The organism is Brenneria roseae subsp. roseae (assembly GCF_003115845.1).
Classification (GTDB): domain Bacteria; phylum Pseudomonadota; class Gammaproteobacteria; order Enterobacterales; family Enterobacteriaceae; genus Brenneria; species Brenneria roseae.
The window spans coordinates 288358-403700 of record NZ_KZ819023.1 but is presented as its reverse complement, the minus strand read 5'-3'; the positions used below and the strand labels follow the sequence as shown (position 1 = coordinate 403700).

The 115343-nt window shown below is 53.6% G+C and carries 94 protein-coding genes and 4 pseudogenes (2 of these 98 only partly in view); 48 read left to right on the top strand and 50 right to left on the bottom strand.

All coding sequences use genetic code 11. The features are described 5' to 3' along the window. Together DDT52_RS21120 and DDT52_RS04090 are read right to left on the bottom strand one after the other, a co-directional pair. Nucleotides 1-3645, bottom strand: partial view of a two-partner secretion domain-containing protein gene (locus DDT52_RS21120; protein ID WP_247595475.1) — the 5' portion only. Its footprint begins 2097 nt before the window's first position; only the first 3645 of its 5742 coding nucleotides appear in the window; its start codon is at nt 3643-3645; the stop codon falls past the left edge of the window. 32 nt (nt 3646-3677) lie between these two features. Next, entirely contained in the window at nt 3678-5342 is a 1665-nt protein-coding gene (locus DDT52_RS04090) for a ShlB/FhaC/HecB family hemolysin secretion/activation protein (RefSeq protein WP_136155217.1), read from the bottom strand. A gap of 310 nt (nt 5343-5652) precedes the next feature. Here DDT52_RS04090 and DDT52_RS04085 point away from each other — a divergent pair, with 310 nt between their 5' ends. Beyond that, entirely contained in the window at nt 5653-6324 is a 672-nt protein-coding gene (locus tag DDT52_RS04085; RefSeq protein WP_136155216.1) for a GntR family transcriptional regulator, read from the top strand. 65 nt (nt 6325-6389) lie between these two features. Here DDT52_RS04085 and DDT52_RS04080 read toward each other — a convergent pair whose 3' ends face one another. Together DDT52_RS04080 and DDT52_RS04075 are read right to left on the bottom strand one after the other, a co-directional pair. After that, complete coding sequence (locus tag DDT52_RS04080; protein WP_136155215.1) at nt 6390-6812, bottom strand: type III secretion system chaperone; 423 nt, start codon at nt 6810-6812, stop codon at nt 6390-6392. Between the two features lie 14 nt (nt 6813-6826). Beyond that, on the bottom strand, nt 6827-12025 hold the full coding sequence (locus DDT52_RS04075; protein WP_247595474.1) for an AvrE-family type 3 secretion system effector: 5199 nt from the start codon (nt 12023-12025) through the stop codon (nt 6827-6829). 177 nt (nt 12026-12202) lie between these two features. Between DDT52_RS04075 and DDT52_RS04070 the strand changes: the two genes are divergently transcribed. Then, complete coding sequence (locus DDT52_RS04070; protein WP_136155214.1) at nt 12203-13600, top strand: pectate lyase; 1398 nt, start codon at nt 12203-12205, stop codon at nt 13598-13600. Between the two features lies 1 nt (nt 13601). After that, entirely contained in the window at nt 13602-13946 is a 345-nt protein-coding gene (locus tag DDT52_RS04065) for a DNA-binding protein (RefSeq protein ID WP_136155213.1), read from the top strand. 574 nt (nt 13947-14520) lie between these two features. Here DDT52_RS04065 and DDT52_RS04055 read toward each other — a convergent pair. The 15 genes from DDT52_RS04055 to DDT52_RS03985 form a co-directional block, all read right to left on the bottom strand. Beyond that, a complete protein-coding gene (locus DDT52_RS04055; protein ID WP_136155211.1) occupies nt 14521-15615 on the bottom strand; it encodes a type III secretion protein HrpN in 1095 nt (364 codons plus the stop codon). Nucleotides 15616-15793: 178 nt separating this feature from the next. After that, a complete protein-coding gene (locus tag DDT52_RS04050; RefSeq protein WP_136155210.1) occupies nt 15794-16156 on the bottom strand; it encodes a type III secretion protein in 363 nt (120 codons plus the stop codon). Then, a complete protein-coding gene (gene hrpT, locus DDT52_RS04045; RefSeq protein ID WP_136155280.1) occupies nt 16149-16313 on the bottom strand; it encodes an HrpT family type III secretion system protein in 165 nt (54 codons plus the stop codon). The genes DDT52_RS04050 and hrpT overlap by 8 nt, the downstream gene beginning before the upstream one ends. A gap of 98 nt (nt 16314-16411) precedes the next feature. Then, nucleotides 16412-18448 (bottom strand): type III secretion system outer membrane ring subunit SctC, encoded by a 2037-nt coding sequence (gene sctC / locus DDT52_RS04040; RefSeq protein ID WP_136155209.1) that lies wholly within the window; start codon nt 18446-18448, stop codon nt 16412-16414. Next, complete coding sequence (locus DDT52_RS04035; RefSeq protein ID WP_136155208.1) at nt 18441-18875, bottom strand: type III secretion system chaperone; 435 nt, start codon at nt 18873-18875, stop codon at nt 18441-18443. The genes sctC and DDT52_RS04035 overlap by 8 nt, the downstream gene beginning before the upstream one ends. After that, a complete protein-coding gene (locus DDT52_RS04030) occupies nt 18862-19086 on the bottom strand; it encodes a serine kinase (RefSeq protein ID WP_136155207.1) in 225 nt (74 codons plus the stop codon). The genes DDT52_RS04035 and DDT52_RS04030 overlap by 14 nt, the downstream gene beginning before the upstream one ends. Before the next feature lie 58 nt (nt 19087-19144). Further along, entirely contained in the window at nt 19145-19771 is a 627-nt protein-coding gene (gene sctL, locus DDT52_RS04025; protein WP_136155206.1) for a type III secretion system stator protein SctL, read from the bottom strand. 9 nt (nt 19772-19780) lie between these two features. Next, nucleotides 19781-20419 carry a type III secretion protein gene (locus tag DDT52_RS04020; protein WP_247595473.1) on the bottom strand — a complete coding sequence of 213 codons (639 nt, stop codon included), beginning with the start codon at nt 20417-20419 and terminating at the stop codon, nt 19781-19783. A 19-nt stretch (nt 20420-20438) separates the two neighbouring features. After that, complete coding sequence (gene sctJ / locus DDT52_RS04015; RefSeq protein WP_136155205.1) at nt 20439-21203, bottom strand: type III secretion system inner membrane ring lipoprotein SctJ; 765 nt, start codon at nt 21201-21203, stop codon at nt 20439-20441. 6 nt (nt 21204-21209) lie between these two features. After that, nucleotides 21210-21566, bottom strand: a complete 357-nt coding sequence (locus DDT52_RS04010) for an EscI/YscI/HrpB family type III secretion system inner rod protein (RefSeq protein ID WP_247595472.1) — start codon at nt 21564-21566, stop codon at nt 21210-21212. Nucleotides 21567-21638: 72 nt separating this feature from the next. Then, entirely contained in the window at nt 21639-21845 is a 207-nt protein-coding gene (locus tag DDT52_RS04005) for a type III secretion system major pilin HrpA (RefSeq protein WP_109054155.1), read from the bottom strand. A gap of 217 nt (nt 21846-22062) precedes the next feature. Further along, entirely contained in the window at nt 22063-22995 is a 933-nt protein-coding gene (locus DDT52_RS04000; protein ID WP_210732668.1) for a sigma 54-interacting transcriptional regulator, read from the bottom strand. Between the two features lie 541 nt (nt 22996-23536). Beyond that, on the bottom strand, nt 23537-24178 hold the full coding sequence (locus DDT52_RS03995) for a response regulator (protein WP_136155202.1): 642 nt from the start codon (nt 24176-24178) through the stop codon (nt 23537-23539). 32 nt (nt 24179-24210) lie between these two features. Further along, nucleotides 24211-25680 carry a PAS domain-containing sensor histidine kinase gene (locus DDT52_RS03990; protein ID WP_136155201.1) on the bottom strand — a complete coding sequence of 490 codons (1470 nt, stop codon included), beginning with the start codon at nt 25678-25680 and terminating at the stop codon, nt 24211-24213. 145 nt (nt 25681-25825) lie between these two features. Further along, nucleotides 25826-26371 carry an RNA polymerase sigma factor gene (locus tag DDT52_RS03985; RefSeq protein ID WP_247595471.1) on the bottom strand — a complete coding sequence of 182 codons (546 nt, stop codon included), beginning with the start codon at nt 26369-26371 and terminating at the stop codon, nt 25826-25828. A 297-nt stretch (nt 26372-26668) separates the two neighbouring features. Here DDT52_RS03985 and sctW point away from each other — a divergent pair, with 297 nt between their 5' ends. The 14 genes and pseudogenes from sctW to DDT52_RS03915 all read left to right on the top strand — a co-directional run bounded on the left by sctW (nt 26669) and on the right by DDT52_RS03915 (nt 39738). Beyond that, nucleotides 26669-27817 (top strand): type III secretion system gatekeeper subunit SctW, encoded by a 1149-nt coding sequence (sctW, locus tag DDT52_RS03980; protein WP_136155200.1) that lies wholly within the window; start codon nt 26669-26671, stop codon nt 27815-27817. Next, nucleotides 27814-29916: a type III secretion system export apparatus subunit SctV gene (gene sctV, locus DDT52_RS03975; protein WP_136155199.1), complete on the top strand. Its 2103-nt coding sequence runs from the start codon at nt 27814-27816 to the stop codon at nt 29914-29916. The genes sctW and sctV overlap by 4 nt, the downstream gene beginning before the upstream one ends. A gap of 9 nt (nt 29917-29925) precedes the next feature. After that, on the top strand, nt 29926-30870 hold the full coding sequence (locus DDT52_RS03970; protein ID WP_136155198.1) for an FHA domain-containing protein: 945 nt from the start codon (nt 29926-29928) through the stop codon (nt 30868-30870). Continuing rightward, a complete protein-coding gene (sctN, locus tag DDT52_RS03965) occupies nt 30871-32241 on the top strand; it encodes a type III secretion system ATPase SctN (RefSeq protein ID WP_136155197.1) in 1371 nt (456 codons plus the stop codon). Further along, the gene (locus tag DDT52_RS03960; protein ID WP_136155196.1) at nt 32231-32668 is read left to right on the top strand and encodes a type III secretion protein; all 438 of its coding nucleotides are present in this window, start codon (nt 32231-32233) and stop codon (nt 32666-32668) included. The genes sctN and DDT52_RS03960 overlap by 11 nt, the downstream gene beginning before the upstream one ends. Next, nucleotides 32665-33189, top strand: a complete 525-nt coding sequence (locus DDT52_RS03955; protein WP_136155195.1) for a type III secretion system HrpP C-terminal domain-containing protein — start codon at nt 32665-32667, stop codon at nt 33187-33189. Before DDT52_RS03960 ends, DDT52_RS03955 begins: the two co-directional genes overlap by 4 nt. Continuing rightward, nucleotides 33186-34262, top strand: coding sequence for a type III secretion system cytoplasmic ring protein SctQ (gene sctQ / locus DDT52_RS03950; RefSeq protein WP_136155194.1), 1077 nt, complete (start codon nt 33186-33188; stop codon nt 34260-34262). The genes DDT52_RS03955 and sctQ overlap by 4 nt, the downstream gene beginning before the upstream one ends. Further along, nucleotides 34259-34912: a type III secretion system export apparatus subunit SctR gene (sctR, locus tag DDT52_RS03945; RefSeq protein WP_136155193.1), complete on the top strand. Its 654-nt coding sequence runs from the start codon at nt 34259-34261 to the stop codon at nt 34910-34912. The genes sctQ and sctR overlap by 4 nt, the downstream gene beginning before the upstream one ends. Before the next feature lie 8 nt (nt 34913-34920). Then, a complete protein-coding gene (gene sctS / locus DDT52_RS03940; protein WP_136155192.1) occupies nt 34921-35181 on the top strand; it encodes a type III secretion system export apparatus subunit SctS in 261 nt (86 codons plus the stop codon). A gap of 9 nt (nt 35182-35190) precedes the next feature. Further along, a complete protein-coding gene (gene sctT / locus DDT52_RS03935; RefSeq protein WP_136155191.1) occupies nt 35191-35991 on the top strand; it encodes a type III secretion system export apparatus subunit SctT in 801 nt (266 codons plus the stop codon). Between the two features lie 14 nt (nt 35992-36005). Continuing rightward, on the top strand, nt 36006-37085 hold the full coding sequence (gene sctU, locus DDT52_RS03930) for a type III secretion system export apparatus subunit SctU (RefSeq protein WP_136155190.1): 1080 nt from the start codon (nt 36006-36008) through the stop codon (nt 37083-37085). 227 nt (nt 37086-37312) lie between these two features. Further along, entirely contained in the window at nt 37313-37744 is a 432-nt protein-coding gene (locus DDT52_RS03925) for a hypothetical protein (RefSeq protein ID WP_210732667.1), read from the top strand. Between the two features lie 253 nt (nt 37745-37997). Continuing rightward, nucleotides 37998-38207, top strand: a pseudogene (locus DDT52_RS03920) (DUF1543 domain-containing protein); the annotation flags it as partial. 253 nt (nt 38208-38460) lie between these two features. After that, complete coding sequence (locus tag DDT52_RS03915; RefSeq protein ID WP_136155188.1) at nt 38461-39738, top strand: acid phosphatase; 1278 nt, start codon at nt 38461-38463, stop codon at nt 39736-39738. Nucleotides 39739-39799: 61 nt separating this feature from the next. Here DDT52_RS03915 and DDT52_RS03910 read toward each other — a convergent pair whose 3' ends face one another. The 8 genes from DDT52_RS03910 to DDT52_RS03875 form a co-directional block, all read right to left on the bottom strand. Continuing rightward, complete coding sequence (locus DDT52_RS03910; protein ID WP_136155276.1) at nt 39800-41095, bottom strand: aspartate aminotransferase family protein; 1296 nt, start codon at nt 41093-41095, stop codon at nt 39800-39802. Between the two features lie 26 nt (nt 41096-41121). Continuing rightward, complete coding sequence (locus DDT52_RS03905; protein ID WP_247595470.1) at nt 41122-42219, bottom strand: phosphotransferase; 1098 nt, start codon at nt 42217-42219, stop codon at nt 41122-41124. Further along, the gene (locus DDT52_RS03900; RefSeq protein ID WP_136155187.1) at nt 42212-42946 is read right to left on the bottom strand and encodes an SDR family NAD(P)-dependent oxidoreductase; all 735 of its coding nucleotides are present in this window, start codon (nt 42944-42946) and stop codon (nt 42212-42214) included. Before DDT52_RS03900 ends, DDT52_RS03905 begins: the two co-directional genes overlap by 8 nt. A 232-nt stretch (nt 42947-43178) precedes the next feature. Then, nucleotides 43179-44000 carry an ABC transporter permease gene (locus DDT52_RS03895; protein ID WP_136155186.1) on the bottom strand — a complete coding sequence of 274 codons (822 nt, stop codon included), beginning with the start codon at nt 43998-44000 and terminating at the stop codon, nt 43179-43181. 27 nt (nt 44001-44027) lie between these two features. After that, nucleotides 44028-45299: an ABC transporter permease gene (locus DDT52_RS03890; protein WP_136155185.1), complete on the bottom strand. Its 1272-nt coding sequence runs from the start codon at nt 45297-45299 to the stop codon at nt 44028-44030. Between the two features lie 208 nt (nt 45300-45507). After that, nucleotides 45508-46554: a polyamine ABC transporter substrate-binding protein gene (locus tag DDT52_RS03885; RefSeq protein ID WP_136155184.1), complete on the bottom strand. Its 1047-nt coding sequence runs from the start codon at nt 46552-46554 to the stop codon at nt 45508-45510. Nucleotides 46555-46896: 342 nt separating this feature from the next. Next, entirely contained in the window at nt 46897-48351 is a 1455-nt protein-coding gene (locus DDT52_RS03880) for an NAD-dependent succinate-semialdehyde dehydrogenase (RefSeq protein WP_136155183.1), read from the bottom strand. Between the two features lie 10 nt (nt 48352-48361). After that, on the bottom strand, nt 48362-49627 hold the full coding sequence (locus DDT52_RS03875; RefSeq protein WP_136155182.1) for a 4-aminobutyrate--2-oxoglutarate transaminase: 1266 nt from the start codon (nt 49625-49627) through the stop codon (nt 48362-48364). A 169-nt stretch (nt 49628-49796) separates the two neighbouring features. Here DDT52_RS03875 and pdxR point away from each other — a divergent pair, with 169 nt between their 5' ends. Together pdxR and DDT52_RS03865 are read left to right on the top strand one after the other, a co-directional pair. Next, nucleotides 49797-51290 (top strand): MocR-like pyridoxine biosynthesis transcription factor PdxR, encoded by a 1494-nt coding sequence (gene pdxR, locus DDT52_RS03870; RefSeq protein ID WP_136155181.1) that lies wholly within the window; start codon nt 49797-49799, stop codon nt 51288-51290. A gap of 233 nt (nt 51291-51523) precedes the next feature. Next, on the top strand, nt 51524-52618 hold the full coding sequence (locus tag DDT52_RS03865; RefSeq protein ID WP_136155180.1) for an ABC transporter ATP-binding protein: 1095 nt from the start codon (nt 51524-51526) through the stop codon (nt 52616-52618). A gap of 78 nt (nt 52619-52696) precedes the next feature. Here the strand turns inward: DDT52_RS03865 and DDT52_RS03860 are convergent, their stop codons facing one another. Beyond that, entirely contained in the window at nt 52697-52945 is a 249-nt protein-coding gene (locus tag DDT52_RS03860) for a GlsB/YeaQ/YmgE family stress response membrane protein (RefSeq protein ID WP_109054179.1), read from the bottom strand. Between the two features lie 418 nt (nt 52946-53363). Between DDT52_RS03860 and DDT52_RS03855 the strand changes: the two genes are divergently transcribed. Then, nucleotides 53364-54644: an acyltransferase family protein gene (locus DDT52_RS03855; RefSeq protein WP_136155179.1), complete on the top strand. Its 1281-nt coding sequence runs from the start codon at nt 53364-53366 to the stop codon at nt 54642-54644. A gap of 329 nt (nt 54645-54973) precedes the next feature. Next, complete coding sequence (locus DDT52_RS03850) at nt 54974-56017, top strand: DUF481 domain-containing protein (protein ID WP_136155178.1); 1044 nt, start codon at nt 54974-54976, stop codon at nt 56015-56017. 62 nt (nt 56018-56079) lie between these two features. On the opposite strand, the gene DDT52_RS03845 is transcribed toward DDT52_RS03850, so the two are convergent. Then, on the bottom strand, nt 56080-56766 hold the full coding sequence (locus DDT52_RS03845) for a gamma-glutamylcyclotransferase (protein WP_136155177.1): 687 nt from the start codon (nt 56764-56766) through the stop codon (nt 56080-56082). Nucleotides 56767-57115: 349 nt separating this feature from the next. Here DDT52_RS03845 and DDT52_RS03840 point away from each other — a divergent pair, with 349 nt between their 5' ends. From DDT52_RS03840 to dauA, 3 genes are all read left to right on the top strand, one after another. Next, the gene (locus DDT52_RS03840; protein ID WP_136155176.1) at nt 57116-57952 is read left to right on the top strand and encodes a siderophore-interacting protein; all 837 of its coding nucleotides are present in this window, start codon (nt 57116-57118) and stop codon (nt 57950-57952) included. Between the two features lie 252 nt (nt 57953-58204). Beyond that, nucleotides 58205-59299, top strand: coding sequence for a sodium-potassium/proton antiporter ChaA (gene chaA, locus DDT52_RS03835; RefSeq protein WP_136155175.1), 1095 nt, complete (start codon nt 58205-58207; stop codon nt 59297-59299). A 170-nt stretch (nt 59300-59469) separates the two neighbouring features. Continuing rightward, a complete protein-coding gene (gene dauA / locus DDT52_RS03830) occupies nt 59470-61188 on the top strand; it encodes a C4-dicarboxylic acid transporter DauA (protein WP_136155174.1) in 1719 nt (572 codons plus the stop codon). Between the two features lie 67 nt (nt 61189-61255). Here the strand turns inward: dauA and DDT52_RS03825 are convergent, their stop codons facing one another. Continuing rightward, entirely contained in the window at nt 61256-61675 is a 420-nt protein-coding gene (locus DDT52_RS03825; protein WP_136155173.1) for a hypothetical protein, read from the bottom strand. A gap of 128 nt (nt 61676-61803) precedes the next feature. Between DDT52_RS03825 and folM the strand changes: the two genes are divergently transcribed. From folM to DDT52_RS03780, 8 genes and pseudogenes are all read left to right on the top strand, one after another. Continuing rightward, the gene (gene folM, locus DDT52_RS03820; RefSeq protein WP_425591532.1) at nt 61804-62529 is read left to right on the top strand and encodes a dihydromonapterin reductase; all 726 of its coding nucleotides are present in this window, start codon (nt 61804-61806) and stop codon (nt 62527-62529) included. 139 nt (nt 62530-62668) lie between these two features. Continuing rightward, on the top strand, nt 62669-63403 hold the full coding sequence (gene rstA, locus DDT52_RS03815; protein WP_136155172.1) for a two-component system response regulator RstA: 735 nt from the start codon (nt 62669-62671) through the stop codon (nt 63401-63403). Then, entirely contained in the window at nt 63400-64710 is a 1311-nt protein-coding gene (gene rstB, locus DDT52_RS03810) for a two-component system sensor histidine kinase RstB (RefSeq protein ID WP_136155171.1), read from the top strand. Before rstA ends, rstB begins: the two co-directional genes overlap by 4 nt. Nucleotides 64711-64907: 197 nt before the next feature. Beyond that, nucleotides 64908-65156 (top strand): annotated as a pseudogene (gene asr, locus DDT52_RS03805) (acid resistance repetitive basic protein Asr); the annotation flags it as partial. Between the two features lie 368 nt (nt 65157-65524). After that, nucleotides 65525-66346 carry a trypsin-like serine peptidase gene (locus DDT52_RS03795; RefSeq protein WP_136155168.1) on the top strand — a complete coding sequence of 274 codons (822 nt, stop codon included), beginning with the start codon at nt 65525-65527 and terminating at the stop codon, nt 66344-66346. A gap of 368 nt (nt 66347-66714) precedes the next feature. Then, nucleotides 66715-68484, top strand: a complete 1770-nt coding sequence (locus DDT52_RS03790; protein ID WP_136155167.1) for a sensor domain-containing diguanylate cyclase — start codon at nt 66715-66717, stop codon at nt 68482-68484. Between the two features lie 70 nt (nt 68485-68554). Further along, nucleotides 68555-69382: an EcsC family protein gene (locus DDT52_RS03785; RefSeq protein ID WP_136155166.1), complete on the top strand. Its 828-nt coding sequence runs from the start codon at nt 68555-68557 to the stop codon at nt 69380-69382. A gap of 119 nt (nt 69383-69501) precedes the next feature. Further along, a complete protein-coding gene (locus DDT52_RS03780) occupies nt 69502-69981 on the top strand; it encodes an Hcp family type VI secretion system effector (protein ID WP_136155165.1) in 480 nt (159 codons plus the stop codon). Here DDT52_RS03780 and DDT52_RS03775 read toward each other — a convergent pair. The 3 genes from DDT52_RS03775 to hrpA all read right to left on the bottom strand — a co-directional run bounded on the left by DDT52_RS03775 (nt 69978) and on the right by hrpA (nt 74781). Continuing rightward, nucleotides 69978-70391, bottom strand: coding sequence for a hypothetical protein (locus DDT52_RS03775; protein WP_136155164.1), 414 nt, complete (start codon nt 70389-70391; stop codon nt 69978-69980). The genes DDT52_RS03780 and DDT52_RS03775 overlap by 4 nt on opposite strands. Before the next feature lie 14 nt (nt 70392-70405). Continuing rightward, nucleotides 70406-70714, bottom strand: coding sequence for a hypothetical protein (locus DDT52_RS03770; RefSeq protein WP_136155163.1), 309 nt, complete (start codon nt 70712-70714; stop codon nt 70406-70408). Between the two features lie 179 nt (nt 70715-70893). Further along, entirely contained in the window at nt 70894-74781 is a 3888-nt protein-coding gene (gene hrpA / locus DDT52_RS03765) for an ATP-dependent RNA helicase HrpA (protein ID WP_136155162.1), read from the bottom strand. A 279-nt stretch (nt 74782-75060) separates the two neighbouring features. Here hrpA and DDT52_RS03760 point away from each other — a divergent pair, with 279 nt between their 5' ends. Next, nucleotides 75061-75666: an FMN-dependent NADH-azoreductase gene (locus tag DDT52_RS03760; RefSeq protein ID WP_136155161.1), complete on the top strand. Its 606-nt coding sequence runs from the start codon at nt 75061-75063 to the stop codon at nt 75664-75666. 67 nt (nt 75667-75733) lie between these two features. On the opposite strand, the gene DDT52_RS03755 is transcribed toward DDT52_RS03760, so the two are convergent. Both DDT52_RS03755 and DDT52_RS03750 read right to left on the bottom strand, forming a co-directional pair. Next, on the bottom strand, nt 75734-75967 hold the full coding sequence (locus DDT52_RS03755; RefSeq protein WP_247595469.1) for a YnbE family lipoprotein: 234 nt from the start codon (nt 75965-75967) through the stop codon (nt 75734-75736). A 15-nt stretch (nt 75968-75982) separates the two neighbouring features. Further along, on the bottom strand, nt 75983-78571 hold the full coding sequence (locus DDT52_RS03750) for a YdbH family protein (RefSeq protein WP_136155160.1): 2589 nt from the start codon (nt 78569-78571) through the stop codon (nt 75983-75985). 358 nt (nt 78572-78929) lie between these two features. Between DDT52_RS03750 and DDT52_RS03745 the strand changes: the two genes are divergently transcribed. From DDT52_RS03745 to DDT52_RS03735, 3 genes are all read left to right on the top strand, one after another. After that, entirely contained in the window at nt 78930-80483 is a 1554-nt protein-coding gene (locus DDT52_RS03745) for a methyl-accepting chemotaxis protein (RefSeq protein WP_136155159.1), read from the top strand. A 387-nt stretch (nt 80484-80870) separates the two neighbouring features. Then, a complete protein-coding gene (locus DDT52_RS03740; RefSeq protein ID WP_136155158.1) occupies nt 80871-82424 on the top strand; it encodes a methyl-accepting chemotaxis protein in 1554 nt (517 codons plus the stop codon). A gap of 107 nt (nt 82425-82531) precedes the next feature. Next, a complete protein-coding gene (locus DDT52_RS03735) occupies nt 82532-83524 on the top strand; it encodes a 2-hydroxyacid dehydrogenase (protein WP_136155157.1) in 993 nt (330 codons plus the stop codon). 124 nt (nt 83525-83648) lie between these two features. On the opposite strand, the gene DDT52_RS03730 is transcribed toward DDT52_RS03735, so the two are convergent. Continuing rightward, on the bottom strand, nt 83649-83942 hold the full coding sequence (locus tag DDT52_RS03730; protein ID WP_136155156.1) for a putative hemolysin: 294 nt from the start codon (nt 83940-83942) through the stop codon (nt 83649-83651). Nucleotides 83943-84065: 123 nt separating this feature from the next. On the opposite strand from DDT52_RS03730, the gene DDT52_RS03725 reads away from it, so the two are divergent. From DDT52_RS03725 to ttcA, 3 genes and pseudogenes are all read left to right on the top strand, one after another. Next, nucleotides 84066-84560, top strand: a complete 495-nt coding sequence (locus tag DDT52_RS03725) for an MmyB family transcriptional regulator (protein ID WP_136155155.1) — start codon at nt 84066-84068, stop codon at nt 84558-84560. 66 nt (nt 84561-84626) lie between these two features. After that, nucleotides 84627-84821 (top strand): annotated as a pseudogene (locus DDT52_RS03720) (site-specific integrase); the annotation flags it as partial. A 48-nt stretch (nt 84822-84869) separates the two neighbouring features. Beyond that, nucleotides 84870-85805, top strand: a complete 936-nt coding sequence (gene ttcA / locus DDT52_RS03715; RefSeq protein ID WP_136155154.1) for a tRNA 2-thiocytidine(32) synthetase TtcA — start codon at nt 84870-84872, stop codon at nt 85803-85805. Nucleotides 85806-86081: 276 nt separating this feature from the next. Here the strand turns inward: ttcA and zntB are convergent, their stop codons facing one another. After that, a complete protein-coding gene (zntB, locus tag DDT52_RS03710; RefSeq protein ID WP_136155153.1) occupies nt 86082-87065 on the bottom strand; it encodes a zinc transporter ZntB in 984 nt (327 codons plus the stop codon). 7 nt (nt 87066-87072) lie between these two features. Then, nucleotides 87073-88687, bottom strand: a pseudogene (locus DDT52_RS03705) (peptide ABC transporter substrate-binding protein). Nucleotides 88688-89010: 323 nt separating this feature from the next. Between DDT52_RS03705 and mpaA the strand changes: the two are divergent. Together mpaA and tpx are read left to right on the top strand one after the other, a co-directional pair. Continuing rightward, entirely contained in the window at nt 89011-89730 is a 720-nt protein-coding gene (gene mpaA, locus DDT52_RS03700; RefSeq protein ID WP_136155273.1) for a murein tripeptide amidase MpaA, read from the top strand. Nucleotides 89731-89918: 188 nt separating this feature from the next. Continuing rightward, complete coding sequence (gene tpx / locus DDT52_RS03695; protein WP_109054207.1) at nt 89919-90422, top strand: thiol peroxidase; 504 nt, start codon at nt 89919-89921, stop codon at nt 90420-90422. A 77-nt stretch (nt 90423-90499) separates the two neighbouring features. Here the strand turns inward: tpx and tyrR are convergent, their stop codons facing one another. From tyrR to pspA, 7 genes are all read right to left on the bottom strand, one after another. After that, on the bottom strand, nt 90500-92068 hold the full coding sequence (tyrR, locus tag DDT52_RS03690) for a transcriptional regulator TyrR (protein WP_136155152.1): 1569 nt from the start codon (nt 92066-92068) through the stop codon (nt 90500-90502). A 132-nt stretch (nt 92069-92200) separates the two neighbouring features. Then, the gene (locus DDT52_RS03685; RefSeq protein WP_136155151.1) at nt 92201-93244 is read right to left on the bottom strand and encodes a YcjF family protein; all 1044 of its coding nucleotides are present in this window, start codon (nt 93242-93244) and stop codon (nt 92201-92203) included. Next, a complete protein-coding gene (locus tag DDT52_RS03680) occupies nt 93241-94638 on the bottom strand; it encodes a YcjX family GTP-binding protein (protein ID WP_136155150.1) in 1398 nt (465 codons plus the stop codon). Before DDT52_RS03680 ends, DDT52_RS03685 begins: the two co-directional genes overlap by 4 nt. A 37-nt stretch (nt 94639-94675) precedes the next feature. Continuing rightward, a complete protein-coding gene (locus tag DDT52_RS03675; protein WP_136155149.1) occupies nt 94676-97483 on the bottom strand; it encodes a DUF2339 domain-containing protein in 2808 nt (935 codons plus the stop codon). Between the two features lie 217 nt (nt 97484-97700). Further along, nucleotides 97701-98066 (bottom strand): envelope stress response membrane protein PspC, encoded by a 366-nt coding sequence (gene pspC / locus DDT52_RS03670; protein WP_136155148.1) that lies wholly within the window; start codon nt 98064-98066, stop codon nt 97701-97703. After that, the gene (pspB, locus tag DDT52_RS03665) at nt 98066-98293 is read right to left on the bottom strand and encodes an envelope stress response membrane protein PspB (protein ID WP_136155147.1); all 228 of its coding nucleotides are present in this window, start codon (nt 98291-98293) and stop codon (nt 98066-98068) included. The genes pspC and pspB overlap by 1 nt, the downstream gene beginning before the upstream one ends. A gap of 71 nt (nt 98294-98364) precedes the next feature. Beyond that, the gene (pspA, locus tag DDT52_RS03660; RefSeq protein WP_136155146.1) at nt 98365-99030 is read right to left on the bottom strand and encodes a phage shock protein PspA; all 666 of its coding nucleotides are present in this window, start codon (nt 99028-99030) and stop codon (nt 98365-98367) included. Nucleotides 99031-99270: 240 nt separating this feature from the next. On the opposite strand from pspA, the gene pspF reads away from it, so the two are divergent. Further along, on the top strand, nt 99271-100272 hold the full coding sequence (gene pspF / locus DDT52_RS03655) for a phage shock protein operon transcriptional activator (RefSeq protein ID WP_136155145.1): 1002 nt from the start codon (nt 99271-99273) through the stop codon (nt 100270-100272). A gap of 293 nt (nt 100273-100565) precedes the next feature. On the opposite strand, the gene DDT52_RS03650 is transcribed toward pspF, so the two are convergent. Beyond that, nucleotides 100566-101423 (bottom strand): hypothetical protein, encoded by an 858-nt coding sequence (locus tag DDT52_RS03650; RefSeq protein WP_136155144.1) that lies wholly within the window; start codon nt 101421-101423, stop codon nt 100566-100568. A 232-nt stretch (nt 101424-101655) separates the two neighbouring features. Here DDT52_RS03650 and sapA point away from each other — a divergent pair, with 232 nt between their 5' ends. The 6 genes from sapA (at nt 101656) to fabI (ending at nt 107946) form a co-directional block, all read left to right on the top strand. Next, nucleotides 101656-103350: an ABC transporter substrate-binding protein SapA gene (sapA, locus tag DDT52_RS03645; protein WP_136155143.1), complete on the top strand. Its 1695-nt coding sequence runs from the start codon at nt 101656-101658 to the stop codon at nt 103348-103350. Further along, nucleotides 103347-104312 (top strand): putrescine export ABC transporter permease SapB, encoded by a 966-nt coding sequence (sapB, locus tag DDT52_RS03640; RefSeq protein WP_136155142.1) that lies wholly within the window; start codon nt 103347-103349, stop codon nt 104310-104312. Before sapA ends, sapB begins: the two co-directional genes overlap by 4 nt. Beyond that, on the top strand, nt 104299-105189 hold the full coding sequence (sapC, locus tag DDT52_RS03635) for a putrescine export ABC transporter permease SapC (RefSeq protein ID WP_136155141.1): 891 nt from the start codon (nt 104299-104301) through the stop codon (nt 105187-105189). The genes sapB and sapC overlap by 14 nt, the downstream gene beginning before the upstream one ends. A 16-nt stretch (nt 105190-105205) precedes the next feature. Then, complete coding sequence (sapD, locus tag DDT52_RS03630) at nt 105206-106198, top strand: putrescine export ABC transporter ATP-binding protein SapD (protein ID WP_136155140.1); 993 nt, start codon at nt 105206-105208, stop codon at nt 106196-106198. After that, the gene (gene sapF, locus DDT52_RS03625; RefSeq protein WP_109054221.1) at nt 106198-107013 is read left to right on the top strand and encodes a putrescine export ABC transporter ATP-binding protein SapF; all 816 of its coding nucleotides are present in this window, start codon (nt 106198-106200) and stop codon (nt 107011-107013) included. Before sapD ends, sapF begins: the two co-directional genes overlap by 1 nt. Before the next feature lie 144 nt (nt 107014-107157). Then, a complete protein-coding gene (gene fabI / locus DDT52_RS03620; protein ID WP_109054222.1) occupies nt 107158-107946 on the top strand; it encodes an enoyl-ACP reductase FabI in 789 nt (262 codons plus the stop codon). Nucleotides 107947-108034: 88 nt separating this feature from the next. On the opposite strand, the gene DDT52_RS03615 is transcribed toward fabI, so the two are convergent. The 4 genes from DDT52_RS03615 to DDT52_RS03600 all read right to left on the bottom strand — a co-directional run. After that, a complete protein-coding gene (locus DDT52_RS03615) occupies nt 108035-109003 on the bottom strand; it encodes an FAD:protein FMN transferase (protein WP_136155139.1) in 969 nt (322 codons plus the stop codon). 109 nt (nt 109004-109112) lie between these two features. After that, nucleotides 109113-111938 (bottom strand): flavocytochrome c, encoded by a 2826-nt coding sequence (locus tag DDT52_RS03610; RefSeq protein ID WP_136155138.1) that lies wholly within the window; start codon nt 111936-111938, stop codon nt 109113-109115. Nucleotides 111939-112422: 484 nt separating this feature from the next. After that, entirely contained in the window at nt 112423-114789 is a 2367-nt protein-coding gene (locus DDT52_RS03605) for a glycoside hydrolase family 31 protein (protein ID WP_136155137.1), read from the bottom strand. 39 nt (nt 114790-114828) lie between these two features. Continuing rightward, nucleotides 114829-115343, bottom strand: the 3' end of a protein-coding gene (locus DDT52_RS03600; RefSeq protein ID WP_136155136.1) for an MFS transporter. The gene runs 793 nt beyond the window's last position; 515 of the gene's 1308 nt are visible here — the last part of the coding sequence; its start codon lies beyond the right edge, outside the window; it ends in the stop codon at nt 114829-114831.

Genomic DNA, 115343 nt, shown 5'->3' with positions numbered 1-115343 from the left:
TGAATGGCTGGCGGTCAGCTGTAGTGCCGCCAGCCCGGCGATCTGCCCGGCATTGGCAATCTCATCGGCGGTCAGCGTGATAGTATTTGCCTGCCATTGCCCACGGTTGTCGATGGTTTGTGCCGTCACGGCGTTGTCGCCCTGACTAAGCAACGCACCACTATTATGCAGGCTGTGGCGGATCGCCAGCGTCAGCGCATCCACCCCCAGCAGTTTGCCCTGATTGTCGAGATCTCCGGCATTCAACCGTACCGTTTGTCCTTCCAGAATACCGCTCTGCCAGACGTTTTCTGCCGTCAAAGCCAGCGTTTTACCGCTCAGCGTACCGGCGTTATCCAGATCGCCCCGCAAATTCAGTTGCAGATCGCTGACGCCGAACAGATCGCCCCGGTTGTTCACTCCAGCGGCGTCAATCCACAGCCGATCGCCATACAGGTTACCGTGATTGAACAGATGCTGATCCAGCATCAGGGTCAGTTCGTCCACGCCGGTTATCATGCCGTCATTAATCAGGCTATCAGCCGTTATCCCGACATGGTTACCCAGTAACGTGCCCTGATTGATAACCGTCTTCCCGAATAGTTGGAGAATGTCGCTTTCCCAACGACCCGCGTTAGACAGGCTATCGCCGCGCAGCGTCAACGCCTGTTCCGCCTGAATCTGACCGCTGTTGGTCAGATTCCCTGTCCCCAGCGTCAGGCTGGCGGCCTGCCAGTCTCCCGCATTCGTTGCATCAGCCGCGGTTAATACCGCCATCCCCTGAGAAAGCAACTTACCGGCCTGTTGATTGATCAAGGTGTCTTTTGCAGTCAGTATCAGCGCCGCGATACCCAGGATTTTTCCGGCATTGGCTATCGTGTCCGCATTCAGCGTTATCGTCTGCGCCTGCCACAGCCCCCGATTATCAATCCGGCCTGCCGTGGCGGTAGTTTCGCCCTGACTGAGCAATTCGCCCTGATTGTTAAGCGTGTTGGTTATCGCCAATATCAGCGCGTCAACGCCTAATAGCGTTCCCTGATTGTCCAGACGGTCAAAAATATTCAAATCCAGATGTTGGATACCAGAGATCTGCCCGCGATTACTGAATCGATCGCCCCGAGCCTGCGTGGTCAACGCGCGCAGGTTCCCTGAATTGTCTATAGCCAGAGCATTCAGGCGCAGGGCATCGCCACTGAGCCAGCCACCGGTATTGATCAGGCTATCATCCGCATTCAGCACACTGGATTGAAGTGATTGAGCCTGACCGCTGTTGGTGATGCTATTGGCGCGCAGTTCCAGACGCTCGCCCTGCAATATCCCCTGATTCACCAGGTCATGGCCCGACAGCAGCCAGCGGCCTTGCGCCAGCAGGCTGCCGCTATTATCGAGATAGTAGGCCGTCGCCTGAGCATCGCCGCCGATGCTGGTTTTGCCACGGTTAAGCCAGCGATCCGCATTCAGTAAAAACTGCTCAGCCTGCAACTCGCCGTCGGTTTCCGCCTCGGCGGCGGTCAGCGTCAGCGTATTTCCCGCCAGCAATTTACCGGTCGCGCGCTGTACCAGTTGACGATCGGCACTGACCGTCAGCGAATGATCGGCCTGAATAATCCCCTGATTGTCGAGCGAATCACTGTGAATCTGTAACTCCGGCGCGGTCAGCGTACCGTCATTGATGACGTCGCCGGCAGTAACCGCCAGCGTTTTTCCGGCCAGCAACATGCCGCTGTTATTCAGGCCCGAGCTCAGACTGGCCGCCAGCGACACGCCCGCGCTGAGCGTGCCGCTATTCAGCGCCGCGCCGCCGGACAGAGTGATCATCTGTTGCGCGTTAATCGTGCCGTGGTTGTCGATCGCCTGATTGTTCAGGTCGATATGTTGACTCGCCGTGATATCCCCCTGATTGGTGAGAGAGATACTTTGTAATGCCAGCGTTGCAGCCTGAAGGGTTCCCCGGTTCGTCACGCTGTCGGCCAACATGAACAAATGATTTTCGGTCAGGATTTTCCCCTGATTATTCAGCAGCGTTTGCAACTCAAGCTGCAAATCGCCGCGGGCGCTGAGTAATCCGACATTGTCAACGCGGCCCGCTTTCAACGTCAGCTGCTCCGCCGCCGACAGCGATCCGCTGTTAATCAGTTGATTTCCAACCAGCGACAGCCCCTGCAATGATGCGATATCACCCTGATTATCCAGCGAATCAACGTTCAGATTCAGCGTCTTCCCGGCTAATGTGCCACCCTGAACGATTTGCCCGCCTAGCAGCGTCAACGCATCACCGGCGGTCAGATTGCCCTGCCAGTCGCCTTGTTGAGTGGCGCTGACCGTTGCGCTATTTTTAGCCTGAAGCTGAGCGCTGCGGGTGGCGGTCAACGTTTCTGCCGCAAGCTGAATCGCCTGCGCTTCGGCGATCCCGGACAGTGTGATGTCTTTGCCTTGAATGCCAAGCTCGCTATCGGCTTTAATACCGCTTAAGGCATCCTGCCGTAACGCGCCGCCGGCCTTTATCACCACTTTATCGGCGGCTAACTGGGTATTATTTAGCGTGACATTGTCACTTTTTATCGTTAGATGATGGCCGGAGATCAGGGCGCCCTGGGTATCGACGCCCGCGCTAATCCGGGAATCGGTCGCGCTCAATTCGCCTTGTGAGGTAAGCGTAACGGATTGTCCCGCACGTAACGAGGCATCCGTCAGGGCGATCCCCGAATTCCCGTCAAGCGTGAGTTCGCCACCGGCCTGCTGCTTACCTTGCAGCGCCAGCGCTTCTCCGTGCGCATGGATATTTCCCTGTGCAACCGCATCCCCCACGCTGAGTTTGCCATTCGCCGACAGCGTGATATCGCCGCTGCGGGCGCTCAGATTACCGACGTTGACGCCGACCCCTTTATCGCTGGATACCAGCGTGATGCGGTTGGTGTACATGCCGCCCAGGGCGCCGGTATCCAGCGCCACTTTGATACCGCTATTATCCGCCGTTTGCGCCGTCACATTGCCGTTGGCATCGATCTGGTTCGCCCCGAGCACCACCTGCGCTTCATTCGCGTTTAACCCGGCATTAATCTGCGCCGTGCGGGAAATCAGGCTGAAATAGTCACTTTTACTGGCATCCAGCCCTTGTCCCGTCAGCGTGATATCGCCACGCTTGACGTCAATACCTTGTAGCTTGCCCTGCGCGTCAAATTGCGGTTTACCGGTCGTCAATGTGACCTGCGGCGTATTGATAAATCCGCAACCATCGCAGGTAATACCGTAGGGGTTGGCGACCATCACACTGGCCTGCTTCCCGCCCACCTCCAGATACCCCGCCAGCGTACTGCGATTGGGCGATACCACTTCGTTGATAATGGCGTCCGCCGCCTTACCTTTCAGATTGGGGTTATTCTGGATCAAACCGCCAAGCTGGGTAGGATTAAGCTGGGCCGTGCCGTTATTCAGGATCAACCCTGACTTATCGACATTGAAGTCGTGGTATTGGTTATGGGAAATCCCCGCGCTATTCGGCGTCGCGATATTCACCACCGGTACGCCGTTGCCGGCTTTATCCACCGCGGTATTGCCGGTCGCGACATTGACGCCGGCCGCCATCGCAGGCAGTACGGGTTGGAAGGCGATAAGATTAATCAGCGTATAGGCGATTAATCGTTGCGTTGTTTTAATTGGTTTCATCCCTGCCCCCTGCTGTGACATGCATTCAACGGCTAAAAAGAAAGACCCATCCGGTAATAAACGGCAACGGCATCGGGCTGCAGCCAGTCCGGATAATCCAGCGGCCAGCCGACGGTGATCTGCTGTGACAAATATCGATTGGCGACGCCTGCACCAACCGCCGCGCCCCACAAGGTGCCGGCGGATTCGCTATCGCCGTGATGCGAAAAAAGGTGGCCGCCATCCAGCGCCGCCGTTAAGGTCAGTTCGCCCAATAATGGCAACGCCATAGGCCGCCAGTTGATTTCGTTGCGCCAATAGCCGCCACGATTGCCTGACAGATATTGTTCTTTAAATCCGCGCACCGAACTCTCGCCGCCCAGCGTAACCTGCTCGCTGCCATACAACGCCTGTGCCGAGTACTGACCGTAGAGGTTGGTGAGATAACTGATGTTTTCGCCGATCGGGTAGTAATAACTGGCGGCCAGCGTCAGCTTGTTAAACGCCGCCCGTGGCGCATCGCTATCTTTGCCGGCATCGCTTTCCGCTCCAAACCAGCGAGTCCCGCGGCTGTACGCCGGGTTAAATGTCGCCAGCCCGCCCCACAGCTTCTGGCTGTGATTAACGCCGACAATGGCCGTGCTGAGTTTTCGGCTGCTGGACTGCAAAAGCACATCATTGAGGTAGTTATGCCCGATACGGTGAGTCATGCCGGCCGACAGACTGGTTTTCATATCGCCATTACGAAAGACCACCCGCGACACCGACAAACGGTGCGTCTGACTATCGCCGGTCGAATGCCAGAGGAAATCCCGGTTCAGGAAATCATTACGATAGCGGCTTTTGGAATAGTCATAATTGAGATTCCAGTAGCCATACGGCAGTGACACGCCTGCTTGCAGATTGTCGGCATCCTTTCCGTCATTGAATTCACTGCTGTGTCCACCGCTGATAAACCACTGATCGGCAATTCCCAGCATGTTGTCCGCCCATAGAGCGCCATTGAGCTGCTGTTGCCCGGTGCTTTTTTGCCCACTATTATCAAAACTGATATTTGCCGTCAGCGGCAGCTGTTTTTGGCTTGTCAGATTGACGATGGAATAACCGGGTTGGCTGCCCGGAAGAATTTCAATGCTCACCTGCTGCGTCGGCATGCGGTTAAGCTGTTCCATCCCCTGTTCAATATCGCGGAGATTCAGTATTTCACCTTCAAGACCGGGGAATACCTGCTTTAAAATGCGCTTTGATTCATTATTGATTTTAATATATTCCAGTCGCCCTTCCAGAATATCGATCGTTAATATTCCGCCGGACAAATCCTGCCCGGCAATAAAAGCACGACTGGTAATATACCCGCGTTCGATATACCAATTACTGACATCATGAATAAGTTGATTTATTTTATTAACATTAATACATCGATTAATATAATTTTTATTTAACCGTTCTTTATCTTTTTCATTCAATAATGAACTATGGCGATAGCGGATCGCCTGAATGGCAAAGCAATGACCCTGTTCGGTCTCATCTCCCGCCGCTTGCCGCGTCTGGGGCTGGTTCAACTGTAATAAGGATTCACGCTGCTGGCGGGCCTGTTCAATGACTTCCGCCTGACGTTGCTGTATTTCATTGCGATCCGCCGGATTAAGCGGAGCTGACAAGGAAAAATAAGGAAAAAAAATAGGCAGAATTAAAAGCAGCCTGATAAAAACCCGCATCGGTTTCATCCCTGAAGTCATTAGTTTTTATTGGTTATAGTAGAACCGTTAATTATCAAGCTCAATATATTTTATGACATATAATTTTACAGTAATTAATTTTCCTTAACTCAATACAAAATATTGTAATAACTAATAATAACAGAAATATGCCTCACCAACCGCCGGCTGGCGACCTCCCGCCTAGCAGCCCGATATAGCACGCCGGTGTGATAAGGGAAAGCTATGGCTTCTCGAATGGTATTTTTGATGCATCATATTGTATATTGAGTGGCCGGGGCGACGCTGATGCCCTTTACTGGGGGAATGCGTGAACTATCCAATAGGACAAATCAATCACAGTTATCTGGGTTCCAGCGTCTACACCATGCTGCGTGACGCGCTCATTGTCGGCCGATTCAAACCGGATGACCGCCTGCGTATCCGCGAGCTGGCCGCTCAGGTTGGCACCAGTGTGACACCGGTACGGGACGCTATTTTGCAACTGTCCAAAGAGCAGGCGCTGGTGCTGAAAACCCCACGAGATATTCGCGTGCCGCAATTAACCGAAGAGCAGTTTATGGAGATCCGTACTCTGCGCCTTGCGCTTGAGGGAACGGGCGCGGAACTCGCCGCCAAACGGATCACGCCTCAGGATTTGCAACGCATTGCGGTGAATATTCAACTGAACCGGCAGGCGATTGAAAAAAATAACCTGAGCGATGCATTACAATTAAATAGCGAGTTCCATTTACTGCTGGCGCAGACGGCGCAGATGCCTTTACTGAGCCAGTTTATCGGCAGCCTGTGGATGCGAACCGGGCCGTTAATCGCGCAGGCCTACGCCCATTTCTCATTGAAAATGGCGATCGAACATCATTACGATGTGCTCAGCGCGTTGCGCCAGCAGGACAGTCAGGCCGCCAGACAATCCATTCAAGAAGATATTCTTGACGGCAGTGAAGCCATGTTGGCGTTTATCGCCGTCGAACAGCAAGAATAACCGCGATCCCCTCCCCGGCGTATCGGGCGACGCGGCACAGGGGATGGTGCCGCGTCGTTTCAGTTTCAGGCCGCATCGACCTGAGCAAGCAGGCTGTCGACAAACAGCCGGGTCTCCCCCGCCTGGTGGATAAATGCCGTCAGTAACGCACTGAAGCGCGGTTCGGTCAGCGAATCCAAAGCATGCTGAGTACACAAGCGTAGCATGCCATTTTCATCAAGCGCCAGCCAGCATCCCCTCATCGCCGCCATCTCAAAGTTCAGTAGCAACATCAGATGATAAGCGGCTGGGCTGTCATAGCCCTGAAAGCTTATCAGCTGACAGTGCAGCAGTAGAGCATCGCTGTTATCCGGAATTTCCAGAATGGCGGCCTCTTGTCCATCAGGCCCATTTATCACGCAGATCCCCGCCTGTAAATTCAGCGAAGTGCGATGTGTCTGACCGTAATGTTGTAGTAACCGGCTAACGTGTTGTTGTGCGGGGGTCATCTGTTTCTCCTTCCTTATGATTGTCCTTTCAGTTTCAGACCTTCTTGCTGTAACTGTTGCAATGCGCTGGCTGTGGACGGATGCGCTTTCGCAATCTCCCCGCCCAGTTGGTAGCTTTGCGGCAGCGTCTGGTCCTGACCATAGCTGAAGTTGATGCTGCCAAGCAGTTTGCTCATGCTCACGCTCGCACTGCTTGACGCGTTGATAATGACCGACGGCGTATTGAATCCTTCGCTCTTTTTCACCGTTTGCGAGACATTGATGCTGGCCAGACGCAGGTTATTGCGATCCTTGAACAGCGCGATAACATCATCTTTTCCATGCGTTTTATTCTGAATGCCCTGTTCTATTTTTTCCCGGACATCGTCCTTCAGCTCCAGCGCTACCGATACCGTGGCTTTATCACTGGCCTGCAACCGGCTGACGATATCGTTTAACGCCGGATTCTCCGCAATCAACTGATTAATGCGGTCGGCATTACTCGGCGGCAATGTGGAAAACAGGTGGCTACTCAGCACCCGGAACAGCCCGTTTTCCGTCAGTTTGCTCAGATTGGTGTACGAAGTGGTATGTTTCACGCTGTCCAGCGTCGCGCCATCCCGCAGGGCAACGTCCTGACGAACGTTCAGACGCTTCAACGCCATTAGCCCCTGGTACCGATCGTCCGTCTCCCCTCCTTTGTCGGAAAAGTGCCCGCTCAGAATCGCCAGCTGTTCATTCGGTTCCGACATTTTCTTCACGCCATCGATCAACAGCTGGCTGGCCGGATCGGTAAAAGCCGACGAGAGCGTTTGGGTTATCTCATCAATGTCTTTTTTCTCCAGCGGTTCCGCCTTCTTCATGTTCAGGCTGATCGATTGGTTGGTGCGTGAATCCATCGAAACGTTCACCCCGATGCTGGTTGAGGTAAAGATCGGGACGAGGCCATCTTTGGTGGTTCTGACGATACCGGCGCTGAGCGCGGCGTTCGTTCCCGCCGCCGCCTGATTCATGAAGCGCATACGATTGTCGGAGACGGTATAGGTGGTTGAGTTTTCGCTTTGCGCAACACTTTTGGCGCTGTTCGCGGACAGGGCGTTGACGCCGGCGGTCATCCCGACAGAGCCGCGCAATACGGCTTCGGTAGGCGCTGCGCCTTTATGGGTTAAATTGATCCCGCCGCGCAGTTCCAGCGCCGCATTGCCATCCAGATCAAAACTGACCGTTTTACCCGACTGCACGCTGTGCTGCTCCCCTTTATCCAGCAGATCCAAAGGGTTAATCGCGCCGCTGGACAGTCCGTCGATAAACGCCGGCAGTTCCTCTTCCGTCAGTGAAAAGTTAAGCGCATTCTGTTGCGCCATATTCAGGCTGGCCGATACGCTGAAAGAGGCGCGCACGTCGGGGGTAAAGCTGTACTTGCTGTTGATGTCCTGCGCCATTTGCGCCGAGGTTTTTCCTGTCAGGTATTCACTGACATCATAACCGCCGGAGTAGGACAGCTTACCCGTGACGCCGCCGCTGCGTTCAAAGGACACATTGACGCCGTTACCCGCACGGGAAAAATTCATGCTATAGGTTCTTTCGCCACTGATACCGCCCCCCGGCACCGGCGGAAAAGGCAATGACGTGCCCGTCACGACAAACGCCATCGACGCGCCGCCGCCATAATTACGGCTGAATGCGATACTTTCGTTGCTATCCAGCGATAACAAGGTGGCTTTCATTTTATCGATCATGTCCGCCTGGCCGGTGGTCTGCATCACGGTCCTGGAAGTGACGCTGACGGCGTGATCCTCCCTTCTGAACGCCTTCATGAACGTTTTAATGGAGTCGTAATCCGCTTCCAGCGCCTTGTGATTGGTAAAACCCATATCGGTCAGTTTCTTCACCGGGTTCTCCCCGTATTCGCCCTGCCGCAGCACATTAAGCGCGTTCATCAACGGCGCCAGCGTCGCCTCGTCCGGCGACGTACCGGACAACGCGCCGAGGCGGTTGGTCAATTCGTCTACATCGCCGATCGTCAACGTATCCAGCACCAGCCGGGTTTTGGCCAGCGACATCATGTCGCGGGTATCACGCTGCTGACCGGGCGCATCGGTATTCAGTTTCTGCTGCATCGGGGTTTTGCTGTCGACAAACGCTTTCACCAGCGAGCCGGCCGTACTCTCTTTGGATGAGGGCGTGCTCTGCATCGCAGCCAGCAACATGGGGGCAAGATCTTTTTCCTGACGATGCAGACCCAATCCGTTTTGGGGAGCCGGTTTCCCTTCCATTTTCACCGCGCCAGCGTCATTCAGGAGGCGCAGCTCCCTGCCGATGAGCAAGGCGGCGTTGGCGGAACTGCTTTCCAGTTCGGTATGAAACTGTTTTAACAGGTTAATCAGCGGCTGCCCTTTTTCGCCCAGATCCAGATGCGCTATCTTGCTCGCCAGATCCATCGTCGGCGCTTTAGGCTGCGCGGTGGCCGCTTCCAGTTTTTTCAGCAGGACGGCCTGCATGTCATAAACCGGTTTCAGCCCTTCCCGTCCGGCAAGCTGATGCTGAACGTGATCGGTAAAGGTCTTTATCGGTCGCGGCATCGCCAGTGAGAAGGTGAAGATATGCGCCCTCACCAGATCGGACAAATTGCTTTTAACCTGCTGCGATTCTGCGCCTGTTTTGCCTAACAGTTGTGCATCCGCTTTCACGCTGACCCCGGTAAACGGCATACGCTTTCCTTTCGTTGCCGTATCCAGCGTATTGAAAACCGTTTCAGCCGCGCGGGTTTCCGGTTTTACGGCTTCCTTACCCTTCGGGATCTCGGTTTTCCACCCGTCCGATTGCAGGATATGCAGTTGATGCTCATCCTGCGCGACTTGCAGACGATTTTGCGCATCGGTTCCGATCGCGTTTATTTTACCGTCTATCGGCGTATTCACCGGCCGCCACTGCGCTTCAATGTGGCTGGCCGCGCTTTGCCAGTCGGCTTTCGGCAGTTGAAAGAGCGCGCCGTCATGGTTCAGCGCGAAAAGGTTCTGCCGGCTATCGAGCGTGATATCGCGAATTTCACCGGATAAACCATTTTTCGGCAACGCCAGCGGCGGCGCAGCCTGCTTGTCTGAACCGGGTTTGATCTGGTGGAAATGCAGATCCCCTTGCGGGTTGACGGTAATAAATTTATTGCGATTGACCACCGCCATGGCCGAAACGCCCTCCTGTTTATCGATACCCGGCAACGCCGTATCGGCTGATGGCGCCGGACGCACCTGCGACAGGGCGAAAACGTTATTATCACCGTGTGTAAAGGTGGCTGATTTCTGATTGATGGTTAGCGGGAGAATCTCGCCGTCCTTAAGGATATAGGCCTGATTATCCAGACCTCGTTTCAGCTGGCCGGCCTCCACGCTGGATGTGTCCCAGTTCCGGGTGTTGTCATTATAAAAATGGACCTTGCCGTCCTGTAGCCCTAGTTTTCCCTGCCGGCCCAGGTCCAGCGTATCGATGCCAACCGGCGCCGGAGAGGTCAGTCCCAGCGTATTATCCACCACCAGACTATCGCTCAGGTTCCAACCCGGAACCGGCGACATGGCGTTGTGCCCCAATGACGCAACATGCTTTTGGCCCTGACGATCGGTGACCAGCGCATGTATCTGACCATGTTCATCATGTGAAAATCCGGTAATGCGTCGATCGGCACCCAGAGTGGTATCCAGCGCGGGCGTATCATAAGGCGTCAGCGTCACGCTCGGTTCGCCCGTTCCGGGCAACGGCGCATGGTAGAGTTTGCCCGCGCTATCGGCGATCAGCAGGCGTTCGGCGGTAATGGCAACAGACTGCGCATGTACAGGGGCGCTATCCGCCAGCCGTAGTTCGACAGGTTGGGGAGTGGCGTCCAGCGAGGAGAGAAGATGCAGCTGCGTCACGTAATCCCGTTCGGTCAGCACAGCCAGTTGCCCGTTTTGATTAGCGGAAAAGGCGCCGATCTTATCGTTAAACGCCGACGCTCCGCTTCCCGGGGAGAGGTTGATCAGGGTATGGGAATCCTGAATCGCATACAGCTGGCCGTCGCCCTGCCGGGATAATTGGCGATGAGAAACCTCGCTGGCTTGCTGCCAGACGCCAAATTCAGTGTCGAGCGCGAACAGTTTACCGTCATGAATCCGCAGTTGCCCGCCGATATCGGAAGCCGGGCCGGGCTGTTGATAGACGCCAGTCAACAACTCGTGATTCATGCGCCCGGATAATGGCACATCGACCGATTCGCCTGATGCAGCCTGAAGCGTGAAATGACCGGGCGCAGGCGCTGGCTGGATACTGCCGGTTTGGTCTTTCCCCTGCCCGTCCATACCAGGGATGGCGCGGCGTTCGCTGCTGTGTAACGCGACATGATGCTCCCCCTCGCTCTGGATCGCGAACAACCGGCCGGATTTATCCAGCAGGACATGCTGTCGGGCGTCCTGACTTTCATGATGGGCAACAAACGGCTGGCTATTTTTCCCCAGCGTTTGCTGTAGCAACGTGGTTAGCGTATCCGGCAGCCCCTTGCCGAACTGAAGTTTGCCATGATCGTCCATCCTGATCCTGAACTCCGCGGCCGGGGCAACGCGCGCCAGACTCTGAATCGGGCCGCCGGATGCCAGCGATGCGCGTAAATCCTCCGATGAGTTTGCACGTTGAGTTTTTGCTCCGGCAGTCGGGGGCTGACTGCTCTCCCCCGGTTCCCATGTCCTGCGCCCCGTATGCATCGATATCTCATGCCGCGGTGAAGCGACCGGCGAGGAAGGCGCGGTATAAAAGCGCTGTGACGTGTCGCTGTCGGACTCGCTTCGCCGGGGCGAACCAGGTAGCGAACCCGGGGGAGTGAAAAACCGCTCGCTGCCGGACAGGCTGCCGCTGCTGCTTTCCCGCGTCAGAGACGCCATCGGCGCTTCCCGCCGGGCCAGACTCTGAATCGGCCCGCCGGACGACAGCGAATCCCGCATCGTGCGCGGCAAACTCTGAATCATACCGCCCGATGCCAGTGATGCGCGGAGATCCGTCAGGCGCGCGCCCTGATTTTTCACCTGGCTGCCAGCCCCCTGAGTCAGAACCAGCGGCTTATTTTTATCATGCAGCCCGTGCTGTATCAGCGACTGCACGTTTTTCTGGCCCGAACTGCTGCTGCGGCCCTGTGTCAATGGCGGTGGATGCGAGTCGGACGGACTGGCCTTATCAAGATGTAGAATTGATTTAACGTGGCGAATAATTTGCATGGTGAATCCCAGGATAACGAGTGGCTGTCTTGCTAAGTGGGTGGCTTTTTCATCCGGTTCCCTCGCCCAGCATTTTTCTCCCTGCCTGCCGGAACCGGCTTTCTTCTTTCATCACTTAAAACACGACAGACGAAAGGCTGTTAATCCTCGACTTACTTAATCCTCAAGGAAGCAATCATGGCTGAAATCAATACCTCGTTTAACCTACCCTCTGGCGCGGGTTTTTCCCCGGCAGATTCCGGCTCAACGTTTGGCGGCGGCGATGCCGCGTCATCGCGATCGCCGCAACAGGAGCGTCAACTGCTGGAAGCACTGGGAACATTGCTGACGGCGCTGCTTCCCACTTTGCTGGAAAATGGGCAATCGTCGTCCGATAGCAGCCCGCTCTCTCAGGCATCCGGGCAGGGAAATCAGAGCGCCGGGGCAGCCGGTCAGAACGGTAATCCCGCCGATATATTAATGAAATTGCTTGAAGCGTTGATACCGGGCAACAGCACCCAGGATGCAGGCAACCAATCCGGCGCGACCAACAGCAATAACGGGGCGTCGCCGCTGTCAGGCGCATCGGGCAGTAACGGTACGCAACATCCTGAAAATCTGGGACGCTCTCTGCTACAGGATTCCATCAGCAACGCGCTGAACAACGCGATCAACCCAACTTCCGACGGCGGCGGTGAACTCAGTGACAATATGCTGCTCAAGGCGCTGATGGAGCTGATTGCCAACCTGATGGACGCGCAAAAAGGCGAATTCGGCCAGCCGCAAAATAGTACATCGTCACCGGCCAACACCGCGTCGCCGGGCTCATCGGGCAGCGGCGGTGGTTCCGTGCCGTCAACAGGAACGGGACAAAACGGTACGCCTGCCGCTTCCTCAAACCCTTCGGCCAGCTCCGGCATTCCCGCTTCTTCTTCGAACATACCGTTGACCGGCGGTAGCGCTGACGCAGGGAAAACCGGGGCGGTTACCTTTCCCGCCGCGGGCAAGGACGTCACCACGGTGAATGAGACTATCAAGGTCGGCCCCGGCGAAGTCTTTGACGGCGGCGGCAAGACCTTTGTCGCCGGCAGCGCATTAGGCGACGGCAGTCAGGCGGAGGGACAGAAACCCATTTTTGAGCTGGCTCAGGGGGCGACGCTGAAAAACGTGGTGTTTGGCGATAACGCCGCCGACGGCGTGCATGTCCGCGGCGATGCGAAAATTGACAATGTGCATTGGACCAACGTCGGTGAAGATGCCCTGACCGTGAAATCCAATAACGGCAAGCCAGCCAACGTTGAAATCACCAACAGCAGCGCTCAGGGCGCTTCAGACAAAATCTTCCAGCTGAATGCCGACGCCAACCTGACCATCGATAACTTTAAGGCGAAAGATTTCGGTACGTTTGTGCGAACCAACGGCGGCCAACAGGGTAACTGGAATCTTAACCTGAGCAATATTGACGCCGAAAACGGCAAATTCTCGTTCGTGAAGAGTGACAGTGAAGGATTGAATGTGAAAGGCAGCAACCTCAATCTGGTTAACGTCAACAATCACTACAAAGTCCCGGACTCCGCTAACTTACAGGTGAATTAATATGTTGAATACGATGACCGACACCCATAACGCGCCCACCCGCTGGACCGATCTGACCAGGCGGGGAGGATACCTGTCGCCGGACCAGCGTCTGGCGTTCGAGCGGGCCATTCAGCGGGTCAACGATTGCCTGAACGCGGTGTTAACGCAGAAAGATGCGCCCCAGCGGGGAGCCTTTGAGTTCGATACGTTTGTGGATTTACTGGAGCAGGATTTTCTGCGGCATGCCGACCTGCATTCGGAAAACGGTTTGCACAGTGATGTGGCGCAAACGGCATATTGGGTGGTCAGAAAGATGGCCGACCATTTGATTGCCGCGCGTCAGGCGACCCCACCATTCAGATAACTAATCAAATTACTGCCGTCATCCTCGCGAAAGCGGGGATCTTTCTTCAGATAACGTTTTAATATCAGGAAGATTCCTGCCTATGCAGGAATGACGGATTTGGGTTCTATGTATGAATGTTCATTTTACCAACAGTCTGAACAGGGCAAACGCCCTGTCCCCAATCGTTGACAAACAATCGCATTGTAGATTTTTTCACTGCTTTATGTGCGATAGCGCAAAAGTTTCGTGCGTGTTGAACCACGGCTTTCTCTGTGACACCAGAGCACGCCCGACAAGGAGCGCTCAATCGCCGCTGCTCCTTGACCTCTGGCTTTTGGCGGAAATTGTGCCGCTACGCGGCATCTTCGGCGTTCGCGACCGCTGTTCGGGCCGCCAGTGACGCGTTCCAGACGCGGCACTGGCTTTCGCCGCGTCCCTGCGGCTCACCCGGCGGTCACGCCCACCTCAGCACAATTTTTTACGCCGGAAAAGACAAAACCAGTGAAATATTCTGGTAATGTCAGACGCTGTGTCCTCAAACACAAACAGGGCATACGCCCTGTTTGTGTTATTGGTCGAGGCTAATCATCTTTTACGCGGCCAGCTTTTCCAGCCCCATGTTAACGATTCGATCACCGATCATGGCGGCATCGATTCCCAGCGATGCGCCGCCATTGCCACGGGCATGCAGGTTGCTATTGCCGCTATCACCCGCCACGGCGCTCTTGACCATGCCGACCGCTCTCAGGAATTGATCCATGCTGCTTTTGGTCATGCCATCATCATCCGGCTTGCTGAGCGCCTTCGCCCACGATTTGTCATCCTGCTTCGCCGTTGACCAACCGTCTTTCTGGTACTCAGGCTTCCCGAACACTTCAGGATATTGATCCATGAACTGACCAATTTCTTTTGCCATCGCCCGATCTTCTTTATCGACAAAATAGCGGGTCGGACTGTCATTGTGCGTGCTGATATTATTCAGCTCCTGTAGGCCGGCCTTCTGCCCGACGCTCAGGCCCAGCGTACTGCCAAGCTGGTTAAATGCGCCGGCGCCGCTCAACCCCTGCAAGCCATTGCCGCCTAACTGTAACGGCGTTTGGTTGCCTAATGACTGGCTCAAACCGTTGCCGGTGATGGCAGTCAGCGCATCCTTGACGCCCTGGGTATAAGCGGAAATTTCCGGGGAGGTAGGCTGATTCTGACCGAACAAGCCGCTCAGACCGTTTTGGTTTTGCGACGCGCCGCTGCCCAGCAGATCATCCAACGCACTGAACAACAAATTACCCAGCACCGCCGTTGGATTCATGGCATTCATGCCGGCCCCCAATGCGTTACCTAAACCGCCGCCCAATGCCCCGCCCAAACCACTCGCCAGTCCGCCACCCAGCGCGCTGCCCAAATTACTGCCCAGGTTGCCCAGACCGCCCGTCAGCGCGTTACCCAATCCTCCCAGACCACTACTCGAGCCGCCGCCGTTCAGCAGGCTTCCCATGAACAGCATTGATGTCATCAAATCAGACAGTTGTTCCACGATGTTATTCAGTTGGTTGCTAACTTGATTTTGTGATGAATTGTTTTGAACGGCGTTACGCTGTGAAAGGTTGTTCGTTGTCTGTAGCAAGCTGTTGCTCCCGCCTGCTTTGATCGTAATTTGCAATGAGGTACTGCCACCAAGAGAATTAAGCATAATATTTCCTCAACAATAAAATGGGTTTGTGAACAGCGCCATCCTGTTTGCCGATTAGGACGGCCTGCATGAGATTGGCGCTCCCCATTTAAGTGATTCTGCGGCCGGTTCAGTTCCCTTCCCTTTGACTGAAAAACGCTTATCGCCACTCGCTTTCCCGTTACCGGAATTACCGCCATTACGCCGGCGGCAGCCCCGCCAGCCGAAGCAGATCGGCGACAGCCTGTGGATGCTGCGCCGCTGATATCGGTAAGGTGCGGCGTAATATCAGCCTCTGCCGCGCATCCATACTCAGATAACACTCTCCCAGCGCTTCCGCCTGCTGAAAGCGCTGTTGCAAAACCTGGCGTATCCCGCCGGAATAACGTCTACCCGGCATCAACGTCAGGCACAACAGCACATCCGGAGTCTGAGATCGCGCAGAAAGGCGCTGGAAATAAAACGTGGCGTCATCATTAACCCGCCAAAGCCCCGCCGGCAGATGCGCGATTGCGGCAATAAAATCCTGCTGACGGGAGAAAACCTCCGCACGCTCAGTCATCAACACTCACCCGGCTGAAATCCGCAGGACCGCTGCGCAGATCGGGGGACCACCAGATAACGAGTTGACGAGCGTCAGGCTGCGGGCGACACGTTACCGACGTGCAGTTCGCGACCGGGTGAGGCGCCGAGCAGGCGCTCAGCAGCACCGCCAACATGGGTAACAGGTATTTGTGTCCGTTATTTTTTTTATGACGCGGTTTTGTGCCGGGAGATCGGTTACTCATCGCTTTTTTCCACATAAGGTTTCTCCGGATTATTGCGCCGACAGCAGGGAACGCCGGGCAGGCTGCACTGCGGCGAAAGGTTGCAGCGCCAGAAAGACTTCGCTGGACTCTCCCGGCGCCAACAGGGTTTTCGGCCATATCGCGACAGCCAGCGTCCGATTGCCGGCACAGGCGGCCTCATCCACGCGCCGGGGAAGCGTGCCGCTATTGCGCACCACGCCAACGCTCAGTTTCACCTGACTATTGCCATACCACTGATTCCGGCCGCTGTCATACACCAGCCCCGGCTGGGAACGGCAGACCTCGCTCAGCCGCGTACCCCGGCCCTCCTGCTGAAATCCGGCGGGAAACTGCTGACTGGCCAGGTCGCGCAACGCATTTTCGACCAGACTGTATAAATCGGTCTTGCCATTGCGCTGTGCGACGCGGTTCATGACGCCGTTCAACTGATGCCGGTTTTCGGCGGACACATAGCGGGTGGGATCGGTCTGATCGCCGATCAGATGCGGCGTTAAAATAAACAGCCGCTCACGCCGGGAAACTTCATGGCGCGTTGAGGTAAACAGTTTCCCCAGTATCGGGATATCCCCCAATATCGGAATGCGGCGATCGCGATCGCCGCTCTCCTCGACATGAAATCCCCCCAGAACCAATGCCCGGTTCTCGCCAATCAGCGCCTGCGTGCTGACCGTGCCGCGCTTCACGCCAGAGGCTGCGCCGTCACTGGCGGTTTCAACCTGACCATCTTCAATATCAATGACCAACTGGATACTGCGCTGCGCGCCTTGCCCCACGACGCGCGGCGTAACCTGCAAACTGGTGCCGGCGGTCACCGGCTGGATCTCGGCCACCCGTTCGCCGGTGGCGGTGATGAACGCGGTGCGGCTGAAATCCACAATAGCGGGCTGATTTTCCAGTGTCAGTACGGAGGGGTTGGCGACAATCGATGCGGTTCCGGCGCCTTCCAGCGCCTGAATATCGGCAAAGAACCGTTTGAAATCACTGACAAACAGGGTGCTGCGTCCCATCATCATGGTGCTGCCAGCGCTGACGTTCCCCAATTGTCCCTGCCAGTTCGCTTCCAGACGCGACAGCGCAGAACGATCGACATCCAGAATGATGGCATCAATATTCACCAGATTTTGTGGCACATCGATGTGCTCAACCAACTGCTGATATTCGGCGCGTCTCTTCTCGTCATCACGGATTAACAGGGCATTATTGCGGACATCGGCCGATATTTTTCCGCTCAGCGACTGCCGGCCGCCTTCCTCTGCGCTACGTTCAGGATTATTGCGCGTCGCCAGTTTGACCATCATCGCCCGGGTGCTTTCACGCATCATGTCCATTCCCGTGTCCGGCTGTGCCGACACCGGACCGGATGCGCCAACGGGAGCGCTGCGCTGGCCGTCCATCAGTTCGTTAAGAATGGTCGCCACGCCGGGGATCACCACGCGCTGATCGCGATATTGCAACGTCCGGTCGGATACCGAGGCATAGCGCAGTGGAAATATCATTACCTTGCGACGTTCTTCTTTTTTCTCCCGCTGCTGGCTGAAATTGCGGATTAAATCGATATAGGCCTGCGGCCCGGTCACCAGAACGACGCCCTCTTCCGGCAACTCGCCCCAGCCAAAACGCGGATCCAGCAAACCAATACCGCTGAGCGCCTGTTTCAGGTCCGGCGCGGCCTGTTCCGATATTTCCAGACGAACCGACCCCTGTTCGTCCTGCGGACTGACATACAGCGCATTGTTGTATACAAACCATTGGAAACGGTGTTCCAGCGCCAGCCGATCGAGGAAAGCGACCGGCGTATCGGCGCGGATTTTGGCCGTAACGTCATTGTCGGCAATGTTTCCCAGCATCAGATCCACGCCGTGACTATTGGCGAAATCCGTCAGAATGGTAGACAGCGGCGTCTGTTCGGCGGAATAGGCATAGGCCCCTTTGTTCCACGCTGACGGCGTAGCGGCGTGCGCCAGCGGGATCATGCCGATCAGGACCAGCGACCAGCAAAACCAACGGTATAACATCAGTAAAACGCCATATAACGCCTTACGCATGCTGTTCTCCTTGCAAAAAAACCAGCGTATTCAAACTCAATGGTGCCGCCGCGGCGGTTCTGAGCGAGGGAGCCAGCAACCCTAGCCAGGCATCGCGTTGATTCAGAAGCGTTTCCAGGCTTCTGCACAGCCGAAAGGCGTCATCGGGTTCGTGCCGCATCCATAGCCACAGTTGCTCATCCTGCGGGGACATCGACAGCATGGCGGTTTCATCATGAAACTGGTGACGCGCGGCTTCGGCCAGTTGCAACGCCTGCTCCAGCATGTGCTCATCAAGGGAAACGGAGAGCGGGATCGCGGCACGGCAGGCAACCCCGCACGAATGCCGTACCAATGCGACCGCGCCTTTATCAATTTCCAGCCGCAGCACCGCGACGCCGCTATTCAGCCAGTTTTCCAGTACGATGGTTAAATCAGTTGAAGTCATTGATGATGGCCTTCGCCAAACCGTGCCTGACGCTCAACAGTTGTCCCGCCGCCCAACTGGCGTTGGAATAGTTCATGCTGGCCTCAAAAAAGGCATAGCTGTCTGCCTGACTGGCGCCGCTGTCTGCAACATTCAGCGCGATGTCGTCCAGCTTTTGCTGCGCGTTGATCAGATGGGCGTCCAAACGACGCTGGGTAGGATTGATGGACATACTGAACTCTCCTGTGGTTGACCTGATGTTGAGTGGTCAACCCTCGGTAGCAGTTCCATTATTTCCGAATCAAAGATTCATGGGCGCCGGGCGACGCGGGAACGTCCGGCGGCAGCAGTTGTGCAATGGCCCGCTGCCAGTTGAGCGACATCACGCCATGGGCAGTGATCAGTTTCATGGCGTCCTCTTCCAGCGACTCGTCACTGGCCAGGCGCCACTCCAGATGAGAATGCGCCTTCAGCCAGCCATCCACCGCCGCCAACCGGGCGGGATGGCAGTACAACGTCCCTTTGACGTCGTTCTGTTGCTGTTTCAACAGCTGTTTTAACAGCGCGCCATGCCGCTCCTGAGCGGGCACCTCGTCCAGTAAACGACTCAGCGCGTCACGCAATAATTGAGCCGCCTGCGTCACCAGAACCTGCTCAAGATTTTCCCGATCGCGGGCGATGCCTTGTAACAGACTGTCGGCCTGCTGCCAGAAACGGGCCTCCGCCTGTTCCCGCGCGCGCCGGGTTTCTTCCTGCGCCTGTTCGCGCGCCTGCTGCAAAAGTTTCGCCGCTCGCGCATTGGCATCGTCCCATAGCGTGCGGCTGCGCTGATGTTCCGCAACCCGCGCCGCCGGGATAATCACCGTTTCATCGCTCGTCGCACCGGGTAAAGCGGCAAACATTCTTTTGGCTAACATCATCACTCCTTATGACATCGGTCCATCCTGCGCGACGGCAGCCGCCTTCCAGACCAGCGCGTCACATAGCGTATTTAATCGTCCGGCAGGCAATGCATACTCCGGTTTACGGCAGCGCGTCACCCAGGATTGAGGAAACAGCAGCCGCAAACGCGGCCAACAGATTTCACCATAGCGAACCCGCAATAGGGTCAGGGCGTCGGCGTATCCGTCAGTAAACGCGACGTGTTCCGATAACCACAGCCCCGGACGCAGCGCTTTCGCCAGCCGCCGACACCAGGTAATCTGTTCGCCGGTCAACACTGAGGATGGCGCCTGCGGCTGGCACGCCGCCGCGATCAGATTCAGAATTTGTTCGCGCTGAAACGCACTGAGCGCCCCAATCTGCATCAGGGAAACCACCGGTTCCGGCGGCAATTGCATCGGCAAATCGAAATGCCGGCTCAGCAGCGGAATGTTGGCATGCATAAACGCCCGCGCTTTTTGCCGCTCCACAGGGAAAATGGCTTCGCTTTTCCAACTGGGATCGGATTGCAATACGCAGCCACTCGCCCACCACGTCAGCCAGTCGAGGCGTGTTACTTCCGTGTGCATGTTGGTCTCGCTATGGTTGTTTGTATGACGATCGTTGTTATTCACAGCACGCATGATTTACCCGTAAGGTTTATCACTGCCGAGCTTCTCCCCGCTTCTGTCGCCACTGCTGAATATGCGGCTGACCTACCCGCCATCCCAGCAGTCCCATCAACATGATGCCGAACAGCGCGGCGCTCCATTGCCAGCGCTGCATTTCATCCGGCGTCAGCGTGAATGGCCCCAGCGTCACTACCGGCACCGTATCCTGATAAGGCTCCGCCGGGACGAAAACGATAGCCAGCTCCTTATCACTTTTTCCCGATAGCCCGGGAATGCTGCTGGCCACCATACGACGAATGCGCGGCTCCATGCTGTCTGGCTCCAGTTCCGCACGATATTTGATGAACACGGCGGCAGATGCAGGCTGCACCGGTTCACCGGGCGCAATCCGCTCCGGCAATACCACATGAACGCGGGCAACCAGTACGCCATCAATCTGCGTCAGCGTCGCTTCCACTTCCTGCGACAGGGCATAAATATAGCGGGCGCGCTCTTCCAGCGGCGTAGAGATCACGCCGCTCTTCTGGAAAACCTCGCCCAGATTGGTCCGTGACTGACGCGGCAGACCGGCGGCGTTAAGAATATTGACCGCTCTTTCCATGTCCCTGGCCTCGATCACCAGCGTCACCCCCGTTTTATCCACCCGCTTCTCGGCGGCAATCTGATAACGTCCGAGCGTGGCGATCGTTTCATTAGCGTCGTTTTCCGACAGGCCCCGGTTCAGCTCAATCGGTTTTTCACAGCCGGTGAGCAGTAGCGCCAACAACAGAAATATCGCTCGCTTGTGCATTTTCATAGGCCGCTACTGTAAGTTGGTGAGTTTTTCCAGACTCTGCACGCTTTTCGCCACCAGTTTGGCGCTGAGCAGACTTTCAAGATAGAAAGAAGACAATGTCCGGGTGGCATCCAGAACATCTTTCGGATCGTTGGAGCGCATCGACTGACTGACTTCACGCTCCGCCGTTTTGAATACCGAACCCAGCCCTTGCGATTTTTCCGCCAACGCACCGAGCCACTGGCTATTGTCGGCGGCCGGCGCTGCCGGTTTGGATTCAAGCGCCGCGCTGAACCAGGACACATCCTGACTGTTGGCGAAAAGCCGATCGTCACCAACCTGACCGCCTGATGAGGCTATCTCATTCACATGGGTAATTTTCATGGTAGTGAATTCCATCGAGGAGCGAACAAGAGAGAAACCGGGGAATCATTCCCCCCGGTTGCATGATGATCATCAGAACTGAATAGCTTTTGCCGCTTTCTGTCCGGAGTTCAGTGACTTAGAGGCAGAATCCATCTGACCATCCAGAATGGAGTTTTCGGTATCCAGCGCAATTTTCTGCGCCTGTGCGTCTGCTGCACGGGTTAATGAACCAGCCATAGCGCTGTCCAGCGTTTGAGAGGCGTTCTGCGATGCAATCTGAGAAAGTCCTAAGGCCATGATGTATCTCCAAATAATGAAAGTTTATGATATTGAACTGTCATGCTGTACCTACAGTCATCTTGTTCATTCATTAAGTAGAGAAAGGCATGTAATGAGTTCCACGCCATGCGAAATTTTTTATGACGGGCCGTTACAAGCGACGTTGAAAAATGCGACAGCGTTTTTTTATAACGGGCAAATCCCTGCCCGTCAGCCTTCGGGTCGCCGCAACGTCTCAAATCCGTTTCATCACATTCAATACCTTAAGGCGATGGTATAGCGTGCGTTTGGGGATCCCCAGTTCGCTGACCACATCGTCAATACAGTGATCGTGCCGTTGCAGCGCATCCTGAATCAGATATTTTTCAATCTGTTTTAAACGATCTTTGAGCTGCAAGGGCTGGTGCCGCGTGACTGGCGCCGTGGCTAACGGGGAAAGCCCCAACACCCAGCGTTCAGCCGCCGCTTTCAGTTCACGAATATTCCCCGGCCAGGAATGCGTCACCAGCCGTTCATGGATCTCTGCCGAAACGCGCGGCGCAGGCATTTTCAGACGTTCCGCCGCCTCCTCGCTAAAACGCTGAAACAAGGGAAGAATCAAATCACTACGCGAACGCAAAGTCGGCAACTGTATTTTAACGGTATCCAGCCGGAAATAGAGATCGCGCCGAAATAACCCGCTCTCCACCAGTTGCAGCAGCGGCGTCTGCGTCGCCACAATGACCCGCATCTCCACGGGGGTAAACTGGGTGCTGCCCAGCCTCTTGACGCCCCGGCTTTCCAGCACGCGCAGCATTTTCGCCTGTAGCGTCATCGGCATACTGTCAATTTCATCCAGAAAAAGGATGCCTTTGTCCGCGCTTTCCAGATACCCCGCCCGGGAACGACTGGCGCCGGTATACGCGCCCGACACCACGCCAAACAGTTCGCTCTCCGCCAACGTTTCGGGAATGGCGGCGCAGTTCACCGCCACTAATGGACCACTGCATTTTGAAAGCTGATGAATACGATGCGCCAGCGTATCTTTTCCCGTACCGGTTTCTCCCTCTAACACGATATCGACATTCAGCGGCGCAACCACATTGATAAGGGGGGATAGCGTTGCATGAATATCGTCAGTAAAAGTGGGGGTAACTCCTGATATCGAGTGGAAATATTCCTGAATCATGCCTGCTCCTGCGCCCATCCGGGCTAATTTTATACTCGCCGACGTGTCATCGGCCGGGTATATACCTTCCGTAAGCTGCTTATGGTTTTGCCATCCTGTCCCTACGATGCCGGGTGCTTCCCTCGTCCCGGCTTAGTGGTAATGGCATGCTGACAAACATTACTGTTAATTAACAATGAAACCATCAGCCATCGCTGAACATCAAGTAGGAATTGCGGAGAGTCTTGTAGGGAAAATCTGACCAATAAAAAATAAAACACATCAAAAACAATTAATTAAAATTTCATTCGTTAAATGATATCGTAATGATAGGTAAAATAAATCGTAAAATGTTTTTCAGAATATGAAAATGACAGGCGTAGCAAACACTGCATCAGGACTGAACAATAAGACGTTATGACGACGCGCCGACAAGGACAGGCCATGCTTTAGCCTGCGGCTTCGGAGGGAAAAGGGCCGCTGATGCGGCTGATGCTGTTCGCTTAAACGATCGGCATTAGCGCACTGCCGCCCCTTTCCGGAAAGGATAAATTCAATATCTTTACGCTATCAGCCCTTTACTGAGCACATACCTGACAATTTCCGCATTGGTGCTGAACTGCATTTTCTCCATCAGCCGGGCCTTGTGGGTGCTGACCGTTTTATTACTGATGACCAGTTCGTTGGCAATGGTGTTGATGCCCATTCCCTGTGCGAACATCATCATGATCTGCCGCTCGCGCGGCGTCAGGATCTCGTGTTCATCACGGACAGATTCGCCACAGTGGGAAAAAACCAGCTGTTCCGCGATGGTATGGTCGATATACCGGGCTCCCTGGGCCACACGACGGATCGCGGACAGCAGCGCCTCCGGATCTTTGTCTTTGGTGATATAACCTCTGGCTCCGCTCTTCAACGCGTGCTGCGCGATTTGCGCCTCGCTGTACATGCTGAGCACCAGAATCGGCAATTGGGGATACTGCGCGACAATACGCAGTATCAGCGCCTCTCCGCTGATCCCCGGCATACTCATGTCCAATAGCAGAACATCAATGGCATGACTGCGCAGTTGACTCAACACCTCCGTTCCGTTTCCAGCCTCTGCGACCACGCTCAGCGTGTCATCCAATGCAAAAATTTGCTTGAGCCCCTCACGCATGATGACGTGGTCATCCGCGATCATTAAACGTATCTGTTTGCACATTGCTCATTCCTCTTTTGCCTGTTTTTTCCACTTCAGCGAACATCGCCATCCCTGGGGAACGTAAGCTGCACCTGCGTACCGGCCCCTGGCTTACTCTCGATGATGACTTTCCCTCCCAGCATACGGCCGCGTTCTTTCATGCTCATCAGGCCAAACGCATTTTGACTGTTGATACCGACATCAAATCCTTTGCCGTTATCCTGAATGCGGATCACCACCTGACTCCCCTGATTATCCAGCGTCACCCAGACCTGCGAGGCTTCGGCGTAACGCGCCACGTTGGTAAGCGACTCCTGCGCCACGCGAAACGCCGCCGTGGCGCTTTCATCGGTAAGCACCACCCGGGGTCCCGCCGTTTTCAGCTGACAGTTCACTTTATAGTGCCGGTTGAATTCGTCACACAACCATTCCAGCGCCGGCGTCAATCCCATGTTCAGCACATTGGGTCTCAGCCGGGTAGACACATTGCGTACGACCTGAATGGTTTGATCCGCCAGCTGCATCAGATTCTGCAATTGTTCCTGCATCATCGGGTTTTCTTTGGCAAAACGCATGCGCATCAGCGACAGGCTCATGCGGATCGTAGTGAGATGCTGCCCGAGTTCATCATGAATTTCCTGCGCAATATGTTTGCGTTCCTCTTCACGGGAAATCTCCCGCTGGCGCGCCAGTAGCCGCAATTGCATATGCGAAGCTTCCAGCTTTTTCTCCGCATAGCGTATGGCGGTAATATCACGTCCGACGGTAAGAATGGACACCAGCTCACCATATTGGTCAAATTCGGGGACGCAGCGAATGTGGTTAATCGACTGATGCCGGTGGTCCCCCTTGCCCTGCTCCTCTATCAGCTCGCCTTCCACGCGGCTGTGTGTATCCACCACCTGTTTAACCAACTGTTCCATTCGTACCGCGCATCCCGCTCCCGGCATCAGTTCGGTAATCATCCGGCCACGCAGCTGCTCGATGGTAAAATCCAGATGATTGAGGGTCGCGGGATTGGCATACAGGCAGTTCATTTGCGGATCAAAGCGAAGAATCAGATCCGGCGTATTTTCAACCAACGCACGAAACTCCTGCTCCCGTGCATGAGCCAGTTGTTCAATATGTTTACGTTCCCTGATGTCTCTTACTACACACATACTGTAGCCACGTCCTTTATGTCTGAAATGCGTCAAATTGACTTCCACCGGAATAGTCATCCCATTCCGGGTCTTATGTTGTGCCTCGAAGGTAATGCCCATGTCGGATTCATATTCCAGCCACCACGAAGTCTGCAACCGCCGGTCGGACCATTGGGGATCAATATCCGCCACGCTGAGCCGCATAAACTCCGCCGTGCTGTAGCCTAATATCTGGCAAGCCGCTTTATTGGCATAGCAAAAGCGCTCCTCCTCATCGACGATATAAATCGCGTCCTTAATTCGGCTGAACGCGAAGTCCACCAGTTCAAGCTTGGGGACCTGCTTTTGGGAATCCGATCGAAAAGATTGGGTAAACATCATGGGCCATCTCCTTGCTGAATTAACTCACCCGCACGGCAGTTGCCGTGCGGGTGTTCCGAACTTCACAGGAGTATGGACAGAAAAAAAACCGCGACGATACATTGATATCGCTGGATTCACGCTTTTATCTGTCTTGGGGAGACGATCAGGCATCCACCGCCTGACGAATCATGCCCCGGGCGCGCGACAATCGGGAACGGACGGTGCCAATCGGAATATTCAACTGCTGCGCCAGATCCTGATAGCTGGCATCCGAATCAAGAAGTTGCAACAGCATCTGGCTGGTGTCATCCGATAAGTGCGCCATGGCGTCAATCGCTCGCTTCAGCGCCCGTTGACTCTCTGTGATAATGCTGGGATCGGCATCCACCGCAATATGCTCCAGCAATTCATCCCCCATTTCATTGGAACGCAACCGGGCCTGTTTGAAATAGTTACGCACCAGATTGAGGGCGATGCCGAACACCCAGGTTTCCGGACGGGACGCGCCCGCAAATTTGTCTTTGTGCTTAAGCACTTCCAGATAGGTCATTTGCTGTAAATCCTCGACATCATCATGATTGCTGACACGCTTGCGGATGAAATTGCGCAATTTCTGTCCATGTTGCCGGAACACCTGTTCCCAGTCGACAGGTGTTACCGGGTAGGTTGCGTTGAGGTGTTCGGCGGGCGTCAGGTTGAACATATCCATTTCTTACTCTCCGTTGATTTGCCCCTATTGGCGCGAACGGTAGAGCAAGTGATGTGCCAGTTCGAAATGAATTTTATTTCATTGATTTAAAACGATTTAAATTTAACAGCATTCATTTTTACGCCATTCTTTGCCAGAAAAAATCCGTGATTTTGCAAGTTATTGCAATAATTAAAATGGTATTTCATTTATACCATTTGTTTTATTTCGCACGTTCGTCAAACGACGCGATATGTGGAACCCACGGCGCCATCCTGCCACACAACAACACTTTGTTGATTTACGCAGGACACCACCATGATCAAAATCCCAGGCGTTACGCCTGCCAATACGCCAGTAGCGCCTCCCGTCACCATGGATGATGACCCTGTCGCCGCATCAGCTTCTCACAAAACCGTGCCGCATCATGAGCCTGCCGGCGCCGCCCTCTCGACGTCAATGGAAGAGATCGCCATGGCATTCGGTGAACAGGCCGAGCGTAGAAGTAAATCGCTGAATCGCCGCCATATCGCTCAGCCGGAAACGCGAACCACCGCCAACGTTGAACGAATTGAAAAACTGACCGAACTGTTCCGGATGCTGGAAAATCCATCACAAAGCACGCTGGATCAACAGCTTGATCGTATGCGCGGCCTGCTGCTGAGTACGCCTGCGCCGTCGCTAAACGACATTCTGCTCGCGGCGGGGAATGATCCGGCACGCGGCGACATCCTGCTGCGACATCTGCACAGCCAGTCGGCACAACACGCGCCGGAGGTGGCGACCGCCGCCGAGCAGGCGCTGCAACGGCTGCATGAGGGAAAAGGCCCTGAAGTCCGGGCGGGGTTGAATACGGCTGCCGCGATTTCACTGTTCAGCACCCAGCCCGAACAGAAGCAGGCCATGCGGGAGCTCTATTATCAGAAAATTGTGCAGCAACAATCGGCCAGCGCCCTGCTCGATGCCTTGCTCGAACGTTTTGACGCCGCCTCCTTTTCGGTCGGTTTGAGAACGTTGCAGCGCGCGCTGGCGGCGGATATCGCCTCGATGGCGCCGTCGATTTCCAAACCGGTATTAAGCAAAATGCTCAACAATCTCCATGACTCCAGACACCTTAGCCATACGCTGTCATCCAGTCAGACGATGCTCGACCATCTGAAGACGAAAGTCCCCGCGTTTACGCTGGGCGCGGTTGAGTTAACCCGCCGGTTAATCGGGCTGAGCGCCAACGGCGCCTATGCCCGCGATCTGCATAATCTCGGGCGGGAAGTGGCGGGTACGCAGTCGCAACATCAAACGCTGTTTTTCAATGCGCTGTTACCGCTGGTCAGCGGATTGCCCCAGCCGCTGTGGCGCGATGCCAAAAACCGGCAAACCGCGCTTCAGCTAATCCGCGGACTGATTGGCGATCTGGCGCAATATGAAAAACATCAGGCGGCGCGTTCGCCTGATAAGGGGACGGCATGAATCTGCTGATCGTCTGGCTAAACCGCATTGCCCTAAGCGCGATGCAACGCTCTGAAGTGGTGGGCGCCATTATCGTCATGTCGATTGTGTTCATGATGATTATTCCGCTGCCGACGGGGTTGATTGACGTACTGATCGCCTTCAACATCTGTATTTCTTCTCTGTTGATCGTGCTGGCGATGTATCTGCCCAAACCGCTGGCCTTCTCGACCTTCCCTGCGGTACTGCTGTTAACCACCATGTTCCGGCTGGCGTTGTCCATTTCCACTACGCGTCAGATTCTGCTGCAACAGGATGGCGGACACATCGTGGAAGCATTCGGTAACTTCGTGGTCGGCGGCAATCTGGCGGTAGGGCTGGTGATCTTCCTGATTCTGACCGTGGTGAATTTTCTGGTGATTACCAAGGGTTCCGAGCGGGTGGCGGAGGTAGCCGCGCGTTTTACGCTCGACGCCATGCCCGGAAAACAGATGTCTATCGACAGCGATCTGCGGGCCGGACTGATTGAAGCCCATCAGGCGCGCCAACGGCGTGAAAATCTGGCCAAGGAAAGCCAGCTGTTCGGCGCCATGGACGGGGCGATGAAATTTGTCAAAGGCGATGCCATTGCTTCGCTGGTGATTGTGTTTATCAACATGATCGGCGGTTTTGCCATCGGCGTTCTGCAACACAATATGGCGGCGTCGGATGCGGTGCATGTCTATTCGGTGCTCACCATCGGCGACGGACTGATTGCCCAAATCCCCGCGCTGCTGATCTCTTTAACTGCCGGGATGATCATCACCCGGGTTTCGGCAGACGGACAGCAGGTTGACGCCAATATCGGCCGGGAAATCGCCGAGCAGCTGACCAGCCAACCCAAGGCCTGGATTATCTCCGCCATCGGGATGTTCGGCTTTGCTCTGTTGCCCGGTATGCCGACCACGGTGTTTATTATGATCAGCCTCGCCTCGCTGGGCAGCGGTCTGTTTCAACTCTGGCGCATCAAGCAACAGGGTTTGCTGAACGAAAGCCAGTTGGAAGCCGACAATCTGCCTGCGGAACAAAATGGCTATCAGGACTTGCGGCGTTTCAATCCCACCCGCGCCTACCTGCTGCTTTTTCATCCCGTCTGGCAGGGGAAACCCGCCACGCTCTCCCTGATCCAGAATATTCGCCGTCTGCGTAACCGGCTGGTCTATCAGTTTGGCTTCACGCTGCCATCATTTGATATTGATTTCAGTGAACGGCTGGCGGAAGACGAATTTCAATTCTGCGTATATGAAATTCCCTACGTCAGAGCCACATTCGCCGCCGATCGACTGGCCGTCGCGATTGCATCGGCCGACGAGCAAACGCAGAGCGAACATGAACCGGGCCCAACGTTGCGGGAAGAGCATCACTGGCTGTGGCTGCCGCAGACTCATCGGGCGCTACAGCAAGATGAACCGGTCTGTTGGTCGGCGGAGCAGCTCATTCTTACCCGTATGGAACACGCCATTCACCGCACCGGCGCGCAGTTCATTGGTCTACAGGAAACCAAATCCATTCTGACCTGGCTGGAGAGCGAACAGCCCGAGCTGGCGCAGGAGTTACAGCGGATCATGCCGCTCTCGCGTTTTGCCAGCGTATTGCAACGGCTGGCGTCCGAACGCGTTCCGTTACGCTCCGTGCGTCCGATTGCCGAAGCGCTGATCGAAGTGGGCCAGCATGAACGGGATATTCATGTGTTGACCGATTACGTGCGGCTGGCGCTGAAATCACAAATCTGTCACCAGTACAGCCAGCAAAACAGCCTGCGCGTCTGGCTGCTGACGCCGGAAAGTGAAGAACTGCTGCGTGACTCGCTGCGCCAAACGCAAAATGAAACGTTCTTCGCACTGGCTCAGGACTATGCCGCCACGCTGCTGGAACAACTCAGGCTGGCGTTTCCTCCTTTTTCATCGTCCTCCGGACTGGTACTGGTCGCGCAGGATCTCCGCAGCCCTTTGCGGACGCTGTTGCAAGACGAATTCCACCATGTCCCGGTGCTGTCATTCACCGAGCTGGAATCCAATCTGTCGATCAGCGTCATCGGACGGCTTGATTTGTACCAGACCAACGATCCCTTTAGCGCATAGGAAAAAAATATGTTTGAGTTACGCGTGCTGACAGGTTTACATCGCGGTGCCGTGCTGCCCTTGAGCGGTTCATCCTGGCTGGTGGGCGCCGCGGACGATGCCGATCTGGTGCTTTACGATCCGGGGATCAGATCATATCACTGCCAACTGAAAATGAGCCGGTCGGATACGGCGGATAGGATCTGGACCCTCTGCGCGCTGGAAGGCCCGCTGTGTAATGCGGAAGGACACGCCGTCGCCGAGGTTGACGCCTTGCCGCCCGGCACCCCTTTTGCCGTTGGTCAAATCTGGCTTTGCGTCGTTGCCGCCGATACCCCCTGGCCGGATGAAGACGCGCCTGCGCTATCAACCGATACAGAAACGGCAGATGCGCCGGTAGAGTCCGCTGTCCCGGAGACGCTCCCCGCGCCGCATTCCCCGTCCTCCACGCGTTTACCGCTATGGGCAAAGGGCTGTTATCTGCTGCTCAGTCTGCTGCTGCTCGTGATGATCGGCAGTTGGCAATTGCAGGAAAGCGTCGCGATGCCTTCCGCTCCCTCGCCACAGGATACCCGCCTCACCCTTGGCTCCCTGTCACAGTTGGATAGCGTGCTGCGCACCATGTTGCGGGAGCGCGAACTGGGCGAGGTGGTGAAACTGGCCGCCAACAACCACGATCGCATCACCCTGACGGGACAGTTAACGCCTGACGCACAAAAAAAACTGGAACGGATGCTCGTCCAACTCCACCAACGTTATAGAACCGCGTTAACCATTGATAACCGCACCCAGCTGAAAACGGAACAATTGCCGTTTCAGATTGTGCAGGTCACCGGCGGATCGCGCGCCAATGTGGTCACCGCCGACGGCCGGCGTTTTTTTGTCGGGGATGAAATCGACAGTCTGCGTCTGGTGAGCATTGACGAACATCAAATCGAATTCAGCGGCAAACAGCAGATAAAGGTGAATTGGTAAATGCAAACACAAACAATCACGCCCTTTCCACTGATCGCCGGTTGGGTTCGGCAACAGCAGCGCCATTTATCCAGCTACGCGCCGGTCGAGCTGAAAGGACGCGTGCTGGCCGTCAGCGGCATCCTGCTGGAGTGCGGTTTACCGCAGGCGCGCATTGGCGATCTGTGTCTCATCGCCCGCAAAGACGGCAGCCAGATGATGGCGGAGGTCGTGGGTTTCAGCCCGGATAACACGTTTTTATCCGCGCTGGGGGCACTGGATGGTATCGCACAGGGCGCGATTGTGACGCCCTTGTATCAGCCGCACTGCATTCAGGTTTCCGACGCGCTGTTTGGCAGCGTCCTGGACGGCTTTGGCCGGGCGCTGGAAGACGGCGGGAAAAGCGCATTCGTCGAGCCCGGCACCTGGCACGATAACACCATGCCGGTGTTGGGCGATGCGCCGCCGCCGACGGCGCGTCCACGGATCAGCGCGCCCCTGCCTACCGGATTACGGGCCGTGGATGGTTTGCTGACGATCGGTCAGGGCCAGCGCGTTGGCATTTTTGCGGGCGCAGGCTGTGGGAAAACCACCTTACTGGCGGAACTGGCGCGTAATACCCCCTGTGACGCCATTGTTTTTGGTCTGATCGGCGAGCGAGGTCGCGAACTTCGTGAATTTCTCGACCATGAGCTGGATGACGCATTGCGCCGCCGCACCGTACTGGTTTGTTCCACATCTGACCGCAGCAGCATGGAGCGCGCGCGCGCCGCCTTCACGGCCACCGCCATCGCCGAAGCATACCGCGCCGCCGGGAAACAGGTGCTGCTGATTATCGATTCGCTGACCCGCTTTGCCCGCGCCCAGCGTGAAATTGGTCTGGCCCTCGGCGAACCGCAGGGACGCGGCGGGCTGCCGCCCTCGGTTTATACCCTGCTGCCCCGGCTGGTGGAACGAGCCGGGCAAACGCGGGACGGCGCCATCACGGCGCTCTATTCCGTGCTGATTGAGCAGGACTCAATGAACGATCCGGTGGCTGATGAAGTTCGTTCGCTGATTGACGGCCACATCGTGCTCACCCGACGACTGGCGGAACAGGGGCATTATCCGGCAATCGATGTGCTGGCCAGCCTGAGCCGAACCATGAACAATGTCGTGGCTCCAACCCATCAGCAACATGCCAACGCGATCCGCCGCCTGATGGCCGCCTACAAGCAGGTCGAAATGCTGATTCGGCTGGGAGAATATCAGCCCGGTCACGATGCCCTGACCGATGCGGCGGTCAACGCCCACCCGGAAATCATCCGATTTCTGCGCCAGTCGATGCGCGATCCCATGCCGTATGACGACATCCAGCAGCAGTTAACCGGAGTCAGCGCCTATGCCTCATGACCGCAGCGAACCCAACGAGTTGCAGACCACGCTCAATCTGCTGTTGCCAATACGCCGCCAACGCCTCAGCCGCAGCGAACGACAGTTGAGGCAGGAAACGCTGACGTTGACCCGAATTGAAAACCAGTCTCTGGCGCATCAGCGACAGCTGGCGGCGTTGCAGCAGGATTGCCAGCGACAGCGATCCGCATTTACCCATCAGGTACAGGGGCGTCAACAGTCGCTGGACAATCTGAAAAAACGGCTGGCGGACGAACAGCGGCTGCTGCACGCCCTGGAAACGGAAACCCGGCAGCATGAGGCAAGTCTGCAACAACATCGCGACCAGCAGCAACAGGTTGAGACCGCCCGGCAGACGACGCGCCGGTGTCAGAAAGCCGTCGAGAAACTGGAATTTCTGCTAACGCTACCTCAGGAGAGCCCATGAACAATCGACTGACCTCTTCACCCGAAACCACGGCGCCCCAGGCGCTTTTTAGCGCCCAACGGGGTAAATCCGCCCGGCTGCCCGATGACGGCCTTCACGGTAATTTTTGGGAGGCCTTTACGTTTTCCGACGGTTTTGAGCAGGCGGTACAGCAGGAAGCGCCGAACCATTTACCGCTCGCCGGCCTGACGCCTTTTACCCCCGCCATACCCAAAGATCACGGCGACAGCGCCCGATATGTGACGCCGTCGCCGTGGCCGCCCTTGCAGTGTGAACTGCTGGAGGCGCTGGATAACATCGGCTATCCGCCGTTTTCATTCAGCCTGCAACTCCCGCAGTTGGGGGATATTGATGCCCGGCTGGCGACGTTGGCGCCGCGCGGCTGGGATATCTCGTTGCGGTTCAGCCGGGAAAGCTATCTGGGCTTAAAAGATCGCCGGGAATCATGTCGTCGCGCCCTGTCCGATGCGTTGGGCTGTCCGGTTAATCTGAATTTCGACGTCAGGGAATCCTGCCGATGACTATTCGGCCGCTAACGCTGCCCGCCATGAGCGCCGGGCAGGCCGGCGTCAGGCGGCAACTGGCCGCGGGCGCGACGCTGCCTTTTTCCCGCGAACATCAGGCCGGTACGCTGCATTTGCATTTGGCTGAGGGCCAACCGCGCGAGACAACCAGCGACTGGCGCTGCGATCATGGCGCATTCGCGCTTTCCGATCCTTCACCGGTGTTAAGTCTGCTGGCCGACTGCCCGCTGTTGCCGATCGATAACGCCGCCGCGCCGTCTCATGCATGGTATTGGACGCTCTATAATCAGTCGCTTAGCCCGGCAATACACGCCATGATGGGAGAGATTCAACCGGGGATCGCCCCCGTGGCATACCGCGATGCGGTCACCGCCTGGCTGACCGTCAGCTGGGGCGGTATCCGCGTTCGCAGCCTGATGGCCGCGTCCGCGACCACCTGGCTGGCGCTGCTTTCTCGCGCAGGCTGGCAGTACGCCTATACCGCCCTCCCGCCGCCATTCACGCTCACCGCCCCGCTGATTCTGGCTGAGGTCGTTCTGACCTCAGATGCGCTGCGGCATATTCGCGCTGGCGATCTGATTCTGCCGAGCCATCCCTATTTTTCACCTTTAGGTCAGGGGACGCTGATGCTGCCCCCGTGGCGTTTGCACGGCATGCTGCAACTGAATGGACTGGCCCCTTACCACTTTACGGTCACTGACATGGAGAACGCTCCCGTGAACACCGCCTTTGATGCTCCGACACCAGAAAATCCTGTTATTACCAGTGACAACGTCACTGAAAATGCATCTGAAAACGACGCTTCAATTGCGCCGCTGCCCTTGCTGCCGATCACGCTGCATATCCGCTGCGGCGACGTCAGCGTGACGCTGCCGACGTTACAAAGATTGACCCACGGCGCGGTATTGACGTTAAACCACATCGTGCCCGGTGAAGCGTGGCTCTATCACGGCGACTTGCCGCTGGCGCAGGGCGAGCTGGTTGATGTGGAAGGAAAGTTGGGCTTGCAGATCACCCGGCGGCTGACGGGGCTGGACACGGCGGCGGCGCTGAAGGAGTCGGCACAATGACTTCCGGAGGATTCGATCCGTTGATGTTCGCGCTGTTTTTAGGCGCGCTATCGCTAATCCCGCTCATGATGATTGTTTGCACCTGCTTTCTGAAGATCGCCATCGTGCTGCTGATTACGCGTAACGCCATCGGCGTGCAGCAGGTGCCGCCGAATATGGCGTTGTACGGCATCGCCCTCGCCGCCACCCTGTTTGTTATGGCCCCGGTTTTTCAGGACATCACCAGACGCGTTCAGGAAAAACCGCTGGATATGACCGACATCACGGGGCTACAGGAGAGCGCCACCTACGCGCTGACGCCCCTGCAAACCTTTATGGCGCATAACACCGACCCGGATATTCTCACCCATTTACATGAAAACAGCCTGCGTATGTGGCCTGCCTCGCTGTCGGAGAACGTCAATACACAAAACCTGCTGCTGGTGATCCCGGCGTTCGTCCTATCCGAACTGCAAGCGGGGTTCAAAATAGGGTTCCTGATCTACATCCCGTTCATCGTCATCGACCTGATCGTCTCGAATGTTCTGCTGGCGCTGGGTATGCAGATGGTCGCGCCGATGACGCTTTCTCTGCCGCTGAAGCTGCTGCTGTTTGTGCTGGTCAACGGCTGGACGCGTTTGCTGGACGGCCTTTTTTACAGCTATCTGTGAGGACATCCATGGAAATTATTACCCTTTTCCGACAGGCCATGGTGATGGTGGTACTGCTGTCCGCGCCGCCGCTGCTGGTCGCCGTGACCGTCGGCGTCCTGATTTCGCTGTTACAGGCCGTCATGCAGCTACAGGACCAAACGCTGCCGTTTGCCATCAAACTGATTTCCGTCGGAATCGCGCTGGCGCTCTCCGGCCGCTGGATTGGCGTCGAACTGATGCAGTTGGCGATCTCCGCGTTCAACATGATTCAACATACCGGAGTCTGAGGAGCGCGCATGATCGCCACCATCCAGCATATCTATGATTTTATTATTGCCATCACGCTTGGGATCGCGCGTATTTACCCGTGTTTTATTCTGGTTCCGGCGTTTTCGCTGAATGTGCTGAAGGGCATGCTGCGCAATGCGGTGGTGATCGCCCTGACGCTTTTACCCGCGCCGGTTATCCAGCAGCAACTGCTGCAAACGCCGCTTTCATGGCCAATGTTGCCGGGGCTGTTGTTAAAGGAAGTGATTGTCGGACTGTTGATTGCCCTGATACTGGCGATGCCGTTCTGGCTGTTCGAATCCGTGGGCGCGTTGTTCGATAACCAACGCGGCGCGCTGATGGGCGGCCAGCTCAACCCGGCGCTGGGGTCGGACAGTACGCCGATCGGCCATCTGCTCAAGCAAATGATTATCCTGCTGCTGATCATTAGCCTTGGCATTACCGGGCTGACTCAACTGCTGTGGGACAGCTATCGTCTGTGGCCCGCGCTCGCCTGGCTACCTGCCCCCGGCGAACCCGGATTTGAGGTTTACCTGAAACTGCTGGCTGACACCTTCACCCATCTGGTGATCTATGCCGGTCCGCTGGTTTCGCTGCTGCTGTTGCTGGAATTCAGCATTTCACTGCTCAGCCTCTACAGCCCGCAGTTACAGGTATTCATCTTATCCATTCCAGCCAAGTGTCTGGTCGGCATGGCGTTTTTTATTGTTTACCTGCCGGTTCTGCACTATCTGGGCGAGCAGAAAATACTGGCCTTACCGGATTTGAAGCACCTTTTACCCCTTATTTTTCACCAACCGGGAAACTAACCGAGCGATTATCGATGAGTGAAAAAACGGAAAAACCCACCGAGAAAAAGCTTGAAGATGCGCGGCGCAAAGGGGAAGTCGGGCAAAGTCAGGATGTGCCCAAGCTGCTGATTTGCGTGGGGCTGATCGAATGCGTACTGGCGCTGGCAGACAGCACCATGGGCAAGTTACAGGCATTGATACAGTTACCGTTGCGGCGGCTGGATGCGCCATTTGGTCTGGCGGTTAAAGAGATATTCCATGATGCCGCCACGCTGGCGATGCTGTTCTGCCTGACGGCGGCGGCGATCGCCGTGTTGCTGCGTATTGTCGGCGGCTGGATTCAGTATGGCCCGTTATTTGCCACCGAAGCCTTAAAGCTCGATCTGAACCGATTGAATCCGATTAATCACATCAAACAGATGTTCTCCATGCGTAAGCTGACAGAAATGTTGACCAACATCCTGAAAGCTATCGTCATCGGAAGCGTGTTTTATAACGTCGTGGCGCCAGAGCTGGAAGCATTAGTGGAATTGGCTTATGGCGACCTGAACGGATTCTGGCAAGGGGTGAAAGCCCTGTTGGCCCGGATCTCCCGCACCACGCTCACTGCACTGCTGGTACTCTCGGTGATGGATTTCGGCCTGCAAAAATACTTTTTCCTCAAACAGCAGCGCATGAGCCATCAGGATTTACGCAACGAGCACAAGAATTCTGAAGGTGACCCGCACATGAAAGGCCACCGAAAATCCATGGCGCACGAGTTGCTGAACCAGCCGGTGTCGGCGCGTCCGAAGGGACGCGTGGAAGACGCCGATCTGCTGTTGGTCAACCCCACCCATTATGCGGTGGCGCTTTACTATCGACCGGGAGAAACGCCCTTACCGCGCATCGTCTGTAAAGCCGAGAATAAACAGGCGCGGCAATTTATTGCGCAGGCCCAACAGGCCGATATCCCGATCGTCCGTTTTATCTGGCTGACCCGAACGCTTTACCGCAGCACGCCGGAAGGTCATTACATTCCACGCGAAACGCTGCAAGCCGTGGCGCAGGTTTACCGCGTTTTGCGCCAGTTGGAAGATGATGCGAAAAATGAGATTATCGAGATGGAGTAGCGGCGTTAAATGCAAGACCTTAATCAGACCATTGACAAAGTTAGATTTTACTCGCCCCTTTTGGGGCTCTCCCTACGGGCCGCCACATGTGGCGTTTAAAACGCTTTCGCGTTTTATAGGGAAAATACAGGGATGAGATTAACGATTACGACGCCTCGCCCCGTGTATCTCAGGCTCACCGGCGACTTTGTCAGCAATCTCTTATTATAATGTCGGGGTGGAGAGAAATGTTGGCATTGAGATTGAATAATTTTATAAAAACAATTTTTGTTGTTGTTTTTTTAGGACTTGTGTTAACGATTCCTATTCTATTCGTCAATGTCAGTTTTTCATATACGAAAAGCGATTATATTAAATATAATATATTCACATTTGATGAAATAAAGAAAATGCCATTCATTTCAGATGATTACATTATTTATTATGATTCCCCGGATGACACAACGCCAAAGACTAACCGTGTTATTTTTTCGACTGTTAACCTAACCCGCAAGTCCGAACTGGTTAACTATATTGAAAGTCTGGGATTTCAAAAATATGAAGATAAAATATGGAGTGAAAATGATAAAAATGAGTTCTGGAGAAAAAACGACGACATTATTAATGTCATTCAGAACGATGCTGAGAACACCATTTATTTTTCAGTTCAAAAAAGGTAGATAGTCCCAAGTCGTATTCCACGCGGCTCGCGCAACATCGGGATGATGCGCGAGCCGCGATAAGGCATGATCGTGCCGTAACAACACATCATTCAAGGGATATCACACGCACGGCTGATATCCCTTATCCCACGTTTTACCTTCTGACATTCAACCACACTCGACCTATTGTCCGCCCGATATCATTATGTAATCATTTATATAACGACAATCAAATATGCATGGTAACGCGATGAAATTATATATGTTTTATTTCGTCGCGGAGCATGCCAGCGAGGCCAAGGCCAAAGCGCTGGAGACGCTCTTGTGTCATGCCGCGCATCAGCACAAAGATAATCTTAAAGATGTCGATGACTGTCTGTTACTGGAAAAAGTGGGAGATTATTACCTGCATCTGGAGGAAGATCCTGACGGGGAACACTATATGCCTGAATGGCAAGGTTATTTACCTATCGGCCAGTAAGCCTACCCGATGATAAAGCACCATCCCATCCTTGACCGGTCAGCGTAATGGCAGGTTAGGGATGGATATCACCTGCTGATATCGCAGATAAATCAAACCCACTGCTTTCACAAAACGTGTCGAATCGTATTGTTTGGTTGATAAATATCTCAAAATATATTCTGCAACATAACCATCACAAACCAGGTCTAGCCTGAAAAAACACCATCTCGCTATTCACACCCGTGTTTTTTGATTCTCACAGGACGACACTATGCGTTGCTATAAATCAGCGATAATCATACTCAGCAGTTTCCTCGCGGCGCCTTCCGTCTGGTCTGCGCCATCCCACAATAGTCCCCTTCAGATCAGTCGCATCGTCGATACCACCACACAGGCCAGCGACAGCCCACGTTTTATCGAACTGGAACAATCTATTCAGAACGCATTACATCAGGCGTTACAGGGCGATGCGTCTCAATTGACCAGAGCACAGCTGGACACCGCCAAACAGAGTGCGCAACTTGCCGATAAATCGTGGCTACGCGACAGCGGTCATGATTTTGCCGAAAAGCAGAATCAGCAGGCCGGCATAACGCTGCTTGATTCTTTTTCCCAACTGCCGCCGGATGTGTTGCAGCAAAATCTGGCGATCGTCACCCAAATCAATCGAGATGCGACCCAAGGTCAGCGCGAACAGGCGTTGGTGGATGCGGAAGGAATCAATTATCTCTATTTTCTGGCTGACGCGTTAGGGCCACGACTCGGCAACGCGTTTATTGCCGCCTATAGCAAAGGTGAAATACGTGAAGCGGCGGCGTTGATTAAAGCATCTGAAGTGAGCACCTCCGCGGCAAAAGCGCACTTCAACTATCCGCGCCCTTTCCTGCAACCGAATAACACCATTCATCTGGTGCCGGATACCGCCGTTATCGGTGACAACAAACCTTATAGCGCTTCAGGCGGCGCATTCCCCAGCGGACACACCAATACCGGCTATACCGACGCGCTGCTGCTGGCGGAAATGCTGCCCGAGCGTTTTGTTCCTCTGGTCGATCGCGGTGCGCGCTATGGCTATTCCCGCGTGGTGCTGGGCGTACACTATCCGCTGGACGTCATAGGTTCACGCATGATTGCCGAACGGAACGTGGCGCATGATCTGAACGACAAACAATATCGCCAGCTATTTGAGCAAGCCAAAACGCAGCTACGGGCGGCATTGGAAAAAGAGTGCGGCATGACGCTCACGTCCTGCGCCAAAAACGAGGGGCATGCCGATCCTTATCGCGCGCCGGACATGACCGCGTTTTACCGCTTTACGATGACTTACGGCCTGGCGGCCCAACCGGCGGCCCCCTCGCCCGTTACCGTTCCTGATGGTGCGGAAGTCCTGCTGGAAGCGCCGCTACCGCAGCTTTCCGCTGCCCAACGTAAAAATCTGATGATCAAAACCGCGCTGGCAAACGGCTATCCGCTTTCCGGTCATACCAGCGAGCAGCGTTTCTGGCAGCGCCTTAATCTGCATGATGCGGTGACGTTGGCGACGCAGTGACGACAACCACACGCTCAGGGATGAGCCTCGTCCGCCGCAATCCACAGCCCGGGGCGGTAAATCACCGCCGTATCGCCGGTAACGTCAACACATCGCTTAGCGTATTCAGGAACACATCCGCGTGTTCTTCTCTGAATACCAAAGGCGGGCGAATTTTCAGTATGTTGGCCGCCGGGCCGGTGGCGCTGATCAGCACGCCGCGTTGACGCATCTCATTCACCACTTTCGCGGCCTGTGCGCTGGCCGGCTGTTTTTGCTCCCGATCCGTCACCAGTTCGGCGCCAATGAAAAGGCCGTAGGCACGGATATCACCCAGCAGGGGAACATGCTGCGCCAGTTGCGTCAGACCCTGCTGCAAATAATCGCCGACCCGTTGCGCATTCTGCCGTAGCTGCTCTTCCCGAATCACCCGTAGCACGGCGTGCGCCGCCTGACAGGATACCGGGTTGCCGCCGAAGGTATTGAAGTAACGCACCTCGCGGCCAAACGACTCGAACAGCGCCGACCGCCCGACCAGCCCCGCGATAGGGTGACCATTGCCCATCGGTTTGCCCAGACTCACCAGATCGGGCACGACGCCATGCCGGGCAAAGCCCCACATCGTCTCACCGGTACGGCCAAACCCCGGCTGAACCTCATCGGCGATAAACAGTCCTCCAGCCTGACGGATAAGCGCCGCCGCCTGCGCCATCTCGCCTTCTGGCGCACAAAACACCCCGTCGCTGGAAAAAATGGTATCGATTAACAACGCCGCAGGCCGGATGCCTGCCTGTTTCATTGTCGCGAGTGCTGATTCAATGCTGGCGATAAATGCCCCGGGACGACGATATTGATCGGGCGCGTCAATCAATCTGACGTGATCGCCTCGCGGCACGCCGCTCCCTAATGATGGAGAAACCTCGGCCAGCGCGCTGGTTACCCCATGATATGCCCAGCGGGTGACTAATACGCCGCTGCCGCCGGTGACGTGCCGGGCAATACGCAGCGCCAAATCGTTGGCCTCACTCCCGGTACAGGTAAACATGACGTTATTCAGCTCAGCCGGGAATTCCGTCAGTAAATCTTCGGCAAAATCGATAATGGCGTGGTGCAGATAACGGGTGTGCGTATTCAACGTGGCACTTTGTCTGGCGATCGCCTCAACGACCGCCGGATGGCAATGGCCGACAGACGCCACGTTGTTATAAACATCCAGGTAACGATTTCCCTGATGGTCAAATAGCCAGACCCCTTCGCCACGGGCCACATGCAACGGCTGCTCGTAAAACAGACGGTATCCGCTGCCCAGCACCCGCTGACGACGGGACAACAGCGCATTACCGTCTGCCGTTTTTTGTGACGCGCTTTCCTGCGACATTATTTCGTGTGGGCTGGTCATCGGTTTCATACCCCCTCCTGATGGCAGGCCTGTTGCAACCTTGAGAAGCACTGTTCGTAAGAATAATTGGCCATTTTATTCAGGCTGCGCCAGCAGCGCGGCAGATTGCGCAGCAGATAATCCCGATTGGCGGGATAGAGTGAGGCACGCCATTGCGCAATGATCATGGTCAGCACCATCCGCATGGCGATCAGGTCTGGCAACAGCGCTATTTCTTTGGTCGTCAGCGGCAGCTGTTGGTGATACGCCGTAATAAACGGGACCGCGTATTCAAACGGGTCGGCGCCGTCGCCGATCTGGTAGGCCAGCGCCGTCGCCAGTTCGCAGACCAGCGGCGCATGCAGCGCATCGCCAAAATCAATAACGCCCGCCACCAACGTCGGATGCTGCGTATTGACCAGCACGTTATACGGGTTGAGATCGTTATGAATGGTCTGGCGCCGCAGCGAGATTAACGCAGGTGCGACAAATGCGTCATACCGTTCGAAAATGCGGTTGATGCACTGGCGTTGCTGCGCATCCTGTACGAATGTCAGGTAAGGACGCACTTGTTCCGCCCGGCTGATATCCCACAGCAGTGAGCGATTTGCCGCCGGGTGGGTAAAATTGCCCAGCGCCCGATCCAGCTTCGCCAGCATTTCCCCCAGATTATGCATTAACGCCACGGACGGGAAAGCCTGATGCTGCGGCGTACCTTCAAGATAGCCGACCAGGCGGACTCTCAGCGGTATGCCCGCAATCTCGATAATGGGTTCGGCCCGCCGGTCACGCGTCATGATCACCCGGGGAATCGGTAAATCCGGCGCCTGCCGGGCAATGTGTTGCAACAGTGAAGTCTGAAAATGGCTGACTTCGGCCGATTCCGCCGCATTAATCACTTTCAGCATATAGCGCTGCTCAGGCGAAACGGTCAGACAGAAGTTCAGATCGCGTTCGCCTTGCAGTAGTTTGATTTCGCCTCGAATGCCATACAGTTGCAGCGCGACATCCGCTGCCTGCTGGCAGGATACCTGTGGGACAGACTGCGTCATCAGGTCATCGTCGATAAACATTTCATCATTCGACGAAAGCAACGACTGATTAATCATCGGCCATTCAGACATGCTGACCTCCATTGACGTGAATTTCCGCGCCGTTGACATACGATGCCCCCGAGGTACACAGGAAATAAATCAGGCTGGCGACTTCCTCAGGTTTTCCCAAACGCTGCATCGGCACCTGCCGTTCGATGATTTCCCCCGTACCGGGAGACAGAATCGAGGTTTCAATTTCACCCGGCGCAATGGCGTTGACCCGTACGCCATGCTGTCCGAAATCGAAGGCCATTTCCCGCGTCAGTGCGGACAGTGCGGCTTTTGATATTGCATAGGCCGCCCCGGCAAACGGATGAACGCGGGAACCGGCAATGGAGGTGACGTTAATGACGCTCCCTTGCGCGGCTTTCAGCTCATCAAACAGCCCATTCGCCAGCAGTGCGCAGGAAAACAGGTTCACATTAAAGACCCGCAGCCAGGTCGCATAGTCGGTGTCGCGCACGCCAAGGCGACGTCCCCCTTCGCCTTTAGGCGAAATGCCCGCGTTATCCACCAGTGCGTCGAGCCGTCCCGCCAGTTTTTCCTTAATCAACGGCAATGTCTGTTGCAGGCTATCGATATCTTCCAAATCAAGATGAATATGATTTAGCAGCCCTTCCGCCCACGGGCAGTCCTCAACCCAACTCTGGCGCGAAGCGGTAAATATCCGCCAGCCTGCGGCATGAAAATGTTTTACGGTAGCATGCCCAATTCCCCGGCTGGCCCCGGTCAGCAGTAGTGTCTTTTGCTCAGTCATAACAGGTGACCCCTCGGATACCTGATGCATTGGTGTTTGATGCATCATAAAAAATCGCCTAAAAAAAGCTGAAACGAGGTTCAGCAAAACATTTCTTTTCCGCCAAAAATCTGGGTTCCAGGAGCGACGGCGACTCTAAGCCGCCCCCGATCGGGCGCACGCACTAATGCCGAAATGGACGGCGCCCGAAACTTTCCACCATGTCCTCTGTTTTTCTAAACCGCGACGGGCGCTATCCGCGTCCACTCCGCAAACGCTCGGAACGACGGCGCAGAATCTCCATCACCACCAGCAAGATCAGTGCGGCTCCCACCATCATCGATGCCGCCGCCGCTATCGTTGGGTCCAGGTTCTCACGGATGCCGGCAAACATCTGTAACGGCAACGTGCGCTGACGCGGACTGGCCAGAAACAGCGTGACAATCACTTCATCAAACGATGTCGCGAACGCAAACAGCGCACCGGAGAAAACGCCCGGCGCTATCAGCGGGAACGTTACCTTGCGAAATGCCAGCAGCGGCGGCGCGCCCAGATTCGCCGCCGCGCGGGTCAGATTCTGGTCATAGTTTTTCAGCACCGCGGTAACCGTAATCACCACAAACGGCACCCCCAGCATGGCATGCGCCAGCACCAGTCCCGTGTAGCTATTCAGCAGCGATAACTTGGCGAAGAAGAAAAACATCCCCACCGCCACAATCACCACCGGTGCGATCATGGGAGATATCAACACCGCCATCACCAGCGATTTACCGCGAAACTCGCCGCGCACCAACCCCACCGAGGCCAGAACGCCAAGCACCGTCGCCAGCAACGTTGCCAGCGGCGCAATCAACAGGCTGTTGCCCAATGCGCCCAACCATGCGCTGGAGCTGAAGAACTCGTGATACCAGCGCAGGGAGAACCCGGTCAGCGGGTAACTCAGAAACGACCCGGCGTTGAAAGAGAGCGGTACAATCACCAATACAGGCACGACCAGAAATAACAACATGGCCGCCCCATAGAAATTAAAAAAGGTATTCCACAAGCGGATAACCACTTCACCTTGTTGTCTCATTTTCGTTTCCCCTTGGACAAAGCGTCGTTAATGCGCCGCGATTTCAGCATTGGTACGGGTGACCCGGATATAGACCACGTACAGCAGCGTTACAATAACCAGCAATTGCGTTCCCAATGCTGCCGCCATCCCCCAGTTCATCGTCGTGTTGGTGAAGAAGGCAACGAAATAACTCAGCATCTGATCGCTCGGTCCCCCCAGCAACGCAGGCGTGATGTAATAGCCAATCGCCATCATGAACACCAGCAGCGCGCCGGCCGTTACCCCCGCATAGGTCTGTGGCACATATACGCGCCAGAACGCAATAAAGGGATGCGCCCCCAGCGATATCGCGGCGCGAACATAGTTAGGAGAAATGCCTTTCATGACCGCATACAGCGGCAGAATGAAGAACGGCAGCAAAATGTGCGTCATCGAAATGTAGACGCCGACACGGTTGAACACCAGAACCAGAGGCTCATTGATGATGCCGATATTGATCAGGGTACGGTTAATCAGACCGCCGGACTGCAATAACACAATCCAGCTGGCGGTACGCACAATCAGCGAGGTCCAGAACGGCAGCAACACCAGAATCAACAGCAGATTGGCACGATTGGCGGGCTGTTTCGCCAGCCAGTAAGACAGCGGATATCCCAGGCCGACGCACAGCAGCGTCACGACGCCAGCCATCAATAACGTGCGTAGCAGGACATCGACATACAGCGCCTGATCGGCAGGCTGGGCGACAATCTGCTGGGTTTTGGCATCGACTTTATGATCGAATACGGCTAACAGATAATACGAGGTAAACGGACGGGAAGCGCGATCCAGCGTCTGCCAGGTCGAGAGTTCTCCCCATAAAGGCTGTTCGTCAATCAGCTGCCCGCGAATATCGGCACTGCCTTCCGCCGGCAGTTTACGCAACGTGCGGGTGATCAACGTCCGGTATTCAGATCCTTCATAGCCCAGACGTTTAGTGATGGCGGCTAATTTCCCGGTGCTGCGGGCTTCACGCAGATCGCTCACCACCGCGCTAAATACCGTTTCGTCCGGAATCTCATTACCAGACCAGAGCCGCATCACGGCGATCGTGGCAGGCATGGTTTCGCGCAGTTCCGGATTCGATACGCTTTTTCCCAGAATCGAAGTAATGGGGAAGAGGAAGCTCACCACAATAAACAGAAACAGTGGCGCAATCAGCAGCAACGAACGCTTCTTGTAAACCGCCTGCGCGGCGCGTAATTGCTGCTTCAGTTTGGCATTCCCTTCTTTCTCGCTGGATGATGGCGAGGTTGCCAACATTTCGCTCTGGGACATAGGCTTTATCTCCATCATACGTGCATTATATCCGGCATCTTTTTTTCACGTTGCAGGTGTATTACTTGGCCCGTTGCAGGCAGTGTTAAAATCCGCTCCCGGCAGATTTGCCGGGTAAAAACGTCTTCTTATCGTGTTGTTACCGGCGGGGAGGGACAACCCCCCCTCCCCGCCATAGGCTCAATTGCCTATACGGTTCCGTTACGCTTTATTGGGCAGCCCAGGAGTTAAAGCGCTGTTCCAGCTCTTCACCGTGGTCAATCCAGAACTCGGTATCCACCTGCAAGGCGTTTTCCAGGTTTTCTGGCGCAGTCGGCAGGTTCTGAGCGACCTTGGCATCCAGCATGGAGATGGCTTTCACGTGAGTCGGGCCGTAAGGGATATTTTCCGCAAACACTTTCTGATTTTCAGGCAGGCTGGCAAACGCGATGAACTGTTCTGCCAATTCCTTGTGTTTGGAACCTTTGACGATGGCCCAGCTATCCAGGTCATAGATGCTGTCGGTCCAGACGATCTTGAAGTCATGCCCTTCTTGCTGCGCGGAGGCCACACGGCCGTTGTAGGCCGAGGTCATCACGACATCGCCGGAAACCAGCCATTGCACCGGCTGAGCGCCGGACTCCCACCACTGAATATTAGGTTTGATCTGATCCAGTTTTTTGAATGCGCGATCCACGCCCGCAGGCGTCGCCAGCTCTTTGTAGAGATCTTCACGTTTCACGCCATCGGCCAGCAAGGCAATTTCCAGCGTAAATTTAGCGCTCTTACGCAGCGCGCGTTTCCCTGGGTAGGTTGTCACATCCCAGAAATCCGCCCAGTTTTTCGGCGCCTGTTGCAGCTTTTGCGCGTTATAAGTCAGCGCGGTTGACCACAGGAAGATACCCGCGCCGCATTCTGAAACCGCGCCTTTCACAAACTGGGATTGATCGCCCAGTTTTGACCAGTCCAGCGGTTCAAACAGCCCTTCGTTACAACCGCGCATCAGTTCCGGACCTTCGACTTCCACCACATCCCAGCCAACCTGACCGGTTTCCACCATCGCACGAATACGCGCCATTTCGCCGTTGTACTCACCCGCTTCGACGGTGCCTTTACCGGCAGCGGCAAACGGTTTGTAAAATGCTTTATCCTGCGCGTCCTTGTTCAGGCCGCCAAAGGAAATAACCGTGACGGTTTCTGCCTGCGCCTGACAGGCCATGGCGACAAGAAACGCGGATACAGCAATTTTCGTCAACCTCGTTTTACTTTTAAGCATGGTGTGGCTCCTGGAGAGTTGTGTTAGTCAACGTAAACATCGGCAATTACGCATCAAGCCTTTTTTGATGCATCATGTATCATATTCGATGCATAAATCGTGCCATTTCAGAAAATTTATCGATGTTTTGTCATCATGACTGGTAGGAACGGTGTTACAAAGCGTGGTGATAATTAACCGAACGTTTGCACTGTTTTTCTGTTGCGTCTCTGCTCCCTTTTTTGCCTTTTAGTGGTGCGTTTTACGATTTGCCCGCACCATCCAGGCGCATAAGGTTTTCTTTTATCAGGCGCCGCAAAACGGCCGCGGCACCCGAATTCCTCTTCTGCCTTCCCCTCAAAATTACCGGGAAAGATCCACGCAGATATATTTCATTTCCAGATAGTCTTCGATACCGAAACGCGATCCTTCACGCCCCAACCCTGACTGTTTCACCCCGCCGAATGGCGCGACTTCGTTGGAAATCAGGCCGGTGTTGAGGCCAACCATGCCGTAGTCCAGCGCTTCAGGAACGGTCCATTGACGAATGGCATCGCGGGTATAAACGTATGCCGCCAGACCAAACTCCGTATCGTTCGCCATGGCAACCACTTCGGCTTCTTCGCTGAACTGGAACAGCGGCGCGACCGGACCAAAGGTTTCTTCGCGGGCAAAACGCATCTCGTGCGTCACACCACCGACGATGGTTGGCGTAAAGAACGTGCCGCCCAGTTCATGCGGTTTGCCGCCCAACAGCAGCGTCGCCCCTTTCGCCAGCGCATCATCAATATGCTGCCGGACTTTATCGATCGCATCGTCGTCAATCAGCGGACCTTGCGTCACACCGGGTTGACTGCCATCACCCACTTTCAGTTTTTTGACTTCTTCAATCAGCTTCTCGACCAGCGCAGAATAAACCCCTTTCTGCACATAAATCCGGTTAGCGCATACGCAGGTCTGTCCGCTGTTACGGAACTTGGAAGCCAAAATACCTTTTACCGCCAGATCCAGATCGGCATCGTCAAACACGATAAATGGCGCGTTGCCGCCCAATTCCAGCGACAGTTTTTTCACCGTCGGCGCGCTCTGCGCCATCAGAATCCGACCGACTTCGGTCGAACCGGTGAAACTCAACTTACGCACCACCGGACTATCGCACAGCACTTTGCCGACGGATTTCGCATCACCGGTAATCACCTGCAACACGCCGCGCGGAATGCCCGCCTGTTGGGCCAGTTCAGCCAGCGCCAGTGCGGTGAATGGCGTCTGCTCAGCCGGTTTGACAATCATGGTGCAACCCGCCGCCAGCGCGGGCGCCACCTTGCGGGTAATCATCGCCGCCGGAAAATTCCACGGCGTAATCGCGGCGCACACGCCAATCGGCTGTTTGATCACCAGCATGCGCTGATGCCCTTGCGGCGATTGCAGCACGCTGCCTTCGATACGCTTGGCTTCTTCCGCGAACCAGTCGATGAACGACGCCGCGTAGGCAATTTCCCCTCGCGCTTCCGCCAGCGGTTTGCCCTGTTCTGCCGTCAGCAGTACCGCCAGATCTTCCTGACTGTCCATAATCAGGCGCGCCCAGGCTTGCAGCACCGCCGCGCGGTCTTTACCGGTACGCTGGCGCCAACTCGTCAGCGCCAGTTCAGCCGCCGCAATCGCCTGTTCGGTTTGTTGCGGCGTGACTAAAGGAACGGTTCCCAGAACGTCACCCGTCGCCGGGTTGGTTACATCCAAATGCTCATTGTTCTGGCTGTCATGCCAGTCGCCGTCAATCAGGCAACGCTGGCGAAGTAAGTCTTTTTGTTTCAGTTGCATAGCGTCTCTTTTACTTTGTCAGTACGCGGGTAAGAATGCTCATCGCTTTGCTGAACTGATCGTCTGGAATCGTCAGCGGGTACAGGAAACGAATCACATTGCCATGCACGCCACAGGTTAATAACAACAGACCTTCTTTCAGGGCTTCCTGCTGGAATTTACGGGTAATCTCGGCCGATGGTTTACCCGTTTGCGGATCGTTAAACTCCGCGGCCACCATTGACCCCTGCGAACGAATCGCCACCAGAGCCGGACACTGCGGTTTTACTTTTTCCAGCGTTTCCGCCAACGCCGCACCAAGATGCTGTGAACGTTGACACAGCTTCTCTTCTTCAATCACGTCCAATACGGCCAGCGCGGACGCCACTGCCAGCGGGTTGCCGGCATAGGTGCCGCCCAATCCACCCGGCGCCGGCGCATCCATGACCTCTGCGCGGCCAACCACGCCAGAGATCGGGAAACCACCGCCCAGACTTTTCGCCATGGTGATCAGGTCGGCATGCTCGGCGTAATGTTCCATCGCAAACAGCTTACCGGTGCGGGCAAAGCCGGTCTGTACTTCATCGGCTATTAACAGTATACCGTGCTCATCGCATAGTTTGCGTAACGCGCTAATGAAAGCGGGAGGCGCCACATTAAAACCACCTTCACCCTGAACCGGTTCCAGCAAGATAGCGGCGACCTGGTCGGCCGCGATATCCGCATGCAGCAGGTTATCAATACTGGCCAGTGACTGTTCCACCGTAATGCCCAGTTGCTCATTGGGATACAGCGCATGGAATATCGAGCCCGGGAAGGGGCCAAAACCGTTGGAGTAAGGCGCCACTTTGCCCGTTAACGTCATGGTTAACAGAGTACGGCCGTGAAACGCGGCGCCAAACGCGATTACGCCGGGACGGCGGGTATGACAACGGGCAATTTTCACCGCATTTTCCACCGCTTCAGCGCCTGTAGTAAAAAACGTGGTCTTCGCCGGGCCATCAATCGGCGCCAGCGCATTGATACGCTCAGCCAAACGGACGTAGCCGGCGTAAGGTACAATCTGATACGCCGTATGCGTGAAGCACTCCAGTTGCTCACGCACCGCCGCTAAAATTTTCGGATGGCGATGCCCGGTATTCAGTACAGCGATGCCGCCAGCGAAATCGATAAACTCACGGCCTTCAATGTCCCACAGGGTGGCATTCTCTGCCCGGGCCGCGTAGAAATCACACATCACACCTACGCCACGCGGGGTGGCAGCCAAACGGCGTTGATTCAATTCGCTATTCTTCATTCTCTGCTCCAATTACAGGGTACCACCCGGACTCATTGATGACGGCGCTTCATTGGTGATGGAAAGTGCCGTGATGTGATTCACTGTTTCACATCTTTCTGTTGCTATTTATAGGCGTCAGATGGTTCTATAATCCAGAGCCAGTTTTTAATATTTGAAGGATCCACTTTTGCGTTCGCTTTTAACTGACTTGCTGCTACAGCGTTTGAGTAACCAGCAGGAAGGCACGCTGAACAAGCGGCTGTATGACAGTATTCGGCTGTCCATTCTCGACGGCGCCATTACCGCGGGCAGCCGGCTGCCCTCTTCGCGCGATTTGGCCCAGGAGCTATCTCTGTCGCGCAATACGGTATTGGCGGCCTATGAACAGCTTCTGGCCGAGGGTTATATTGAGGCCCGTACCGGCAGCGGTACCTTTGTGACGCAACAGTTGCCTGATGGCAACATGATGCCGGTACGCAGTGAGAAGCACACGACGACCCGATTGCCGGTGCAGGAATTATCGCGCCGGGGCCGGCATCTGCTGGGATATTCGGGCGCATCGCCACGGCAGTGGGGAGCGTTTATGCCCGGTATTCCCGACATTGCCAGCTTTCCTCACGATCTGTGGCGCAGAATCCAGACCCGGCTCACCCGGCGCGTCAACCCGGAACAACTCTCCTACTCGCCTATCGGCGGTTGTCCCGAGCTTCAACTGGCGCTGGTGGACTACCTGCGGGTATCCCGCTCGGTTGAATGCACGCCGGAACAGATTCTGATTACGGAAGGCACGCATCAGGCGATGGATTTGCTGGCAAAGATGCTTTGCAATCCCGGTGATTTAGTCTGGATAGAAGATCCGTGCTACTGGGGAACGCGTAACGTTCTGACGATTAATGGCCTCCGGGTCGCGCCCATTGACGTCGATGAACAAGGGATGGCGCCGCCAGAGACGGTAACGCCTCAGTCAATACCACGGCTAATCTGCGTCACCCCTTCCCATCAGTATCCGCTGGGAGCGGTCATGAGTCTGGCGCGTCGTCAGCGGCTATTGGCACTGGCGCAGGAGCAAGGATGCTGGGTGGTGGAAGATGACTATGACAGCGAATTCCGCTTTTCCGGTAACCCGATCCCTTCTCTGCAAGGGTTGCAGGCCCAGTCCCCGGTCATTTATATCGGCACCTTCAGTAAAACGCTCTATCCCGGTTTACGGGTCAGCTATATGGTTTTACCGCCGCAGCTGGCGCGCGATCTGAGATTAGCCCATTCGGAGCTGTACCGGGGCGGCCACTGGCTGACCCAGGCCACGCTCAGCCAGTTCATTCAGGAAGGTCACTACGCCGCGCACATCCGCCGCATGCGCCTGCTGTACGCCAGGCGTCGCACCATGCTGACAGAACTGATCGAACAACAGCTTGGACCTGAATTCGTGGGGGACAACAGCAATGCCGGGTTGCACATGCTGCTCCGGTTACCGTCTTCCATCGATGATGTTCTGCTCAGCGCGCGGATTCAGCGACGCGGCGTGACGGTGAAACCATTGTCCAGCTACTATCTGCGCCCGACCCAGCACCGGGGATTATTGCTGGGCTATGCCGCGGTAGAGGAAAGCGACATGACGCAGGCTTTTTCCGTGATTGTGGACTGCATTCAGGCGCAAAAAAACGCCGGAAGAAATTTGTAATGTCATGCTAATGACGGGCCCAAAAAGTCCCCATTTTACCTGCTGACAATATCGCCGCTTATGCACCTTTATGGTGCCGCCCCATAATGAGACTCACCATAACAGGGCAACCCTATTGCCTGATTTTCCCTCTCAGGGGTTTTAACCCTCTCGTAATTCTCACTTTTATCAAAACAGGCATGTTTTATGCATCCTAATGATTTAAGACACTGTCAATGCGAGAGAATGGAACAATGAGAAATTATGTCAGCTTCAAGAACATCCAGAAAACTTACGATGGTGACCGTCTGGTCGTCAAAAACCTGAATCTGGATATCCATGAAGGCGAATTTCTGACCCTGCTCGGTCCGTCAGGTTCAGGGAAAACCACCAGTCTGATGATGCTGGCCGGATTTGAAACACCGACTCAGGGTGAAATTCTATTGCGTGATACGCCGCTGCATCACCTGCCCCCGCATCAGCGCGGCATCGGCATGGTATTCCAGAATTACGCCTTGTTCCCGCATATGACAGTGGCAGAAAACCTGGCCTTCCCGTTATCCATTCGCCGTATGAATCGTGCCGATATTAAGGAAAAGGTCGACAAAGTGCTCGATCGCGTGAAACTGACCAATCTGGCGGATCGCTATCCGGCACAAATGTCCGGCGGGCAGCAACAGCGTGTTGCGCTGGCGCGGGCGTTGGTATTTGAACCCAGACTGGTGCTGATGGATGAGCCGCTGGGCGCGCTGGATAAACAGCTGCGTGAGCATATGCAGTTGGAAATCAAAGAATTGCATGAAGCTCTGGGGTTGACCGTGGTTTATGTCACGCACGATCAGAGCGAAGCCATGACCATGTCCAACCGGGTCGCGGTCTTCAATGACGGCATCATTCAGCAGATGGCCACCCCCAGCGAAATTTACGAAAAACCGGAAAATACGTTCGTCGCGCAATTTATTGGGGAAAACAACAGCCTGATCGCCACACAGACCGGGACCGACGGCGACTTCTACCGCGCTACACTGGACGATGGCACACAGCTGAGGGCACTGAAAGTGCGCCCCAGCTCGCCGGGTAAAAAAATCACCCTGTGTATCCGCCCTGAGCGCATTCGGATTAATGCGGCAAACGTTGACAGTCATGCTCAACAGATCAAAGCCCGAATTCAGCAGTTCATTTATCTGGGCGACCACGTGCGCATGATGACGGAAGTGGCTGGCCAACCGCAGTTCATGGTGAAACTGCCCGCCAGCGAAATTCAACCACACTGGACGACCGGTTCAGAAGTCACGCTATCCTGGCAACCTGAGCATCTGCGGGCGCTGGATGTGGTCGTCACCCACTGAGGTGATTGCTCTCCCTTACTAAAGAGAGACGCCGCCCCGCTAATGAACGGGACGGCGTCTCTCTTGTCGTTTAACTAATTAGCTGCGAATCTTACGGTATATCCACAACACCACAATGGCGCCGATCACGGCGACAACGAAACTTCCGAAATTAAACCCATCCACCCGGCCAAAACCGAAGAAGGTGCTGATATATCCCCCAACAACCGCCCCCACAATACCGAGTACGATCGTCAGAAAGAATCCGCCGCCGTCTCTACCCGGCATAATCCACTTCGCCAGAATACCGGCGATTAAACCAAAAATAACCCAGGATAAAATCCCCATAACCACCTCACTTTTTTAGTTCCATAACGCCGTTACCCTTATCAACAGTCGATAGATAAAGCGCGAATCCAAGTATAGACAAAGATTGGAAAAACCGTCAGGTAGATTGATGATAACAAACGATCTGACGTTAATCGTCAACGGCGATGACGAATCAGCGGGCACAGCAAAAACCGCGTCAGCCCCGGCACGATAATGACACTGCGATTTAACATTTTGGTGATAAAAGGCCCCCGATGCTGTTAAAAGCAGCAATCGTCCGATACGCCCGTCAACACCGCATGACAAAAGTAAACCGTTCCTAAACGAACGCGGTGTTTGTAGACATAATCTTAATTAATGCAACGTTACTCTCGTCTAAACTACGTTGCTACAGCGCTTTTGAGCTGTTTCAACAGGCTTAACGTTGAGGAGTGACATGAGAAAAGTCAGTAAAGAGCGATTTATCGGGCTGGAATGGCTGCGATTTTTGCTCGGCTGCTACGTGATGATCTATCACACGGCACATATTTATCCCCAGCGTGCGCGAGTGCCATTTTTGCCCGAGCTCACCAGTATGGGCTTTTTTGCTACCAGCACATTTTTTGTGTTGTCTGGTTTTCTATTGGCACACGTTTATATCAAAGACGGGCGTTTACGTGAGCCTGCCCGACACTTCTGGGCCAAACGTCTCTTCAACCTTTATCCCATCCATATCATCGCGCTGCTGTCGTCGATTGCCGTGGTGACACTGATGCAATGGCTGGCGGTTCCGCCGGAAGGACAAGTCGCCAGCGCCCGTTTCGTGATTTATGATACCAACGATCCCGCGGCCGACCCGGAAACGTTGCGCCACTATATGACCAATGCCCAGTTGGCGTTTAACAGCATTTTGCAACTGTTGATGCTACAGGCGTGGAACCCTTACTTCCTGACGTTTAATGCCCCGCTATGGTCGCTTTCCACGCTGTTCTTTTTCTATCTGTTGTTTCCTCTGCTGGCTCCGCGCCTGCTTAACAGTCGTTTTCCCTGGCTGTGGATGGGCATTATCTGCCTGCTCTATCTGTTGCCGCCGGTCTGGGTTATCTGGCAAGGGCAATACGGCATGCCCTACACCGGACTGCTACAGCGCGGTCCGATCTTCCGTTTACCGGAGTTTTTAGCGGGGATCGTCGGGTATGCCCTTTTCCGCAAATATCGTCAAAAAGAGGTTCAGCCACTGAGCAAAGGGCTGTGCTATGGTATTGCGCTGTTCATTATTGCCAACTTTATCGTAGCAACCTGGCTGTTCACTCACGGTGAAGCATACTGGTATTTCCTGCTGCACAATGGGTTGCTGTTGCCTGCACAGGTCGGACTGGTTTGCATCAGTGCGCTGGCGCGCGACCCCAATAGCGAATGGCTGCGGCATTGGTCCCCTCGCCTGGGCGCCGCCTCGCTGTCTATTTTTGCCCTGCACGTGCCATTGTTTAACCTGTTCCGCACGCTGGAGCAGTTGGTGCGAGGCAACCCAATGGCCTGCTTCACCGATTGGGATCAATGTATTGCCGCTGCCGGACAGGTTCAGTTATCCATAACCGGGTATATCATTTTCCTGATCTCCACCGTCGCCCTGTGCGTCCTGTTTCAGGAGCGCATCGTTTCACGCGTTCGTCAGTTCCTGACGTCACGCTTCCTGACGCCCCGCACCGCGTCTTCGCAGACGCAGACATCGTCATAAATTATTCAATCGTTGCCGGGCTTCCCCGCCGCCCCCGAATCGCTGCATCAAGCCAGCGGTTCGGGGTATCACCGTCCCTTAAACCCTGCCTTTTTGGGCGCTAACGACCGATTTCAAAATGTGACAAACATCTCGTTATAGCCGTTAATCATCAAACGTATCTTTTATAACTATTTACATTCTAACCAATCTTCGTTTTTGGCTAGAGCCCCACTTCAATTCCTGCTAATGTTTGCCGTTCCGGATGAAACCAACCCGGTTCATTATTCATCGGCGGCACGTCTCAAATGACGTCTTTCAACCCTTGTCACCACTGTTTATCTGGCAAAATGACACTATCCAAACACGCAATATCTTCCCTGAGCCTGGTTATCGCGCTTGCTTCCACAGGTATTTCTCAAAGCCGTGCGGATACCATCTGGTTGACCAACGGCGATCAGCTCAGCGGTAAAATCACGCTGCTTGACGGCGGAAAATTATTCCTCACTACCGATTATGCCGGCACGATCTCCGTTTCCTGGGATAAGGTAAAAACCTTTGAAACCGATCACGGTCTGGTCATTCAAGGCGACCGTTACCAGGAAGGCGTTCTCTACCCGGCCGTTAAGGCTGGCGAGAACCGCGTCATCATCGCCAGCCCCTCGCTCGCCAACGAGGCCGGTGGTCCACAGACGCTGCCTCTTTCCGAGATTACGTCCATCGTTGCCCAAAAGCCGTTAGTGAAAGACTTCGTCTGGAAAGGCAACATCGATGCGGGGATGTCGCACAAAAAAAGTTCGACCGAAACCGACAACTATGATGCCAGCCTGACCACACAGGCACGACACGGCACCTGGCGTCATAACATTGATGCCAGCTATCATCTGGCGAAAGAAGATAGCGTTGAGAGCACCAAAAACGCGGGTGGCGAATATGCGCTGGATAAATTCGTGGATGAAAACTGGTTCTGGCAGGGACGTTATCAGTACAAACGCGACTGGATTGAAAGCATCAAAATCAGCCGCTCGTTCGGTCTTGGTCCGGGCTATCAGTTCTGGGATAACGATCTTGGCGCGTTCTCACTGACCACGCTGGTCAGCACCCAGACCTATGTCTATCAGGATGAAGGGGAAGATGATTTCTACACCGGCGGTGTGAAATGGGCTTACAACCGTTATCTGTACAGTAAATCGGTAGAAGCCTTCACCAACGGTGAATTGGGCCGCTCCTTCGACGCCACCGCACCGCTGTATCTGAAAGCGGAAGCGGGTCTGCGCTTTAAGCTGACCGACTGGTCTTCAATGAGTATGAAAGTGTCGCGTACCCGTATCGACAGCGCTCAGGGCGACGTTGATGATACCCTCTACACCATGGGTGTCGGCGTAGGCTGGTAAGTCCGGCGTGAAAAGTTGAACGTCAGCGAGCGTGTCGAAAGCGCGCCCGCTGACCGTACCGGTCAGCCGTTTTCCCTGTTATTCGCCGCGCCCTGCTGTTGCAGAGCGCGCACTCGCTGAGCCAGCTCGCTTAATCCTTCATCTGCCATGCCGTGGTTGTTCAACACTTGCTCCAACGCAAATAAATATTGAGCATTCGTGCCTAATGGACCGCTGGCCCGGGCTATCAAGGGAGCAATTTTCTGAATGCAGGTATCCTGTTCAATCAGCGGATGCGCAGGTTCGGAAACAAACACCAGCGCAGTGACAGTGTCACTATTCTGCTGATGCAGTTCACACCATAACGGCCGATAACAGCCGGTCAGCATTTCCCGCTTCCACAGCAATTCCAAATCTTCCCGCAGCGAGGTTTCCGGCAGGCGGAATGCCAAACCGGTCGTTTGTCCGCCCGGCTTCAGCGCCAGCATGCGCCCCGGCTGACTAACGGTGCCGCGCCCGGCCGTCAGGCGTAAGCAAAACGCACGATGCCATCCATGCAATGTCGCCAGACAGGCTTCTTCCGGATCGAAAACCGGGTTCCACATCAGAGAACCATAACCGAAAACCCAAACCGGGCTGTCGTCAGGCCGGCGCGCCAATGTTTTTGCCAGCGAGTCCGCCCGCTGCTGCGGCGTAAGTAATAAGGTTTCTTCTATACAACCAAAAGACGTTCTACAATCTGCTTTCTGCAAAAACTCACGAGTTAACACTACTGACAGCTCCCGACCATACCATTTCTGCCTATCAGGTCTATTGTCGCCCCAACCTTAAAACCCCATGCATTCCGTTTGCTTAATTTTGCGGCAACAATAAATATGAGGTTATTCATTTCCGGCTCAGCAATCAAGTTTGATTTCGATCACAAAAAGCAAAAAAGCTCACATCGTTATCACTTACACCGCTATACCCATCAATTTCAAAAGGCAGTCGACGCATGCGACTGGAAATATGACGGATATAAGCGGCGACAAATATCACTTTTTTAGTATTTGATAATCGTTATCAGTTCCATGATAGAATCAACGACATGGCGCCTCACGATTCACCCAGGAGACATGAATGGCAAATCCTGCGTCTACGGGCAAACGCTCGCATCATCTTACTCTTATTCAAGTTAAACATATTCACGATATTTCCCCACGCTTACGCTGCATAACGTTCCACGGCGACGCATTACGTCACTATCCCGCCGATCGCCACGGTGCGCATATCAAGCTGTTTATTCCACAACAGGGGCAGCAGATCCCGACGCTGCCGACGTTCGGCGAACACGGCCGCCCGGTCTGGCCGGAAGGTGAAATTCGTCCTATCGTTCGAACCTATACCATTCGGGCGGTACGCCAGGAAGCAGCCGAGTTGGATATCGTCTTTGCCATGCACGATCATGCCGGTCCGGCGGTCAGTTTCGCCCGGCAGGCAAAAACCGGGGATTACATCGGTATTACCTCACCCGGCGGTCCGCATCCGATGTTGCCGCCCGCTGCGGCATATTATCTGGCTGGCGATCCCTCTGCGTTACCCGCTATTGCCGCCCTGCTGGAAAATTTACCGGATGATGCCCAGGGACACGCCGTTATTCGGGTTGACAGCAGTGCGGATATTCTCGATTTAGTGAAACCCGACCGAATAACCCTCCACTGGGTGGTGGGTGGAACCGAAACCACTGACGAGGCGATTAATCGCTTCCGCGCCTTGCCGCATCAGGAAAACGCAGAACAGGCGTTCTATTGGCTTGCCGGAGAAGACCAACTGGTGGTTCAACTGCGTCGCTATGTCCGCAGAGAACGTGGATGTGAACGTAATCAGCTTTATGCCGTCCCTTACTGGCGAGAAGGGCTAAATGAAGAAGCTTATCATCGCAAACGCCACGATATCATGGACAATCCTGACGATTAACCATAAAAAAAACATTTAATATTATCTATATAGGGAGAAAATAATTACATTCTCCCTTTTCATTTTAATTTTATTACCAAACGTAAAAAACCGTAAAAAAATCCGGCGAGCCTCACAGAATCTGTTAACCTAATACTTTCTTTTTACGCTATAACTACTTTTTAGTAACGTCTTTGCCGTAAGAAGCCTTTTAATGACGTACTATTTTTTGCCTCTGTGCATAATTCCGTTGGATAAGGAGAACCCCCCGCAATGAAGTCTCACCCTGAGGTTGTCAAAACCCGTCATCAGGAATATTCGCTTATTCTTCCCATCATCGCGTTGATCGTTCTGTTCCTGTGGGGGAACTCGCAAGATTTCTTCGCCATTATGGGCATTAACCTACTCGCGTTAGCCGGCATTCTTTTCAGCGCATTCAGCGTTGTCCGCCATGCCGACGTGCTGGCGCATCGACTGGGCGAACCCTATGGTTCATTAATTCTCAGCCTGTCGGTCGTGATTCTTGAAGTCAGCCTGATATCGGCCTTAATGGCCACCGGCGATGCCGGCCCCAACCTGATGCGTGATACGCTATATTCCATCATTGTGATCGTAACCGGCGGTCTGGTTGGTTTCGCTTTACTGCTGGGGGGACGCAAATTTGCAACCCAATACGTCAACCTGAGCGGCATCAAACAATATCTGATGGCGATTTTCCCGCTGTCGGTGCTGGTGCTGGTTTTCCCCAGCGCCTTGCCGGACGGGAATTTCAGCGTCGGTCAGTCACTGATCATCGCACTGATTTCCGCCGCGATGTACGGCGTATTTCTGTTGATTCAAACCCGAACGCACCAAAGTCTGTTTGTTTACGAGCATGAAGACGAAGGCGACGATCCTCATCATGGCAAACCCTCAGCGCACAGTTCGTTATGGCATACCGTATGGTTGCTGATCCATCTGATCGCCGTTATCAGCGTAACCAAAATGAACTCCATGCCGCTGGAAACACTGCTGACAGAAATGAACGCGCCGACGCAGTTTACCGGTTTTCTGGTCGCATTGCTGATTCTGTCGCCGGAAGGATTAGGCGCCATTCGGGCGGTCCTGAAAAATCAGGTACAGCGCGCCATGAATCTGTTTTTCGGTTCCGTGCTGGCCACCATATCCCTGACCGTGCCCACGGTAACCGTGATTGCAATGCTGACGGGCCGCTCGCTGAACTTCGGACTGGATATGCCGCATATCGTCGTCATGCTGTCCGTACTGGTACTGTGTCATATTACGTTTTCAACCGGTAGAACCAACGTTCTCAGCGGTAGCGCGCACCTTGCCCTTTTCGCCGCTTACCTGATGACCATCATGCTGTAAAACCTCTCATTTTACCGATGCCGCATTCTGCGGCATCGTCCTCATAGTTCGCTTCCGTTTGATGTATATCTGGATCTCTGAAGAGCATCAGGCGTATCGTATACCCCGGCTTGTCTACGACGGACCCAACTGGCCCGCCATTCTTTGTTTCTTTATTGGTTCTTTCTTAGATGAAAACGCACGGAATTAACGGTATCAAACCGTTCAGCGCACTTATTGAAGCGTGCTGGCGCGAAAAATATACGCTACAACGCTTTACTCATGACATTATCGCAGGCATTACGGTTGGGATTATCGCCATACCACTGGCAATGGCATTGGCTATCGCCAGCGGCGTGCCACCGCAATATGGCCTTTATACCTCCGCGGTTGCCGGGATTATTATCGCCATCAGCGGTGGTTCCCGCTATAGCGTTTCCGGCCCGACAGCGGCCTTTGTCGTCATTTTATATCCGGTTTCCCAACAGTTCGGCCTGTCTGGTCTGTTGGTCGCCACACTGCTTTCCGGCATCTTTCTGGTATTGATGGGCGTCTGCCGTCTGGGACGGCTAATTGAGTATATCCCGCTGTCAGTCACGCTGGGATTCACCTCCGGGATTGCCATCACCATCGCAACCATGCAAATCAAGGATTTCTTTGGACTGCATATGGCGGTGGTTCCCGAACACTATGTTGAAAAGGTTGCGGCACTCACATACGCCCTGCCGACGTTACAACTGGGCGATACGCTGATCGGCGTCGCCACGCTTCTGGTACTGATTATCTGGCCTAAACTGGGTATTCGTCTGCCCGGGCATCTGCCGGCGCTGCTCGCCGGTATGGCGGTAATGGGGATCTTGTCGTTGTTTGGCACGGACGTTGCGACCATCGGCTCCCGTTTTAGCTACCTGCTCGCCGATGGCACTCAGGGACAGGGGATCCCCCCGATTCTGCCTCGTCTGGTTCTTCCCTGGGACATTGCCGCGCCAGGCGGCCAGACGATGACGCTGGACTGGCAGAGCATTTCCGCCCTGCTGCCCGCCGCCTTCTCAATGGCAATGCTCGGCGCGATCGAATCCCTGCTCTGTGCCGTCGTACTGGATGGCATGACCGGCAAAAAACACCATTCGAACACCGAACTGGTGGGTCAGGGGTTTGGTAATATCATCGCGCCATTCTTCGGCGGCATTACCGCCACCGCCGCCATTGCCCGTTCCGCTGCCAACGTGCGGGCCGGTGCGACATCGCCCGTCTCTGCCGTGGTCCACGCCCTGCTGGTGATATTGGCGCTATTGGTTCTCGCGCCCTGGCTCTCTTATCTGCCGCTGGCTGCCATGGCGTCATTGTTGCTGCTTGTCGCCTGGAACATGAGTGAAGCGCATAAGGTCGTCGATCTGCTGCGCCACGGTCCCAAAGACGACATCATCGTGATGGTTCTGTGCCTGTCACTGACCGTGCTGTTTGATATGGTGATTGCCATCACCGTGGGGATTGTGCTGGCGTCGTTGCTCTTTATGCGCCGTATCGCACAAATGACCAGACTGAGCGAATTGCCTGATACGAAGATACCGGATCACCTGGTGCTGCGCGTCAATGGACCGCTATTTTTCGCCGCCGCTGAACGTATCTTCAACGATCTGATGCAGCGCAGTGAAGCGTATCAGACCATTATTCTGCAATGGGATGCGGTGCCGGTGCTGGACGCTGGCGGGTTGAACGCACTCCTGCGCTTTAGCGAAACGCTGCCGGCAGGCAAGCGTCTGATCATTACCGATATTCCGTTCCAGCCGTTAAAAACGCTGGCCCGTGCCAATGTCCATCCCATTGAAGGCCGCCTCAGTTTCTACGGCTCGCTGTCACAGGCGCTGGAAGCCATTGCGGAAAGCCGGCCTGCTGCGATCGAGGAATAAAAACGCCATCATGGACGGGCAGAGTCTCTTCTGCCCGTCCATGCAATGCGGCGGCGGATAAACGTCCTTAATGCGGCAATACCGGCGCTTCAATACGGATAGAGAGCCGCTCGTTTTGCTGGGTCAGCGCCAGGGTATCGCTACACTCCTGTCCTATCGTGAGCAGTTGCTCATTGGTCAGTGAATAAGGCAACTGAATATCAAATGTCGTCAGCCCTTGCTGCTGCGCCAGCGTAATCAGCCTCACAATATTCGTTTCATCGCTGACCTGCGTGGAGAGCACCTGGAGCGCCAGTATTTTCAATCGTTCTTTCACTACGACATGACGAGCGCGCGGCCCTTTTGTCACCATGCCAAAAATCGGCAACACGCCGTACATCGCATCCATAAAACGCCAGCGTTTATTGCACAACGCTGCCAGATAATCTGCGTAATCAATACAGATCTTTTCACTGGAACCTACAGATTCAGGGTAATTCTTCTTCATTCCCCTTTTCTCCTCTTCACCAGTGGATTCATCACGCTATTTCAGGGTAAAACCATACATTGCTTGATAGCTTATTCGGTTATATTGGCACGGTTCACTGTAGTTTTACAGCATGTTCAGGAGGATTGATGGTGGCAATCTTTTCTTCCACTCCGGTTTTAATCACCGGCGGCGCCCGGCGTATCGGATTGGCGTTGGCGCGTTCATTTCTGGCGCAAAACATTCCGGTCATCATTAGCCATCGTAAACGTTATCCGGCGCTTGATGCCCTGAAACAGCAAGGCGCCGTCTGTTTGCCCGCCGATTTCTCCACCTGCGAACAGATCTATGACTTTGCCGGACGGATCAAAGCGCTGACCCCGCATCTGCGCGCCATCATTCACAACGCCAGCAGTTGGCAGTCGGAAAGCGCAGAGGTGCCGCCGGAAAAGACGCTGGCGGAGATGCTGCAAATTCATGTCTATACGCCTTATTTGCTGAATCAGCTGCTGGAGCCGTGCCTGCGCGGTCAGGGGATCGCCGGAGCCGATATCATCCATCTGACGGATTACGTAGTGGAAAAAGGCAGCGATAAGCACATCGCCTATGCCGCCAGCAAGGCGGCGCTCGACAATATGACCCGCTCATTTGCCCGCAAGCTGGCGCCCGAAGTGAAAGTTAATGCCATCGCGCCGGCGCTGATTATGTTTCATGAACACGACGACGAGGCCTATCGCCGGCAGGCGCTGGATAAGTCGCTGATGAAAACCGCCCCCGGCGAAGGTGAAATCGTCCGGTTGGTAAATTACCTGCTTGCCAGCCATTATCTGACAGGAAAGACGATCGGATTGGATGGGGGGCGATCGCTGCGCTGACAGGGCCGCGGCGGTGTTCCCAGAGAATGCAGCGTCTTCAGCTCGCCGCGCCTTAACACCCGTTTACGCTTCCCCGCTAGTGCCAACGGGTTGATGGGATTATGCTGGTACAGATTGTTTTTATCACGATACGGATACCATGCAGAAGATTGTTTTTGTGGAAGACGATGTGGAAGTCGGCAAGCTGATTGCCGCTTATCTGGGAAAACACGATATTGATGTTCAGGTTGAACCCCGCGGCGATAACGCGTTGGCGTTTATCGCGCGGCAACAGCCCGATCTGGTGTTGCTGGATATCATGCTGCCCGGAAAAGATGGCATGACCATTTGCCGGGAATTACGTCCACAATACAGCGGCCCGATCGTTCTGCTCACCTCATTGGACAGTGACATGAACCATATTCTGGCGCTGGAGATGGGCGCTGACGATTATATTCTGAAAACCACGCCGCCCGCCGTTTTACTCGCCCGTCTGCGCTTACACTTCCGTCAGTATGCCGTTACACCCCAGGCCGCTATAGAGAACGCGGCGGCATCGTTACAGGTTCACAAACCGTTGCATTTTGGTTTGCTGTGTATCGATCCGGTAAACCGCGAGGTGACGCTGGGTGAAGAAAATATCGCATTGTCCACCGCTGACTTTGATCTGCTCTGGCAGTTATCCACCCATGCCGGACACATTATGGACCGCGACGCGCTGCTGAAAAACCTGCGTGGCGTCAGCTACGACGGTATGGATCGCAGCATTGACGTTGCCATTTCACGACTGCGGAAAAAATTGTACGACAATCCGCTGGAACCGTTCCGTATCAAGACCGTGCGTAATAAAGGCTACCTGTTTGCCCCTAATACCTGGGAGAGCGCCGCACCATGAAAAAACTGTTTATCCAGTTTTTTCTGTTACTGTTCGCCTGTTTCGTGGTGATGACGTTACTGGTTGGGCTGGTGTATAAAGTCACGGCAGAGCGCGCGGGACGACAGTCCATGGACGACCTGATGAAGAGTTCGCTCTATTTGATCCGCAACGAGCTGAGAACCATTCCCCCCCGCGACTGGCATAAGACCATCGACCAGTTGGATTTGAATCTGTCATTCAAGCTGCAAATTGAACCGCTGAATAAATACTCGCTGCCCGCCAAAACCAGGCAACGTCTTAATCAGGGTGAAATCGTGGCGCTCGAAGATGAATATACCTTTATCCAACGCATTCCTCGCAGTCGCTATGTGTTGGCCGTCGGTCCCATTCCCTATCTGTTTTTCCTGCACGAAATGCGCCTGCTGGATCTGGTGCTGGTGATGCTCATTGGCCTGTCGCTGGCCTTGCCGGTATTTTTGTGGATGCGCCCGCACTGGAAAGCGATGCTGAAGCTGGAAAATGCGGCGCAACGTCTGGGAGACGGTCACCTCGAAGAGCGAACCCACTTTGACAATACCTCCAGCCTGTTCCGACTCGGGGTCGCTTTTAATCTGATGGCGGATAACCTGAATCAGCTGATCGCCAGTAAAAAACAGCTGATTGACAATATTGCCCATGAACTGCGCACGCCGCTGGTACGCCTGCGTTACCGGCTTGCGATGAGCGATAATCTGACGGATGAAGAGCAGCAGGCGTTGAATCGGGATATTGGTCAGCTTGAAGCGCTGATTGACGAACTGCTTACCTATGCCCGACTGGACCGTCATCAGGTCACCTTGCATCTCGCCGAGATCGATTTCCCCGTTTGGTTGCAAGCCAAAATTGATGACTTCCGGCTGATCCATCCGGATAAAACCATTACGCTGGATATGCCCCTGACGGAAGGCGTTGGCGCGCTTGATCTGCGGCTGATGGAGCGGGTATTGAATAATCTCGTCAATAACGGGTTACGCTTTTGTCACCGACGGCTGCATATCAGCCTATTGCTGAACCATGACCAAACGATTTGTTTACAGGTTGAGGATGACGGCCCGGGGATTGCGCCGGATAGCCGCGATCGTATTTTTGAACCTTTTGTTCGTCTTGACGCAGGGATAGAAAACAGCAGCGGCGGTTGCGGATTGGGGCTGGCGCTCGTACACGCCATCGCTCGCGCTTATGAGGGCACCATTACGGTTGACGGCAGCCCGCTTGGCGGCGCCCGTTTTCGCTTCTGCTGGCCGAGAAAAACTGTCGCCGCGACGGCGTTGCCGATCTCCCGTTAATGCTCGGACAGGCGCGCAATCAGTATCATCGTTGCAGGACTGCGAACCGAATCCATATCCTGTTGATATCCCGGTTGTACATTTGGTTACATGCCGAAACCAATCACTCACGGAAGCTTTTCACGTTTTTCCTTATGCTCATTTCACCGACCCAAATCCGGGTCACGACATGTGAATGAGATAACGAGGAAATGATGATGAATAAAGTATTAGTGGCGATCGCAGGTGCGGCTCTGGGTCTGTCCTCTGTAGCATTTGCAGCGGACACCACAACCAGCGCCCCTGCACCAGCGTCAGCGGCGGCAACAACGGCTGCTCACGCCAAAGCAGACCATGCGAAAAAACAGGTGAAAAAGGCCAACCCTGCGGTGCAAAAAGCCCAGGCGGCTAAAAAGCATGTGAAGAAGGCGAAGCCTGCGAAACCCGCTACCACCAAGCCGGCGGCCTGATAAAAGATTCGCCGCTTCCCCGCCATGACAGAGAGTCCAGTTGATGTAACAAGCGCCAGACTCTCTGTTACCCGGCGAAAAACGAATTGCGTTTCAGATAACAATCAAACACCCGATCTTCCGGGTGTTTATTTTATGGGATATCGGATGATGCTGCGTCGTTACTCATTTGAAATCTTGTTATCCCTCGTACTTCTCTGTGGATGCATTGCCCTGCTCTTTTTTCTGTAACCCTTTGGGTTAACCCTCGTTTTACCTTGAAAACTACCGTCATGCCTCACCGCGTCAAGGCAAAATGCAGCTATAGTTATTTCACTTAACCTGTTTGGCAACTCACTGACTTTTAACGTAAGGCACAATATTACATGCGCATATCAGTCGGATTGTTATGTTCATTATTCCTTATCGTGTCCTCCAGCGGGGCAGAAACCGCCGCCACCGAGGCAGAAAAGCAGCAACAGATTTTGTTTTTTAATCATGATGATAGAGATCGCGTGACCGATACCTCCCAGTGGCCATGGCAAGCCATCGGCCAACTGGAAACCGCCAGTGGCAATCTGTGTACCGCAACGTTGATCTCTCCCCATCTTGCCCTGACGGCCGGACATTGTGTGTTAACCCCCCCCGGGGGACAGCCAGACAAGCCCGTCGCGCTGCGCTTCCTGGCAACAGAGGATGGCTGGCGCTATGAAACCAAAGAAATTGAAGCCCTGGTGAATAAAAAACTCAGCAAACAGCTGAAAGTCGATGGCGAAGGTTGGATCGTTCCTGATGCCGCCGCGCCATGGGACTATGCGCTGATCCGGTTAAAACAGACACCGCCTGGAATTGTTCCGCTCCCCATGTGGCAAGGTAATCGTCAATCGTTGATCGAGGCATTACACCAAAACCGGCAGCGAGTGACGCAGGCGGGTTACCCCGAAGACCATCAGGATACGCTGTACCGCCATCAGGATTGTCTGGTTACCGGCTGGGTTCAGCCTGCGGTGTTATCACACCGGTGTGATACGCTGCCCGGCGACAGCGGTTCTCCGCTCATGCTGAACACGGCATCCGAATGGATATTAATCGGTATTCAGAGCTCGGCGCCCGCTGCCAGCGATCGTCACCGAGCCGACAACCGCGCCGTCTCAGTGACGGCCATCCGCCAGCAGCTGAATACACTGGCAAAGGACGCCGCCCGCTAATATCGCAGCGCTATTTATTTGCCCTTTTCTTTGGCGCTCCGCTTTGGGGACGGTGTCTGTACCTCAAAATTTATTGGTATATTGACGCCTGATATCATGTTATTTTTTAAGAAAAAACGTATTTTTATAATTTGTTACGTAACAAAAAAAATAAAGATAATAATTATTTATTACGATGTGCAAAATGCGGATTATTTTAATTTAGCCATGTCAACCACCGGCAACTTTCATTTCACCCAACGCCACGCCAATAAAACGGACATCGACTTTACAATAAACCACATGATTTTTACCCACTCTATAAATACTGTGCTTAAATATAATTAAATCAGTTGTATTGCCCATTATTACGGGGAAAGCGGGGTTACATGTTAAAACATCTCAACCATGATGAAAAAAAACGCATGCAAACTCTCGATGGACTCAAAAATCTTGATATATCTCAAGATGATATCCTTAATAAAATCACCGATCTGACTTGTCAGCTGCTAAAAATGCCAACGTCGCTGATTACGATTAGTGGCACAAAGAAACAACACATTAAAGCCAGGACTCATTTCGCTCTGACCGAAATGGAAAAAGTCGGATCATTCGATCATTTTGTGGTGCAGACAGGAAATATATTGATATGTAAGGATGCATTACAGGATAAGCATTTTAAAAACAGTCCATATGTGACCAATGCGCCGCAGATTCGCTTTTACGCGGGGATACCTCTCATCACAAAAGAAGGTTATTCCATCGGTACGCTCTGCGCCATCGATTATATCCCCCGGACATTCAGCAAGATACAACTGCACACGCTCAAAGATTTAGCCGCCATTGCCATGGCGTTGATTGAATACCGCAACGCCATCGGGCTGGTTGATGCGGTAACCATGCTGCCAAACCGCCAGCGGCTGATAGAAGATATCAGCAATATGACGGATATCCATGAAAACTATCTGTTGATACTGATTGATAGCATTGATATCTCTTATGCCTATGAGATGGGGCGTTCGCTCGGCATGCCGACCGTAGAAAACATCCTGAAAGATATCGGCATGTTTCTGAGCCTGACTTTTCATGCCCATGAGAGTATTTACTGTGCGGCCGTAGGTCGTTTCGCGCTGCTGGTGAAGGCCGACATGAAAACGCAAGTGCTTGAAGAGCTGGTTTCCTGTTCAACTCGCATTCAGGACAGCATTACCAGCCATGTGCCATTAAAACTGGATCTGTTTGCTGGCTATACCGCGTTCCAGATCCCCGTGGATGAACCGCAGCGTATCCTGCGCGAATCCATGAGCGCATTGCATGATGCCATCAATAACAATGTTCGTTACTGTGCCTACAGCCCAGACAGCGATAAAATCCAGCAGCAGGCTTTCACCTTGCTCAACGAGCTGTCTGACCTATTACAGAACGACAAACCCGGTCTGTATCTGGTTTATCAGCCAAAGCTGAATGTTATGAACAATACCGTGACTGGCGCAGAAGCGTTAATCCGATGGCATCACTCCGCGTTAGGTGAAATCTGCCCGGATCAATTTATTCCATTGGCGGAAGGTACAACGCTGATGCGCCCGCTGACGGAGTGGGTCATTAAACAGACAGCCAGACAGCTAAAAATCTGGCGTCAGGCGGGACTTTTATTTCCCGTATCCATTAATGTTGCCGCCGGCAATTTTGCTGAAGACCATTTTATTGCGCGTTTAATCAATATTCTTGATAGCGACGGTTTAACTCCGCGCGATATTCAAATTGAATGTGTGGAAACACAGAAAATCATTGAAAGTTCTGAAGCACTTGCCACTATTCTGGCGTTATCAGAACATGGGTTTATTATTTCCCTTGATGATTTTGGCACGGGCTACAGCAATTTAAACTATCTGAAGAATATTCCGGCCACGGTCATAAAACTGGATAAGTCGCTGATAAAAGATATTAAAACTGATAAGAATAGTCGAATTATCGTCGAATCCATCATCAGTATGCTGCATAAACTCAATTATTTGGTACTGGCGGAAGGCGTCGAGGATAAAGACACGCTCGACTATCTGATCCAATTAGAGTGTGATGAAGTTCAGGGCTACTATTTTTCCCAGCCGATGTTACCGGAGGCATTCACCACCTGGTTAGCGCTTCATAAAGCTCAGTAACGCACGTTGTCACATCGCGTGCATCACGTCATAAAAATACCGTAATAACCAGCAGGATTTTAAATACGTTATGACCATTTTTGATAATCAGCAGGACCTGGACGATATTCGGCAAGCCATTGCATTGCTGGAAGCGCCTTCAATCACCATTCAGCTGGCGAATTTAGTGGGGGGGCCGATTGAATGGAGTTTGTCTAAACTTCCGGGGTTTGTAAAAAACAAAGTGCAGGATGTGGTTCATGCCGCGCTGCATAAATCGGTCGATGCCGCGTTATATACGCTGGATGACGCGCCAAAGCGCGCCTCATCGCCAAAGACCCATAAGCTGGCCGCGGCAACATCAGGTGCGGTCAGTGGCTTTTTCGGGGCAGCAGGATTGATGGTCGAACTACCCGTCAGCACCACGATCATGATGCGAGCCGTTGCGGATATCGCCCGCAGCGAAGGTTTCTCGCTGAGCGACTTTTCAGTTAAAGCGGCCTGCGTAGAAGTCTTCGCGCTGGGGGGCAAAACCAAAAGCGATGACGCCGCCGATTCGGCCTACTACGCATCGCGCGCGGTTCTTGCCGATATCACGAAACAGACCACCCGTGAACTGGTAGACCTCGCCAGCAAGAAAGGCGCGGAAAAAGCCTCGGCAAGGATCACCACATCACAGGCCGGCAGGACGTTGGCCAGGCTGATCGACGCCGTTGCGACACGGCTGGGCATTACCATCACGGAAAAAATGGCCGCCCAAATCGTTCCGGTCATCGGCGCCGCCAGCGGCGCGGCAATCAATACCCTGTTCATTCATCATTATCAGAACATGGCGCGAGGCCATTTCATCATCAAACGGCTGGAGCAAAAATATGGTGAAGAAGAAATCAAATCGGTATATGTGCGGTTAAAAGACTAAAATAGTCAGAGATTATCTCTGGAACCGATTGATTATGCGTTGAAATTGTATAATGTCGTTTTAACAAACAAGGTTTGTTGATTTTTATTTTTTTCTAAAGATGCTATAGAGGGATTAATATGGCTAATATTATTTACATGACGGTAAATGGGAAAAAACAAGGACTAATTTCTGCTGGATGTTCAACTTTTGACTCAATAGGTAATCGATATCAGATCGGCCATGAAGATGAGATATTTACTCTCGCATTCAGACATACAATAACGAGAGATCAAAATGTAAAACATAATCCAGTTGAAATAATTAAGTTAGTGGATAAATCATCACCGTTATTGGGTGTTTCTATATCTGAAAATGAAATACTGGAATGCATTTTTGATTTCTATAGAAGCTCGGCGGAAGGGGCATTGAAAAAATATTATACAATAAAACTGAATAGTGCATCTATCGCAAATCTTTCAGTGGATTATCCACACTCTTTGACTCATGCAGATAAACAACCTCACGAGGTTGTTTTATTTTATTATAAAGATATTATCTGGACAAACCATGCAACAGGGACATCAGGTTATAGTATATGGGAGGATAGAATACATTAATAATTAATCAATTCATGAACAGCATTGATTAAATTATCCATTGATGGGATATCTATGCCAGATATCCCATGAACATAAACGTCGGAGCGAATATCAGTATATATAGTAAATGTAACATAGTATGTGTCAAGTTTATTTTTCCCAAATATTAGTTTTAGCATCCCCTCATCTGGAGAAAATAAATATATTGATTCATCGTCACTAGCTTTCAACTTCAACAATTGTGTATGTAATTCGATTAGGTCACATACAAAACACCCCCATTTTGCACTAAAATTGAGTCCCTTTGATTTTATCTCAATATACATATCCAACCAACTATCATATTGCGTACCCCCTTCTCCTTTATTTTTAATCTTTTCAATAGGATATATGAAAAAATCGGTATCATTATCTTGAATATGAATCATAAACCCTCCATCATTTATATAAAAAATGGTCCTAAAAAGACAATATCAAACGGGTCTATAAGTGGTGATTCCAAAGGTAGCTCGTGGAGAGTGACAAATTTACCATCTATGTCATAGATATCATAAACTCCTCCTCTGGATGGCCCTATATATCCTATACACATTCCCGTATCTTCATCTATAATTGGTGAAGTGTGTGGTGGCAAAGGACTTTCAGGAACTATTGAGAAATAGTCGTTAGCACTAAGAGGTGATTTAAAATCATATATCCGTCCTGAACTCTCAAAATCTAAATATCCATTTTTCTCTAAAAAAGCATCCATAGTGTACCCTCTTAATACTGAAATATGGAGAAAATAGCTCCCATTAGTGTTTTATAGTTCCAGTTTCAGATGAAAGTTTACTGCCTCCACGTGCGAATTTCATCGAAAATTAATATAGAGCAAAGATGAATAATCAACAACATTATTTAAAAATAAGGTTAGTACATGAGTTAAGCTGCCTACAACCCCGTCTGCTCCATCGCCTGTAGTATCCGTTTTTCTGAAATGGGAAATGGCGTTCCTAACTGCTGAGCAAAGTAGCTCACGCGCAGTTCTTCAATCATCCAACGGATCGCTTTCACCTCATCATCGTCACGCCGTTCGGCTGGCAGTTTATTCCACCATTGCTGCCAGGCCTGCTGCACCTGCTCCACCTTCAGCATCTGTGCCCGATCGCGGTGAGCGTCCTGCGCCAGTTTTTCCAGCCGGCGCTCAATCGCCTGCAAATAACGCAGTACGTCAGGCAGTCGATGCCAGCCATTGTCGGTAACGAAACCGCGGAACACCAGTCCATTGATCTGGTTTTTAATATCACTCAGCGCCAGCGCCAGCGTCATATCAATGCGCCCTTTCAAGCGCTTGTTGATAGCAAACACCGTCGTCAGAATCTGTTCCACCTGTTTGGCGATATCCACCACCGTATCGTTAAGTTCCGCGCGCACTTTTTCATGCAATTTCTGGAAAGCGTCTTCCTGCCACACCGGACCGCCAAATTCGCTAATCAACTTATCGACAGCACAGGCGATACAGTCATCAATCAGATCGAGTACTTTACCGTAAGGATTAAAGTACAGCCCCAGCTTTGCCTTATTGGGTAACTTCTCATGCAGGTACTTGATTGGCGAAGGAATATTCAGCAGCAGCAAACGCCGTAGCCCCTGACGCATCACCTGCTGTTGCTGATGGGGCGTATCAAACAGGCGAATCGCCACACTGTCCTTTTCATCCACCAGCGCCGGGTAGGCTTTTACCGAGTAACCGCCCCGCTTTTGCTCATAGCAATCGGGCAGAGAACCAAAACTCCAGACGTGCAGGTTGTGCTGTTCCAGCCCGTCATCCGCCACGGCGGAAAGCGTCTGCTGCACTTTATCTTTCAGTTGATCTTTCAGCGCATTCAGGTCCTTCCCTTCACGCAATAGGCGATTTTTTTCGTCCACCACGCGAAACGTCACTTTCAGATGATCGGGCACCTGTTCCCATTGCCACTCGTCACGCGGCACGGTGACGCCCGTCATCAACCGCAATTCACGCTCCAGCGACTCCAGCAGGCCTTTTTCCAACGGCGTCGCTCGCGCCAGAAACGCTTCGGCATAATTGGGGGCCGGAACAAAGTTACGGCGCATCGGTTTCGGCAACGATTTGATCAAGGCAATCACCAGTTCACGACGCACGCCGGGAATTTGCCATTCAAATCCCTCATCATGCACCTGATTGAGGATCGGCAACGGAATATGGACCGTCACGCCATCGGCGTCCGTCCCCGGTTCAAACTGATAAGACAGGCGCAGCTTCAGGTTGCCCTGATGCCAGAAATTCGGATAATCCAGCGCGCTAATCTTGTCCGCGCCGTCTTTGATCAACATGCTTTTTTCAAAGTTCAGCAGATCGGTATTCTGACGGCTGGCCGTTTTCCACCACTTGTCAAAATGGCGGGCAGAGATGATGTCGCGCGGCAAACGGCGATCGTAAAAGGCAAACAGCGTTTCATCGTCCACCAGAATGTCGCGGCGACGCGATTTATTCTCCAGTTCCTCGACTTCGGCCAGCAATTTCAGGTTGGCGCGAAAAAACGCATGCTGCGTTTGCCAGTCGCCTTCCACCAGCGCGTGGCGAATGAATAATTCACGCGCCAGTACGGGATCGATCTGGCTGTAATTCACTTTACGCGCCGCCACAATCGGCAAGCCGAACAGCGTGACTTTTTCCTGCGCCATCACCGTTCCCTGCGCTTTTTCCCAGTGCGGATCGCTATAGCTGCGCTTGATCAGGTGCTGGGCCAGCGGCTCAATCCATTCGGGCTCGATGCGGGCCGCGATACGTCCCCACAGCCGGCTGGTTTCCACCAGTTCGGCCACCATCGTCCATTTAGGCGGTTTTTTAAACAAGCCTGAACCGGGGAAGATGGCGAAACGCGCATTGCGCGCCCCGCTGAACTCCTGTTTTTCAACATCTTTCTGACCGATGTGCGACAGCAACCCCGTCAACAGCGCGCAGTGAATACTGCGATAATCGGCAGGCTCGCTGTTTACGGGTATCCCCAGTTCTTTCACCACCTGACGCAGTTGCGTGTAGATATCCTGCCACTCGCGCACGCGCAGATAGTTCAGATAATCACTGCGACACAGCCGGCGGAACTGGCTGGAAGAGAGCGCTTTTTGTTGTTCGCGCAGATAGTCCCACAAATTGACGAACGCCAGAAAGTCGGAGTCTTTATCGGCGAAACGCCGATGTTTTTCGTCTGACGCCTGTTTTTTATCCAACGGCCGCTCGCGGGGATCCTGAATGGACAGGGCGGCAGTCATCACCATCACTTCACGCACACAGCTCGTATTGCGGGCTTCCAGCACCATTCGCGCCAGACGGGGATCGATAGGCAGTTGCGCCAGTTGGCGCCCCTGCGGCGTCAGTTGGTAATGACCGTTTTCCGCCAGTTGAATCGCGCCCAGTTCTTCCAGCAGCCGCACGCCATCCTGAATGTTACGTTTATCCGGCGCCTCAACAAACGGAAACGCCGCGATATCCCCCAATCCCAGCGCCGTCATCTGCAAAATAACGGACGCCAGATTGGTGCGCAGAATTTCCGGATCGGTAAATTCCGGGCGCGACAGGAAATCCTGCTCGGAGTAGAGACGGATACAGATCCCGGCAGCGACACGGCCACAGCGCCCTTTACGCTGATTGGCCGACGCCTGGGAAATGGCCTCAATCGGCAGACGCTGTACCTTGGTTCGAAAGCTATAGCGGCTAATTCGCGCCGTTCCGGGGTCAATCACATAGCGAATTCCCGGCACCGTCAGCGACGTTTCAGCCACGTTGGTCGCCAGCACAATACGTCGCCCGTGATGTGACTGGAAGACCCGGTTCTGCTCCTGATTGGACAACCGGGCATACAGCGGCAGGATTTCAGTATGCGGCAAATCCAGTTTGGTCAACGCATCGGCCGTATCGCGAATTTCCCGCTCACCGCTCATAAAAATCAGAATATCGCCCGGCCCTTCCCGGCCCAGTTCATCTACCGCATCAAAGATGGCTTGGAGCTGATCGCGATCGCTGTCCGCGGCTTCTTCCACCACCGGCCGATACCGTACATCCACCGGGTAGGTGCGCCCGGACACTTCAATGATTGGCGCATTATCAAAATGGCGGGAAAAACGTTGGGGATCGATAGTCGCGGAGGTAATGATGACTTTTAAATCAGGACGCTTCGGCAGAAGCTGGCGTAAATATCCCAGAATAAAATCGATGTTCAGGCTGCGCTCGTGCGCTTCATCGATAATCAGGGTGTCATACTGCATTAACAACCGATCCTGCTGAATTTCAGCCAGCAGAATGCCGTCGGTCATCAGTTTGACCAGCGTATTATCCCCCACCTGATCGTTAAAACGGACTTTATACCCCACGCTGCCGCCCAACGGCGTTTCCAGTTCGGCCGCGATGCGATCGGCCACCGTTCTGGCCGCCAGCCGACGTGGCTGAGTATGACCGATCAAGCCGCGCACGCCGCGGCCCAACTCAAGACAAATCTTCGGAAGCTGCGTGGTTTTCCCCGAACCGGTTTCCCCCGCCACGATGATGACCTGATGCTCGCGCAACGCATTCAGAATAGCGTCTTTCTTCTGGCTGACAGGCAACTGTTCGGGATAATGAATAGCCGGGCAGCCAGCACGCCGATTGTCCACCTTCTGGCGCGCGGCGGCGATCTCCCCCTCAATTTCCTGAGCAATCGCCGCCTGAGCCTGTGGGTTGCCAACTTTTGCCGCCCCCTGTAAACGACGGCGCAGGCGTTGCTGATCGCGGAGCATTAACTCACTTAACTGCGTAGATAATGCGTTGAGCGGTGATTTCACGTGGCTATTCCTTAATACTTTTTCATGTTACGGGCTTTCCCAGGCGATAAACCCTGTCTACGCCCTGATTCCGGTCGCTTAAACCGGAATATTTTCCGGCGTGCATGGTAGCACAACACCCGCCGGGGCTCTAACCACGCCGACGCCCCCTTATTCAATAAAATCGAACAAAGCGCTCGAATATTTGCACTTTCAACCCCTATGGCGCGCGCATAAGATGAAACACATCAAAAGACGCCACAATATGTGTCCGACTTCAATCAACGTAAGGAATTGGCAATGAGCAAAGTTTTGATTCTGAAATCAAGCATCCTGGCAGATTTTTCTCAGTCCAGCCAACTGGCAGACTACTTCAGCGCCGAGTGGCAAGCTGCTCACCCTGCTGACAGCATTACCGTTCGTGATTTAGCCGCTCAGCCGATCCCCGTGCTTGATGGTGAACTGGTTGGTGTTCTGCGTCCTTCCGACGCCCCGCTGACGCCTCGTCAGCAGGAAGCCTTAACGCTGTCTGATGCGCTGATTGCCGAGTTGCAGGCGCATGACGTTATCGTTATCGCCGCGCCGATGTACAACTTTAATATCCCGACGCAATTGAAAAACTACTTCGACCTGATTGCCCGCGCTGGCGTGACATTCCGCTATACCGAGCAAGGTCCTGAAGGTCTGGTGAAAGGTAAACGCGCCATCGTACTGACCAGCCGCGGGGGTATCCACAAGGGTACGCCGACCGATCTGCTGGAACCCTACCTGCGCGTGTTCCTGGGCTTTATCGGTATCACCGATCTTGAGTTTGTTTTCGCCGAGGGTATTGCTTACGGCCCGGATGTCGCCAAAAAAGCGGCTGAAGATGCAAAAGCGCAACTGTCCCAGTTTGCCGCTGCGTAATCGCGTTTAACCCCGTTAACTCATCATTAACGAACTACCCTGTTATTAATTTTGTGCTTTGGAAGTCTTATTGCGCGCCTTCAGGCGCGCTTTTCTTTATCTCTTCACCCGCTGCGTTATCTGATTTTTCCAGTAATTGCGTGGCCTCTTTATCCGCCCGGATATGAATTTCATGCTCAATCTTGACGTTCATATTGATCGTGATCGGTTCTTTAGGCGCGGCCACTTCAATACGCGGCACACAGCCCGCCAGCAAAAATACCGCACAGACACCTGCCGGCATAACACCACCATGCTTCATGGCTCTACCCTGAATTTATTCATTCGCCCGTTGCTCCAACGTATCGTGCAAATTATCGCCAAAACGTAAACTCCGCCACAGCTGGAAAATATTCTCCTGATGACGATAGTTGAGAATGACTTGCCTATCCGCACTTAACAGCGGATTTTTCCCCTGAATCTGCGAAACCAGCGTCAGTTCGCCCTGATTACTCAATTCCACTGTGGCATAGGAACGCCCAATTTCCAGATAACGCATCCAGTTAATCGCTGCGCCGCTGGCCAGATTTTTACTCTCCAACTCGTCAGCCAGCAGTTTATCCAGCCGAAGCGTCAGAAAACGATCGTTGGTGAAGCGCCCGCCCTGAATCAGCATGTCAGGGTGGTTAAAATTCAGTGGCAGCACACCGCTCACCCGTCCCGACATCGCAAACTGTTTCAACTTCAACGCCGTTATCAGTTCACTGAGCTCCACGCTTTTCACGGTGAACAGCGCATCTTCCCGCTGCGGCCACTGCATGGCCGAAAGGCTGATATGCCCGCCCAATACGTCCATCTCCGCCTGCGATATCGTCAACGGCAATTTTTCGCTGTACGGATAAAATCCCCGCAGATCAACGCGGATATCCGTCATCCGGAACAGGTTATCCAGCATAGCAATTCGCAACGTGACGGGTTGTTTGATGCCGAGTTCCCAACGCTGATTTTTCAGTCGGTAAGGCAGCGCAAAATTGACACCGCCGACTTCGCCGTCCTGCAACCATAGTCCTCCGTTGCTCACCACCCAATGCCCGCCGGCGCTGAATCCCTCTCCCTGCGCCGCGGAAAACGCGGCCTGTGCATGGAACTGTCCTGAACGAATGTTCATTTTCAGTTTCGGCGATAGCAACGGCTGAAAAACGGTTAGTGGCTGACGTGGCCACCAGGCATTGCCGCGTAAACGCTCGCCATCCCAGCGCCCGCGCAGGGACACCGGACCAATATTTTGCGCCTGTAATTGTCCCTTTATCAGGAAATCATCGGGATCCCGCCCTTGCAGGCCGAGAGTCATCAACGTTGGAGGAAGATAGCCGCCGTTGCTGAAATCGACTTGTTCCGATGCCAGCTGTAACGCGCCCTGAAAATATTCTCCTGAACGGGCACGCTGCCAGCGTAAAGGTTCAACAATCGTCAGACGTGGTTGGTGAACCATCACCAGTCCGTAACCAAGCTGATCCAATCCGCTCGACAATTGGCTCACTTCGATTAGCGAGTCCTGCCAGCGACCCCGTCCCGCCACATCCCATTTCCCTTTTAGCGGCGGCAGTTGCCCGCTTCCCCAATATCGCCACTGCCACTGCCCTTTGTCGGGCCAGAAATCCTGCGCTTGTCCATCCAGATGCAGGTCGAATCGGCCCCAGTACGTATGATGCGCCTTGACGATGGCCTGCAACCGTCCATTCACCCCGGTTGAGCTGATTCGCACTCCGGCTAACGGCCAACGCGCTTCCTCAAGCCGGACCTGCGATCCCAGCGGGCCCCAGGCTCGCAGCAACGCCCCCGGTAAGATCGATAGCTCCGGATTTAATAAAGAACCTTGCAGAACCCCCGGCAGCGACGCCGTTAAAGACAAGTCAGACAGGTTAGCCTGACCGGTTAACTGAAAACGCAATTCACTGTTGATCAGCCCAAGCTGACCCGGTCCCAACACCAGAACGGCGTTGGCCTTGCCGTTATGCCCCTGCGTCAACATGTTCATGCGCGCATCAATGCGCGTTTTTTCCAGCCCTTGCCGCCAGTTTTGCAACGTAAGTGAAATCCGTCCCGACAGCGGTTGTGCGGCGTAAGGCCAGCGCCAGACACCGTTACTCACCTGTATCTGCTCTGCGGTTAACTGCCATGGCAGCGAGACCAGCGGCTCATTATCGCCCTCCGCCTGTAGCGAAAGCTCCCCTTGCTGGTGCCGCCAGCTTAGCCGCATGGATACCGGCTCGGGCGTTTGTCCGGTAACCAGTTGACCGTTCAGCACGCCCTGCACCGGCGCCTGCGTTAGCGTATCCGCCAGGTCGATCTCGCCGCTCAATTGCAAACGAACGTCCCCCGCCGGCGTCGCCAGCATGCCTTTGCGTAAAACCAGGTGCTGTTGGTTCAGTTCCGTCTGAAACGCCAGCTGATCGCCTTGATAATGCAGCGTCTGTCGTTGGTTGCCATCGGTACTGAACTGCGCTCGCCCGGCGTAATCCCGCCAGGGTTGAAGCGTCACTTTTTCAATCGTGACATCCGCGGCTGGCAAACGCTGTTGCCACTGGGCCAGCCGTATGGGCGTCGTGTTGTCGTCAGATGCCAGATGCGGCAGGCAATCGCTATTCAACGTGACGGCATCGATATCGATCGTCCATCGTCCGGACTGCCGATACAGCATGATATTCTGCACATCAAGCAGCGTACATTCGCCCACACTCAGCCGGATGCCCTCGCTTTGCAGTCCCCGCTCATACCAAACCGGCGGTGAATGCAGCGTCAAAGACATTTCTGCGGGTAACCAGATCCCCGCAATGCGTGGCAACCACTGTGGCATAGTCCGCCACGACACGAATAACAGCAGGAGTATCAGTGCCGCGCCGGGTAACGCGTATTTTTTAATCATTAATAGAGATTATGCATTCGATGAGATCCCGCCCAAACCTGCGCCGTTTTCGGTTGTTTATGTTCTATACATTTTTTGCTCATTACGTTAACAGGTAGACTCCTTTCAGCTCACACTTGACGCCAAATGCGATACTTTTTTGTTACCATTTTATGATAATGTCGTTACTTATCGTTATTTTTTGTAATGTGTTTGCGCATATTCTTTCTGTCAACGTGCCATGGATCTCGTGTGTTGCTTACAACGAGCGAGCCCCAGACAGGGACGAATAAGACAGCCAACGCACCAGCAACGAGAAAGATGACAGGTATATTCATGTTAAATCAGTATCTGGATACAGCATATAAAGGATTGCTCCATGCGTAAGAACCTTCCCGTCAGTACCTACCAATACCCGCTGCACGAAAAAACCAAGCTGATGTCGGTCACCACCCCGGATAGCCACATTACTTACGCAAACAAAGATTTCATTCAGGTCAGCGGCTACCACCTGGAAGAACTGATGAATCAGCCGCATAATATAATCCGGCACCCGGATATGCCACCATCGGCCTTCTCCGATATGTGGAAAACGCTGCAAGCGGGCCACATTTGGACCGGCATTGTGAAAAACCGGCGCAAGAATGGCGATCACTACTGGGTCAAATCCAGTACGACCCCATTAAAAAAAGAAGGCCAATTGACGGGGTACATGTCTGTGCGCATCCCGGCCACGCCGGATGAAATCCAACAGGCGAAAGCACTCTACGCCGCAGTCAATGAAGGCAAACTGAAACACCGCGCGTTCCATCATGGTCTGCTGGTCTATACTGGCCCTCTGCGACTGTTAAGTATATTTAAAACCATGCCGCTACGCTGGCGCATCCGCAGTTATTGTCTGTTGTTCAGCCTGATCCCCCTGATTGCCGCCTATTCCATGATGGCAACGGCCCCGTTAGCCGCCCTGCTGTTTCCGCTGCTAATCGCCTGCGGTTTTATCAGTTGCGAACTGCTGGTACGCCATGTTGCACACCCGGTTGAACAGATTCTTTCTCAGGCTATGCGTTGTGCCGCAGGTCAGGCCGACAACCTGACGCAACTCAATCGTGTGGATGAGATCGGCATGCTGATGCGTGCGGTGAATCAGTCCGGCATGAACTTCCGTACCTTTGTGGATGATGTCAGCAGTAACCTGCACGAATTGAAAACAGCCTGTAATGAAATCGCCCAGGGCAATCAAATACTGGCTAACTGCTGTGAGCAAACAGAGGAAAACCTGCAACAGACCGCCGCATCGGTCGAACAGTTGACCGCCACCATCAAAAGCAATGCCGATGCCTCTGTACAAGCGTCAAAATACACGCGTGATGTCAATCAGGCCGTCAATTCCGGAGAGCAGGCCGTCAATCAGGTTTCCAGTACGATGGAAACCATCACGCGCTCCAGTGAGCGCATTACCGATATCATTAACGTGCTGGATAACCTGGCCTTTCAGACCAATATTCTGGCGGTGAATGCCGCGGTAGAAGCGGCTCACGCCGGCGAACAGGGGAAAAGTTTTGCCGTGGTGGCCAGCGAAGTTCGTTCTTTGGCCCAACGCAGCGCGTCCTCATCCAGCGATATTTCATCCATTATCGATGAAACGCTCAGCAGCATTCGCGTCGGTGAAGAGCTGGTCTCGCACACGCACAAGTCCATGAGCAATATTTTGCTTCAGGTGCAGAATGTTACCCATCTGATGAACGAGATCAGTCTGGCGACGCAGGAGCAATCTCAGGGCGTCGAATTGATCAACGATGCCGTGAATAAAATCGACGAACTGACACATCAAAATACCGCGCTTGCCAGCCAATCCAACTCGGCGACCGGACACTTGCAGCAGCAGATCTCCAGTATGGCTCAGGCCGTCTCGGTATTCAGCATTTCGCGTTAGCCTCTCCCGCGGGTACACAACAACATGTACCCGCACCATGCAAATTTCCATCGCTATAATATACTTGGTGTAACGCAAACCCTGACTGCGATGCCGTAAGCGTTTAGCGGAAATAGCCGACCGGTTGCGGCCAACGCATCTGCAACTTGACGTATAACGGTAGAGATAAAGGTCATTCAACTTGCAATATTGATGGTAAATCAAATGCACTCAGGAGATCTTTTTCACCCATTAAATTCATCTGTTCTATTTGCAAGTTATTTTTATAAGTTGATTCGCTAATTATTTCCCGGAATTAGCCGTTAATTAATTAGGTACATTCCATTTTTTAACAAATTGATTTAACAAACGTCACTTCCATGCTTGCTTATACTGAAGGATTGATAAATGCGTAAGAATTACCCTGTCAGTGATATCCAGTATTTATTAGATGAAAAAGCAAAGCTGATGTCGGTAACCACTCCGACCAGTCACATTACCTATGCAAATGACGACTTTATTGATGCCAGTGGCTACACTTTTGATGAGATTCTCAATCAACCACATAACATTGTGCGTCATCCCGATATGCCGCCGCCGGTTTTCGCCGATATGTGGTCGACGCTGAAAGCGGGCCGAATCTGGACTGCCGTCGTCAAAAACCGGCGCAAAAATGGCGATTACTACTGGGTTAAAGCCAGTTCTACCCCATTAATGAAGGAAGGCAAAGTCACAGGCTATATGTCGGTCCGTACCCGTGTTTCTCAACAGGAAATCCGGCAGGCTGAAACGCTTTACCATGAAATAAACGAAAATAAACTAAAGTACCAACGTTTATATCAGGGCCTGCTGATTTATAAAGGTCCGCTGAAACTGCTCAGTCTGTTTAAAATAATCCCTGTCCGCTGGCGGATTAGAAGTTACATTTATTTCTTTATGCTATCTGTTTTATCTATTCTGCTTACCACGCTGCCGTTGACAACGCCGGTATTAATTTTCGCGTTAGCCATATTAGGCGGTGCTTTCATAACCAGTGAATTACTGGTTATGCATCTGGCAAAACCGTTGGAAAAAATTCTGCATCAGGCCATCAACTCCGCTTCCGGACAGGCGGATAATAACTTCCAGCTTGATCGTGTTGATGAAGTCGGCATGTTATTACGCGCGGTTAATCAGTCTGGCATGAATTTCCGCACTTTTGTCGATGATGTGAATAGCAAACTGGCTGAACTGCGCCATGCCTGTGGCGAGATTGCCACAGACAACCATACGCTCAGCCAGCGCTGTGACGATACGGCCCAAAGTCTGCAAAATACCGCATCGTCGATGGAGCAACTCACCGCAACGATCAAAAGCAATGCCTCCGCCTCGCAGTTGGCGACACGCTGTGCGGAAGATGCCAATGTGGCTGTCGATGCCGGAGAAAAAGCCGTTAATCAGGTAACCGACACAATGGTGATGATGACCCACTCCAGTAAAGAGATCACCGACATTATCAATGTATTGGATAATCTGGCGTTCCAGACCAACATCCTCGCGCTGAATGCCGCCGTGGAAGCCGCCCATGCGGGTGAGCAGGGCAAAAGTTTTGCGGTGGTTGCCGGTGAAGTTCGTACACTGGCGCAACGTAGCGCTCAGGCAGCGAAAGACATCGCGGGGATTATCGAAACCACTATTGCCAACATCAATACCAGCGACAAACTGGTGAACCATACCAGCCAGTCGATGGATAACATTCTGGCTCAGGTGCAGCAAGTCTCCCAGTTGGTAAATCAAATCAGCCTGGCGACCCATGAACAATCGCAAGGGCTGGGACACATTAATGATGCAGTTAACAACATTGATGAACTGACGCGCCAAAACACCATACTGGCCAGCAACTCCAGTGCGGCCATCAGCTGCCTGGAACGGCAAATCGCCACCATGTCGGAAGCGGTTTCCGTATTCAGCATTCCTCGTTAATTTCCGTACCCGGCTTTTCGCAAACCGTTATTGCTTTGTCAGGTAACGGTTTGTCTCCGTAATATTTTCTGATAGCTTAATCTAAGGATTTTTCGGAGACATACGCGATGAAACTGGCAATCTACAGCACCAAGCAATATGACCGTAAATATTTAGAGCAGGTTAATCAAAAGTTTGGCTATGAGCTTGAATTTTTTGATTTCATGCTGACATCACGCACGGCAAAAACTGCGGCGGGCTGTCAGGCGGTATGCATTTTCGTCAATGACGACGGCAGTCGTGAGGTGTTGACTGAACTGGCACAGCTGGGAGTGAAAACGCTGGCGCTGCGCTGCGCCGGTTTCAACAACGTCGATCTCGACGCGGCCAAAGAATTGGGTATCAAGGTGGTGCGCGTTCCGGCTTATTCACCGGAAGCGGTTGCCGAACATGCTGTTGGATTAATGCTGTGCCTTAACCGCCGCATCCACCGCGCTTACCAACGCACCCGTGACGCCAACTTCTCACTGGAAGGGCTGATTGGTTTCAATATGCACAATCGCACTGCCGGCATTATCGGTACGGGGAAAATCGGCATTGCCACCATGCGTATTCTGAAGGGTTTCGGTATGCGTCTGCTGGCATTCGATCCCTACCCTAACCCACAGGCGCTGGATCTGGGTGCGGAATATGTGGATCTGAAAACACTTTATGCCCGTTCCGATGTGATATCCCTGCACTGCCCGCTCACGCCGGAAAATCACCACCTGCTCGATCAGGCGGCATTTTCACAAATGAAAGATGGCGTGATGATTGTTAACACCAGCCGTGGCGGGTTAATTGATTCCCAGGCCGCTATTGATGCGCTGAAACAGCAGAAAATTGGTGCGCTGGGTATGGACGTTTATGAGAATGAACGGGATCTGTTCTTTGCTGATAAATCGAATGACGTGATTCAGGACGATATTTTCCGTCGCCTATCCGCGTGCCATAACGTTCTGTTTACCGGACACCAGGCCTTCCTGACAGAGGAAGCCTTAATAAGCATTTCTCAAACCACGCTGCAAAACCTGAAAGAAATCAGCCAGGGCGAGCCCTGCGCGAATCTGCTGAATCCCTGATACGACACATGCGCATTGGTGAATCATTTTCACCAATGCCTTTTCAGAAAGGCTGATTATCTGAAAGAACCGGAAAATGAAGATGAAATATCGATGCTTCGCCATCGCAATGTTATTGCATCTGTCAGCCCGCCGGGCAGGTCCCATTCATCACCGCTCGCTCATCGCAACGCTTGCCATTCGCCAACTGGCAGGTCCCTACGCTGGCGCCGTCCAACTGTCTGGAAACGGCCATCGTTCCGCCAATCAATGTACAGTTGACGTCCAACGGGGTGCTGCTTTTCAGCAATACAATCGAGCTTTTATTCTCTTCATTTAGTGCCGTATCCTGCTTATCGACCGCCGTATTTTTTCCGCCATTACTGCAACCCGCCAATAACAGTACAGCCGCAGTAAATAGCCATTGATACGATTTCATTATCTGACTCCATATCATGTGAAATGACACAGCCCGGCACAGGGCTATGTGCCGAACGATACCTGATATATTTCAAGATGGAGAATATATTTACCACACCTTATTTCGCGGTCACACCAATAAATGTTCCAATACGGCAAAAGATCAATAACACAACACGTTTTTCAGCCATGGGAGCAGCAGGCCCCGCTTATTTTAGCCAGCTTCAAACGTGATTTTGCCCGGGCGCCAGCAGCCCACGACATTCGCGATCTCGTCAAAGATCTTGAAAAGGTGTCACCTGATTTCAAAACTGACTGGCGTCAACCAGACGTTCATGGTTCCTGTTCAGGTATCCGTGATTTGGTGATTGACGATGTCGGTGCCATCTCATTTGAACATGCCACCTTGACCATTGACGAAGATCGTCATCTGCGACTGGTCTTAATATTTACCAGCGGTACCAGCGACGGCGAGGCTATCGGTAATTTTCAGGGCGAAGAGCTTTACCATTCCAGCCTATCGGAGCAAGAGTTTCGCACGCTGTTGAACAACAACGATTTTGACGTGATCAAGAGAGTAAAAAAAGATCCTGAGTGTGGCGGGCGGACGGTTTGGCTGGCGGGACCCGCGAAGTGAGTGCTTTACACTGTGTGAGATAGACAGACATTAACCCTTTACTATTTGGTCATTGCTTAATCATTATCTGCGGTAAAACGATCTGGCATTCGTCGCCATAATCCGTACCATACGCGCCATACTTATGCTTGCTGGTTACTATCGGCAGGTGCAAACCCTTTGTCTATTGCGAACCAAATGGTGTATGAAAGCTACGGGAAATGGATTGAGGACATGAATGAAGATCAGGTTGGCATGCTGAATCGGAAACTCGCGCTGTGAATAAGTTTGCCCCTTTGGTGCCCCTTTTGGGTGTAGGAACAAATTAAAATGCAAGAAAATCAACAAATTAACCAAAAACAACAATACAACCTCAACAAGCTTCAGAAGCGCCTGCGTCGCAACGTCGGGGAAGCTATTGCCGATTTCAATATGATTGAGGAAGGCGACCGTATCATGGTTTGTCTGTCCGGTGGCAAGGACAGCTTCACCATGCTGGAAATTCTGCGCAACCTGCAACAGAGCGCTCCCGTCAATTTTTCACTGGTGGCCGTTAATCTGGATCAAAAGCAGCCCGGTTTTCCTGGACACGTACTACCGCAGTACCTTGATAGTATTGGTGTTGAATACAAGATCGTGGAAGAAAATACTTATGGCATCGTGAAAGAAAAAATTCCAGAAGGAAAAACGACCTGTTCACTGTGCTCGCGTCTGCGTCGCGGAATTCTGTATCGCACGGCCACCGAACTGGGAGCGACTAAAATTGCACTCGGCCACCATCGTGACGATATTTTGCAGACGCTGTTCCTCAATATGTTCTACGGCGGAAAATTGAAAGGAATGCCGCCGAAACTGATGAGTGACGATGGCAAACATGTGGTGATTCGCCCCTTGGCCTACTGCCGTGAGAAAGACATCGAACGCTTTGCCGAAGCGCGTCAATATCCCATCATTCCATGCAATCTCTGCGGCTCACAGCCCAATCTGCAACGCCAGGTGATCAAAGATATGCTGCGCGACTGGGATAAACGTTATCCCGGCCGTATCGAAACGATGTTCAGCGCGATGCAGAACGTCGTACCTTCCCATCTCGCCGACTATGCGCTGTTTGATTTTAAAAGCATTCATCATGACAGCGACGTGGTTGACGGCGGCGATCTGGCTTTCGATCGCGAGGAACTGCCGCTGCAACCCGTTGGCTGGCAGCCAGAAGAGGAAGAAGAGACTCCGCCGTTGGCCCGCCTCGACATACTGGAAATAAAATAAAGGAGGAGGAAACCAGGTTGGGTACTGAACGAAAAGCACAAAAAAATGCCGACGATATCGCCGGCATGGTGTGAATCAATTGTGCTATGCAGTAATTCAAAAAAGGAAGTAAGACAATATGGAGCGCAACGCCCATCGCTTGACGTTGCATTCACCTGCAAGAAGAATAGTGCCGTACTATAATGTGAAAAATGTTGATATTGCTCAATTTAGACGTGAATTTTCAACCACCCCGGGAAGTCTGTGATAATACGCGCAATAACCATTCGTTGGGATTCATAACCATTTACTGTGTTTTAACCACCATGCAACGCCACCAACCAATACTACCAACATCAGGCAGAACATGCCGAACCCCAGCCGGGAGTCCCCTCCCGGAATTCCCCCCAGATTGACGCCAAACAGCCCGGTTAAAAAGGTCGTCGGCAGAAAAACCATCGCCAACAGCGACATAGTATAGGTTCTTCGGTTCATCGCCTCTGTCATCTGGGCGGTAATTTCATCCGACAATACGGTAGTACGTGCAATACTGGAATCCAAATCTTCCAGCCCACGTCCCAGTCTGTCGGCAATTTCCTGCATTCGGCGCCGATCATCGTCCTGCATCCAGGGCAACCTTTCACCGGAAAGGCGCGAAAACACATCACGCTGCGGAGTCATATAGCGTCGTAGTACAATCAACTGCTTGCGAATCAATGCCAGTTCGCCCCGTGGCGGTATTTTTTGCTCCAGTAAGTCTTCTTCCAGATCGATAATTTTCTCATGTAAATCATCAATAAATTCACTGGTATGATCGGTGAGCGACTCCGCGATCGACACCAGCCAGCTCCCACAGTCTGTCGGCCCATTCCCCTCTTTGAGATCGGTCAACACTTCATCAATCGCCAACACTTTACGTCGCCGGGTCGAAATAATGAGCTTATCGGTAATGAAAACCCGGATCGCCACCAGTTGGTCCGGACGCGAATTTGCATTCAGGTTGATGCTGCGCAGGGTAATCATCGTCCCATCGCCCAACCGGGTCACTCTGGGGCGAACACTCTCTCCGGCCAACGCATCGCGTACGCTGTCCGGCACCAGATGGGTTTCATTCAACCAGATGGCGCTGGCGGGCAACGTCGAATCCAGATGCAACCAGCAAGGCCGCTCACTGCTGGCGACATCACTATCGCCGATAGGCGCCACTCCGCCTTGTCCATCCAGTTGATAGGCATAAACAGCGCCAGAATGTTGCAACGTTTTTCCTTCAAACGATTCCATATTGGTCTCAGTGTTTCACGATATAAAGCGAGTGACTGTATGCGACATCTTCAGGATTGGTGATTGGATAGCCTTTTACCCAGGGCTTAATCAAGCGTCCGTTAGTGTATTGATAAATGGGAGCAATGGGCGCTTCTTCCATCAGGATTTTCTCCGCCCGATTGTAATCCGCATTCAATATTTTGGCATCGGTTTGGTTGCCGGCTTCATCCAGCAACCGATCATAATCGGCGCTTTTAAACCGTGCGATATTCCCGCTGTGATGCGACGTTAATAACGACAGAAACGTAGAGGCCTCATTATAGTCTCCGACCCACGACGCCCTGATAACGTCAAAGTTACCGCTGTTACGACTGTCGATATAGGTTTGCCACTCCTGATTAGATAAACGTACCTCCACCCCCAACTTCGTTTTCCACATGGACGCAACGGCAACGGCAATTTTCTGGTGGCTTTCCGAAGTGTTGTACAGCAGCGATAGCTTCATCGGCTTCCCGGGGCCATAGCCTGCCGCCGCCATCAGCGCCTTTGCCTGCGCATCCAGTTCAGCCTGAGTATATTGCTGTAACACGCTCTCTGTCGGCGTAAATCCGGCGGTAACATCCGGCGTGAAGTGATAGGCCGGTTTCTCGCCGGTCCCCAGAACCTTTTCCGCAATGATTTTCCGGTCGATGGCATAAGACAAGGCCTTACGCACCCGCGCGTCATTCGTTGGCGCGCGTTGAGTATTAAAGGCGTAATAGTAGGTTCCCAGTTGATCAGGGGTATAGACCTGACCGGGCAGTTCCTTCAGCAGTTTTTGATACAGGTTTTTAGGAAAGGATTCGGTGATATCAATATCGCCGGAAAGGTAGCGTTTTGTCGCGCTCGATTCCTGATTGATGGGAACAAACGTCACTTTAGTTAACATCGTGTTGCCATGATCCCAATAATATTCATTTGGTGCCAACACCAGCTTTTCATTAACGACCCGCTGTTCCAGTTTGAACGCACCGTTACCGACCAGATTACCCGGTTTGGTCCAGTCATTGCCGTATTTCTCGATCGTTGCCTGATGGACCGGAAAGAGACTGAAGTTTGCCAACAGGCTGACAAAGTAAGGCACCGGTCTGCCAAGCTGCATTGAGCGTATGGTCATTAATTGCCGTCACGCCGAGTTTATCGACGGGCATGTTACCGTCGATAATCTGTTCGGCGTTCAGTATCCCCGCCAGACGGGCGAACCAGGCAAAGGGCGATGAGTTTTCCGGGGCGACTAACCGCTGCCAGCTATAAACAAAATCCTTTGCCGTGACCGGATCGCCATTTGACCAACGCGCATTTTCACGCAGGGTGAAGGTGAAAGTACGGTTATCATTGGTTTGCCAGCGCAGAGCGACGCCGGGCACAATGTTGCCGTTCGCATCCTGATTGACCAGCCCTTCAAATAAATCACGCGCCACCTGCGCTTCCGGCAAACCAACCGCTTTTATCGGGTCCAGAGAAGCGGGTTCATCTTTGATATGACGCACAATTTCCTGTTTTTCAGCTAATACGGTTCCTGCCGGAACCTGCGCCGCACCGGCGCTACCTGCCAATATTGCGAGCAGCACGGCATAGCGAGCGGAATAACCATTTTGCATGATGACTTGACCCTTACCGATTAAAACGCCCGTCCGTGCGCATGAATAAATTGTTCGGATGCCATTGTGAGACTGGGACTGCGGGATTTCACCACATTGGCAATACCGTCCCGAAAACCGATTAATAGCGGATAATAATGAAATAACTAAAAAACATAATAGCCAATAAACGGCTCATGCATCTACTTGTAACCACATGTACTTATCAATACCTGTACTTGTCACGTTCCGGCTGAGAATTTCATCCCGTTGTATCACGGGTGCTATTTTCCTCCTCAGTCGCTATGATGAAAATTGGTCAACAGCAACCATGGGCTGATGAAATGGACAACCACACCATCCCTTTACGGGCCCGTCATCAACGGGGCAATCTGTCTTCTCTGGGGGAACCTTATGGCAAGTCATTGCTGGGCGCGCCCCTGCTCTACTTCCCCGCCGAATTGCCACAGGAGGGGAGCGGACTGATCGTTGCCGGTACGCATGGTGATGAAACCGCCGCGGTGATCGCCCTGTCCTGCGCTTTGCGCACGCTGTTTCCCGGCCAACGCCGTCATCACGTGGTGTTGGCCGTTAATCCCGATGGCTGTCAACTGGGCCTGCGCGCCAACGCCAACGGCGTCGATCTCAATCGCAACTTTCCCGCGGGTAACTGGCAACCGGGGCAGACGCATTACCGCTGGAGCTGCGCGGCCGATGAGCGGGATGTGGTGCTGTCCACCGGAAATACGCCGGCGTCAGAACCGGAAACAAAAGCACTGTGTGAACTTATCACGAAACTTAATCCGGCCTGGGTTGTCTCTTTTCATGAGCCTTTGGCTTGTATTGATGACCCGAAAAACTCCGAATTCGGACAATGGCTGGCGCGGCAATTTGATTTACCGTTGGTCACCGGCGTGGGCTACGAAACGCCAGGATCGTTTGGCAGTTGGTGTGCCGATCGGGGATTGCCGTGCATTACGGCGGAGCTGCCGCCGATTTCAGCGGATGCCGCGATTGACGGTTATCTGCATGCCATGACCGCATTGTTAAGCCGTAATTTTTGATGACGCCGTCGCTGTGCGACGTTAAAAACGCTCCCGGCGTTTTTTTATGACGGGCTATCCTGCCCGTCACCCTACAGGCCGTCGCTGATGCGACGTTAAAAAACGCTCCCGGCGTTTTTTTATATCAATGTTGCTAATGTTGCCCTAAACTGGGCTCGTGTTAACAACCTGTAATTAAGGACGCATACATGTCACAGAACGTACACTTTCAAGGCAATCCAGTACCGCTATCAGGGACGTTTCCCGCGAAGGGAAGCAAAGCTCCGGCTTTTACACTGGTTGGCAAAGACCTGTCAGACATCGCGCTCAGCAACTACGCTGGCAAACGTAAAATCCTGAACATTTTCCCCAGCATTGATACCGGCGTTTGTGCCACGTCCGTGCGTAAATTCAACCAATTGGGTTCTGAACTGGATAACACCGTTGTTCTGTGTATCTCTTCCGACCTGCCGTTCGCACAATCCCGTTTTTGTGGCGCGGAAGGGCTGAACAACGTGGTTGTGCTGTCCACGCTACGCGGTGCCGAGTTTAAAGAAGCCTACGGTGTCGCCATTGCCGATGGCGCATTGAAAGGCCTGACCGCCCGCGCGGTGGTGGTTCTGGATGAGAACGACAACGTATTGCACAGCGAACTGGTGAACGAAATCACAACCGAACCCGATTATGATGCTGCGCTGGCGGTACTGAAGTAATTTCATGAAAAACATGGGGCGCGTGTTTAAATGTCGCCTGATGTAAAAAAACGGCTGCACCTGTGCGGCCGTTTTTCTTATTCATCATCCTCACCCGCCGCTTTGCGGTGACTCAGCCCATATTCCCGCAGTTTATTGGCAATCGCCGTATGCGATACGCCAAGGCGTTTAGCCAGTTTGCGCGTACTGGGATAAGTCTGATACAGGCGGGTTAGCACGGCACGTTCAAAACGTTTGCTGATATCGTCCAGCGAACCATCCAGCATTTCCTCACTGTGTGGAATATCGACCGAGAAGGCCGGCAGATCGAGATCCTGCCTACGCAGCTCATAGCCTTCCAACTGAGTCAGCGCCCGATAGATGGTGTTTTTTAGCTGACGCACATTACCCGGCCAACCATACTGCGGCAAAAACTGCTGCAAATCAGCAGCCAGTCTTGGGCGAGGAATACCCTGCTCATCGGCAAAACGTGCGACGAACAACTCGGTCAACGGCATGATGTCGGCCGGACGCTCACGTAGCGGCGGCAATGTGAGCGTCAGCACATTCAGACGATAGTAGAGATCTTCCCTGAATTCACCGCGCTGCACCATTTCCAGCAGGTTCTTCTGCGTCGCACAAATCACCCGGACATCCACGTGCATTTCATGATCTTCTCCCACCCGGCGGAACGTTCCGTCATTCAGGAAACGCAGCAGCTTGGTTTGCATCTGTGCCGACATTTCGCCGACTTCATCCAGCAGCACCGACCCGCCGTTTGCCTGCTCGAAAAATCCCTTCTTGCCTTCAAGCGCATTGGGATAAGCCCCCGGCGCATGACCGTACAATTCACTTTCCATCACTTCATCAGGCAGCGATGCACAGTTCAACGCCAGGAACGGCTGCTTGCCCCGCGGCCCGCGTAAATGACAAGCGCGAGCCAGCATATCTTTACCGGTCCCCGTGTCACCGACAATCAGTAACGGCGCATCCAGCATCGCCAGCTTACGCGCCTGCTCGACGACCTGCCGCATTTTGGGACTGACCGCGACAATATGCGCGAATTCATTGTCATCATTCACCGACAAATCCTGCAACTGCCGCCCCATTCGCGCCGCGGATTTCAGCATCACCAGCGCGCCGGCCGTGGTCATTTTGCCTTCGTCATCCTCCAGATGTACTGGCGTCATTTCCAGAAGAAAATCTTGCCCGCGGATCACCACGCGTTCCGTCACCGTCATGCTGCTGCGTTCCAGCCAATCCGTGACGTTATACCCCGGGATCAATGCGCCAATGGTCAGATTGCGAATATTCCCGGCAGTCTGATCAAACAGCGTCAACGCGGCCAGATTAAACAGTTCGATCTTCCCGCGCATATCAAGCGAAAACACCGGCTCCGGCATCGATTCCAGCAGGGCGTTTACCGCGCGGTGCTCTCGTTCCGAAGGCATAAAGGCCACGGTACGGACATCACTGACGCCTTCAATCCGGCGAATTTCCGCCATCAATACGCGAAATGCATCGAAATCCAGCGAGGCGAAATTAAGATAAATACGACCGATTGGCGCAATCTCAATGCCTCTCAGGTCGAGATGGCGCGCCGCCAGAAGATCCAACAATTCGCGGGTCAGACCGATACGGTCTTCACAAAAAACTTCCAGACGCATCAACGACTACCTTCTTCAACAGGTGCGACAAGGCTAATAGAGAGTAATAATACGCTTTCGTCTTGCACGGATGAAGTGAAGTGGCAGCAAAAGTTGACAGTCATGAAATATTTTTCCGGCTCGAGCATGGTGTTACCGCGTTTTTTGCAAGATTGTTTTCACTTGTCCAATCAGTTCCCGGCGGAAATCACCCAGACGCGGTTTATCATCCAGCCAGGGAAGCGGACGACACAGTTCCATCGCCTTGATGCCCAGCCGCGCGGTAAGCAGGCCCGCCCCGATGCCCTGCGCCGCCCGGGCAGAGAGACGCGCCGCCAGGTCCTGTGACATCCAGTCCATACCGATTTCCCGTACCAGTTCAGATGCCCCGGCAAACGCAATATTCAGCAATACCAGACGAAACAACCGGATGCGGCTGAAATAGCCCAATTCAATGCCGTAGAGCGTAGCGATCCGGTTAATCAACCGCAGATTGCGCCAGGCGATAAACGCCATATCCACCAGCGCCAGCGGGCTGACAGCGATCATCAGCGTGGACTCCGCCGCCGAACGGCTGATTTCCCGCCTGGCCTGGCTGTCCAGCACCGGTTGAACCAGCCGGGCATACAGTTCAACCACTTCCCGATCGTTGTGAGTTTCGTGCAAGGACGCCTGCCAACGCTGCATCGCCGGATGACCGTTATCCAGCCCGGCCTGCCGCGCCAGTTTTTCACAAAATTCGCGTCCTCGCCCAACGCCATGGCTATGCAGCAAATCCCGGGCGACATCTCGCTCTTCGGCCCGTTCACGCAACCGGTAAAGACGCCGCCACTCAACGGCCAGCGAACCTACGCCTGCCGCCACAATCAGGCTGCCCGCCGCAATGCCGCCCAGTGCGATCCAATCCTGCTGTATCCAGGCGTTATGCAACGACTGAACCCCCTGAGCCACGGCGCTGACGCCAAATAGCGTCAGGCCCGCCATGACCATCCGCCGCCACAGACTGCGTTTAGGCCGCAGCGCCGCGCTGACCACTTCCTCGGCAATCCCCTCTTCCGGCACTTCCTCTTCACGGCTGACGGGAGCAAAACGTTCTGCCGCCTGCTCGTCAAACGCCACATTGGCGCGTAACTGCGGTTGAGGTTCCGCTGGCGAAGCTTTGTCAAACGTCATTCGCGGTTTCAGTGGTTCGTTCATCGCAATTTATCTCCCAGTAAAAACTCCATTACCGTATCCAGTCGGATATGCGGCAACGGGGTGTCCACGGTCATCTCACGCGGACGAAACTCATCAAAATGGAATCCCTGCTCCTGCCAGAATGCTGCGCCAGGCAAGCGGGGAGGCACTTCCCCCGGATACACCGTTAACGGCTGGCCATCGCTCAGACGGTTTCCCTTCAACGCCGGAATTTTTTGCCCCTGATGATCAACAACCCCGCTTTGGGTGGACTGAATCGACGCAATCCCCGCGCAATCCATGCTGATCCCTTCAAAGGCGGCATTCTGCCAGGCTTCCTGCACCAATTGCTGCAACAGCGAGACCAGATTGGCATGCTGATCGGCGGTAATGTGATCGGATTTACTGGCAGCAAACATCAATTTGTCGATGCACGGCGAAAACAGACGCCGGAATAGCGTGCGTTTGCCATAGTGAAAACTTTGCATCAGTTGGGTCAGCGCCAGCCGCATATCGTTAAACGCATGAATGCCGCTGTTCAGCGGTTGCAGACAGTCCACCAGCACAATCTGGCGGTCAAAACGGATAAAGTGATGTTTATAAAATCCTTTCACCACCGACTGGCAATAATACTCAAAGCGTTGACGCAGCATCCCCATGTTGGTTTTGGCATCCGCCTGCGCCAGTTTGGCTTCTCCCCATTTATCAACCTGCGGCCATGGGAAAAATTGCAAAACCGGCGCGCCGGCCAGATCGCCCGGTAGCACAAAGCGTCCCGGCTGAATGAAATGCAGACCTTCCTGTTTGCAACGCAGCAGGTAGTCCGTATAGGCCTGTGCAATGGCGGCCAGTTGGTTTTCATCAGCCGGCGCCAGCGGATCCAGCTTTTCGCACAGCGCCAGCCAGGGTCTGGCCCACTCGGCGCGTTCGCCTTGCAGCAGGCCGGACATCTGATGCGACCAACTGAGATACGTTTGCTCCAGCAACGGCAGGTCCAACAGCCATTCTCCCGGATAATCCACAATTTCCAGATACAGCGTCGACGTATCTTTAAAATGCCGCAGCAGAGAATCATTAGAGCGATAGCGCAATGCCAGGCGAATTTCACTCACGCCGCGCGTCGGCGTCGGCCAGTCCGGCGGCGAACCATAGAGCGCCGCCATCCCTTCATCATAGGCAAAACGGGGAACGCCGAGATCGCGCTGCGGCACGCGCTTGGCCCCCAGCAATCGACCTTCCCGCACGGCGGAAAACATCGGTAAATGCGCCCCGCTGTGTACGTTCAGCAGTTGATTGACAAACGCGGTAATAAAGGCGGTTTTACCGCTGCGGCTGAGTCCGGTAACGGCCAGACGTAAATGGCGATCCACACTGCGGTTAACCAGTGAGTTTAATTCGTTTTGTAATCGCTTCATTGGATAAAACCTGTCTCCTTGTTAGCGTAAAGAGCTGCTACTGGCTCATCGCTTTTTTGGGCGGTAGCGGTGCGAAATACCCCACAATCAGAATAAGTATGGCGACGCCGATAAATGCGATCGCGCGGGCCAGTCCACCACCGCCGGCGCTATCCACCAGAAACAGTTTGATAATGGTCAGAGCCAGCAACAGCGCCCCCATAATCCAGCCGCCGCGCTGCTGGCGTCGGGTCGACCACACCATGCAAACCAGCGCGGCCAGCGTCCACAGCAGCGCAAAGGTGGTCTGAACCAGACGGGAATCCCACAGCCAGTCAACCGACCACGGGATCTGCGCGTACCAGGCCAGCGCCCGTAGCAACAGGCCGTTGAGCAACCAAATGATCAACCCCCAGAGCGCCAGACGACACCGGCTTTTCCATGCGCGGCTCTGCGCCGAAACCGACATCGCACGTCGATACCATAGCGCTAACGCCGTTACGCCCAAAAACAGGCTGATTTCCAATGGATTCAGGAACGGCACATACGGCCACGTCAGCGAGCCCCATTGTATCTGCCCATCCAGCAGGTTGGCGTTCGCCGATAACGTGAACAGCGTCGCGACCAGCGGCACCAGTCCGGTTTGATTATATAATGTCGCCCAACACGTCAGTGGCCACAGTCGGTGACGTGCCGGCAGCACCAGCGCCAATATGATTGCCGACAACAATATGACGGTCAGTATCGGCGCGCCCTCTTCCATATCGGCTGGGATGCGGGAATACCAATACTGATCGGCCATCAGGAAAAGCCATCCGATCGCCATCCAGAATAAAGCAAGATGGAAGACGCGCTCTGCCAGACAGGGGATATTGCCCGTTTCACGGTAGAGCAACCGGTAAGCGACGGTAAAGCTGCCGAGCCAGCACGCCCACACCGCGATCTGCTCTCCGCCATTCAACAACGGGAACTGGCGATAGTCGGCAAAGACAAGCTGCTGTAATACCGCCAGCAGCATAAAACCCCATAGCAACCAGGCGCTATGCCGCAACAGCGGCCATTTCAACCGTCTTCCCGTTTCGCTCCAAAGCAAGCCGGATACGGCAAACAACAGCAGGAACAGCGGACTTTGCAGTAAAGCCTGTGTACGCCACGGCGGCATAAACTCGCTGCCATGCCAGAATGCATCGGTATACGCCGTCATCGCCCGTTCGACGATATAAACGAGCCAAATCAGCCATGCCGCCAGCCCGAGAATGAAAAAAACCCGGTCAAACCTACTACTCCAGCGGCCATCCACCTGACGATAACGCGACCAGCACAGGCTGGCGCACAGTGAGGCGACGGCCAGAATCCCGAAGGTGAAAAAGGTGAAGAAAAACGCTGCTGACTGCAACTCACCCGTTATGGCGGCGTATGCCACCGACGCGGCGCCAAACAACAACACGGCGGAACCACTCCGCCCCATGCGACGCTGATTTTGATGCAGCCCCGCCCATAGAATGCACAGCCCTTCCAGCATCCATACTAGCGCGGTCGATTGCCCGGTGAGGGTTAACGGCACCGCCAATGTTAGAAAACAGCCTCCCAGCGCGAAGGCAAACAGCCCCAGACGCGGCAGGCGTTTGCGCGTCAATCCGCCTAATACCAGATAGCCAAGTCCATACGCCAGCGCCGAACCGGCCGGGCCATATTTCCAATGTCCGGTAATAAGATACTGCATGCCAAAACCGATCAACGGCGGGGCAAACAGCAGTACGCCATCCACGACCTGTTTGCCTACCGACTGATGTCGCAGCGAGAACAGCAGTGCGCCAACGCCAAACAGCAGAATATTGGCGATCAGAAACAGCTGACTGCTCAGGTAAAAATCTTGCTGATAATATTTCGCGCCCCAGGTGGCCGCGACGCCAAAAGTAAATATCAGCCCCAGCAGGTTCAATTCGCGCCAGGACTGACGGGCGCTTATCGCCAGAATCCCCAGCGACAGCAGCAGGTAGTACGAAAACAACACCACATGGTTGCCTCCTCCCTGCGACAACAAGATCGGCGCCAGATAGCCGCCAATGCTGGCCAGCATGGCCAGACTTAACGAACGCTGTATTACCGCCAGCCCAACACTGGCGGCGCAGACGAGCAGCAATAGTGCGAACGCCAGCGGATAAGGCAGCAACAGATATAGCCGGAAAGCGCCAAATATCGTGATATACAGCGCCCCGACCGCACCGCCTTGCAATATAAGGGCGTACAGCCGTTGCTTATGACGCAGACGCCAGCCAAAGGCCAGCAGTCCGCCGCTAATCAGCGCGGCTACGCCCAGCCGCCATTGAATCGATAGCATGTCGCGTTCAATGGTGTATTTCATCAGGTAGGCCAGACCAAAAAACAGCAATAAAATGCCGATTTTTGCCAGCGGATTACCTTGCAGCAGCCAAGCGGCCAGCGAAGAAAGGATGCCTGAATGTTTTTCGACCGCTATCACCTCCCGACGGGTCGCGGTATCTTGATGCGACGACGGGTCGAGGGTGGTTAGCTCGTTGCTTTTTTGTGACATTGTCACTTCATTGGGGTTGCCGCCATTTTCCCCGCTCACATCAGGCTCAACCGGCGCGTCTACGGTATCCGCAGATGCTGGCGTGCGAACGGACGATGCCGGTAAAGTCGGGATAACCGTTGGATTCAGGCGGTTTACCTGAGCAGTGAGTCGGGCCAGGTTCGCCTGTAGCTGAACGACCGTTTGCTCTAGCTGGACATTCCACTGCTGAAGGCGCGCGCTACGCTTAAACACGATCGCGACTGCGACAGGCATCACGATGAGGTAGGCCAGCACAAGCACGATACCGATCAGAAGCGTTGTATCATCCATGAAGTACCTTATTAATCATATATGAGAGGAATGATGCGGTTTTACAGGAAATGACGGCGACTCACAAATCCAGTACTGATTTCAAATCTAGTACAGAATCACCCGGTGAAAAGAAAAGCGGCGTTGTTTTATTATAAACCGCTTTATTATAAACAACTTTGTCATAAACGACGTCGATGTGACCCGATAACATCAACGCCGTATGACATGATTATGCTTACAGTTGGCGAAAACGGCTCTGAACGCCAAACGTCTCTGAGGTGACGTAGCGCTCAATATTGCGCAGCCGCTGCTCACTGGCCTTCAATGTCGCGTCAGCATCGTTCAGTAATTGCCCCGGCGTGCGAAACGACGATTCTTGTTCATGGTAGCGTGCCGCGGGCACGGGATCGAGTATAAAACTGAGCACGATATAAGCCACGATGGTGAAAAAGAACAGGCCGAAAAACATCGATAACACCACAATGACCCGCACCAGTTTTACCGGTACGTCAAAGTAGTGAGCCAGCCCGGCACACACGCCTTTGAGCATCCCTTCTTCCGGTATGCGGTATAACGTTTTACCTGACCATGTATTCTTCATTACGATTTTCTCCAGTCCGGGTATTCTGTATCCAGAATTTCCTCCAGCGTCTGAATTCGCTCGCGCATGCGGCGGGCGTCTTCCGTCAGTTGCGTCAGACGCTGCATGTCGCTTTGTCCGAGTTGAGCATTGTTTTGCTTGCGCTGACTGTAATGTAGCCAAAGCCATATCGGTGCCACAAACAACATGAAAATGGTCAGCGGTATGGCAAGAAACAAAGCACTCATCGTGTCTCCTTAATGATTATGTTCACCGGTTTTAATACGGCTATCGCCAACCCTGACGATAGCCAGCCCGGTTATTCTGCTGGTTTAACTTTAGCTTTAAGTGCAGCCAGTTGCGCGCTGATTTCATCATCTGCTTTCAACTCGGCGAACTGCTGATCCAGCGATTTCTGTTTCCCCAGCCCGACACTTTCCGCTTCCGCTTCCATCGTATCAATCCGGCGCTCAAACTGTTCAAAGCGCGCCATGGCCTCATCCAGCTTGCCGCTGTCCAGTTGGCGGCGCACATCGCGGGACGAAGAGGCGGCCTGATGACGCAGGGTTAATGCCTGCTGGCGCGCGCGGGTCTCCGTCAGTTTGTTTTCCAGCTCGCCGATTTCGCGTTTCATGCGATCCAGCGTTTCATCAACGCTTTCCGCTTCACGCTGCAACGTCACGATCAAATCGGTCAGTTTCTGTTTCTCAATCAGCGCGGCGCGCGCCAGATCGTCTTTGTCTTTTCTCAACGCCAGTTCGGCCTTATCCTGCCACTGCGCCTGCTGAGACTGAGCCTGATCAATACGACGGGCAATCTGTTTCTTTTCTGCCAGCGCCCGTGCGGAGGTAGAACGAACCTCAACCAGCGTGTCTTCCATTTCCTGAATCATCAGCCGAACCAACTTCTGTGGATCTTCCGCTTTATCCAGCAATGAATTGATGTTGGCGTTCACGATGTCGGCAAAACGAGAAAAAATACCCATAATCCAATCCTCTTAATGATGTCCGGCGTCTGTATTACGCCTGATTTATGATCGCGACCAGTCATTGCCCGATTGCGATATCACTGTTGCTCTTCAATAAAGACGTATCAATAAGCGTGCCAATGTTTATCCTTTTATAACCTATTGAAAATAAAGCACGAAGAATTTTGACTATTTTCCAATACCCGCTAAATTAGTCAAATACGCTAACTGTTAGTAAAAATTACACGGTGCAATGCGATGGGACAGGAAAAAGAGAACTTACTGGGAGAAGCCAACAACTTTATTGAAGTGCTGGAACAGGTTTCACAGCTGGCGCAGCTCAATAAACCCATGCTGGTGATTGGCGAGCGCGGTACCGGTAAGGAGTTGATTGCCAGTCGATTGCACTACCTCTCGCCCCGTTGGCAAGGGCCATTTGTTTCGCTGAACTGCGCGGCCTTAAATGAGAATCTGCTGGATTCCGAGCTATTCGGTCATGAAGCCGGGGCGTTTACCGGGGCGCAAAAACGCCATCTGGGTCGGTTCGAGCGCGCCGATGGCGGTACGTTGTTTCTGGATGAGTTGGCTACCGCGCCGATGCTGGTACAGGAAAAGCTGCTGCGGGTGATCGAATATGGCGTGCTGGAGCGCGTCGGCGGCGGGCAGGCCCTACAGGTCGATGTACGCTTGATCTGCGCCACCAATGACGACCTGCCGGCGTTGGCCGCCAGTGGAAAATTCCGTGCCGACCTGCTGGATCGACTGGCATTCGACGTGGTCCAGCTCCCGCCATTGCGAGAACGTCAGCAAGATATCATGTTGCTGGCGGAGCATTTTGCGATTCAGATGTGCCGTGAACTGCGATTACCGCTCTTTCCCGGTTTCACTCCGCGCGCCCGCGAGACGCTGCTGAATTACGGCTGGCCGGGTAACATCCGTGAACTGAAAAATGTCGTGGAACGTTCCGTTTACCGTCATGGCAGCAGCGACAGCGCGCTGGATACCATTATTCTCAACCCGTTTCAGAAATCGGCATCGGCTAGTCCGGCGTCCCCCGCGTCGGCACGCCGCCTCGAGGATCAATTGCCGGATTTACCGCTGGATATGAAACAATGGCAACTGTCTCAGGAAAAAGCGCTTATCGAACGGGCATTAAATCAGGCGCGCTTTAATCAGCGTAAGGCCGCGGAACTGCTGGGGCTAACCTATCATCAGCTACGTGGCTTATTGAAAAAACATGCCATCGCAATCAATGAATGAAAAAGCCGGAGAACACCTTAAGTTAATTGATTTCATTAACTATTTTATATGAAAAGGAAATGAACCCAGGCATCCGGCGCGCAAAAAAAAGCCAGCACGCAGGCTGGCTAAAATAATACTGGAAGCAATGTGAGCAATGTCGTGCTCTCCTTCAGTGCCTGCATAGAAGCAACTGCTGAAGTGCGAAAATGATGATAATGGTTATCAGTATCATCTGTAAAGCACTTTGTTGAGAATTTTTCTCATTTCCATACGAAGTATGGGGTTCCTCCTGCTTTTTCCACATTGCTCTTTTATCGTTTTTTTAGCGTCCGCGGCGCGTATTTTTGCACAAAATCGTCCCAGTGATCGGCCAACAGCCCCAAATGCTGCAACTCGGTATCCAGCGTCGGTGCGGAACGGCCGCTGTTTCTCAGCATCATTTCAAACTGATCGAGCATATCGACAACACTGCACGCGCTGTCGGCGATCGATAACACCCGGGACATTTCGACCTGAGACGGATATGTCCCCTGTTTCAGCGCCTCAATATCACTCTGTAACGCGTCGGCATATTTTTCGTCGCCCAAACCGGAGGCAAGCAAAAATTCCGCGTTAGCCGCCCCCAGCCGTATACTGTCCCGCCGCGACACCAGTTCACTAATGTAGTTATCAATTATTTCTGCTGCCTGGGACTGATACGCCTCGATGATAAACCTCGCTTTGATGAAAGTGAGCATCTCTTTCTTCATGGCGATATCGAAAGCCTCTATCATCCCCGTCTTTTCATCGGTCAGCGAACTTGAAAAGGCATCGTGTATGGCATTGGCAAGTTCCGTAACCGGAGATTTCGTTCCTTCTACCGCTACAATAAAAAAGGAAATGGCCAGCTCAGAGACATCATCCAACGATGCGGAAAGCGAGGTATCTTTTATCTGCTTGATCTTCTCATTTTTCGCGTTAATTTCTTCTTCGGTTAACACCGGTAGTGGATTACGCTGATCCCTGTCAGCCTCATTCTCGATGCAACCCGTATTTTCATCTGAAAATTCAATGGCCTCGAATGTTGCCATGATCGCATCGGCGTTTAAATCTGTGGAGAGTTCGGTAACATTTTCCGTCTCACGCGAAAATTCGATGCCAACGGTACGATGGGGCCTGGTGCTGTCCATCCAGAATCACTCCATTTTTCAGACAAAGTTTTAGCTATAACGGCACCTTTCCCGCATAACTTAGCCCGTTAGCCGTCATTATGATGATAAAATGCTTCTACTATGATCCAGGACAATAATTCGCAATAAGCAATATCATCGGTTGGAAAGTCGCCAGATGCATACAACACAGTGGGGAGGACGGTGAGAGTGCGGTACACTCTGTGTATTACGCCTTGACTGAAAAACCCGTATGTCTGGAAAATTTTGTTTTGCACTGGCATTCGTCTGGCTGGCTTTGCCGGCGCTGGCGGCTCCGCCCTCTCCGCTTACGCCTGCAACACCGCTGGAGTCCATTCGCCAAAGCGGTTTCGTTTATTGCGTGAATGACGTGCTGAACACGTTCAACCCACAGATGGCGCGCAGCGGCGTTACCATTGATACGCTGGCGGCGCAGATGTACGACCGCCTGCTGGATGTCGATCCCTATACTTACCGCCTGATGCCGGAACTCGCCCAGCGTTGGGAAGTGCTGGACAATGGCTCCACCTACCGGTTTTATCTGCATCATAACGTGCCGTTCCAAACCACGGCCTGGTTCAGTCCGACCCGCAATATGAATGCCGATGATGTGGTATTCAGTTTTCAACGCATGCTGGACAAAAAACACCCTTATCATGATATCAACGGCGGCGAATATCCCTATTTCGACAGTCTACAGTTTGCCGATTCAGTACAAAGCATTCGTAAACTGGGTGAATACACGGTGGAGATTCGCCTTAATAGCCCGGATGCGTCTTTCCTGTGGCATCTGGCCACGCATTATGCGCCGATCCTGTCTGCCGAATATGCACAAGCGCTGGCAAAAAACGACAAACAGGAGTTGATCGATCGGGAGCCGGTGGGAACCGGCCCGTATCGGCTCAACGAATACCGCAACGGACAATATATCCGTCTGACACGCAATGACGCCTACTGGCGTGGTCAGCCCCGAATGTCGCAGGTCGTCGTTGATCTGGGGTCTGGGGGCACGGGTCGATTATCCAAGCTGTTGACCGGCGAATGCGATGTGCTTGCCTACCCCGCCGCCAGCCAGTTGACCATCCTGCGTAACGATCCCCGTCTGCGGCTATCGCTGCGGCCCGGAATGAATGTCGCTTATCTCGCCTTTAACGTGCGCAAATCTCCGCTGGACAACCGCCGGATTCGCGAAGCGATTGCGCTGGCGATTAACAATGACCGACTCATGCAGTCCATTTATTACGGCACCGCGGAAACGGCCGCATCGATCCTGCCGCGCGCATCCTGGGCGTATGACAATGAATCGCAGATAACCGAATACAATCCGGAAAAATCCCGCCGGATTTTGCAGGATTTAGGCATCACCGGCCTCAGCCTGCGCCTGTGGGTGCCCAGCGCATCGCAATCCTATAACCCCAGCCCGTTGAAAACCGCCGAACTGATTCAGGCCGATTTGGCGCAGGTCGGCATACAGGTAACCATCGTGCCGGTGGAAGGGCGTTTTCAGGAAGCAAGGCTGATGGAACAAAGCCACGACTTAACGCTGGCCGGCTGGGCAACCGACAGTAATGATCCGGACAGTTTTTTCCGTCCGCTGTTAAGCTGTGCGGCTATTCGTTCTCAGACCAACTATGCTCACTGGTGTGACCCGAGGTTTGATGACGTGTTGCAAAATGCCTTGTCTTCACAGCAACTGTCAAAACGGATTGAATATTATCAACAGGCGCAGCAGATCCTGGCGGAGCAGCTTCCCGTGTTGCCGCTCGCGTCCTCACTGCGTTTGCTGGCCTATCGTTACGATATGAAAGGCCTGGTGCTCAGCCCGTTCGGCAACGCCTCCTTTGCGGGCGTGTTCCGGGAGCCGCCTCAGGCCGCGAAGCCCCAGGCACCTTCTTCACAGGAAGCCGTTGAAGGAGAACAACCGTGATTATCTTTACGCTGCGTCGGCTGGTGCTGTTGCTGGTGACGCTGTTCCTGCTGACGCTGGTGGGATTCAGCCTGAGCTACTACACGCCGAATGCCCCGCTCAATGGCGCGGCCCTGTTTGACGCTTACCGCTTTTATCTTTCCAGCCTGTTACAGGCCGATTTCGGCCGTTCCAGCATCAATGGTCAGGCGATTAGCGAACAGTTGAAAGACGTTTTCCCTGCTACCATCGAACTCTGCTTATTGGCATTTATACTGTCGCTGATGATCGGCATCCCGCTGGGCATCACCGCTGGCGTAATGCAGAATCGCGGACCGGATATCGTGATCAGTACGCTGGCGCTCATCGGCTTTTCGCTGCCGGTTTTCTGGCTGGCGCTGCTGTTCACGCTGTTCTTCTCTCTTTATCTCGGCTGGCTGCCGGTTTCCGGGCGTTTCGATCTGCTCTATCAGGTCAAGTCCGTCACCGGGTTTGCGCTGATTGACGCCTGGCTGTCTGATTCGCCGTATCGCGTTGAAATGATGATCAGCGCGATTCGCCACCTGATACTTCCCATCATCGTACTCGCCGTCGGGCCGACAACCGAAGTGATCCGACTGATGCGCATCAGCACCACCGAAGTGATTGGCAAAAACTATATCAAGGCCGCCGCCACCCGCGGTTTATCAAAGCTGACCATCATTCGCCGTCACGTACTGCACAACGCGCTGCCGCCGATTATGCCCAAACTGGGGTTGCAGTTTTCCACCATGCTGACGCTCACCATCATTACTGAGGTCGTATTTAGCTGGCCGGGATTGGGACGCTGGCTGGTCAATGCCATTCGCCAGCAGGATTACGCGGCTATCTCGGCGGGCGTGATGGTGGTCGGTTCGATGGTCATCACCGTTAACGTTCTGTCTGATATCTGGGGTGCGATGACAAACCCGCTGAAGCATAAGGAATGGTATGCCCTTCGATAACGTTTACAGCGAAAAACGCTTACCCAGCCGGCTGGGCGACACCTGGCGGGTATTCTATCGGGATACGCTGGCGATGATCGGCTTTTACAGCTTTCTCATCCTGCTCGGCCTGTGCCTGTTTGGAAAATTACTCACGCCTTATGAAGTGGACCAGCAGTTTCTCGGTTATCAGCTGCTGCCTCCGTCCTGGTCGCACTATGGCGAGGTCTCTTTCTTCCTCGGTACTGACGATCTGGGCCGCGATCAGCTTAGCCGTCTGCTCAGCGGTGCGGCGCCGACTGTAGGATCGGCATTGATCGTCACCTATGCCGCGGCGCTATTTGGCATCGTACTGGGCGTTATTGCCGGCGTGACCCATGGCCTGCGCTCCGCGATGCTCAACCATATCCTTGACACGCTGTTATCCATCCCCTCTTTGCTGCTGGCGATTGTGGTGATTGCGTTTATCGGCCCCCAGCTCGAACACGCGATGCTGGCTGTCTGGCTGGCGCTGTTGCCCCGCATGGTGCGAACAATCTATAGCGCCGTGCATGATGAGATGAATAAAGAGTATGTCATCGCCGCCCGGCTTGATGGCGCCTCAACCCGCTATATTATCTGGTATGTTGTCTTGCCCAATATTGCCGCGCTGCTGGTTTCAGAGTTCACGCGCGCATTGTCTATCGCCATTTTGGATATTGCCGCATTAGGTTTTCTCGATCTGGGCGCACAGCTTCCTACTACGGAATGGGGGGCGATGCTCGGCAATTCGCTGGAGCTGGTGTACGCCGCGCCGTGGACCGTCATGTTGCCCGGCGGCGCCATTGCCCTGAGCGTGTTGATCGTTAACCTGCTTGGGGATGGCATTCGCCGTGCCCTGATCGCAGAAACGGAATAATGGCGGAGACGAAATTATGCCACTACTTGATATTCGTAATCTGACCATCGAATTCCTGACCTCGGACGGCGCAGTCAAAGCCGTTGACCGGGTCAGCATGACGCTGAACGAAGGGGAAATCCGCGGACTGGTGGGCGAGTCAGGCTCAGGTAAGAGTTTGATTGCCAAAGCCATCTGCGGGATTACCAAAGACAACTGGCGGGTGACGGCCGACCGTTTCCGTTTTGACGATATCGACCTGCTGCAACTGTCACCGCGCGAACGGCGCAAGCTGGTGGGACATAACGTCTCCATGATTTTTCAGGAACCGCAGTCCTGTCTCGATCCGTCCGAAAGCATCGGGCGACAACTGCTACAGACCATCCCCGGCTGGACATACAAAGGCCGCTGGTGGCAGCGATTCAACTGGCGTAAACGCCGGGCTATCGAGCTGCTGCACCGTGTCGGTATTAAAGATCACAAAGACATTATGGGCAGCTATCCCTACGAACTGAGCGACGGCGAATGCCAGAAAGTGATGATCGCCATTGCGCTGGCGAACCAGCCTCGTCTGCTGATTGCCGATGAACCCACCAACGCGATGGAATCGACTACGCAGGCGCAGATTTTCCGTTTGCTGTCGCGCCTGAATCAGAATAACAACACCACCATTCTGCTGATTAGCCACGACCTGCAAACCATGAGCAAATGGGCCGACAGAATCAATGTGCTGTACTGCGGCCAGACGGTGGAAAGCGCGACCAGCGAAGACCTGATTACCGCGCCGCGCCACCCTTATACGCAGGCGTTGATTCGGGCGATGCCGGATTTTGGCCGCTCATTACCCCATAAAAGTCGTCTGAATACGCTGCCGGGGGCGATCCCTTCGCTGGAACATTTGCCTGTAGGTTGCCGCCTGGGGCCTCGCTGTCCTTATTCACAGAAACAATGTATGCAAACGCCACTGCTGCTTTCCGTTAAAAACCATTTATACGCCTGCCACTTTCCGCTCAACATGGAGGAATCCTGATGGTTGAAATGCTGTTTGAGGCGCGTAATCTGACCAAGACATTTCGTTATCGGACGGGGTTATTTCGTCGTCAGCATGTTGAAGCGGTGAAATCGGTCAGCTTTACCCTGCGTGAACGCCAGACGCTGGCGATTATCGGGGAAAACGGCTCGGGAAAATCGACGCTGGCCAAAATGTTGTCGGGCATGATTCCACCGACGTCAGGCGAGTTACTGATCGACGATCATCCTTTGCTCTATGGTGATTATCGCTACCGCAGCCAACGTATCCGGATGATTTTTCAGGATGCGGGCAATGCGCTCAATCCGCGCCAGCGAATTGGTCAACTGTTGGACGTGCCGCTGCGGTTGAATACCGATCTCAGCGCGGAAGCGCGTGAGAAAGCCATCAACCAAACGCTGCAACAGGTTGGGCTGCGTCCTGACCACGCTTACTACTACCCGCATGCGCTGGCTCCCGGCCAGAAGCAGCGTGTCGGTCTGGCCCGCGCGCTGATTCTGCAACCTAAAGTCATCGTCGCGGATGAAGCGCTGGCCTCGCTGGATATGTCTATGCGGTCACAAATTATCAATCTGATGCTGGAACTCCAGGAAAAGCACGGTATCTCTTATATTTATGTCACCCAGCATCTGGGGATGATGAAGCACATCAGCGATCAGATTCTGGTGATGCACGCCGGTGAGGTCGTCGAACGCGGCAGTACGGCGGAAGTGCTGGCTTCGCCGCTTCACGATCTGACCAAACGCCTGATAGCCAGCCACTTTGGTGAAGCGCTGAGCGCCGATGCCTGGCGACGCGATGGCGCACAATTTTGAGTATGAAGGAAGGCGAAACTGCTCGGAGTACCCCAATCGGCTTCAGGCATGGTAGAATCGCCCGGTTTATTCATCTCGATCATCATTAACTGCTTATTTTAATTGCTGATGATCGCAGCAACAATGATCACAAGGATTACTGCTATGGGTTTTCTTACCGGTAAGCGCATTCTGGTAACTGGTGTTGCCAGTAACCGCTCCATTGCATTCGGTATCGCGCAGGCGATGCACCGTGAAGGTGCTGAACTGGCGTTCACGTATCAGAACGATAAACTGAAATCTCGCGTTGAAGGCTTCGCCAGCGAACTGGGATCAAACATTGTTCTGCCATGCGATGTCGCGGAAGATGCAAGCATTGAAGCGCTGTTTGTTGAACTGGCTAAAGTATGGCCAAACTTTGATGGCTTTGTTCACTCCATCGCTTATGCGCCGGGCGATCAGCTTGACGGTGACTATGTTGATGCCGTCACCCGCGAAGGTTTTGGCGTTGCTCACGATATCAGCTCTTACAGCTTCGTCGCGATGGCGAAAGCCTGTCGCAAAATGCTGAACCCGAATTCAGCGCTGGTTACCCTGACCTACCTGGGCGCAGAGCGTGCCATCCCTAACTACAACGTCATGGGCCTGGCAAAAGCCTCTCTGGAAGCGAACGTTCGCTACATGGCAAACGCCATGGGCGCGCAGGGCGTGCGTGTTAACGCCATTTCCGCCGGCCCGATCCGTACTCTAGCCGCATCCGGCATTAAAAACTTCAAGAAGATGCTGTCTCACTGTGAAGCCGTTACGCCAATCCGCCGTGTTGTGACCATCGAGGACGTCGGTAACTCCGCCGCCTTCCTGTGTTCCGATCTGGCCGCCGGGATCTCTGGTGAAGTTCTGCACGTCGATGGCGGTTTCAACATCGCCGCGATGAACGAGCTGGAACTGGATTAACAGGCTCTTCTGCCGTCGCTTTATGCCCCACCTCGCATGTGGGGCATTGTCAGGTTTCTCCATCCCCTATCGTGTGCTTGCGCCCCGTCTAACCGGCACGGGTGAGTGCATAGGTATCGTCCAGTTGTTCAAAATCATAATGACGCTGAGAAGAGAGGATAATTTCTTTCTTTTTGCTGACAAAGATCGCTTCTATCTCCGGTTTACCGCGTAAATAGTCAAGGCCGGCCTCCATCCCCATGCCATAGAGCAAGGTGGTGTAAATATCACCGTCGATGGAGTCGTCCGAGATAATGGTGACGCTATGCAGTTCATTATCCAGAGGATATCCGGTTTCTGGATTTAAAATATGGTGATACACCTGACCATCCACGGTAAAAAAACGCTCATAAACACCGGAAGTCACCACAGACTTATTAATAACCCGAATCACGCCAAGCAAACTGCCGCTGTCCGCGAATGGCTTTTGCAACCCCACGCACCACTGGCCCTGCGTCAATGAACGGCCGATAGCCAGTACGTTGCCGCCAAGATTGATCACCGCGTGATAAACGCCGTGCTGATACAGCAAATCTCTGATGAGATCCGCAATGTACCCCTTGGCGATAGCGCCCAAATCGATTTCCATCCCCGCGCTTTCCAGCAGAACGGCGCAGTCATTATCGTTAAGCATGATGCGTTCGGGATGGGTCAACTCAAGCGCCCGCGCTATTTTTTCCGCCTCAGGCACCGCACAACCGCTAAACCCGATTTTCCACAGTTTCACCACGGGGCCGATGGCGACATTAAAGCAGTTGCCTTCCATCAGACTGACCGCCTTAGCCTGTTTGATAAGACTGAAGACAACAGGACTGACCGTCACGTAATTTTGCCCCGCCGCGTGATTAATGCGCATCACTTCTGACTGCGGGCGATTGACGGTCAAACGATCTTCAAGCTGTTTGATGTAGTGAAATACCCGCTTAACCAACATTGCATCATGAACAAACAGATTCAATACGATCGGACTGCCCATCAGGTGCGCGGTATAGGAATAGATATCGTTTACAGATTTCATGATAAATAAGTCAACGTGACAGAGATGATTGCCGCCTGGGAGGAAAGAAGGTATCAGTGAGGCGCCCTTTCGGGCGCGCTCCCTGTTTTACGGTTAAGGCGTGCAAACGTTACGATGCAGCTCTGAGCAGGACTTCCGTCTCCTCAAAATCCGCCGACGATTTCGCATAGGCAGCCGCCTGTATACCGGCTCGAATACCGAAAATAATGATATCCGCCACGGCATTCCCGCCAATGCGGTTGGCGCCATGAATCCCGCCGACCACCTCGCCAGCGGCGTAGGCGCCGGGAATGACCTGTTTACGGCCATTCAGAACTTCGGAACTGGAATTGATCGTCACGCCCCCCATGGTATGGTGAACGCCGGGCGCAACCTTGATGGCGTAGAAAGGCGCACAGTCGAGCGGATCGCGCATACCGGTCGTTCTGCCGAAATCGTCGTCGCGCTGGTGGTTGACGAAGATATTGTATCTGTCGACTGTCTGTTGCAACGTCGCCGGATCGATCTCCAGCTTTGCCGCCAGTTCTGCGATATCCTCACCGCGCACGGTTAATTCTTGCGATACATATTCCTCAACCGCCTTGTTTCGGCTGCGCACCCGCTGATCGAACAGAATATAGGCGTATTTTTCCGGCAGGCTGACAATGGCCGAGGAGACCTTATCGCGGGTAGCCAATTCATTGAAGAATCTTTCGCCCCGCGCTGAAATCAGAATAGCGCCGCCACCGCGGATAGATTCAGAGATCAAATAAGAGGTGGTCTGTTCTACCGTCGGATGCGTTTGGATTTCGCCCATATCAACGGTATCCACGCCGATTTTCTCCAACAGGCGAATGCCGCCGCCGGTTGCGCCCTTGTGGTTCGTCGTCACGAAGCCATCCAGATCCGGCCGATACTTAACCACCATCGACTCATTGGCGCTGAATCCGCCCGTCGCGACGATAACGGCCTTTGCCGGAATGATTTTCTCTTCGTTCTCATCATTAATAATACGAACGCCCGTTACCCTGCCATGTTCCTGAAGAATTTCCGTCACCGCGGTATCCAGCATGACGTCAATATTCTGTTTATTGATATTTTTCACCAGACCGCTAATCAGATAACCGCCGACCGCAGCGCCACTGGCCGGCCGATGGGTTCTGTCAACGCTCATCCCGCCGGTGGTGGTAATGTCGCTCAGCTCAATATCATGTTCGGCGAGCCAGTCAATCGCCACGGCAGCATGCTCAACGAAATATTTCACCAGCGATGGATTATTTTTGTGCTTACCGCTTTTCAGCGTTTCGTTGTAGAAAAGCGCCGGGCTATCCTCGATGCCTTTGATTTTTTGGAACACCGTCCCGGCCGCATTCATGCCGGCCGATGCCTTGATGGTATTGCCGCCGATAGACGGCATCTTTTCGATGATGATGACGTTGGCGCCCGCTTCACTGGCCTGAATCGCGGCGGCCAGCCCCGCGCCGCCGCTGCCGATAATCACCACATCAACCTCCCGAGCCGCCTCAGGATTACCGCCTTCTTCTAAAATGGCTGCCTTGCAGGATTTCACCATCGCTTTGGTAACGGCTTTTTTAATCGCTTCACTTTGCGTTGTCGCACCGGTTACCGCATCAACATGCGGAGTATTGGCGTCTAAAATCCGGCGCTTGATTACCTCAAAATTGATTAACAGCGATGCATCAATGCCGGTGTTATCCTCCAACTCAATATTTTTGATCCGATCGGAGGCAAAGCTGATATTCATCCTCAGTTCGCCGTTTTCATCCTGCAATTTTTCCTGGTACACCCCGGCTTTGAATTTCTTCCCTGTTAAATTCACATCCCGAATCATCGCTTCGACTAACGAAAAACGCCATAAGGGTTCGGGGATCGTTAATGCTTCACGTTTATCGCTATCAATATAAAGCTCGATATATTGCTGCCCGGCAATCCGATCGATCCAGTCAGGATACGCAATACACCCTCTGCCGACCGCGATCAGGTCATAGCCATTTTCCAGCGCCGTTTCCGCATCCGTTTTATTCACAATATCACCAACGCCGATTACCGGGATCCCGGCAAGTTTTGGCGATCGCCGGGCGATATATTTTTTAATCAGCGGGGTAGGATCATCAATATCAACCAATGACGGACGCAGAATATTCCCCATAGAAAAGTGGACATAATCCAACCCTTTTTCCGCCAATTTTTCTAACAGAGATAACGTGTCGTCAAAACGAATACCGGGCGTTTCTATTTCTTCCGGAGAGAAGCGATAACCGATAATAAACGACCGATCCGCATATTTATTTACCATTTCATGAGTGATGTTCAGAATAGCCAGCGGGAATTTGGCCCGGTTCTCCCGACTTCCGCCCCATTCATCAGTGCGCTGATTTGAGTTGGGGGAATAAAATTGCTGAATCAGATAAGTATTGGCGCCGTGAATTTCCACGCCGTCAAAACCGGCCTGAATGGCCCGGTATACCGCCTCGCCAAATTTCCTGATCATCTCCTCGACATCGCCGCCCGTCAGCGCGACCGGCGTTACCGCTCTGGGTCTGGGGGCCGCCAGCGCGCTGGGGGCGACCGGAGTGGCGCCGCCGATAAACCGGGGCTCCACCATCCGTCCTCCGTGATAAATCTGCAACACCGCTTTCGAGCCCTTTGCTTTAATCACTGCCGCGATCCTGGCCAGCCCGGCGATTTTATCGTCTTTATCGATACCTATCGCCCCGGGGAAAGCCAGCCCCTTGTCGTCAATAAAACAGCATTCCACTATCACCGTACCGATACTGCCCGCCCGGTGTTCATAATATTCGATTAATTCTTTGGTCACGCTGCCGTCGAAGAACCCACTACAGGTGGTCATCGGCGCCATGAATACTCGATTTTTCAGCGTAACGCCGTTGGGTAATGTGAAAGATTTTAACAACCGAAGGTTAATATCCGTCATGGTGAACACTCCACTTTAAAATAAAAAATTTTGCTTAAAAATAAATCACAATAAAGCCAGGGTCTTTTTTGTTATTTGTTCTACGCCCTAAAATGACGGGCCGATTGGCTCATGTTATTACTTACTGAGTATGTATTTTTTTTAATGTATTAATACGTTTTTTTAATATTTTAACTGCCGGATATAAATACAATTAATAAGGTTATTGGCGATAACTGTTTTTAATATTAACATCTCGCCCTGTTATTAACATCTCCGTATCCTGCGGAGAAATTAAATCATAATTAATTAAGCTTTATATAACAGAGATAGTGGAATGAACAGGAGATGACGATGATTTGGCGGCGGTAATCATGCGAGCATTATCGTCCGCGATGCTTTTTAATACTACCGATTGTGGGGTATTACGTCTGGCCGATGGAGTTTCGTTACTTCACGGCAGGACAGCCCGTTGCAACGGGCTGTCCTGGTCGCTTCTCTTTTTCTATTCGCGTTCAAACACCGTGGTACGCACGCCGTTGACGTACAGCGTACGGCATTCTCCGGCTGGCAGGCGAATGTCCGCTTGTCGCCATGCGGGTTGGAATTGGCCTTCCGAGGTAAAGTTGACATCAATGCGCTTACTGTCGCTGCGGATTTCCCAACGTAGCCACAGCGCTTTACCCCGTTGCCATCCCCAGGTTTCACCATCGTCTTCAAACAGCAAACCGCTATCTTTACCCGTACCAACCGGCGGGAACAGCAAAAACTCCCGGCGATCGTCCTCGGTATGGCTGACAAATGCGGTGCGCCCCGACAGCGGAAGCATCGCCCCTGCCCGCACCAGCAAAGGAAGGCGCTCCAACGGCGCTTCAAGCGTCGCGGTTTGTCCCCCCATGAACCACTGACCGGAGTAAAAGTCATACCATCCCGACTCGTTGGCGGGCAGATACACCGTTCTTTGCCGTTGCGCCGGTTCAACCACGCTGGCGACCAGAACATCCCGTCCCAGCATGAAGTCGTCCGTTTCTGCAAACGTCGCTTCATCCTGCTCGTGATCAAGAAACGTTGGCCGTAGCATCGGCTCGTCATCCGCGCTGGCCTGCCACAGCAGCGTATAGAAATACGGCAACATACGGTAACGAAGTTCGATTGCGCTGCGCACTGCCGGGGTGACGGACGGATACATCCACGGTTCGTTGACCGTGTGATCGTCATTCCAGGAGTGAATGGTAAAACGCGGGTGCATCACCCCATTCTGAACCCAGCGAACAAACAGTTCCGCATCGGGCTTATCTCCGGAAAAACCGCCCACATCGTGCCCGACATTGTACAAGCCGGACAGACTCATCCCTACGCCCATCCGGATGTTGTAGCGCAGCGTCTGCCAACTGGTACGGTTATCGCCGCTCCAGGTCTGAACATAGCGTTGCATACCGGCACAGCCGGAGCGGGAAATCAGATAAGGGCGTAGCGCGGGCGCAAACCGTTGCTGTGCCTCCATCGATGCCCGCATCATCAGCAGCGGCATCAACGGCCGGATATGCTTAATCGCGATGGGGTCGCCAAAACCATGGCAACGCGCTTCGCCATCCCAGACTTCATATTCATTATTGTCGTTCCAGGTTGAATCAATCCCCTTTTGCAACAGCTGGCTGGTCACATTGTCTTGCCACCAGGCCACGGTATCCGGATTGGTAAAATCAAGGTGCGACCCTTCATCATCCCAAAAACTTGAACGCTCCGGCGCATCCGACTCCGAGTCATGGATAAATAACCCCAGCGCCTCGACTTCCTCATATCGGGGATGGTCCTGCAACAGACAAGGTTTGATATTCGCCGCCAGCTTCAGGCCCGCATCATGGAAAGCCTGCGACATCACTTCCGGCTGCGGCACCTTGTCATAATTCCAGTTAAAGACGTAGCGCTTGTTGTTGATGGAGGTATAGCCGGAAGAAAGCTGAAAAGAATCACATGGAATATCATGCTCGCGGCATAAAGCGATAAATTTCATCAACTGCTGCTGCGCATCGGGAGCATCCGTATAATGCATCGTGGAACCGCTGTAACCCAGGCTCCACTTAGGACCGAACAGCGTTTTACCCGTGAGGCGCACAAAGGCTTTTGTCACGTCCAGTACCCGCGGCCCGATAAACAGATAGTAATCCAGGTCTCCAGCCTCGGCCTGATAACGCCGATAAGCCTGATGGTAGTTATCAATTTCGTTCCCCAGATCCAGCCACGTACTGCTCAGATTGTCATAAAACAGACCAAAGCTGACATCGTTACGCCGGGTAATGGTGAACGGGATATGTTTATACAAAGGATCGGTCGCCGCGGCGTTATACCCCATCGCATCCAGGTTTCTGAATTCAAAGCGGCGTCCGGCGCGTTCAAGATCGCCCGCCTTTTCGCCCAGACCATAATAGCGTTCCGTTGGGAAACGGCGCTGATAATGCGCCACGCCATCGCCATGAGGATTAAGCAGATAGGCGCTGGTCGCCCGATCGGCGGCCAACATCTGCCATGCTCCGCGTTCATCAAGATATTCCCACGACAGCCACAGTGGTTGGTGGATCGTCACCCGCAGACGGTCCGTGCTGACGCGTAATCCGCCCTCATGCTCCTCCAGCGAAAAACCCGGCAGGCTGAAACCTTCACAGCTTTCCCGGCTGCGCCCCGCAAAGGGAACATCCTGTTGCGGCGCAATGCTCCAGGTCTGTTTTAATTGCAGATCCCCGTTCTGTTTGATCAGCACCCGTCCCAGCCCTGATTCTAAAATGTACAGGCGAAAAATGTGCTTCTCATCAACGAGCAGTTCAACATATTCCGGGGTTCGATGGCGAAACACCCAATTTTTCAGCGTCTTCATACAGCGTCCTTTTCAGGAATGATTTAAGCAAAAGTGAAATTACAGCGACCGCGTTTTCTGGCGACGTTCAGCAATAAAAGCAATCAGGAAAACCGCACCGATCAGATCGAAGAATCCCATCGCGACAAACAGCGGATTGAAACCGATTTTGTCCGCCGTTACGCCAATCAGCAGAGAAAACAGGAAACTGGCGATCCAGGCGAAGGAGCCTCGCATGCCGTTTACCGTCGCCATTTGCCCTTTATCGAATGACTCCACCACCAGCGCGCTGAGCATGCAGGAAATCACCTGATGGCCAAATCCGCCGATCGAAATGAGCAGAATCGCCATCCACGGATCTTTGCTAATGGCGACCAATGCCAGCGATAACATAAGAAAGGCCCCGGTAACCGAGCTGGCAACAATCGAATTGACGCGAGAACAGCCAAAAAAACGTACGTATACGCGAGTCAGATAACCGCTCGCGACGCTGCCCAGGTCGGCGGCCAGGAAAGGCAACCAGGCAAACATGGCGATCTGTTTTAAATCCATGCCGCGTTCATTGGCCAAATAGA

Excerpts from the sequence above, each read along its gene's own strand:
- DDT52_RS04090 (WP_136155217.1), bottom strand. The coding sequence starts at position 5,342 with ATGCGGGTTTTTATCAGGCTGCTTTTAATTCTGCCTATTTTTTTTCCT.
- DDT52_RS04080 (WP_136155215.1), bottom strand. The coding sequence starts at position 6,812 with ATGACCCCCGCACAACAACACGTTAGCCGGTTACTACAACATTACGGT.
- DDT52_RS04075 (WP_247595474.1), bottom strand. The coding sequence starts at position 12,025 with ATGCAAATTATTCGCCACGTTAAATCAATTCTACATCTTGATAAGGCC.
- DDT52_RS04070 (WP_136155214.1), top strand. The coding sequence starts at position 12,203 with ATGGCTGAAATCAATACCTCGTTTAACCTACCCTCTGGCGCGGGTTTT.
- DDT52_RS04065 (WP_136155213.1), top strand. The coding sequence starts at position 13,602 with ATGTTGAATACGATGACCGACACCCATAACGCGCCCACCCGCTGGACC.
- DDT52_RS04055 (WP_136155211.1), bottom strand. The coding sequence starts at position 15,615 with ATGCTTAATTCTCTTGGTGGCAGTACCTCATTGCAAATTACGATCAAA.
- DDT52_RS04050 (WP_136155210.1), bottom strand. The coding sequence starts at position 16,156 with ATGACTGAGCGTGCGGAGGTTTTCTCCCGTCAGCAGGATTTTATTGCC.
- hrpT (WP_136155280.1), bottom strand. The coding sequence starts at position 16,313 with ATGTTGGCGGTGCTGCTGAGCGCCTGCTCGGCGCCTCACCCGGTCGCG.
- sctC (WP_136155209.1), bottom strand. The coding sequence starts at position 18,448 with ATGCGTAAGGCGTTATATGGCGTTTTACTGATGTTATACCGTTGGTTT.
- DDT52_RS04035 (WP_136155208.1), bottom strand. The coding sequence starts at position 18,875 with ATGACTTCAACTGATTTAACCATCGTACTGGAAAACTGGCTGAATAGC.
- DDT52_RS04030 (WP_136155207.1), bottom strand. The coding sequence starts at position 19,086 with ATGTCCATCAATCCTACCCAGCGTCGTTTGGACGCCCATCTGATCAAC.
- sctL (WP_136155206.1), bottom strand. The coding sequence starts at position 19,771 with ATGTTAGCCAAAAGAATGTTTGCCGCTTTACCCGGTGCGACGAGCGAT.
- DDT52_RS04020 (WP_247595473.1), bottom strand. The coding sequence starts at position 20,419 with ATGCGTGCTGTGAATAACAACGATCGTCATACAAACAACCATAGCGAG.
- sctJ (WP_136155205.1), bottom strand. The coding sequence starts at position 21,203 with ATGAAAATGCACAAGCGAGCGATATTTCTGTTGTTGGCGCTACTGCTC.
- DDT52_RS04010 (WP_247595472.1), bottom strand. The coding sequence starts at position 21,566 with ATGAAAATTACCCATGTGAATGAGATAGCCTCATCAGGCGGTCAGGTT.
- DDT52_RS04005 (WP_109054155.1), bottom strand. The coding sequence starts at position 21,845 with ATGGCCTTAGGACTTTCTCAGATTGCATCGCAGAACGCCTCTCAAACG.
- DDT52_RS04000 (WP_210732668.1), bottom strand. The coding sequence starts at position 22,995 with ATGATTCAGGAATATTTCCACTCGATATCAGGAGTTACCCCCACTTTT.
- DDT52_RS03995 (WP_136155202.1), bottom strand. The coding sequence starts at position 24,178 with ATGTGCAAACAGATACGTTTAATGATCGCGGATGACCACGTCATCATG.
- DDT52_RS03990 (WP_136155201.1), bottom strand. The coding sequence starts at position 25,680 with ATGATGTTTACCCAATCTTTTCGATCGGATTCCCAAAAGCAGGTCCCC.
- DDT52_RS03985 (WP_247595471.1), bottom strand. The coding sequence starts at position 26,371 with ATGGATATGTTCAACCTGACGCCCGCCGAACACCTCAACGCAACCTAC.
- sctW (WP_136155200.1), top strand. The coding sequence starts at position 26,669 with ATGATCAAAATCCCAGGCGTTACGCCTGCCAATACGCCAGTAGCGCCT.
- sctV (WP_136155199.1), top strand. The coding sequence starts at position 27,814 with ATGAATCTGCTGATCGTCTGGCTAAACCGCATTGCCCTAAGCGCGATG.
- DDT52_RS03970 (WP_136155198.1), top strand. The coding sequence starts at position 29,926 with ATGTTTGAGTTACGCGTGCTGACAGGTTTACATCGCGGTGCCGTGCTG.
- sctN (WP_136155197.1), top strand. The coding sequence starts at position 30,871 with ATGCAAACACAAACAATCACGCCCTTTCCACTGATCGCCGGTTGGGTT.
- DDT52_RS03960 (WP_136155196.1), top strand. The coding sequence starts at position 32,231 with ATGCCTCATGACCGCAGCGAACCCAACGAGTTGCAGACCACGCTCAAT.
- DDT52_RS03955 (WP_136155195.1), top strand. The coding sequence starts at position 32,665 with ATGAACAATCGACTGACCTCTTCACCCGAAACCACGGCGCCCCAGGCG.
- sctQ (WP_136155194.1), top strand. The coding sequence starts at position 33,186 with ATGACTATTCGGCCGCTAACGCTGCCCGCCATGAGCGCCGGGCAGGCC.
- sctR (WP_136155193.1), top strand. The coding sequence starts at position 34,259 with ATGACTTCCGGAGGATTCGATCCGTTGATGTTCGCGCTGTTTTTAGGC.
- sctS (WP_136155192.1), top strand. The coding sequence starts at position 34,921 with ATGGAAATTATTACCCTTTTCCGACAGGCCATGGTGATGGTGGTACTG.
- sctT (WP_136155191.1), top strand. The coding sequence starts at position 35,191 with ATGATCGCCACCATCCAGCATATCTATGATTTTATTATTGCCATCACG.
- sctU (WP_136155190.1), top strand. The coding sequence starts at position 36,006 with ATGAGTGAAAAAACGGAAAAACCCACCGAGAAAAAGCTTGAAGATGCG.
- DDT52_RS03925 (WP_210732667.1), top strand. The coding sequence starts at position 37,313 with ATGTTGGCATTGAGATTGAATAATTTTATAAAAACAATTTTTGTTGTT.
- DDT52_RS03915 (WP_136155188.1), top strand. The coding sequence starts at position 38,461 with ATGCGTTGCTATAAATCAGCGATAATCATACTCAGCAGTTTCCTCGCG.
- DDT52_RS03910 (WP_136155276.1), bottom strand. The coding sequence starts at position 41,095 with ATGTCGCAGGAAAGCGCGTCACAAAAAACGGCAGACGGTAATGCGCTG.
- DDT52_RS03905 (WP_247595470.1), bottom strand. The coding sequence starts at position 42,219 with ATGTCTGAATGGCCGATGATTAATCAGTCGTTGCTTTCGTCGAATGAT.
- DDT52_RS03900 (WP_136155187.1), bottom strand. The coding sequence starts at position 42,946 with ATGACTGAGCAAAAGACACTACTGCTGACCGGGGCCAGCCGGGGAATT.
- DDT52_RS03895 (WP_136155186.1), bottom strand. The coding sequence starts at position 44,000 with ATGAGACAACAAGGTGAAGTGGTTATCCGCTTGTGGAATACCTTTTTT.
- DDT52_RS03890 (WP_136155185.1), bottom strand. The coding sequence starts at position 45,299 with ATGTCCCAGAGCGAAATGTTGGCAACCTCGCCATCATCCAGCGAGAAA.
- DDT52_RS03885 (WP_136155184.1), bottom strand. The coding sequence starts at position 46,554 with ATGCTTAAAAGTAAAACGAGGTTGACGAAAATTGCTGTATCCGCGTTT.
- DDT52_RS03880 (WP_136155183.1), bottom strand. The coding sequence starts at position 48,351 with ATGCAACTGAAACAAAAAGACTTACTTCGCCAGCGTTGCCTGATTGAC.
- DDT52_RS03875 (WP_136155182.1), bottom strand. The coding sequence starts at position 49,627 with ATGAAGAATAGCGAATTGAATCAACGCCGTTTGGCTGCCACCCCGCGT.
- DDT52_RS03865 (WP_136155180.1), top strand. The coding sequence starts at position 51,524 with ATGAGAAATTATGTCAGCTTCAAGAACATCCAGAAAACTTACGATGGT.
- DDT52_RS03860 (WP_109054179.1), bottom strand. The coding sequence starts at position 52,945 with ATGGGGATTTTATCCTGGGTTATTTTTGGTTTAATCGCCGGTATTCTG.
- DDT52_RS03855 (WP_136155179.1), top strand. The coding sequence starts at position 53,364 with ATGAGAAAAGTCAGTAAAGAGCGATTTATCGGGCTGGAATGGCTGCGA.
- DDT52_RS03850 (WP_136155178.1), top strand. The coding sequence starts at position 54,974 with ATGACACTATCCAAACACGCAATATCTTCCCTGAGCCTGGTTATCGCG.
- DDT52_RS03840 (WP_136155176.1), top strand. The coding sequence starts at position 57,116 with ATGGCAAATCCTGCGTCTACGGGCAAACGCTCGCATCATCTTACTCTT.
- chaA (WP_136155175.1), top strand. The coding sequence starts at position 58,205 with ATGAAGTCTCACCCTGAGGTTGTCAAAACCCGTCATCAGGAATATTCG.
- dauA (WP_136155174.1), top strand. The coding sequence starts at position 59,470 with ATGAAAACGCACGGAATTAACGGTATCAAACCGTTCAGCGCACTTATT.
- DDT52_RS03825 (WP_136155173.1), bottom strand. The coding sequence starts at position 61,675 with ATGAAGAAGAATTACCCTGAATCTGTAGGTTCCAGTGAAAAGATCTGT.
- folM (WP_425591532.1), top strand. The coding sequence starts at position 61,804 with ATGGTGGCAATCTTTTCTTCCACTCCGGTTTTAATCACCGGCGGCGCC.
- rstA (WP_136155172.1), top strand. The coding sequence starts at position 62,669 with ATGCAGAAGATTGTTTTTGTGGAAGACGATGTGGAAGTCGGCAAGCTG.
- rstB (WP_136155171.1), top strand. The coding sequence starts at position 63,400 with ATGAAAAAACTGTTTATCCAGTTTTTTCTGTTACTGTTCGCCTGTTTC.
- DDT52_RS03795 (WP_136155168.1), top strand. The coding sequence starts at position 65,525 with ATGCGCATATCAGTCGGATTGTTATGTTCATTATTCCTTATCGTGTCC.
- DDT52_RS03790 (WP_136155167.1), top strand. The coding sequence starts at position 66,715 with ATGTTAAAACATCTCAACCATGATGAAAAAAAACGCATGCAAACTCTC.
- DDT52_RS03785 (WP_136155166.1), top strand. The coding sequence starts at position 68,555 with ATGACCATTTTTGATAATCAGCAGGACCTGGACGATATTCGGCAAGCC.
- DDT52_RS03780 (WP_136155165.1), top strand. The coding sequence starts at position 69,502 with ATGGCTAATATTATTTACATGACGGTAAATGGGAAAAAACAAGGACTA.
- DDT52_RS03775 (WP_136155164.1), bottom strand. The coding sequence starts at position 70,391 with ATGATTCATATTCAAGATAATGATACCGATTTTTTCATATATCCTATT.
- DDT52_RS03770 (WP_136155163.1), bottom strand. The coding sequence starts at position 70,714 with ATGGATGCTTTTTTAGAGAAAAATGGATATTTAGATTTTGAGAGTTCA.
- DDT52_RS03760 (WP_136155161.1), top strand. The coding sequence starts at position 75,061 with ATGAGCAAAGTTTTGATTCTGAAATCAAGCATCCTGGCAGATTTTTCT.
- DDT52_RS03755 (WP_247595469.1), bottom strand. The coding sequence starts at position 75,967 with ATGAAGCATGGTGGTGTTATGCCGGCAGGTGTCTGTGCGGTATTTTTG.
- DDT52_RS03750 (WP_136155160.1), bottom strand. The coding sequence starts at position 78,571 with ATGATTAAAAAATACGCGTTACCCGGCGCGGCACTGATACTCCTGCTG.
- DDT52_RS03745 (WP_136155159.1), top strand. The coding sequence starts at position 78,930 with ATGCGTAAGAACCTTCCCGTCAGTACCTACCAATACCCGCTGCACGAA.
- DDT52_RS03740 (WP_136155158.1), top strand. The coding sequence starts at position 80,871 with ATGCGTAAGAATTACCCTGTCAGTGATATCCAGTATTTATTAGATGAA.
- DDT52_RS03735 (WP_136155157.1), top strand. The coding sequence starts at position 82,532 with ATGAAACTGGCAATCTACAGCACCAAGCAATATGACCGTAAATATTTA.
- DDT52_RS03730 (WP_136155156.1), bottom strand. The coding sequence starts at position 83,942 with ATGAAATCGTATCAATGGCTATTTACTGCGGCTGTACTGTTATTGGCG.
- DDT52_RS03725 (WP_136155155.1), top strand. The coding sequence starts at position 84,066 with ATGTTCCAATACGGCAAAAGATCAATAACACAACACGTTTTTCAGCCA.
- ttcA (WP_136155154.1), top strand. The coding sequence starts at position 84,870 with ATGCAAGAAAATCAACAAATTAACCAAAAACAACAATACAACCTCAAC.
- zntB (WP_136155153.1), bottom strand. The coding sequence starts at position 87,065 with ATGGAATCGTTTGAAGGAAAAACGTTGCAACATTCTGGCGCTGTTTAT.
- mpaA (WP_136155273.1), top strand. The coding sequence starts at position 89,011 with ATGGACAACCACACCATCCCTTTACGGGCCCGTCATCAACGGGGCAAT.
- tpx (WP_109054207.1), top strand. The coding sequence starts at position 89,919 with ATGTCACAGAACGTACACTTTCAAGGCAATCCAGTACCGCTATCAGGG.
- tyrR (WP_136155152.1), bottom strand. The coding sequence starts at position 92,068 with ATGCGTCTGGAAGTTTTTTGTGAAGACCGTATCGGTCTGACCCGCGAA.
- DDT52_RS03685 (WP_136155151.1), bottom strand. The coding sequence starts at position 93,244 with ATGAACGAACCACTGAAACCGCGAATGACGTTTGACAAAGCTTCGCCA.
- DDT52_RS03680 (WP_136155150.1), bottom strand. The coding sequence starts at position 94,638 with ATGAAGCGATTACAAAACGAATTAAACTCACTGGTTAACCGCAGTGTG.
- DDT52_RS03675 (WP_136155149.1), bottom strand. The coding sequence starts at position 97,483 with ATGGATGATACAACGCTTCTGATCGGTATCGTGCTTGTGCTGGCCTAC.
- pspC (WP_136155148.1), bottom strand. The coding sequence starts at position 98,066 with ATGAAGAATACATGGTCAGGTAAAACGTTATACCGCATACCGGAAGAA.
- pspB (WP_136155147.1), bottom strand. The coding sequence starts at position 98,293 with ATGAGTGCTTTGTTTCTTGCCATACCGCTGACCATTTTCATGTTGTTT.
- pspA (WP_136155146.1), bottom strand. The coding sequence starts at position 99,030 with ATGGGTATTTTTTCTCGTTTTGCCGACATCGTGAACGCCAACATCAAT.
- pspF (WP_136155145.1), top strand. The coding sequence starts at position 99,271 with ATGGGACAGGAAAAAGAGAACTTACTGGGAGAAGCCAACAACTTTATT.
- DDT52_RS03650 (WP_136155144.1), bottom strand. The coding sequence starts at position 101,423 with ATGGACAGCACCAGGCCCCATCGTACCGTTGGCATCGAATTTTCGCGT.
- sapA (WP_136155143.1), top strand. The coding sequence starts at position 101,656 with ATGTCTGGAAAATTTTGTTTTGCACTGGCATTCGTCTGGCTGGCTTTG.
- sapC (WP_136155141.1), top strand. The coding sequence starts at position 104,299 with ATGCCCTTCGATAACGTTTACAGCGAAAAACGCTTACCCAGCCGGCTG.
- sapD (WP_136155140.1), top strand. The coding sequence starts at position 105,206 with ATGCCACTACTTGATATTCGTAATCTGACCATCGAATTCCTGACCTCG.
- sapF (WP_109054221.1), top strand. The coding sequence starts at position 106,198 with ATGGTTGAAATGCTGTTTGAGGCGCGTAATCTGACCAAGACATTTCGT.
- fabI (WP_109054222.1), top strand. The coding sequence starts at position 107,158 with ATGGGTTTTCTTACCGGTAAGCGCATTCTGGTAACTGGTGTTGCCAGT.
- DDT52_RS03615 (WP_136155139.1), bottom strand. The coding sequence starts at position 109,003 with ATGAAATCTGTAAACGATATCTATTCCTATACCGCGCACCTGATGGGC.
- DDT52_RS03610 (WP_136155138.1), bottom strand. The coding sequence starts at position 111,938 with ATGACGGATATTAACCTTCGGTTGTTAAAATCTTTCACATTACCCAAC.
- DDT52_RS03605 (WP_136155137.1), bottom strand. The coding sequence starts at position 114,789 with ATGAAGACGCTGAAAAATTGGGTGTTTCGCCATCGAACCCCGGAATAT.